Below are 115,343 nucleotides of genomic sequence, written 5' to 3' on the forward strand. Positions count from 1 at the left end.
GAATTGGCAACTTCTTTAGGAGCTGATCAATATGGTATGAAACCTTATACGATTGTCATGCTGACAACCGGCTCCACCAAGATTGAAGACAAAGCTAAAATGAGCGAAGTGATGAAAGGCCATATGACCAACATCGGTAAACTTGCTGATGAAGGCAAAATCATCGTAGCCGGACCTTTTCTAGAAAAGAATAAAGAAAATTACCGCGGCATGTTCATCTTTAATACAAAATCTAAGGAAGAAGCTGAACAATGGGTAAAAACAGATCCCGCAGTTCAGGCTGGGGTTTTCGGTTATGAAATCTTCCCTTGGTATGGTTCAGCAGCTCTGCCTTTATATCTTAAACATCATGATGAAGTTTCAAAAGAAAATCCTTAATAAAAATAAAGCACGAATTCTATTTGTGCTTTTCTCTATATTATTAATGACAAACTGTACAAAACAGCCAGCCATTTTTGAATTTACAACAGAAAAGGTTGACAGAGATATTGTTAATGATTTAAAAAAATTAAAAGCCTTATCCCCTCAGGGGCTACTTTATAGTGATACAACATATGAAGTATGGAAAACCTGTTCAGGAGAATGGGGAGGAACGGTCTATTTTAAAAATAAAAAATCAAAAAAAATATATTACGCAAAAGCAACCTGCCCGGTTGCTGTAAATAAAATCAAAAATAAATATTACATTTCCAATTCTATGTCACATGGTACTGGCAGTTCGGATATTCTAGAAATTACAGATCCTGAAAAGATGGAACAAACCGATACAATCCCTATTTATAATCCTGACATTATTACAAGAAAATATGAGTCTCATTCTTCAAAAGGAACAAAAGAAATGGTTGATTCCATCGGAGTAGCCCTCATGACTAGCTTTGTATATGATAAAAAACTGTACTCAATTTTATCAAATTATAACCAAACAAAAACTACCATTTCAGAACTTAGAAACGATAAGTTTCATACTGTACAAACAATTGGTAATGAACTTTTCTCTGACAACCCTTTCATTATAAAAAAATCAGAGAGCCATCAAAGTATTTATCTTCAACATAAACATGGCATTCTGGAAATTATGGATAATAAAGTCAAGCTTATTTTATATACAAACGTAAAAAATCACCCTATTAAAAATAAATAGGCTGTCTTTGAAGACAGCCTATTTTTATTTGTTTTTAATCAAGACAGATATACGGCCTTCTTGGCGGATAACAGCAATAAGGATTGCTACAGAAAATATACCCTGCCTGACATCCTCCATCTACAGGTGTTTCACAAGCTAATGCTGCACCTCCTAAAACAGTTTTTAACTCTTTCCTGTTTAAGTTTTTTAAATTTTTCATGATTAATTTTGTTTAGTTTAATTTCCTACTCTTGAAGATTTTCGGATTCCTCTTTTTATTTCTCTTTACCTGGAATTAAAAATACAATTTATTTATTAAAAACCTACATTTCAAATCATTATAAATTAAAATTATTTAAAACAATAACAATATCTCTTGTCATAATGAATTAATTTAATTATTTTAGCATTTAGTACACTAAAACTACATAACTCATTGTAAGCAAGTTAACAACAAACCAATTAAAAATTAATCTCATGAAAAAAATGAATTCAACAAAACTTTCAAGAACGGAATTGAAAGAGGTATTCGGAGGAACACTGTATCCGGCACAATGCCCGGGAGGATGCCATGGTGAAGGGATGATCAGATGTCCTGACGGCACAACCACGATGACTAATTTTATATGTATGGGGGGAAGCTGCCAACCGGCAGCCATGTGCAAACCACTGGTTCTTGAACCTTTTCCTGATCCGATTATCATTACTGATCCGATTATCTTCACTCCATAATCTGAATGAACAATACATAAAGTGAGCTTTCCGGCTCACTTTTTTATTATCTTTAAATAAACAAAAAACCATCATGAAAACCATTGAGGAAGTTCTTAAAAAACTGGATGAAATCATTATCTGGTGCAAAGAAAACAAGAGTCCTGCAGGATATTTTGCCTGTACCTACCGGATCATGACCGCACAGGTTCTGAAGGGAATTCAGCAGAAAAAATTTGAGGATAATCCCAGAATGACATCACTCGATGTTGCTTTTGCACAAAGATATCTTCAGGCATGGGAAAGTTATAACAAGGGAGAAAAATGCACTAATTCATGGTATATCGCTTTTGAAGCTGCCAAAAACAAAAACCTATTGATATTACAGCATATATTCCTTGGCATGAATGCTCATATCAATCTCGATCTTGGTGTTTCTGCTGCTGCAATCATGCCCTACCGGAAAATAAATCCATTAAAAAAAGATTTCGAGAATATTAATAATGTCATTGCTTCCATCAATCAAAATGTGCAGGATTCTCTGAACAAAATATGTTATCCCGTGGATCTCATTGACAAGCTCTCCAACGGAAAAGATAATATTGTACTTGATTTTGCCATTTCCAAAGCAAGAGATACTTCCTGGGCGACCGCCGTGATAGCTTCCAATACTCCGAATTTCTTAAGAGAATCGGTTATTGGCATCGTAGATTATGCCGCAGCAAAAGTTGCTACACAAATTCTGAATCCGAAGATCCTCACTCCCGCTCTTTTAAAAGAATTTAAAAAGTGTGAAAGTATTGATGTCGTGAAAAATATTGAGATTTTGGAATCTACAAAGAATTCTTAATAAAAAGGCCGGGATCTTCCTCACGGATCCCGGCCTCATAATGAACAAAATAAAAGAAACTATAGTGTTTCCTTATGCTTTTTGCGATAGGCATAATGGAAAATAATTGGCAGTATTGTAAATGATAGCAGCATACAGACAATCAGCCCTCCAACAATCATAATGGCTAAAGGTTTCTGAATTTCTGAGCCCATTCCATTCGATATTGCTGCAGGAAGAAGTCCCATAGATCCCATCAGGGCAATCATAACCACCGGGCGTATTCTGCTTTTCACTCCCTGTGCAATGGATTCTTTAAGCGACATTCTGCTTTGCAGATTTTCTTTCATCACTCCGATCAGAACGATACCATCAATGGTTGCTACTCCAAAAAGGATGATAAATCCAATCCCCGCTGAGATTCCGAAGATAGTTCCCGTAAACCAAAGGGATAAAAATCCTCCAATAAACGCAAATGCCAGTGTAATGGAAGAGATCAGTGTATCTTTTACATTTCCGAAGTTGAAATACAACAGCATCAAAATAAGAACTAAAGATATCGGTACTACCATTGCCAGCTGTTTCGCCGCTCTTTCTTTACTTTCAAATTCCCCAGCCCACGTCATTTTATGATTTTTCGGAAGTTTTACTTCCTTATCTACTTTCGCTTTTGCTTCCTGAATCGTACTTCCCAGGTCACGTCCTTCAATATTAAAACCAACTCCTATATATCTGCTGTTCCCTTCACGATAAATAAATGATGGTCCGGTATGATAATCTATGGTTGCAATTTCTTTCAATGGGACTTTCTTATTATCCTGTGTAGGAATGAGAATATTCCCCATTTTTTCAGGAGTGTCACGGTACTGTTTTTCAAATCTCAGCATGACATCAAACATTCTTTCTTCTTCATAAAACTTGGTTGCAGCCTGTCCGCCGATCGTCATTTCGATGACAGCCTGTGCATCTGCTGTGGAAATACCATATTTTGCCATTTTAGAATCGTGGAGCTGTATTCTCAATTCCGGAAGTCCAATATTTTTAAACACATTGACATCTGAAATTCCGGGAACTGTTCTAATGGAATTGGCTACTTTATTGGCATAATTTTCAAGCTCGAAGAGGTCATTTCCGAAAATCTTAATAACCAATGGTGCTTTTACTCCTGCAACATATTCTTCTACATTATCCTGTATTGGCTGGCTGAATCCAAAATTGATTCCCGGATATTTTTCAAGGGAAACTCTCATTTCTTCAAGAAGTTCCTCTTTGGATATTTTTTTCTTCCATTCCCCTTCCGGCTTCAGCTGGATATTAAATTCGATATTAAAGAAACCGGTAGGATCTGTACCGTCATTCGGACGGCCTGTCTGGGTCATGACAAATTTCACTTCATCATATTTCATTAAAATCTCCTTCATCTCTTTGGTCAACCGTACCGATTCATCCAGATTAACACTGTTGGGAAGGGTTGCTCTTACATAGATTGCTCCTTCATTTAGTTTTGGTAAAAATTCGGATCCATAATTGGAGAATCTCCAACCGCAAATAGCAAGTAAGGCAACAAAACCGATGATAAATCCTTTTTTGTGACGGTCGCTGAATTCGTAGATCCTATAGATATTTACTTTGAAGAATTTTGAGATGAAATTTTCTTTTTCTTCAATATTCTTGGTCAATAAAATTTTACACATCGCTGGAACATAGGTCAAACTTAATATCAGTGATCCTAATAATGCATACCCCAGTGTAAACGCCAAAGGAGAAAACATTTTTCCTTCCACTTTTTGGAATGAGAAAATTGGCATCAGAGCAACAATAAGAATCAAAAGGGCAAAGAAAATATAGCTTGCCACACTTCCTGCACTTTTCTTAATGATCCCCAGTTTGGAGATTTTGTTGAATCTCCGCACTCCTATCGCCCTGGCTTTAAGTTCGAGGGCAACAAAGACATGTTCTACGATGACCAGCGTTCCTTCCAGGAGCAGTCCGAAATCCAGCGCTCCCATGGAAATCAGGTTGGCCGGCAACCCTTGAATTTTAAGCATAATAATGGCAAACAAGAAAGCCAAAGGAATGACTGATGCTACAATGAAAGTTGTTCTCCAGTTGTATAAGAATATGAATACGATAATCGAAACCAAAATCACCCCTTCAATAAGGTTTTTGGAAACGGTATGAACGGTGGTATTCACGAGTTCTGTACGATCAATGATCGGAACAATCTGAACATCTCCCGGCAGTTCTCCTCCGTTCAGCTCTTGAATTCTGTCTTTCAGTCTGGCAATTACTTCACTTGGATTTTCACCACGAAGCATGATGACAATTCCTTCTACGACATCATTTTCCTTATTGTACCCTACCTGTCCTAACCTTGGTTTTGCTGAAATTTTCACTTCAGCTACATGTTTTACCAGAATTGGGGTAGAGCCTTTTACCTCGATCTTAATATTTTCAATATCTTCTTTCTTCTCCAAAAGACCGATCCCCCGCACTACATAAGCCTGATCTCCTTTTGCCACAACATCTCCTCCTACATTGATATTACTCTTCGAAACTGCTTCATACACATCCAGGGGGAAAGGTCGTAATTGTGTAATTCTGTAGGATTAATTTTTATTTCATAGGTTTTTTCTTCTCCACCGAAGCTTACTACATCTGCAACACCGGGAACTGCCAGTAGTTCTCTTTCCACTACCCAGTCCTGGATTGCTGTAACTTCTTTGATGGGAAGTTTACTTTTAATAATATACCGGTAAATTTCACCCGTAGCTCCGGAAGGAGGTTCAATGCTGTATTCTGCCCCGGCAGGAAGGTTTACGTTTCCGAGTTTATTGGAAGCATATTGCTGGGCATAAAAATCATTGACATGGTCATCAAAATCACAGTTACTACAGACAATCCGAATAAGGAAATAGAACGCACCGATGTTTTATTCGGGATGGCATTCATTTCCTTGGAAATGGGTAATGTGACAAATTTTTCGATCTCCTCAGCACTTCTTCCCGGCCATTGAGTAATGACTCTTACCCTTGTATTGGTAACATCCGGAAATGCTTCAATGGGGGTATGCATATAAGAATAGATTCCTCCGGCCAGCAAAAGAAAAGTCCCCAAAAGAACGATCAATGAATTTTTTAAAGAGAAGGAAACTATATTCTGTACAAACTTTCGCATTACTTGGTGGAATTATTTATTTGGGTTTTCAGGTTTTCGTAGATCAGCAATCCATTGGAAGCAATGACATTTTCACCTGGCTTTAAATTTCCTTCTACATAAATATACTGGCTGTTGGAAGCAATCTCCGTTACCGGTCTTATCTCCAGATCGCAGTCTTTTTTGTATACCACTACATAGCTTTGGTTATTATCAAAGATCAAAGCTTTAGCAGGAATAGCCAATGCAGATTTATTCTGTGAGTTAACAGGTAATACAACATCTGCAGACATTCCGGGTCTTAGCTTCATCCCATTATTGTCCATAACGATTTTGGCCTTGAGGACTCTTTCGTTTTCATTGAAAACCTGAGAAATAGTATTGATTTTCCCTGAAAAGCTATCATCCGGATACGCCAGTGTTTTCACTACTACAGGCTGATCTACATACACATGTCTCATATTGGTAGCATACACATTGGCCATTACCCATACTTTATCCAGATTGGAAATGGTAAAAAGCTGGTCTCCACCTGCTGTAACAGGCATTCCTTTGGAAATATTCTTTGAAATAACGTAGCCGTCCGCCGGAGCTTTTATCTGAATCGTATTTCCTCCTGCTGAATACAGCTGCATATTTTTCTGGGTCTTGGAAATATTAGACTGCAATATGGCTACTTCCGATCGTGCTTCCTGTAAATCTTTCTGAGAGGCAATATCATCTTTATACATCGCCTCCACGGAGGTTAGCTTTCTTTTGGCTACTGCCAGCTGAGCCTGTAAAGTTTGGGAATCATCCTGCATTTCGTTTACCGCTGTACTTTTTATACTTGCCAGAGTCTGTCCTTTTTTCACATAATCCCCAAGTGAGAAATAGGTATCTATCACCACTCCATCCACCAGGCTTACAAAAGGAACGGTTTTATCCGAGTTACTTTCCACTTCTCCGGTAAGGGTGATGCTTTCTTCTATGGGAAACATTTCTGCTTTCACCAGTTTAATATCTTTTTTAAGTTCTTTACTGATGCAATAGTTTTTTTCAACTTCTTTATTTTCTTTTTCTCCGGTACAACCTGTAAAGATCACAAAGGCAGAAAGGTAAATTGCAGCAATGTATTGGGTAATATTTTTGTTCATATCTTATAAATCTTGTCCTACAGCATACTGCAGGTTTTCGTAGTATTGATTAAGCTCTTTTTTAGTATCCAGTATGATCATTTTATTTCCTATGTAGGTATCCAGAAAATCCATATACTCCAGCATGCTGATATTTCTGAGTCTGAAGTTTTTTTCATGACTTACCAGCAAACCATCCAACGTAGATTCATAATTTTCATCAATTTCTTCTGAAACCTGTTGTGTCCGGATATAGTTTCTGAAAATAGAGACAATTTCATTTTCCGATTTCAGCATATTTTTACGAGTCTCAAGTTTACTTTTCTCAATTTCAAGTCTGGCTTCCTGGATATTTCCTTTATTACGGTCGAAAATGGGAAGATCCATAGAAACCCCTAAGCCTATAAAATCTTTCATGATATTTCCGCCACGGTCGTATCCAATGGAAACCGCTACATCGGGAGTTTTCATAGCATTTTGTATTTCGAGGTTTTTGGCAGCGTGTTTTTCTTTATTTCTTGAGATCATGATATCAGGGCGGTTTTCTTTTGCCTTTTCCATCCATTGTGCCACCTCCAATTCTGAAAGTTGTCTTTCCGGCATCACAAATGAATCTGTGATTACCAGATAAGATTGAGAAGGCAACATCAATAAGGCCTTAAGTTCTACCTGCTGATCTTCAATTTCCTGTTTTAATGAAATCAGTTTTTTCTTAAATTCAATTTCCTGTGCTTTTAAGCGGACATATTCAGCTTTACTGATATTTCCCAGATTCAATTGATTGTTATAGGATTTTGTTAATTTTTCAATGGAAGCAATCTGCCCCTGATAAATCTTCTGTTGCTCCTGATTGTAAAGAATCTCGGTAATAGTATTCCTTAATGTCTTCTTTAGCTCACGTAAAACTTCCTGTAATTCATATTTCTCTCCTTCAATTTCTATTTTCTGGAGCTCAATATTTTTTCTTCTCTTTCCAGCCGTCTGAATCACCTGTTCTATTTCAGCAGAAATCTGGGTGTTTTTCCCCCAGTTTCCGATGAGTGCCGGCTGTTCTTCTATGTCATAGGTTCTCCATAGATTGACTTCACTGATACTTAATTTTGGATTGGGCCAGTATTTAGCCTGAACTGCTCTTGCTTCGGCTTGTGAAATTTCAAGCTTCTGGGCAATAATGTCAAGGTTTTTAGCCAAAAAAATTGTTTCAGCTTCCTTTCTGTCAATTTTCAGGGTATCTGAAATCTGCGCAGAAAAGAAACTGAAACAATGAATATAAAATAGGGTAAAAAATAGCTTCTTCAAGGGTCTTTTATTTAAGACTACAAAGCTATTTTTCTAATATTAGAGGGAATTTTAAACAAAATTAAAATTCGGTTAGTTCAACATTAGAGTTTGATTAGAATCTTTTTTATTTCTGGAAAATATTTTTGATTAAGTATGTTTTGGCTAAAGCCGAAGGATTTTGAGTGTATTTTGTAAGCGGGTTAAAACCCGCTTCTATTGATTTTTAAGTTATCGCAGATTTTGCCGATGACGCAGATTTTTAAAATAAATATGTTTTTTATAAGATCATGAATCTGCTCAATCAGAAAAATCTGCGAGAAAAAATTAGGTATAAGCTGGGAATTCAAGGAGAACGCTTGTTCCGACATTAATAGCAGAATCAATTTTCATTACAATATGATGATGATCAAAGATACTTTTTGAGAGAGATAAACCTATTCCACTTCCTTTCACGGTATCTACATTTTTTCCTCTGTAAAAAGTTTCAGATATTTTCACGAGATCATCTGACGGAATTCCTCTTCCTTCATCTTTGACCTCAATATACAGCCGACTGTTCTTCTCAGATAATGTAAGCACCACAGGTTTATCATAGGAATACTTGATCGCATTTTCTACAATATTATATAATGCCAGATAGAGCAGTGTTTCATTTCCTGGAAATTCCAGCAAAGCAGGTTTTGTCACCTGAAGCTGTATTTTAATAGATGAATTGTTTTCTTTTGCTTTAGGATCAAGCTTTTCGTAAATTTTCCATACCAGCTCATCCACTCTCATTTGCTTATGAGAAGATTCAAGTTTGGTCATTCCGGACATCAGTAAAAGATTGTTGAGAATATTTTCAATCTCATATACATTCTCTAATGATTCCTTCGCCACTTCCCTATACTCTTCCGGAGTCCGGTCTTTTTGAGCGAAAACTTCCAGATTTCCGGAGATTGCAGCCAATGGCGTTTTAAATTCATGGGAAACATAATTGATAAAGTTCTGCTGTAAGAGTACATTTTCAGAAATCCTGCCCAGTAATTTATTATAAGATTTTATAAGATCTTCAATTTCATCATGAGTATTGGTAGAAGTAATAATTGCAGTAGAAATATTATTATATTCCACTTTATTGATGCGTTCTACAACATTGGAAATAGGTTTATAAACTACCTTAGAAAGATATCTGCTCAGAAAATAGATCGCCAGCAATCCAATGACCAATACCGAAAGCATGATAATAGCCAGTCTTAAAATCTGTGACTGAAATGAATCATTCGGGGATTTTACAAAAACCACAAAATCTCCCTGGTTATCCGGATAGAAAATTCCATAATAGAACTGATTATCCGACATAAACTGCATGCCTTTATTATTCCTTACTGCCTGTAGGTGAGAAGGCTTTATATTCTGATCATGAAGGTTTTGTCCAAAAGTAACCTCATTATTCTGGTTGTAGACGGCTACCCTATTATTTTGAATCAGGTGATTGTATTCTTTTTTGATCTGGGCATGCCGGTCTTTCGGGAGTTCATCTTTATCAAGATAATAAATAGCAGAAATAAGAGCCGTATTCCGTAGCTTTTCAAAATAAAAAATCTTGGTACTGTCATAATAGGCAAAAAATATCACCGCAGATGTGATGATAGAAACGATGCCGAATGAAAGGCTTGAAATAAGGGTAAATCTGCTTCTGAGAGTCATTTTCAGTCTTTAATTAAATATCCGGTTCCTTTTACCGTATGAATAATTTTCTGTTCTGTTTCGTCAATCTTATTACGGACATAGGAAATATAAACATCTACTACATTCGTTGTATTATCAAAATCAATTCCCCATACGTTGTGTAAAATCTGGGTTCTGCTCAATACCTTGTTTTTATTCTCCATAAGGAAAGTAAAAAGTTTGTATTCTGTGGGGGAAAATTCAATTTCCTTATCGTTTTGTGTAACCTTGTGAAGATCCGTATCAATGGTGATATTACCGCAAGACAAGTACTGATCTTCCTTCTGATAAGTTAATTTATTTCTTCTTGTTAAAGCTTTAATCCTTGAAATCAGTTCTTCAAAATGAAAAGGTTTTGATAAATAATCATCAGCTCCCATGTCCAGCATTTTTATTTTGTCATCCGGACTGTTCAGGGCACTTAAAACTAAAATCGGAGTATAGTTTCCTTTAAATCGTATGATTTGGGTAAGCTGCATCCCATCCAATCCGGGAAGCATGATATCCATCAGAATAAGATCAAAATCATAGGTATGAAGAAGCTCACGCGCCTTTTCTCCTGAATCTGCAAGAGTAAGATTGTATCCAGCCTCGGAAAGGCCTTTTATCAGGAAATTGCTGATTCTTTGATCATCTTCTACCAACAAAATATTCATAAGTCTCTGAAATTTCCCATAAATATAGGTAATCTAATTAAGAAAGGAGGCTGGAGGCTGGAAGATAGAGGTAATAGAATTTTATAAAGCAATTGTTCCCCATTTTATTCACCTTTTAAAAATATTGAAATTAATTTTAAGAAATAATTAGTTCTTACCTACCCATAAGTAACTTCCAACATCCTTCTTCCATCCTTTTTTCATAATTTTGGAAGATGGAGATGATATATTTAATTATTGGGTTTGTTGCCGGCGGTATACTGGGAGCGGTGATATTGTATTTTGCATTGAAATCATCGATGGTTTCAAGAAGTTCTTATGACGGGCTGAATACTTTATCTATTAAAACTCAATCTGATCTTGAAAATTCAACGCTGAAGATTCAGGAACTTAATCAGAATATCAGCAAAGAAAAAGATTTAAATATCCTACAGCAGGATCTGTTGGATGATCTGAAAAATGAGTTTTCTAAAATCTCTGCAGAACATTCTTCGCTCAATATCCAGTTTCAGGAATTGAAACAGCTCAATCAGAAACAAACTTCCCAGATAGAAACTCATATTCTTGAAAAGCAGTCTATTTTTGCTAAAAACTCTGAGCTTTCAGCAAAAAATGAAGGTCTCCAAAAATCGCTGGATACCCAAAAAGATGAAATTATAAAAATCCAGGAGGAGTCTAAGCTACAGTTTGAAAATCTGGCGAATAAGATTTTAGAGGAAAAAACAGAAAAATTTACCACTTTAAATCAAAATAACTTAAAAAACATTCTGGAACCTTTTCAGGAGAAAATTGCTGACTTAAAAAACAAAGTCAACGAAGCCTACGAAAAGGAAAATAAGGAACGTTTCTCACTTGCTGAAAAAGTGAAAGAACTGGCAGAACTGAACCAACAGATTTCTGAGGATGCCAAAAAACTGACCCGCGCTCTGAAAGGAGAAAGTAAAACTCAGGGGAACTGGGGCGAAATGATTCTGGAAAGTATTCTAGAAAAATCAGGGCTAGTAAAAGGAAGAGAATATTTCCTGGAACATGAATTACGCGACGAAGATAATAATGCTTTATTCTCTGAATTTTCAGGAAAAAAAATGCGTCCGGATGCTGTGATAAAATACCCGGATGAAAGAAATGTCATCATTGATTCTAAAGTATCACTGACTGCTTTCACAGAATTGGTTGACGAAACCGATGCAGATGTGTACGCCATAAAAGTAAGCCAGCACCTTGGATCTATCAAAAATCATATTAATCAATTAAGTCAAAAAGCATACGATGACTATGGAAAATCATTGGATTTCGTGATGATGTTCATTCCTAGCGAACCTGCTTATATCGCAGCGATGCAGGCAGATCAAAATCTTTGGAACTATGCCTATGAGAGAAGAATCCTTCTGCTTAATCCAAGCAATCTGATCACTTCCCTTAAGCTAATTGCCGATCTTTGGAAACGCGAGTACCAAAACAGAAACTCCATGGAAATTGCAGAACGTGGTGCCAAACTGTATGATAAATTTGTAGGATTTGTGGAAAATCTGGAGAAAGTTGGGCGAAATCTCGACCAGGCGAAGAATGTATTTAATGATGCCTACAAACAACTTCATACCGGAAATGATAATCTTGTAATCCAGACTCAGAAACTGAAATCATTAGGAATCAAAAACAAAAAAGATCTGCCACAAAGTCTTATTGACAATAGTAATCTTATTGAACCATCAGAAAACTAAATCCTGGATTTTATGTTTTCTTTTGCCTCATATCCTTATCCAACGTCCGAATCCTTCAAAGAAATTCTTGTTTCTTCTCTGGGAGCCGGAATTTCTGTGTACCTGTTTCTGATTATTTTTCAGCCTTTTGGTACGGAAAACTTTCATCATCCTTATAAGTTTGTATTGCTTTTCCCGTATTGTATTATTTTCGCTGCTGCATTTTTTATTGCCAATCTTACGACTTCAAGATTCTCCAACTGGAATATTGGATCAGAATTGCTGAAAATAATTATCATTTTATTCCTGGGATCTGTACTCTCCTACTTTTACAATTCATTATTTTTAAGTCATGTAGAACTTGATCTTGGAAATTACTTCTATATGCTTCTTTATTCTCTGGCAGTCGGCATTCCGATATCGGTCATTTATATTTTATCACGGTATATTTATTTGAAAAACGTTCATGAAAATATGGCTCAAGATATTTCTCAGCATCTAACTGTTTCTATTCCTGATCAGCAACAAAGTCTATTGAAAATATCCACACAGAATACTGAGCTTACCATCAATGAGAATGATTTCCTGTGTGCTCAGTCCATGGAAAATTACTGTACATTTTACTTTTTAGAGAATACTCGTGTAAAAAAAATGTTAATCAGAATCAGTTTATCCAACGCTTTACAACAAATCGAAACTGGTTCCATCAAAAAATGTCACCGTTCTTATGTTGTGAATCTTGGGAAGGTCAAAAATCTCAAAGGAAACGCTCAGGGATATAAACTAATACTTCCGGAAATAGATTTTGAAATCCCGGTTTCAAGAAGTTTCATTCCGGCAATCATCCCTCAACTGCAGCAACAGAATTCATAATTTTGTCATTCGTCACTATTCCTTGCTATTCATCACATTAATTTTAAAGCATTGATTTAAAGCCCCATTTTTGCTCAAAAATTAACTGACATGAGTAAAAACATCCGCTTCTTTTCAATTTTCATTCTGGGTTTTACGACCTATTATTTTTTTGATCTTTTGTGTTTCAAAAGTATCCAGACCTTCTCAAAAAATCTCTTTCAGAGCAAAGCCATAGCGCACGTTATTGCCTATTCTGTGACTCTAATTCCATTGGTAATCACTTCAAAACTCTTGTTGCCCAAAAGAAATATTTTGAATTTATTTTCATTAAACAAGCCTATAATCAGTGGATTTTTCCTCGCTCTTATCGGAACCCTTCCCATGCTTATTGGATATCTGATTCATTTCAGACTTATCAGTACCATCAACTTTGAATCTTTGTTTATCAATACGGTTTCTTCAGCCTTTTTTGAAGAAGTCATCTTCAGAGCTTTTCTTATCGGAATACTCTATCGGTTTACCCGACTCGGTTTCTTATCATCTGCATTACTGGGATCTCTACTTTTTGCACAGGTACATTTATACCAAAGCCAGGATATAACAGAACTTGCCGAGATATTTGCTATTACATTTCTGGGATCATTATTCTTTGCGTGGGTATATTTTGAATCAGAATACAACTTATGGACAGCAATTTTCCTTCATTTCTTTATGAATCTGTACTGGGAAATCTTCAATGTATCGGAAAATGTTTCAGGAAACCTCTATGGAAATCTCTATAAACTATTCTCCATTATCGTGATAATAGCAGTTGTTATTTATTTTAAAAGAAAAAATAAAATCTCATTTGAGATAACCCGGAAAAGTCTTTTTATCAAAACCAGAGAACTTCAATCATAAATTTTGCATAATTTTGCGGAATGTTGATAGAAAGTTTTCAAAACGATAAAATAAAAAATGTCACTAAGCTCCTTACTGACAACAGGTTTCGTAAGAAATCAAATGTTTTTGTAGTAGAGGGCCAGCAGGAGAATGAAAGAGCAATGCAGTATGATTTTGAACCGCTGGAGTTCTTTATCTGTGAAAATATCTTTAAAGGAAGTCTTCCCGGAGGGAAAATTCATTATGTAAGTGAAAAAGTATACGAAAAAATAGCTTACAGAGGGAGTTCAGAAGGGATTATCGGGATTTATACTGCAAAAGACACCCCTCTTTCTTCATTTGAACCTAAAGAAAATTCCACCGTAATTATTGTTGAAGGAGTAGAAAAACCAGGAAATCTTGGTGCTATTTTAAGAAGCTGTGAGGCATTTGGTGTAGATGCACTGATTGTTGCTGACGGGAAAACCGATTTCTACAATCCCAATGTGATCAGATCCAGTGTAGGTTGTCTTTTCGGGATGGAAGTATACCAGGCTGAAAATGAAGAAACCTTAGAGTTTTTGCAAAAGAACAGTTTCAATATCTATACTACGCTTATGGATGAAAGCGCTGAAGATCTTTATAAGAGAGATTTCAAACAGCGTTCTGCTGTATTATTCGGTACAGAGCATTCGGGGCTCAGTGATTTCTGGATTGGAAAAGGAAAAAACACGTTAATTCCTATGGCCGGAAGTATTGATTCTTTAAATCTGAGTAATGCTGTGGCCATTACCTGCTATGAATCTTTAAAACAGAAGAAAGGATAAATAAGGTTTAAGTATTATTTATATCATTCTCTATTAAACTTTGTTCTCAATGAGATTGCTTCGCCTTCGGCTCGCAATGACTAAGCATAAAAAAACCGTTTCACTGGGTGAAACGGTTCTTTTATTGTTAAGCGTTTGCTTAGAATTATTTCTTAGCAGCGTCTTTTGCAGCATCTTTAGCAGCAGTTGCAGCACCTTTAGCAGCATCAGCAGCACCTTTAGCAGCTTCTCCAGCTCCTTTAGCAGCATCTTTAGCAACTTCAGCACCAGCAGCAGTAGTAGCAGCAGCAGCATCTTTAGTAGCTTCTACAGCAGTAGTTGCAGCAGAATCAACAACTTTAGCAGCAGAATCAGAAACTATAGCAGCAGAATCAGCTACGTTAGCAGCAGCAGAATCAGTTGCTCCTTCAGTAGAAGTAGCTTCAGTTTTTTTACAAGCAACTAGAGAGATTGCAGCGATAGCAGCTACGAATAATGACTTTTTCATAATAAATTAAATTTAATTTTGTTAATATTGTTTTATAAAATTTTATTCTGTTCTGTTATTTGAACAAGACAAAGGTAGAGCAGTTGGAAAGTTTGTTTATGAAAAATAATTGTAATACCTTTGTAAAATAGTTTTACAAATAAAAACAACTGATAATCAACAATTTAATTATTTTTTGAAAAATTGACAGATTTAGATCTTTTACACTTTGAGCAGCTAAAAAGGGATGTTCAGGGTCAATACTTAAAAGAGTATACCCCTTCACAGGATGATATTTCCAAGTGGAAGGGTATAGATATAATATATTTTCAGGAAGACCTGCGCAAAAAAGCGAAAGGTAACATCAGTGAAAAGTCATTTTACACCTATTTCAAAAATTCTCCAGTCACTAAATTACCGAGGATAGACATGCTCAATTTACTGAGTATCTATGCGGGTTATGACTCTTGGTACGAGTTCAAAAAAACGCATCTTTTTGCGGGTGAACTGCTACAGGAAAATGAGAATTTGGAGGAGGAAGAAATCGATGAACTTGAAAAAATAGTTGCAGCATCTCCTGAACTTCCAAAAAACGAAGTTCAACCTAAAAAAATTGAAATAAACACCGCTGAAAACACTGATTTACAAAAAACAAACACTGAAAATCAAAAAGTTACACAAAACACTACAACAACAAACAACGTTGAAATTTTATCCGTTCCACCCAAGAAAAATTTCTTTAAAAAGAATGCCTGGGCACTGGTTACTTCGGTCTTGATTACCATTACTGGCCTTTTAGGATTTAAAGATGTTCTTTTTTCAAAAACATATAAATATTGTTTCATTGATAAGGACAGAGGAGTTTCTGTGATCAACACTTTAGAAATAATGGTGGTAAAAGAAAATGAATCGCCATTGATGTATAAAATAAAGCCGGGTGATTGTTTTTATTATTCTACTAAGGATAAGAATTTGAAAATGCGGATCAGTGCACCTTTCTATGAACCTCTGGAGGTAAACAGAAGCCTTGAAAATGCGCCTGAAGAAGAAAAAATAGAGCTCAAGCCAGATGATTATAAAATGGCGGTCTATTATTTCTCTATAAAAGATATAAAAGGAGGAAATCCAGATGAACAGTTTGCTCTCATTAAGCAGAAAAGAAATCAATTGGAAAATCTTATCAGCAGCAATGCTGTGATCTATCAGGTATATGACAATGATACCTATGGAATAGAAAGACTGGATAAACAGAAATATATCACTCTGGTAACCACTCCAACGACCTCACTGAAAAACCTGAATGTAATAGAAATGAAAAAGGATACGAAAGGAAAAATTGTGTCCATCAAATTTAAAATTGCTACCACAGATGAAAAGAATAAATAATTTTTTAATTTTCACCGTGCTTCTGACTTTATTCATTGCCTGTAATAATAAAACCTCAGAGGTAAGCGACCTCGATAAACTACGAAACAGCAACAACGAAAAAAGCTATCCTGCTGTACAGATGGACAGTATGCAAGCGATCAATTCCATCACAAAACAGAAAGTTCAGGAACTTCTTGATCTTTCTACTCTGTATCTTACCGGAAACAGAAATACAGAAATAGATACTGTTATTTATTCACAGATGGAAAGCTATTTCCACAAACCCGATTCTTTGACCTTTAAAAAACTGTTGAAAGAACTGGACAGTATGAAAGCAAAAACAGCAAAGGTGAGCAATCTGAATGTTTATAAAGAGTTTTATAAAAAAGATACACTGGATTACGCTAAGTTTAATGTGGAATATTTTGACAATAAAAACAAGTCTTTAGGAAGCTTTGAAAAAAATGCACAATATATCCTGCTGTCTACTTCAAAGCTTAAAAAGGAATTTAAATTCTACTTTTTAGATTTTTATTCCAAACCGCTTAAGAAAGACAGCACCTCTGTAGGAGTTACCAAATAGTCGAGGGGAATATCATTTTCCCAGACATCATCCACATACTCATCGGGGTCAAAGTAATTGACTCCGATTTTTTTTGTATTTACCGATATGCTTTGGAATAATCCGTCATAAAAACCTTTCCCATACCCTACCCGATTTCCTTTTCTATCACAATACAACAAGGGGGTAATGACATAGTCGAAATCCTTTTCACCGGAATCCTCATTGGAAACAGGTTCTGAGATCCCCCAACTGTTGGTTTCAAAAGCAGTATCTTCAAAAATTTCGATATTAATCAACTGGTCACCTACAATTTTAGGAACGTAAACACGTATATGATTCGCTATAAAATATTGAATGAAGATTTGGGTATCAATTTCTTTTCTAGCCGCAATCGGGATAAAAACATGTACTTTTTCTGATTCTTTAGGCTTGAAATAATGAATGAAATTCTTAAAAATTTTTTCAGATAACAAGAAAGCCTCATCTGTAGACAAGGCTTTTCTTTTTTGCATATATTTTTTTCTAAGCTCGGCTTTTAGCATCATTATTAAGTTATTGTAACTGAAATAATTCTTACCGGACAAGCTTTTTGAAGCTTTATCACTTATGATGAATTATGCATTTTGCAAAATTCTGTACAATTTATCAGATAAACGAACTCTGAATGGAAGTTCGAAAGTAACCTGATCTCCTATTTTTGCGGTTTCACAAGGACCTCCATTGGCGTAGATTTCAGTAATTGTAATTTCCTGTTCTCCTGTTGTAGGACCTGAAATTAATACTTTATCACCAACTGACAAATCTTTATTTTCAATTAAAAACTGTGCAATTTTTGATTTTGAGAAATAATGTTCTGCCTTACCAATCAATTCTTTTTTAACCGCTATCTTTTGGCGGATATTTTTCGTTTCAGCTTTTGCTAAAGGTTTGTCTGATAAATCTCCTGAATTTTTGAATTTCAGTGCATCGGATTTTCCTTTTCTAAACACTTTATTTCCAACCTGCAGTCCTTTTCTTAATGCTAACTGCTCTTCCAAAGGCAAATGTATTGTTTCCAGACATTCTGTAGAACAACAGTTCTCCATCGCGGTCTTACATTCATCACACTGGATAAATAAAAGATGACAAGCATCATTCGCACAGTTGGTATGGTTATCACAAGGTTTTCCACACTGGTGGCATTGTGAAATAATATCGTCAGTAATTCGCTCTCCTAAACGGTGGTCAAATACAAAGTTTTTACCGATAAACTTGCTCTCTATTCCTTCTTCTTTTATCTGGCGCGTATATTCAATAATTCCGCCTTCCAATTGGTAAACATTTTTAAAGCCCTTATGTTTGAAATAAGCACTGGCTTTTTCACAACGAATTCCTCCCGTACAATACATTAACAGGTTTTTATCTTCTTTAAAGTCCTGTAATTGTTCGTTGATAATCGGTAAACTTTCTCTGAAATTCTCCACATCCGGAGTAATAGCTCCTTCAAAGTGTCCTACTTCACTTTCGTAGTGATTTCTGAAATCGACCACAATTGTATTCGGATCATCCAATAAATTATTGAATTCCTGTGCTTTTAAGTGTATTCCTTTATTGGTAACATCAAAAGTTTCGTCATTCAATCCGTCAGCAACAATTTTATTTCTGACCTTTATCGTTAATTTTAAAAATGAATAATTGTCTTGATCTACCGCTACATTCAAGCGGATTCCTTTCATGAAGTCGTAAACTTCCAGCGTATTACGAAATGCCTCAAACTGATCCGCAGGAACACTCATCTGAGCATTAATTCCTTCATGAGCAACATAAATACGTCCAAGCGCATCCAGTACGTTCCAGGCTATAAATAATTCGTCGCGAAATTTTTTGGGATCTTCAATTTTGGCATACGCATAGAAAGACAAAGTAAGACGGTCTTTACCGGCTTCATCAATAAGTTGAGCTCTTTCTTCTGCGCTTAAGGTGTTATACAGTTGCATGCTATAAACGTTTTAAGTGAGAATAAAATTTTTGCAAAGATAATAATTTTTGAATTAAGTCTGTCTATGACACAAATCACGGGCTACCAGTAAGGGAGATTATAAAAGAAAGCTGTACTTTATATCAGTAAGTCTGACCTATTTTTCTTTAAGCTTTTTTTAAGTTATGTTAACTCTGACATTAACAATTATGACATAAGACATAAAATGACATAATAGCAGTTAAATTTTAGTTAAAGTTGAAACATAGCATGCTAATTGCTTACTTATTTAACAGTAAATTTGTTTACTCAAAAACATAAAAAAGAAATTAATTAATAAACCAGAAAGATATACAATGAAGAGTACTTTAAAAAAACTATTACCATTTGCAGTAGTAGGAGTAATCTCCGGAGCTACTACCGTTGGAGCCTTACAATATTTTGGACACACCTCCAACAATGGAGATCAATCTTATTTCACAACGTCCGCACCGAACACCTCATTTGCAGGAATGAACACGGGAGCAGTAGGCGATGATTTTGTAAAAGCAGCTAAAACAACCGTTCCGGCTGTAGTTACTATTAAAAATTACCAAAGTAGAACCTCAAGCAGAGCTTCAGAACAGGATCTGTTCGACTTTTTCTTCGGAGATCCTTTCGGAGGAAAAGGGCAGCAGAGACAGAAACCACAGCAGGCTCCTGACAATATGCCATCTGGAATGGGTTCTGGTGTCATCATCTCTCCAGACGGTTACATTATTTCCAACAACCACGTAGTTGCGGGTGCTAATAAGCTGGAAGTTGTATTGAGTAATAAGAAATCATACATCGCTACTTTGGTAGGAACAGACCCTAATACAGACATTTCTCTATTAAAGATTGAAGAAAAAGGTCTTCCTTATTTAAATTTTGCGAATTCGGATAATATCGATGTAGGACAATGGGTGCTTGCCGTAGGAAATCCGCTTGGATTAAATTCTACTGTAACAGCAGGTATCGTTTCCGCTAAAGGAAGAGGTATTGGTATTCTTGGAGGTCAGGGAAAAGCAACGAACCCTATTGAAAGCTTTATCCAAACAGATGCAGCAATCAACCCAGGTAACTCTGGAGGAGCTCTTGTGAACACCAATGGAGAATTGATCGGAATCAACTCTGCAATTCAATCTACAACAGGATATTATCAGGGATATGGATTCGCAATTCCTTCTAACTTAGCGAGAAAAATTATTGAGGATATCAAAAAATTTGGAATTGTACAGAGAGGATTCTTAGGGGTGCAATCTTTAGATCTTTCGAATGATCAATTGGTGAACTCTTATAATAAACAGTTCAAGACTAATCTTAAAATAGGATCCGGAGTATATGTTACAGGGTTTGGTGAGAAAAGTGGTGCTGAAGATGCAGGTCTGAAAAAAGGAGATATCATCACTAAAATAGACAGCTATGACATCACAGATTTTGCTGATCTATCTATGTCTATCGGAAGCAAACGTCCAGGTGATAAAGTACAGCTGACGTACACCAGAGATGGTAAAGTAAATACAACCAGCGTTACTCTTAGGGATCAGAAAGGAGGAACTTCCACGAAAACGAAAGCAGACCTTACGGTAACTGAAAAGATCGGAGCTGAATTTGACCCTCTTACAGAGCGTTTCAAAACAGAATACGGACTGAATAGTGGCGTAGTTGCTAAAAGCGTATCTGAAGGCAGCGAAATGGCTAAAATCGGAATCGTAGACAACTACATCATCATTGAAGTCAATGGTAAACCAGTCAATTCACAGAAAGATGTAGAAAAGATCCTGGATAAATACCAAGGAAATGTACAAGTGAAATTTGTGGATGACTATGGAAGAATCTACACAAAAGGATTTAAAATGCCTTAATCAAAAAACAAAGTTAGTTTTTCATATCAACAAAAAAACGCTGCAGATCTGCAGCGTTTTTTTTATATTTTATTTAGGTTTATTCATTTTTTCAGCGATTCTTTTCTTCTTGTTCCGCTCGTAAATAATTTCTACAATTTTACCCCCAATCCAGGAAAACGGAAAGAACGTAAGGAAAATAGAGATCTTATAAAATGTAGGATGATACGGAAATATAATGACATCCAACATCGCAATAAAGAGCATAATAAAGCCGATCAGAATAGCATAGGCTACTTTAGCATATTTAACGATAATGGCTGTTGCCACCCCACCAATGGTAGTTCCCAATCCGGAAATAAACAACAGGAAACCGAAAAATGCCTTATCATCTTTCATACTGAAAAGAAACCTCTGCCAATGCTCAAACGGAGCAAAAGCATCAAAAGTAATCCATTGCGGAAAAGCTCTTATACCAAGAGTAATAATAAGCCCTGCTATACCAAGGCCCAACAAAACCGCAATTGTATTTCTAAAAAAATTCATTAATCCTGATGTGCAATCATAGAAATTTCGATATCCACATTTTTAGGCAGACAAGAAACCTGTACTGTTTCACGTGCAGGATAGCTTTCAGAAGCTAAATAAGATGCATAGATATCATTCATTACAGCAAAATCATCCATACTCTTAAGGAAGATGGTAGCTTTTACAACGTTTTTGAAAGTCATTCCGGCTTCCGTAAGAATAGCTTCAAGGTTTTTCATTACCTGGTGCGTTTCTTTTTCAATTCCTTCTACCAATTTACCAGTTGCAGGATCTACAGGGATCTGTCCGGAGATATATAAAACTCCGTTTGCCATATTAGCTTGTGAATAAGGCCCGATAGCTGCAGGTGCATTAACTGTGTTGATTATTTGTTTCATAGCGGATATTTATTTTTTTCTAAGGTCATATACAATCACCATCTGCTGTATTCGTTGGTATAAGAATTTTGCCAACAGTGATTTCATTAGAATTTATTTTGGTTGCAAATATAAAATTTATATTCGCAAATGCCAATCTGATATTAGAAAGGTGCATTCGGCTGGGTAAAGCTTCTGTCTTTGTACTTCAATGCATCACTTAAGATATTGGCTTTTATACCAATAAAGAAGTCATATACTTTGTACTGACCGAAAGGAACCCAGTTAAAATTGATCGTAAAACTTCGTTGATCTCTTGAAAAACCAATTCTAGTATACGCCAATTCCTTAGTCACCATGTCATAATGTGTACTTCCGTTGACATTCCAGTAAGGAGTCAGCTTGATACTACCATCCAACCCAATGGATGCAATTTTATTAGCAAACTTGCTCAACCCTTTTGAGTAGGCATAGTTCGCACTGATATTTAAAGTCCATGCCTGATCAAAGTGGGCGTAATGATCATCATCAAAATAATAATTCTCATTTCGGACCTCTCCTTTTGAAGAATATTTTTTAGCATAGTCGGTCTTCTCTCCAAAAATCTCGCTGCTCAAAGGATACGATAACTGAACATTGAATCCCTGTACACTGAAATGCCCGAACTGTTCTGTTCTTATTCCTGTATCCTGCCCCGAAGAATAATCTATCCTATACGGCTCCAGTGAAAGGCTCGTATTTACAGTAAGTTTATTATTGAAGAATGAAGATTGTCCGTTGATTGAAAATACAGACCAAGGGTGATCTTTAGCAGCAAAGTTGTAGCTTCCTGCAAGGTTTAAAGATTCAAAGATCTTGATTTTTTTCACCCCTGTAGAATCGCTCTTAGACTTTACCTTCATCTCGATATTGTTACCGATATTGAAACCTAAAGCTCCCACCATTCCGCTTGATGGACTTCCGATGATTCCTTTTTCAAAAATAGAATAAGGAGTCAAAGCTCCGGTTGCATTGTAATAGTTTTTATAATATCCGAAGTTAGGACTTGAGAAATCCGGTGCATACGTGAAGCCAATACTTGGAGTCATCATGTGTCTCACCGCTTCCACGGCAGATCCTTTTTTGAATTTCAACATTCCATAAAGCGTTGTCTGAAGACTGGCTGAAGTAGAGAAAGTAGAATATCCGGTAAGGTTTTTATTGATCTCGTCAACAGTTACATTCTTTATTGGATCATAATATCTGTTAAGCGTTTTCGTGGTCAAAGCATTATCGATATTGGCACTTAAACTGAACGTGAAATACTTTGCTAAAGTTGTATTGGTTGCCAATGCGATGTTATTTTTAAGCCCCGTCTGCATTTTCTCCCACATTTCTTTTTTAAACAACTCATTTTCCTGAGTATTTACAAAATTCGTCAGGTTGAAACCTGTATTCACCGTAATATTTTCAAGAAGTCCCGTTCTTATCCCTGTTCTTGATTTGAATAGATAAAACTGGTTGATGGCTACGTTCATCTGTGGAAGACGAAGATCCGCCAGTCCTGTTGCAAAGTTCTGGGAATAAGAAGCCGTTCCTGTAATCGTTGCCGGAAGTTTCAGAAACCTTTTGGTAAGGGTTACCGTAGAGTTCTGCTGGGTATTCAATACATTCTGGTTGAAAATATAGTTGTTGTTGAGTGGATTGTTATAAAACTTTGTACTCACAATATCTACAGAAGCACTGAAAGTAAGAAACGGGTTAGCTTTAGAATCCTGAGAGTGCGTCCAGTTGATTCTATAGGTACTGTTTTTGGTATAATCGTCCAAACCTTTGATTCCTCTCACCATCGTACCCACATCTGCCGTAAAGTTTCCGGAGTATCGGTATTTTTTCTGATAATTCATCTGAGGACGTATATTCCAGCTTCCTTTTGTATAAATATCCGCCAGTACTTTAAGATCAAAATGCTCTCCAATCGGCTGGTAATACCCTATTCCGTTAAGGAAAAATCCTACATCTTCTCTTTCCCCAAAACTTGGGATCAGGATCCCTGCAGCCCTTTTATCCGAAAACGGTAAAATAGCAAACGGAAGATAAAGAGGAGTCGGAACCTGTTCTATAAACATTTGAATAGGACCTGTAACGATCTGCGATTTATTTTTGGTTTTTATCAGCTTAATATTATAAGCTCTCATAAAATAATCCGCAGCGGTATCTTTTTTCTTAATGAAATAATCATCCGTGGTATAATCCGCTTTTCTCATCGCGAATACGGAATCGTTATATTTTTTGGTCTTCTGAGCAATAATCACCCCTTCACTTTCTTCTGTTCTTGCATTGAAAGCGATGGCTTGTTTGGTTTTTGTATTATAGCTGAATTCATTGGTCTCGTATTTCTTCCCAGCCTGTGTGGTAATTACGGGTTCGATGATTTTTCCTAAAGAGTCTTGTTTTCCTCTCGCGTAGATCAAACTTTTATTATCATCAATAGAAATATAATCTGCATCAATCTGCATATCCTGGTACTTTACCTGCGCATTTTTGTTCAGGAAAGTCATCTTTTTAGGGATGTCTCTCCTCTGATCGTCAGCTTTGGTACGAAGAATATCATCAAGAGATTCTTTTTTTACAACTATGGTATCCTTTTTGGAAATAGTATCATTAACCGCATTTTTAGGCAATTTTTCAGGAGTTTTCTGTGCTAAAAAATTGTTAAAAATTAGGATAATTAAAATTTGTAATATATTTTTGAGGACGGTTTTGGCCAATTTTATTATATATGATTAAAGCCCAAAATTAATATAATTTTTATAACTGTAAGATGCACAAACAAAATTTTAAAATAATTTTATCATTTCTCCTTCTCCTTACCAGCAACTTTATTTTCTCTCAGAAGAAGTTTACTATCGTTCTGGATGCGGGACACGGAGGAAGTGATCATGGGGCTAACAGGTCCTATTCCGACATCGGAAGAGTCGCAGAAAAAGATATTACACTTGCTATTACATTAAAAGTAGGAGCCATGTTAGAAAAAACAGGGACTTCAAAGTAATATACACCCGTAAAATCGACGAGTACCCTTCTCTATCCGACAGAACCAATCTGGCTAACAGAAGTAAAGCGGATCTTTTTATATCCATTCACTGTAATTCTTCTCAAAGACCTACAGCCTATGGTACAGAAACCTACGTACAGGGGCCTAACCAGAATAATGAGAACCTTGAGGTTGCCAAAAGAGAAAATGACGTGATCTTCCTGGATGAAAAAGATAAGCAGACATTCGGATCTTACAATGCTGATTCTCCGGAGTCACTAATTGCCTTAAAACTTCAGCAGAGTAAATATCTGGAATCAAGTCTTCTTTTGGGTGGATTAGTAGAAGATAATTTTGTGAACAAAGACAAAAGATCTTCAAGAGGGGTTTTCCAGAAGAACCTTCACGTTCTCCGTATGAATGCCATGCCATCTGTACTTATCGAAACAGGTTTCATCAACCATCCTGAAGAAAGTCATTATATCGCTTCGGACAAAGGGCAGACTGAGATTGCAGAAAGTATCTATAATGCGATTATAGATTATAAGAAAGCAATTGATAGAAAATCAGGAGGCTCTCTTACCGTTAAAAAGCCTGAGCCTGAAAAACCAGCTGAATCACCTTTGAAAAATGATTTCAGAATTCTATTGATGAGCTCTCCTACAAAATACAATGAAAATGATCCTGCCCTGAAAGGCCTGAATTATATTCTTACCCTTAAAGAAAATGGTCAATACAAGTATTACTATGCTGTCACCAATATGGCTTCTGTAAAAGACATCAATCTTAAAACAGCTAAAGATGCTGGTTTCAGAAACTCTTTTGCAGTAGGATTCATGCCAAACCAAAGGATCAGCATGGGATATTATACGATAGAAGTCTATGCCGGTGATAAATTGAATGGTAATTCTTATATCCTTCAGAACTTAAAAGATGTAGAAAGGGAGAAAGATAATGGAGTCTTTTATTACACCTATGGAAAAGTATACACCCTTGAAGATGCTGCAAAGCTTCAAAAAGATCTTGAGGCTAAAGGCATAAAAAACACCGTGATACAAAAAGTTTATAAATAATTTTAAAAAGAAATTTTGAGGTTAAAAAGTTAATTGTTATTTTTGCAACCTCAAAATTTGGCCTATTCGTCTAGTGGTCAGGACTCAAGATTTTCATTCTTGCAACAGGGGTTCGATTCCCCTATAGGCTACAAATTACAAACCTTTAACTGGATCAGTTAAAGGTTTTTTTATTGCCTATTTTCTGCTATTCTTCCCTTTCAAAATCATTTTAGATAGGATTGTTTTTGGACAATCTGAGAAAACAATTAAATGTATGCAATTATAGCATACTGAGAATCTGAGAATTACTATTATGCATAATGAAAATGCCGTTCCATTTACTTTATATATTACAAAAGTGTTATATTTGCAAAAATTCCAGCCATAATTGGTCACACAAATATGGTCACACTGATGAAAAAAAATATTGATAAATCATTGTCTGTAGTTTTCTACAGGCTACCAAATTTTATATCATGCCGGATTTAAAAATACAAGAAGCTAAATTGCTTTTTAAGAAAATCCACTCTAACCCAAAAAGTTATGATTTACAAATCAATGAAGGCGGGATTACAGGCAAAGATGATAAAATCAGTTTCAGACTTTACAGGACTGGAGAAAGGATTGCTTTTGAAGTAACAATTGACGGACTTACTTTCACCAACACCACTGGAGAATGGAATAATGCACTGATCATGCTGGGAAATACGATCAAAAAAATAGAGAAAGAACAAGAAAATTTAAAAATAGAACAAGCAATAAATAAGCTTAGAAAATACCTATCAGAAGAAAATTAAAAATTTTCAAAATAAATTTGGTAGTTTAAAAAAAAGTTTATAGTTTTGCACTCACATTTAAACGATATGGCAAATCATAAATCAGCGTTAAAAAGAATTAGACAAAACGAAACGAAAAGACTTCGTAACAGATACTATCACAAGACTGCTAGAACTGCATTGAAAGCATTAAGAAGTGAAGAAAATAAAGCTGTTGCTACAGAGCAACTGCCAAAAGTTATCGCTTTATTGGATAAATTAGCTAAAAGAAACATTATCCATAAGAACAAAGCGGCTAACTTGAAAAGCAAATTAACAAAGCACGTTAATAAATTAGCGTAAAAGCATAGCTGGCCCGTTCGTCTATCGGTTAGGACCTCAGATTTTCATTCTGGTAAGAGGGGTTCGACTCCCCTACGGGCTACTTCAATTTAAAAAACCACTGTATAACATCAGTGGTTTTTTAAACACAAAGTAGAAAAGCTATTCTTTACAACAAAAATCTAACCGGCCCGTTCGTCTATCGGTTAGGACCTCAGATTTTCATTCTGGTAAGAGGGGTTCGACTCCCCTACGGGCTACAAGATTAAGAGTTGATACTTATAAAAACAAAAAACTAACACGTTATTTCGGTAACGGAAGATAGAGGGCCCGTTCGTCTATCGGTTAGGACCTCAGATTTTCATTCTGGTAAGAGGGGTTCGACTCCCCTACGGGCTACAAAAAAGACTTTTTCGAAAGTCTTTTTTTGTTTATATATAGTAACTAGTTCTATTCAAAAGAATCCACATCTTTAGCTCATCCTTATATTGATTTTCCAAGCTACACTAAAGTTCAGCTAGATCAAAGCAATACTATTCCCCTCATCTAAAACTTCCCATCAATCAAGTACCATGTTATTTTTACTCCTAATTGTGAAGTCATATTAATTTTCATTAAAAATATCACCGATAATAGAAATATTATTTCCTCCTTTTCACATTAATGCCTAAATTTGGATAAAACTATTCATTCTAAAAAAAAATAACATGAAATTTAATTTACTTTTGAGAAACCAATTCTCTTTTAAAGCTGGATTAACGGCTTTATTTTTATTTTCTGCCAGCACATTAACTTTTGCACAGAACAGAATTTATGCACACGCTCAAAGCTCCGGCGTATTTGGAGTAGCATGCCTTGGGTGCCGTGTAGACAATCCTCAAAATGCAATCGGAAGTAACGAAGATGATTATTCAACAATGGTATTGGGTACAGCATTATTAGGAGGAATCCAGCAAACCCTGGCTTTTCCTGACCTAAGATCAGACACCAGACTGGTTGTAGGAATCGGAACAGACAACATCCCTTTATCTGTACAATTATTAAGTGGAGTAACTCTTGAAACTATGAACGGAGGAACTTCCAATGATGACAGAAGAACTATTGATGTAAGTCTTCTTAAACTGGGAGCAACGCCTAACAGAGGTACGGTAGAATTCAAACCAACCAAACCTTATGATGGAATTAGAGTTGGTTTAACCGGAGGGGTATTAAGCCTTGGCGGCGGTTTCAGAATTTATTATGCTTACCAGGATCCATTGATCAATATTATGGCTCACAGCCAAAACGGACAGGTAACTCTTGGTGGAAATGTTCCTGTAGAAGGTTCTGAAATTACTTTGTTCAATACTTCAGGAAAAGAAGTATTCCGTTCTACACTAAAATCAAATACATTTGAATCCAGACAGCCCGAAGGTGTTTATATTATGAATGTACAAACAAAAGAAGGAAAAACGTATTCAAGAAAAATTTTGATCAAATAATTAAATAAGAGATAAACTCAATACGGCAGACTTTTCTAGTCTGCCGTATTTTTTTGCATTCGTTTTCAGAGGAATACAAAAAACAATCGTTAAATAAAAATAAAATCATAATCACAAATATCAACAAATTATTAACAAATCACATAAATATGAAATAAAATAATCAACATAATCATTTTATTTATAAATTTACAAAAAGCTAAAACCCAAAATTTTCCATATATGAAAACTTATTTATTACCTAGCCAACGCACTATGAAAGCTGCTGTTCTGGCATCATTCTTATTTTTAACAAGCACTATGTCTTTTGCACAGATTGTAAAAACGTATGCAAGCAGTCAAACCAATCAGGTATTGGGAGTATGCTTGGGCTGTGGTGTATTGAACCCTCAAAATGCAGTAGGAAGTAACGAAACCGACTACTCTACAATACAGGTTTCAGTGGGGCTCCTTGCAAGAACAGAACAGACCTTGATCTTCCCAACTTCCAATATCGCTAACAACACCAACAAACTTGTTATTGGAATTGGTTCAAACGGAACTCCTCTATCTGCTCAGGTATTGGGAGGTGTATCTATTGAAACATTTAATGGAAATGTTTCCAACAACGATTACCAGAGTCTTGGTTCTACTCTAATCAAACTTGGAGATACAGATCCAAGCAAAGCCGAAATTGAACTTACGATGAATATTCCTTTTGACCGTGTTAAAATAAACGTGAATTCAGGATTATTGAATATTGGCGGTGAGCTTAGAGTATACTATTCTTACCAGTACAAAGATCCATTCATCAATTTCATGGCTCACAGCCAAAACGGATTGTTTACTCTTGACAAAAATGTTTCTACAAAAGGCTCAGAGGTTTCTTTAACCAATACTTCAGGAAAAGAAGTATTCCGTTCTAAGCTGACATCAAACACGTTTGAAACTAAACAGCCACAAGGAGTATATATCATGACCCTGCAAACAAAAGAGGGAAAAACCTACTCTAAAAAAGTAATGATTAAATAAAAAACATACATTCACTTAAAATCCGGCAGGCTTTCAGCCTGCCGGATTTTTTTATATGTCCGATGTTTCACAATCTTATCAATATAAGGTTACTTTTTATCATTTGTATGTCTTCTTAGCTTAATAAAAACCCCAACCAAAAAAATGGTTGGGGTTTTTATTAACAAGATTAACGATCTAAAGTATTCTTAGTTTTTAATCAGTTTTTGCTGATATACAGCTTTATCTGTAATAGCTTTCAGAATATAAACACCTTTTGGAAGCGTGCTTACATTGATCTGCCCGTTGTTCAACTGTGCATTAACGGATCTACCAGAAGCATCATAAATAGAAACATTCTGAATTTTCTCCTGTGTTTTAATGGTAAGGACATCAGTAACCGGATTCGGATAAATACCAAATTCAAGTTTTTTCACCTCAGCCGTAGCCAATGTTGAAGCTGTACTGTTTACTGTAATTGTTTTCTCAACCAATTTACCATTCGAGTTGAAGCTGATGACAATATCAGATGTTCCCGAAGTAAGTGGCGTAAGAACTAATTCGTCATTATTATTAATAGCCACAGAAACTGCTGTAGGATTACTGTTCGATTTTATTGATTTTACAACAGATACTGTCATGTTATCCGCATCTGAAACTATTGATTTTAAATCAATCGCTGTGGTAGTCCCAGCTGTAACCTGTGAAGGTAAAGTATTACTTACAACAGGAACTGAGTTATTAGTAAATACCGCCAATGAAGGGAACCAATAATAATCATTCAAAATTTTGGTATTGATAAGAGCTCCTGTCATATCATAGGTATGAATCCAGTTTTTCTGATAGTGGGAACTATATCCGCTTTCTGTTGTATTTAGAACAAGTTCTCCTGTAATAGGGTTTACACGAAGAGCTGCACCGTAAGGAATCTGCTTAAATTGTCCTGTCTGCCCTGGAATTGCAGCAAAGTTTTCGTTAAATGTTTTCGTCGTTACATCAAATCTTACAATCTGTGTTCCTGAACTCCAGCTGCTCAATGAGTTGATCCAGTATAAAGCATTTTCTTTGTTACTTGCTGAAAATTTACCCGCATTCCATGCTCCCCAATCACCGATATATTTAGTAGTTGGAATATTGTAGATCTGTGTAGCAAAAGTGGTAGGATTAATATTGATCAGCTTTTGATCCTGAATTCCCCATACACTTCCGTCTTTAGCCTGAGCCACTGAATAGAAACCTCCAGCAATCGTACTCACTACTGTATCTGTATTAGGATCGATTACTAAAATCCCCGCACCTTGCTTCACTGCAAATACATATTGTGAAGTACGGATCATGTTTCCGATCTGACCGTTTCCACCTGTTCCGGCAATCAGAGTACCTACCTGTAAATTATCAATATTAAAAAGAACAATTCCGGTAGAAGTACCAATGTAGCCTTTGTGCTCATTCACTCCTAAAAATGATCTTCCGTCACCTCCACCGATGGTATTGAAACCAGCAATTTTCTGCATCGTCTGCGCATTGGCAATCACCAGTCTTCCTCCGGGAGTATATTGAGTATCTCCTCCGTCAGCAGCCTGCTTTGAAACAAAATAAAATTTATCTCCATAGATCGTTCCAAACTGCGTAGTTGCTCCGAAAGCCTGGTTATTGTTGGCATTACTGTACACACGGTAATTGATCTGGCCGTTATTGTCAATGAAATTCACAGAACCGTTGGTATGGCTAAACCATTCTTCATTTACCATAAAATATCCGTTGGTAAAGTTGGTAGAAGCTACATATGGCGAAACCGGCGTGATAGTGGAAGAAATAGGAGTTTCATTAAATCCTACGTTGAAATTCCAAACATCCCATGACCCATTTTCCAATATACGTGAAGAAGCTCCTACGCTAGCATATCCAAAATCGGCATCTGCTGGATTCTTCACCCAATAAGCCCAATATCCATTCACTGTCCAGCCAGATTGCCAGTGGTCATTGGCAGCATCCACAATGGTATAGCTGTCAAAATCATAGGCTGTGGTATTCACAAAACCATTTACCGGATACAACGGATAAGTGGTATTTCCACTTTTGATCAGTGCATTGGTATTCTGTCCGTTAAGGTCAAAACCTATTCCACCGACAGCTGACCCAAATTGAGTTCCCTGATACAGTAATGTGTATAGTCTGTGATCTGCTTTAGCAATAGCTTTCAGCATATCTTCTCCCGTAGCATTTCCGTCCCATTTGAATCCCCAAACCATCGCATCAGGATTCTTACCGTCATTCCACTGTACTACAAAAGCAGCCTGATTGGAGCCTGATCCTACCCAATACTGGATATCAGAAAAACTGATCGTAGTGGTATTAAGTTTGCTGATCCCGGAAATATCATTTCGGGGTACACCTTGAACTTTTATCTGTGCATTTGATACGCATGCAAACAGAAAAAGCATCATAAAAAGATAAAACTTTTTCATTCTTTATTAATTTAAATAGATTGTATTATTGAATCGTTATTTGAAATGTAAATCGTAAGCTCCAGCAACTTCTGTAGAAACTTCACCCAGCCAGCCGGCTTCCTGATTGACTCCTGTATATATTTTCATAAAATCAACACCCGGAAGCTTCACATATTTCCCACTTCTGTCTACCGCCCAGGAAATATCAATATTGGAAGCTTCATCATTATTCGGAGCATTATCTGCATATCCGAAATCATATGATTTTCCTACCCAATAAGATCCATTCCCGCTCTGATCATAAAAATTATTTGCCAATCTGGTTCCTGAAAAGCTGTAAGAAGGATCTGTAAACCATAGAGGATAATAACTTTGTACGTGAAAAGTATTTTTTGTTTTAAAACCCTGATTCCCCAGATTATCATTCCATTTGAGATATTCTACATCGGTCTGCCAGAATTCACTTCCGGGTACAGGAGTTTTATTTTCATCAGGTTTATAGTAGGTAATACTGTAATCTTTTACAGTTGTATTTTTGAAGTATTCACTGCCTGCAATTTCGTACCACTCGTCGTTATCAGGTTTTCCGTTTTTGTTTCTATCGTAGGCAACCATAATAATTCCCGGCTCACAGGATCCTGAGCGCTGATCACTGGCATCACTTCCAAAGAATGCATTTCCCAGAATTTTAAAATCCCGTCCATTCAGGTTCGGAATCGTGTGATCAAATCCGAAAACAACATATCCGCCATATCCGCCAAGTGTGATCATGGTAGAATTACCCCCTACCAATGATTCGTTTGCTTTCTGAAGCATATTTGCGGTTGTATATCCTGGTAAATATTCCGGGATTTCGTTCATGAACTGTCCTACAGCAGGACGGAATTCCAATACTTTGGCGATATATTTACTGTAAGGTGTTTTTTCTTTGGTAACGATGATTTTGGAATGATAAACCTGCTCGTTTCCTTTATTGTTAATTTTTAAAGTCAAAGGATAAGCATCTGCCTTCGGACTAATAAATTCAAGTTCTGAGTTTTGAGAAATAATGGAATCATTAATACTCCATGTGACAGCTCCTGAAGCATTGGTAGGAATGCTCAACACTCTAAAACGTTCAATAGAATAGGAATCATCAAGGCCATTAAATGTAAACTCATCTTCATCATCATGTTTACAGGCTATAACTCCTACCAGGAAGCATGATAAAACTCCGATTTTTAAATAAGTAAAGGTATTTCTGTTCATTTCTTAAAGTTTGGTTATTTGTATAAAAAAGCGAAGTGGGCAGGAATATTTCCACCTTCCGTTTTCCATTTAAAGCGTCCGTTTTTATCAAAGCAATACACAAATCCCATGGAAACGTAGTTCCTGGCATCTGTCATGTAGATATCTTCTGTGATAGGGTTTACTGCAATTCCGTAAGGTGTTTTAATGGCAGTTTCGTATTCTTTATCAAAAATCCTGTTGGCAATAATCTCTTCGGTTTTTACATCGATGATCCCAAAGGTTTTTTTATAGCTATGAGTATTGTAATTGAATTCATTTCCGTAGAAATAGAGCTTATCATTAACGATCGTCATTTCACTCACTGAGAGATGAAAATCTTTTTTGACAGATCCGGTGGCTGCATCTATTAAATAAAGACTGGAAGGAACGTTATAATAATCTCCTCTTGAGGTTACATACAGATCCCCATAATTGTCTTTTTTAATGTGGTGAAGATTGATGGCCACATTTATTTTTTTGAGTTCAGTAAAAGTGTTCAGGTCTATTACAGAAACGGTATTGTCATAATCGGGAGCTTTGTATCCTCCGGAATTGGCAACAAATAATTTATTTCCTACAATCTCCATTTCTTCCGGCTGATAGCCTACTACGACTTCCCTCTGGATGGAAAGAGAAGTGGTGTCAATTTCCACTACTTTTCCTTTAGGTGCCTTTGGATTAATAGCTACCGGTCCAGCATAGCTGCTGGCATAAGCTTTCCCGTCTTTAAAGGCAAGATATCTGCAGTTTTGCAGAGGAATAGAAGTAATACGTTTAGCTGTTTTGGCATCCAGTACTTCAATTTTGTTGGAAACATTGACAACAATGTAGAGTTTGCTTCCGTAGACTTTGATATCATTTCCTACATCTCCCAGCTCTTTTACGACATTCGGGTTTATTTCCGCATAGATATTCCGGTAATAGGTTCCTTTTGTGTAATCAAAAAAATCCAGAGTACATTTATTGCTTCCCATATTTCCTTCATTCAGCATGTAAAAGCCCTTTATTGCTGTATTTTCTGAGGGAAGTCCTTCTACCACTTCCTGACGGACGATAATATCATCTGTACGGCATGAAGTAAGAAAAGCTAATACAAGAAATAAAAAATAAAAGTTTAGTTTTCTCATAGGGTGAAGTTTAGAATAAGTTTAAAGTTTCTTCCGGGCATCGGATAATTGATGACAACATCATAATATTGGTTGAAAATATTATTCATTTCAAGGCTTACTTTAAATTGATGATTAGCCCAGTTGAATTTTTTCTGAACAGACAGATCATGAGTATACCAGGGTTGTACATAATTGTATTGAATATTATCCTGGTTCACATCATATCTTTCTCCCACATACATCGCACTGTAATTGAAACTCCAGTCTTTATAATCTGCCATCAGACTGAAAGATCCGCTATGCCAAGGGGTGTAAGCAATCTGATTGCGATAGAAAGTATCTTCCGGATCACTCATATCTCTTGCACTTTGGTAAGTATAGGAAAGCAATGGTCTTAGCTTTACTTGCCCCAGCTGCATTTCAGTCTGAAGATTCACATCTGCTCCTATGATTTCAACCATCCCGAGATTCATCATCAGCCAGCGAAACATGCTTCCGTTAGGTGCAGCTACGATTTTATCCTGTACTTTGTTATAGTAACCATCTACTTTAGCATAAAAGGTTTTAAAGAAACGATTGTTATAATTCTTCTGATAGGTAAATCCTACATCATATTGATTGGTAAATTCTGGCTTCAGATACGTATTTCCGATATTGGTATAATACAGATCATTGAAGGTTGGAAGTCGGAAAATTCTTTTATAGAAAGCCCTTAGAGTAAGCTCTGGAATAATTTCCGGCTGATAACTCATAAATACGGCAGGAGTCCACTCTCTTGCATCTCCCGGTCTTTTGTTTTTTCTTACTTCTTCAAAAGTAAAGGTTCCTAAAAGGCTTCCCAGAATTTTAAACCTGTTCCATTGATACGTTGTTGCTAACGCTACCAATGTGGTGTAACGTGTAGGATAAGAAAAGTTATCCAGATTGGCATCCAGATTATTATACTGAAAATCCCCGCTCAGGCTGACATCCCAATTGGGTGTGATAGAATAAATATTGGATGATGAAAGATAAAGCTCTCGTTGAATATAGGTGTTATCAGTATGAATAATAGACTGCGAACGAACCGTATCCATGAAATGGGTATAATCGTAAGCAAATTTTGCTTTCAGCTGGGTTTCAAATTTGGGAAACAGCTTTTTTCGAAGATTGGCCTGTACGAAATAATTTTCATCGGAAAGTCTTGCACCTCTCCCTCCAAAACGACCATTAACAATAGGCGCCGGCATTCCTCGGTCTGAAATATAACCATAGCCTCTGATATTCCAGCTTCCGTTATTTAAAGTTCCGTTGAGAGAAGTTTCAAAACGCTTTGCTTTAATATCCGAATCCTGTCTCTTAGCAATGGTATCATAAGCCTGCTGCCCATCAGGATATTTCTTTGCATACCGAAATCTGTAAATTCCGTCACTCTGCATAAATTCTCCACTGAAGCTGGCAGAAACCCTGTCTGAAATCTTCTGTTCCAATCGGAATGACGGATTGAAAAGATCAATAGAAGCACTTTTTGCTCTGATCACAAGATTGGTTTTTCTTGTTCCTTTAAATACCGGTGTTTTCGGCTGTAAATAGATAGATCCCGAAGATCCGAAATCCTTCGCTGGCTGAAAAATTTCACTTTTCTGCCCGTTATACAATGATATTTCTTCCAGATCGTCCAAAGAATATCTTCCCAGATCTACCAGGCCGTTTTGGGCATTTCCCAGTTGAATTCCATCATAGAAAACACCAACGTGCTGGCTTCCCATACTTCGGATATTAATGGTTTTCAAACCACCCAACCCTCCATAGTCTTTGATCTGAACACCGGAGAAATACCGCAGAGCATCTGCAACAGAGTGGCTGTTCAGTCTTTCCAGCTGCTCGCCCTGTAAGGTTTGTGCCGGAAGGATTTCTTTAAAATTCTTTTTGTAAAGATTGATTCCTTTAATTGTCTCTTCCTCCAGACTATCTTTTTTCTTGGTTTGAGAAAACAAAAGTTGAGATGTTATCACCAGTATCGTGAAAACAGCTTTATGAATTGTAGAAGTAGTTAGTTTTGCTGCCATTAGCTCATTTAAGATAATGATGACGCTAATGGATATAAGAAAACAACGACAAAGCACAGCTATCACTGCACAGAATCATTGATGTCCTAAGCTTTATTCCACGAAAGCGTCAAACGATTATTTTCTGGCAGGTCTTCTGACTTACTCCATTTTTGAAATCCTTCCCATTAAAAAAACAGTGGATATATTCTTCAAAAATCTTGGTGTGGAGCTTACAGCAGCGGGTCTGTCCCGGATTTTCACCGGATTCCCTTTTAAGAGCTTTTTAGGGCTCACCAAATTTCGGCAAAGATAAAGAATTATTCCTAACCCCCAATTAAAATCATGATTCATAAACAATTAAAGCTCCCCAAGGAGCTTTAACATCATTTTATTAAGGGTTTCACTTTAAATTCCAATATTCAGGAAAATACTGAATCTTGATTTTGCTTCAATATCTCCGCCTGCCAGCCGGGTATACATAGGAAGCATTATCTCACTTCCCAAACTCAGCTTTTTATAAGAAACTTCAAATCCTAGTTTCCCATACAAAGCACTTCCTGCAGTATTGGGTAAAGCTTCATCGAATTGTTTATTCTGGGCATACACTTCTCCCTGAACGCCCGTCTTTACAGAAAATATAGATTTTTCATTTCCCGCAACCTGGTAAAAACCTGTCGCAGCATAGTTCCACTGGTTTCCAAAACGGTAATTTTTCTTATTTTCCGTCTTGATCGTGTAGTCTGTATTGACCATTACCGCCACTTTATCTTTCTGAAACTTATAATTCAAAGCTGCCTGATAATCCCAGCTTCCGGTTCCCAGCTGAAAACTCGGATTGACACCAGATACTCCTTTTTCATCAAATTTCCCCAAAGGAATTTTCACTCCTAAGCCTCCGCTCAGATGATGGAAATTATCTTTAGAGCTCATCAGCTGATAAATTCCCATCAGGTTCAGATCCCCTATTCCATTGATTTTGATATCTCCCTGTAAGGTTTTCTTTTCATGGAAATGGAAGGGAAGACTTGCATATACGCTCAGTTTTTTAGTCAATGGAATTTTCCCCCAAAGCTGCAGGGTATTGAAATACTGATCCTGTGTAAGATCTTTTACAAATAAATTTTCTTTGGCTTTGTAATGCTGGGCAAAGTATTTGATTCCGATAAACTGTGGATTCAATAAAGACTCAAAACCTGAAGATCCGTTTCCTGCTGCACAGCCGCAAGCATCACAATCATCATCAAAATCGAATCTGCTAAAGGTACCCGGAGCACTATAAGCGCTGTCTCTAATGGTCTTCGCCTGATTCTGGCTAAACAGTATCAAACTTAGTATCAATATAATCTTCTTCATGTTTTCTATAAATTATTCTGCAAATTTTGGATTGGATATAAAACTTTTGTCGGACAGTGTTTTCAGGAATGCAATGATCGACTGTTTTTCCTGACTGTTCATGGCAATTCCTATATGACCGTTCTGTTTCAGCTGTGGATCCAGATTGGCATTATCTTCTACCTGATTCGAATAGAAATTAAGGACCGCATCTAAGGTGTAAAATCTTCCGTCATGCATGTAAGGTGCTGTATATTCTACATTTCTCAAACTCGGAACACGGAATTTCATCCAATCTACCTGATTAAGGGTTACTCTGTAACGTCCTGCATCCTTGAATTCCGTGTTATAATACATTCCTGTATTCCGGAAACTCTCATCAGTAAACAGTTCTCCGCTATGACAAGAAGCGCACTTCTGCCCGAACAAAGCCATTCCCTGAGATTCTGCTGAAGTCAATTGTTCTTTTCCCTGCTTGAATCTGTCGTATTTTGAATCCGCAGAGATCAGCGAGGCCATAAACTGCGACAATGCTTTTAGAATTCGTTCTCCTGTAATGGTTTCATCTCCATAAGCTTCTCTGAAAAGTTTTTTATACTTCTGGTCATCTTTTATCTTTGAAATAGCGTCCGGTATAGAGCTGTCCATTTCATTGACATCTGTAATCGGGCTAATGGGCTGTTCATTCAGATTATGAATCACACCATCCCACATATACCTTTTCAAAAAAGCCATATTCTGAATAGGTGGTGCATTCCTTATTCCTATTCTGTCATCCACACCATGACTTACAGTATGCCCGTGATGGGTAAACGCATTTTCCTGAATATGACAGAAACCGCATGAAATGGTATTGTTTCTGGAAAGTCTTCCTTCATAGAATAGTTTCCGTCCCAGTTCTACTCCATTTTTTGTTATGGGATTGATGGATTTATCAAAGGTCATTTCCGGGAAATAAGAAGGAAACTGCAAGTTATATGCTTCATCTTTTTCCAACGGCTGAATCACCTCGTCAGAACAGGAAATACAACTCAACAGAAATACAAGCAGAACCAGTATCGTTTTAACAAAAAAATTAATCATTGTGAACGTGGTCTACTTTAAACATTTTTGTAAGATTATTGGTAACATCTGCCAGGTGTTGGTTTGAGCCCATCAACATATCATTGGCCGTTGTAAGAGTAAGTGCTTTTTCTCCGCTCAGAAACTGGTTAAGATCTGCCAGAATATGCACAGAAGGACGGATTGTTCCTGTTACTCTTGCTGTTGTCGGAAGATTCAATGTGATTTCACGGTACAGATCAGGCTGCTCATTAGCTGTAACATTCCCCATATTTCCTGTATGATTCATAAATTCCTTTGAAGGAGCATCGTTCCCATATTTCCCTTCCAGTTTCACAAAAATATAACCGGCAGCCCATGACCACGTCATTCCTTTCTGCTTGGCTTTTGTCCAGAATTCAGCTTGCCCATCTTGTCCCAGCAAGTACGCTTTCTGACTGATTCCCAATCCGAATCTTATTTTTTTGTAGTTGTTTTTCGGAATGCCATTCAAATTCAAATATATCACTCCGGCTACAGCATCTGCCTGATCGACGATAAAAGCGCCTTTATCAGGATTGTTTTCATTGTATTTAAATTCGTTTCCATTCTCGTCTATCAGTGCGATATTACTGATTACGTATTTCAAAGCAGAAAAATTATGTTTCTGTCCATTAGAAGAAGTCTGAGTCGTTTGGTTCAAGACGATATCTCCTACATTATTAAATCCGTTTTCGAATTTGATCTGAAGATTTCCGGGAGTGGTATCCTGTGGATTTTCGTCATCCCTGCTGCTTTCGCAGGCTACAAAAGAGAATAAAGTAAAGGCAATAAAGAATAGTGATAAAAATTTATAAATTTTCATTGTTGATTTTTTAAGTTGAATTATAATGTTGAAATGCGGACATTTTTTTACCACAAAAGGCACAAAAGTTCTTACACTTAAGTTATTTTAAGTGATAAGCTTTATGCATACTAAGAACACTTAAGCTTTTTAAAATCTTTGATTTTTAATTGATGTAAGCTTTGTGACTTTTGTGGTTGAATAGTGATAGTTTAACTTAAAAAACCGGTGGTTTGAAAATGTGGGTAAGAAACAGAAAAGAGTAAGCTGCTTCGTAAGTAAAGTTGAAATTGAAAAACGGGCGTTTTTCAGTAGTAATGATCTCTGTGGTTTCAGGCAGGATATAAGTATCAAGGATTTTCTGTCCTGAGTTTTTTATTTTCTGAAAGGGTGAAGATTCTGAATCATTGGTTTTCGCCAATTCTTTACTCAGGTAACATTTTCCGTTACAGTGAACCTCCGGCCTGCTTTTATTAATACAGAGAACTTTGACGATATAATCATAATTTACAGCATACTCTACCAATGGCACCAAAGGTCTTAGCACCATATAAAAAGTAAAAAGTATGCTGTAAAATAATTTCATCAGATTATTTCTTGCTTATCGCTTCATCATATCTTCTGCTGATCTCTTTCCAGTTGGTAACATTCCAGATAGCGGTAAGATAATCTGCTCTTTTATTCTGATATTTTAAATAATAAGCGTGTTCCCATACATCAATTCCGAAGATAGGAGTTCCCTTCTCTTCCACTACATCCATCAAAGGATTGTCCTGATTGGGTGTTGAAGAAACGAATAGTTTTCCGTTTTTATCCACAGAAAGCCATGCCCATCCTGACCCGAAACGGTCTGCTCCGGCTTTAGCCATTTTTTCTTTAAAAGCATCCATACTTCCGAAAGTTTCAGTGATGGCTTTTGCTAATTTTGCTGAAGGCTGTGTATTTTTCTGAGGCGTAAGAACAGTCCAGAACAGTTCATGGTTGTAATGTCCTCCTGCATTGTTTCTCACTGCAGCAGGCAGCTTTGAAGCATTGGAAAGAATCTGAAACAAAGTTTCTTTTTCCTGTGGAGTTCCCGTAATGGCTTTATTCAGGTTAGCTACATACGCTGCGGCATGTTTTGAATAATGAATTTCCATCGTTTGTGCATCAATATTTCCTTCCAAAGCATTATAAGCATATGGCAGAGGTGTCTGCTTAAACTGAGCCAGTGTAAACTGGGCCGCGAAAACTGCAGTTACAGCAGCTATTTTCAAAATCTTCATAACGTTTTTGTTTATGGTTTAACAATGTTTTCTCATTAAGCGGGAAGATGGGAGATCGAGGATGGAAGTCATTCGTGTTATAACATCACTTCTTCAACTTCTATTTTACTTTATATCAAAAATCGCTAGAAGTTTCATCATCTGGAATAACTTCCAGCTTCAAACATCCAGCTTCCTTCTCTCTCTATTTCAATAATTTCTTAATATCTTCAATCAGAATTTCTCTGTCTGGGTGGTATTTTCCTGTCAGCATAGGCGTTTTACCTTCCGGATCTTCGTAATTCAATCCTGAATAATACAGAATAGGCATATTTTCTTTGTTGTATCTGCATCGAATATTTCCGTCCTGATCTACCAGGGCAATCATTCCGCTGTGATTCAGGCTTTCTCCTTCATTTTCTTTATCGCCTACATAGATATTAAATTTATCAGCAAGATCACCAATATAAGTTCGATCTCCGGTCAAGAAATGCCAGTTTGGAGATTTCGCCCCTATTCTTTGAGCATGTTCTTTCAATGCTGCAGGAGTATCATTTTCAGGATCAATACTGATGGAGATTATTCCAAAGTTGGGATCATTGATCTGATTCTGGATAGCCTTCATATTGGTATTCATCACCGGGCATATCGTAGGACATTTGCTGAAGAAGAATTCTACGAGATAAACCTTTCCCAACATATCTTTATTGGTAATTTTCTTACTGTTCTGATCTGTCAGTTCAAAATCGGGAACTTTCATTACGGTATAAAGGTTCTTTTTAAAATACCCCATTCCTACCCCTATTCCCAGGAAAAGCAATGCAAATAACGCGATCGGTATGATCACCTTACTTTTATTATTGTTTTTTTTATTTTTGGGCATATTTCTCAGGGCTTTTTTTGAATTCACGTTTGCAGGATACACTGCAAAAACCATACGTTTTATTTTTATATACGGCTGTATCTTTAATAGATCCGGCAGTTTTCATGTGGCAGATAGGGTCTTCTTCATTCACTACCTGTACATTTTCTACGTTCTTTCCAGAGGAGTCCATGTGGCTTGCATGCTTTACCTTAGGCGTTTCCTTGGCACACGACAGTAATGATATTGACAGCAGGGCGGTCAAAATAATGGGAGATTTCATTTTAATGTTAAATTGAAATTAATAATGTTAAATAAAGTTATGATACAATGCACAAGTCTGAAAAACCACAGAATTCTTCAAAAGAATCAGGGTATTTCTAACGGCTTACCAGTGTTCATTTTAATTGTAGGCTATATCTTTAATGACTTATTTATAAAAGCTTTAAGCACTTTAAATTCATTAACTAAAAATATAGTTTATGATAAAGATTAAGCCAACGGAGGATGGAATATCCTTGAAAAGTATTCTGAAGAATGAGAATTAAAGTAACTTGAATCGGGAACTTCAGAAAGTGATTCCGAATTCAAATGACAGGAGAAGGAAAGAATATCATGAGAAATAAAAACATCTAATCCTGCAATCTTTATTGTTTGGGAGCTATTGGATTGTTTTTCTGTTTTTACCAGTTCTTTTTCCACGTAGCATTTTCCCTTACACGTTGATTGTGGTACATTTCTGTTCTCACAAAGGTTTTTCACAATATAATCATAGTTCACAGCATAGTTTACCAATGGCAAAACGGGACGTATTGCAACGGTAAAAATGATGAATATGGAAATGAATAACCTCAACGATTTTGTTCTCTGTTACAAATATACTACTTCAAAACTGTTTTATGCGTGATTTATGATGAATGTCATCATGGTTACTTACTGTTACCCACAAAAATTACAAAACTGTGGCTGTTTCCAGTATTATTTTATCCCGAACTTTGATTGAAAATTAAGATCTAAGTGAAAAATTTAGTTCTTTATATCAAATTTAATCTTGTTGATAAAAGCTTTGCTGATGTTTTTGGCAGAGCTTTTTATTTGTTGGAATTCGCAAAGACGCAAAAGTGCTTTTGAATACTTACTGTTTGAAGGCGCAAGGATTTTATCTGCGATACAATTTAATAAAGCTAATAATGAGAATGATAATTAAGAAGTAACCTTGCTGAAAATCTTTGATTTTCTTGCGTCCTAAAAAGCAGCACAATTTTTATTTTCTTTGCGCCTTGGCGATTTCCAACAAAAAATATGTTCCCTTTTTAAAATTAAATGTTGGACTGCTATGTTTGAAACGCAAAGACGCAATTTTTTTAGATGTCTATTGTTTAAGGCGCAAGGATTTTATCTGCGATAAAATTGTATGATGGGTTTATTTTCTCTCGCAGATGAGGATGATTAAGCAGATTTATTGATAGAATAAAGTTTTTTTTGAGATTCCTACGGAGTGAATAGCATGATGTATATTTTTTTAAAGCAAAAGCTCCACTGAAATTCAGCAGAGCTTTTATTGAATATAATTTAGTTGTGTTTATTATTTGCTTCTTAAAATTTCATTCTCTGAATTCTTACTGCATTTAAAATAGCCAGCAACGCCACTCCTACATCCGCAAAAACAGCTTCCCACATCGTTGCCAAACCGCCTGCACCAAGGACTAACACCACTGCTTTTACAGCAAAGGCGAGAATAATATTCTGCCAAACGATCTTTTTCGTTTGTTTTCCGATATTAATGGCCATTGGTATTTTACTTGGTTTGTCATCCTGAATCACAACATCTGCGGTTTCAATGGTAGCATCACTTCCTAAACCTCCCATTGCAATTCCTACATCACTCAAGGCAACTACTGGTGCATCGTTCACTCCATCTCCTACAAAGGCTACCGTTTGTTTTTTGGCTTTGATTTCTTTAACCTTATTTACTTTATCTTCCGGCAGCAGGTCTCCGAATGCATTGTCTATTCCCAACTGATCTGCTACATATTTCACAACGGTACTTTTGTCACCACTTAACATAGTGGCCTTTACGTTCATTTTGTGAAGATTGTTTACCGTTTCTTTGGCATCTTCTTTTATGCTGTCTGCGATCGTGATATATCCTGCAAACTTTTTATCATATGCCACTGCAATTACAGTATAGACAATATTAGCGTGGTTGATATCGTAACTGATATTGAACTTATCCATCAGTTTAAAGTTTCCTACCAGCAGTTCTTTTCCTTTAACGGTTGCTTTCAGTCCGTGGCCAGCAATTTCTTCTACATTTTCTAACGGAATAGCATGATTGATATCTCCTACATAATTGTGAATGGCCGTCGCTACCGGATGGGTACTTTTGCTTTCCAGAACATTGACCATCTGAAGGATTTCATTTTTATCAAATTCAGAGCTGAAACTTACTTCCTGTACTTTGAATACGCCTTCTGTCATGGTTCCTGTTTTGTCCATCACCACATTCTGAATCTCCGCGATACTGTCCAGGAAATTACTTCCTTTGAATAAAATTCCGTTTCGGCTTGCTGCACCAATTCCTCCGAAATATCCTAACGGGATTGAGATAACCAAGGCACAAGGGCAAGAAATCACAAGGAATATCAATGCTCTGTACAACCAGTCTCTGAACTGATAGTCATCTACAAAGAAATAAGGCAGCAAACAGATTCCTATGGCCAGAAATACAACAATAGGGGTATATACTTTCGCAAATTTTCTGATGAATAGTTCTGTAGGGGCTTTTTGAGCCGTAGCATTCTGAACAAGCTCCAGAATTTTACTCAGTTTACTGTCTTCATAAGCAGTCGTTACTTTTACCAAAGCGATACTGTTCATGTTGATCATCCCCGCAAGAACGACTTCGCCTTTATTTTTGGTATCCGGCTTACTTTCCCCTGTTAAGGCTGCAGTGTTGAATGAAGCTGAATCTGAAAGCAGTTCGCCATCCAATGCCAGTTTCTCACCAGGCTTCAACTGAATAATGTTTCCTATTTTAGTTTCTTTTGCCTTTACCTTTTGGGGCTGATTATTTTCCATAATCGTTACCTCATCGGGACGCTGATCTAATAAAGCTTTTATATTTCCTTTCGCTCTGGTAACCGCCATAGACTGGAATACCTCTCCTACCGCATAAAAAAGCATTACTGCGACTCCTTCAGGATATTCTCCGATAGCAAAAGCTCCAATAGTAGCAATGCTCATCAAAAAGAATTCTGAAAACACATCTCCTTTAATGATACTTTTATAGGCATCTTTTAATACCGGGAATCCTACAGGAATATAAGCTGCCAGAAACCATACTAAACGTACCCAGCCTGTAAACCATGCGGGTTTTATATAGTTGTCAAAGGCAATTCCTAATAATAAGATGATAAAGGATATAATAGCCGGAAGAAACATCTGAAAGACCGTCTGATCTCCGGAGTCGTGAGAGTGATCATGGCCGTCATGGTCATGCCCATCTCCTTCTGCGTGATTATGTTTGTGTCCTTTTGTATCTGGTTTTTCCTGGGTTGTACTACAGCATTTTTCCATAACTGATATTTTTATACAAATGTAAAGGTGAGACTGATGCAATGCTATTGCAAACTTTCAAGACAGTTTTCGCATATTCCTTTGGCAAACAATCGTATTTCATCAATCCTGAAATTGGTCTGTATGTTTTCAGGGAATGAAATATCTTCTTTACAGGTGGTTTGTTTGCATATTTTACAGTAGAAATGCAAGTGCCAGTCTTTATGTGTTTTTTCATCACAGTCGTCTTCACATAGTTTATATTTTGTGGTTGTATTTTCCTGAATGCTGTGAACAATTCCTTTTTCTTCAAAAGTTTTTAATGTTCTGTAGATCGTAATTCTGTCAGCATTTTCAAAATGATTTTCTATTTCAGAAAGGGATAAAGCCGCTTCCTGAGAGCTTAAGAAATCATAGACCAAAATCCTCATACTCGTAGGTTTGGTATTTTTATCAATGAGCTTGTGTTCTATATCTTTTTTCATTGTTTAAAATTTTACAGATGGACTTCATTTTCTTCATAGCCTTCGTCTTCTATCTGAAAAGTGGTATGACTGATTTTAAAGTTATTCACCGTAGTATCAGTCAATGTTTTTAATAATTGATTTTGAGAATATCCGGTATCTTTTACGACATGGGCACTCATTGCATTGACACTTGATGTAAGCGACCACACATGCAGATCATGAACATCTTTCACTCCGGGAGTTTTCTCCAATGATTGATGAAGCTCATGAATATCCACCTCTTTAGGAGTTCCTTCCAATAAAACATTGATGGCTTCTTTCAGCAACTTCCATGTTCTTGGGAAGATTAATAGCCCAATTGCTGCTGAGATCAACGGATCGGCGTAATACCAGCCTGTTGTCAGCATAATCACTCCTGCAATCATCACTCCTACAGAAGTAAGCATGTCTGAAAGCACTTCAAAATAGGCGCCTTTCATATTCAGACTGCTTCCTGAGTCTTTTCTTAGAATCATCATTCCGACAATGTTGACGATCAATCCGATTCCGGCAACAATCAGCATCGATTTGCTTTGCACTTCCGGTGGATCCTGAAACCGCTTATATGCTTCAAACAAAACATAGATCGAAATTCCCAATAAAACAACAGCATTGATGACTGCTGCCAGTATTTCTGTCCGGTAATAGCCATATGTTCTGGAAGGATCTGCTTTTCTTTCTCCTATTTTGATGGCGATAAATGCCAGCAATAAGCCTACCACATCGGTCAGCATATGTGCTGCATCCGCCAGTAAAGCGAGACTATTGGTAATGATTCCTCCTATTACCTCAGCAATGAGATAGGTACCGCTAAGGCAGAGTACGATCAGGAGGTTCTTTTTATGTCTGCTTGCTGCCGAGACTGCTTGTGTTGGTGTGTTTTCCATATTGTATTATGGTTTAATTACATTTCATAATAGGATGTATTTTCTTTTTTGGAAGGAACATTCTGCTCACCGATCATCTGTCTGATATTGATTTCTATGGTCTGAGCCAGAGAAGTCATTGGAGTATCTACAGGACCATTTTCAAACGGATCCTGCATGATGATGGATGTTTTTTCAATAGCAATGAAGGTAATCGGAACCAGGAAAGTAATTGCAATTTCTACCACCAGCTGAGAATCATCAAGTCCAAAAGGAAGGATAGCTGCAAAAACATAGATCAAAATATGAACTAAAACACTGTAGGAGCGCGGAAAAACTGTATTCTTTAGTCTTTCGCATTTCCCCATACTGTCACAGAGCCTTGTGATGATGTCATTCAGCTGCATCTGCTGAAAATCGGTCAATCCTTTGGAAGCTGCAATTTCTTTAAGCTGTCTGGAGTGTTCGTCCAAAATTGCATTAGGAATATTTGCTCCTTTGATCTGATGTTTATCCAAATATTGCTGAACTTTTTCTGAAAACGGTAATTTCCTCAGAGATTCTCCAAGTGCATAGGTCCAGATGACCTGTCTTTCGGCAAAATCTTTTATTGCTTTTTCATCTCCTGCGGGCATAAACTGGATGATCAGTCTCACAAAAGTTCGGGAATCATTCACAATAGCCCCCCAAACAGTTCTTGCCTCCCACCATCTTTCGTAAGATTGGGAAGTCCTGAAAGCCAGCAGTAATGATACTGCCGTTCCCAGTAATGCAGGAATATTCAAGGGAAGCGATATTTTACGAAACCCTGGCAGCATGTCCAAAAGACCAATGGCTACGGCAAATATTCCGATAAACAGAATTTGGGATTTTATTTCACGGATGAAATACCAGACTGATATTTTTTTGTTTAATAACATAATCGGGTTATTTATTAAAATTCGGTGAGATGATCTTTACTCTTTTCCAGCCTAACACAGTTCCGTAAACAGTTCTAATTTAAGGATAAAAATTGACATTTACTGGTTCCGGCTGCTTTCATTAATGTTCGTGTTCTCCTGAATTCACCAGTTTAGCATTCACAAAAAAGGCACCTTTCACTACAATTTTTGCACTGTCAGGAATATTTCCTACCGATGTTATGGCTGTATATCCCATATCGGATGTTCCTTTTACCACTTCTATTTTTTCAAAGTTTAAGGTTTTCGGATGAGGTTTTCCTTTTTCGTCATGTTCTTCCTCCTGCTTTTTGTCGGTTTGGATAAAAACATAGTATTTTCCGTCTGCTTCTACAATAGCTTCCGTAGGAACTGCGGGAGTTGTACTTTTATCAAGGCTTACAATTCCGGTGATATTCATTCCGTCAATCAGACCAGATTTGTTTCCGATCACTTCACAGTGCATAGAGATGGTTTTACTTTCGTTTTCAAAAGAAGATCCTATGCTGTAAATTTTTGCATCGTATTCCGTTTCCGGATTGTTGGTCAGCTTAAAGTGAACAATCTGCCCTACTCTCATTTTCGGAAGGTCTTTTTCAAACACCTGAAGATCGAGATGAATAGAACCATTATCTATCACTGTTGCAACGGGAGAAGAAATATCTACATAGCTTCCAATCTGCGCGGTAATACTACTGATCGTCCCACTGATAGGCGCTGTAATCACCAACCCGGATTTCATGTTCCCATTGCTTACTTTTCCCGGGCTTATCCCCATCATCTGAAGCTGTTTCAACAGGGAGGCTCTTTTTGTTCTTAAGGTTTTCAGCTCAGCATCGGCACTCTGAAGGTTTTTCTTGGCTCCTGCATCATTATCAAAAAGCTCTCTTTGTCTTCTGTATTCCTGTTCTGCATAAGTAATCCTGCTGTTTGTGGTCAGATAATCTTCCTGAAGCTGTATATATTCCGGGTTGGCAATAGTGGCAATCACCTGTCCTTTTTTCACAATACTTCCTACCTGGATATTGATGGTTTTAATAATTCCTCCATACAGAGAAGTGATGGTCGCTTTATTACTGTTGGGTACACTGAGCAGACCATTGGCTTTGATGGTGGATGTCAACTCCTTCATTTCTACCGTTCCCAAAGCTACCCCTACAGACTTCATCTGATCTTCTGTGAGGGAAGCAATAGTTGCCGGAGCTTCTTCATGGGCAGCTTCTTTCTGCTCTGTTTTTTCAGGAGCTTTTTCCTCTGTAGCTTCTTTTTTTCCACAACTTGTTATCAACAATGAGATCAGGATAAGGGGGATGATATTATATTTGAGTTTCATATGCGAATATGTATTTTTTCTTATGCTATCTGCTATCGTCTTTATTTGTCTGGCAGAAAATTGTATTAATAGCGATTTCATATTATTTATTAATGATTGAATTAATGGTAACGACAGATTGGTTCACCTGCTGGATTGATTCCAGGTATTTTAGTTGAATATTGGTTGCCGTCTGCAGTGCAAAAAGATATTCTACATACGAGATCTCTCCTGTTTTATATCCTAATTGAGCTGCTTTAACAATTTTCTCGGCGTTCGGCAATGCCTGGCTTGTGTAATATTCGTACTGCTGGATATCCTGCTGATATTGGCTGAAAACATTTTCCAGCTGTGCTGAAAGCTGTTTTTGTTGCATTTTTGCATTGGTTTCTGCTACCTGTTTGTCATATTCCAATGCCTGGATTCTTGCTTTTGTAGCCCCAAATGTCAAAGGAATAGACACTCCTACGGTTGCTGACTGAAAACGTTTCCCTGAATCATAAAAATTCTCCTGACCGTTGATGGTATGAAGACCTATCAAGGACTGATTGGTATATTTTAAACTGAAATCTGGCAATCCAAGGGATTTTTCTACTTTTTTATTTTTTTCAGCAATTTCCATTTCCTGATAAAAGGCTCTTACCGATGGGTTGTTGGCTACCACAGCACCGTCGAGTACATTTTCAGCCTTTAAAGGGATATAATCTTTATTGAACGGAACTTCAAAATCTTCTGAAGTGTTCATAAGGGTCTTTAAGTTTTTATAAGCATTATTCAGATAGACTTCATTTTGTCTGAGCAGCAGATCAATTTCTCCTTTCTGAGTTTCCGCTGTACTGATTTCAATCTTTTTGATATCACCCGCTTTGAATCTTACGCTTGCAATTCTGATAAATTCCTCATAATACTTATCCAGACTTGTCAGCTGAGCTTTATTATATTGGAGATATTCAATCTGATAATAATAAGTACGCACTTGCTTTATCAGTTCGTTGGACGTAATTTCTTTATCAATCTTTTTGCTTTTAATATTCTCATTGATTAAGTCTTTCCTAGCTTTAAACAGGGTTGGAAACGGAATACTCTGTGAGATGGCAAACGACTGGTCAAACTTCGGGCTGTTGTACTGTCCAAGCTGTGCTTCAAAGCCTAGTTTAGGAAGTTCTTTTGCTGTTGGTCTCAATGCTTCAGCAGATTTTATACTTAAGTCTTTTGACTGCAGGGTTAAATTATTATTCACCGCCTGCTCTACTGCCTGTTCTACAGAAATAGGTCTGGACTGTGCTTTAAAAGTCTGTCCAAGCATCATAAATCCTAAAACAAGAACTGCAGTAAATGTTCCCGCCTTATTATTTTTTCTTTTCAAAATCTTTGTGTTAAAAATGATGTACAGCATCGGCAGAACAAATAAGGTAAGGAATGTAGCCGTCACCAGCCCCCCAATTACTACCGTTGCCAGAGGTTTCTGTACTTCTGCTCCTGCACCGGTGGAAATCGCCATTGGTAAAAATCCTAATGAGGCTACAGTAGCAGTCATTAATACCGGTCTCAATCTGGTTTTTGTTCCTTCAAATACTCTTTTCAGAATATCTGTTTCACCCTCTTTTTCCAGCTGGTTGAATGTTCCTATCAGGACTATTCCGTTAAGCACTGCTACTCCGAAGAGTGCAATAAACCCAATTCCGGCGCTGATACTGAAAGGCATATCTCTTACGATAAGTGCGAATACACCACCAATGGCACTCATAGGAATTGCTGTAAAAATTAATCCAGCCTGTTTGAATGAGCGGAAAGTAAAATACAGCAGCATAAAAATAAGAAGCAGCGATACCGGAACAGCGATCATCAGACGTTTGCTAGCCTCTTGAAGGTTTTCAAACTGTCCTCCATAGGTAAAGTAATATCCGGAAGGAAGTTTCACTTTATTCAGTTTTGCCTGAATATCTTTCACTACGCTTTCCACATCACGATCTTTTACGTTGAATCCAATTACAATTCTACGTTTACCCTGTTCACGACTGATCTGAGCAGGTCCTAATTTGTAACTAATATTAGCCACCTGTGATAATGGAATCTGTGCTCCCGTACTGGAAGTGATCATGAGGTTATTCACATCTGAAATATCAGTTCTATGAAGACTGTCCAGACGGACTACGAGATCAAAACGTCTTTCATTTTCAAAAACCTGTCCTGCCGATTTTCCGGCAAAGGCAGTACTTACCGCATTATTGACGTCTTCGATGTTCAATCCATAATTGGCAATTCTTGTTCTGTCATATTGTACATTGATCTGCGGAAGACCACTCACTCTTTCAATCTGAGGGGCAGTAGCTCCGTCAACGGTCTGAATGATTTTCCCAACCTTATCTGCGTACACCGCCAGAGAATCCAGATTTTCCCCAAAGATCTTTACGGCAACATCCTGTCTGATCCCTGTCATCAGTTCATTGAAACGCATCTGAATAGGCTGGTTTTTCTCAAAGAATACGCCCGGAATGGTTTCCAGCTTTTCACTGATCTCATCAGCAAGTTCGTCATAGGATTTTTTTGTTTTCCACTCACTTTGCGGCTTTAAAACCACAATCATATCGGTAGCTTCAGGTGGCATCGGATCAGTAGGAACCTCAGCGGAACCCGTTTTGCCGACCACCATTTTCACCTCATCAAATTGTTTGATAATTCTTGATGCCTGCATGGAGGTTTCTATACTCTGGCTGAGCGAACTTCCCTGTGGTAAAATACAGTGGAATGCATAATCTCCTTCCTGTAGCTGCGGAATAAATTCACCGCCCATATTTTTAAAAATGAAAGCAGAAATAAGAAAAACCACAGCAGTAGCTGAAACAATAATATATTTTATTTTAATGGCTTTATGTAATAATGGCTGATAGACCTTTTGCAGGCTGTTCATCATTTTATCGGAGAAAGTTTCTTTATGGGATATTTTCTTAGATAAAAACAGGGCGCTCATCATTGGAATATAAGTCAAAGACAAGATCAACGCTCCCAAAATAGCAAACCCTACTGTTTTTGCCATTGGAGTAAACATTTTCCCTTCTACACCAGCCAGTGTAAGAATCGGAATGTATACGATAAGGATGATAATTTCTCCGAAGGCTGCGCTGCTTCTTATTTTTGATGCAGAAAGAAATACTTCTTCATCCATTTCGGACTGTGTTAATGTCCGGATTGATTTTCTTACTCCCAAATGATGTAATGTCGCTTCTACAATGATCACTGCACCATCCACAATTAACCCAAAATCTATGGCTCCAAGGCTCATCAGGTTCGCACTCACCCCAAAAACATTCATCATTCCCAGAGCAAACAGTAAGGAAAGCGGAATAGCTGAAGCTACAATAAGCCCGGCTCTCAGGTTTCCCAGAAAAACGACAAGAACGAAAATAACGATCAATGCTCCTTCGATGAGGTTTTTCTGTACAGTATTGATGGCTCTGTCTACAAGGTCTGTTCTGTCCAGAAATGGTTCTATAATAACATCATTGGGAAGAGACTTCTGAATGGTAGGAATTTTCTCCTTGATGTTGTTTACAACTTCATTACTGTTTGCTCCTTTTAACATCATGACTACTCCACCTACGGCATCCACTTTACCATCATATGTCAATGCTCCATAACGAACAGCACTTCCCAGACGAACATTAGCAACATCCTTTATAAAGATGGGAACGCTGCCTGTTTCATTTTTAACAGCAATATTTTTAATGTCTTCCAAAGAAATTACCAGTCCTATTCCTCTGATGAAATAAGCGTTGGGCTTTTTATCGATATAGGCACCACCTGTATTCTGATTGTTTTTTTCAAGAGCTGTAAATATTTCGGTAATGCTCGTTCCCATTGCTTTTAGCCGATTGGGATCGATGGCAACTTCGTACTGTTTTAATTCTCCTCCAAAACTGTTGATCTCCGCAACTCCCGGAGTTCCGTTCAACTGTCTTCGAACGATCCAGTCCTGCATGGTGCGCAGTTCTTTAGCATCGTATTTCTTTTCGCTTCCTTTTTTAGGGTGAAGAATATACTGATACACTTCTCCAAGTCCTGTACTGACAGGAGCCAGCTCCGGAGTTCCTACTCCTTTTGGAATTTCTTCCACAGCATTTTTCAGTTGTTCATTAATGAGCTGTCTCGCAAAGTAGACATCTACATTTTCTTTGAACACGACTGTAATCACAGAGAGACCAAATCTTGAAATACTTCTTGTTTCCTGAATGTCTGGAACATTGGCAATACTCTGCTCAATGGGAAAAGTAACCAGCTGTTCCACTTCCTGCCCCGCCAAAGTAGGACATACGGTAATGATCTGTACCTGGTTGTTGGTGATATCTGGCACAGCATCTATCGGTAATCTGGAGGCACTCCACGTTCCCCAGATGATCAGTACCAGAGTCATCAAGCCAATGATCACCTTATTTTTGATACTGAATTTTATGATTTTATCTAACACAATTGATATTTAATTTTTATTGAAAATGAATGCACACAGCATTACAATGCTGATGCAAAAATATCCTGAAACCCTCTGCAATGGTATTGCAAAGTTTCAAGCACAGTTAAGCATTAGAAAGTTTAACTTTCTAAAAGTCAATAAAAATTAAATTTTAGGAGGCTGCCAGATAGGATCGTAAATCTGGTAAGCAAAGTCGTTTTTGTGGAATAAGATCTTCTTCGAAAAATAAGCAGGTATCTGCTCTGGAATTTCCAACAGAGTATCCATTTTAAACGCAGAAACCGTCATTTGGCAACAGCTGCATGCACAGAGCGGAGAACAGATATCTCCTTTTTCTGTAGAATGAACTCCGTGAATCGTTAACGATATCTTATTATCTCCTGAATTCAACGGATGGGACGTGTCTTCACATGGCATCAATGAGAGCGCCATGAAGTAAATTGCCAATATCCATCTTAAGAGATTCATTGTTACAAAGGTAGAGATTTTTTCTAAAATTGATATCCGTCTTCATATAACTTGTCCATAAAGGCATAATTTTTAGCTTTAATTTCATTTTCGATAAGGAATTTCAGCTAAAAATATTCATCATATAAGTAATTATCACAACAAAAAATCATTAAAACAAAATTCCCATTAAATAAAATACAAAACCAAACACTTTTTATTAAAAATATTAATATTGAAAAATATCACCAAAATAAAGCCTATTTTTTTATAAATTTACAAATACAAAATAACTTTTTGAAAACAATAAAACTATTATTAAACACGACGCAATTTGTCGCTTCCTGATTATAGTTTTACAAAAGATAAATTTTAATTAATATATGAAATCAAAATTACTACCACTTACTTTATTGGTATCAACACTTACGTTTGCACAAAGCTGGAACATTACCGGTAACACAGGAACAAATTCTTCAACCAACTTTATTGGAACTACAGATAACCAGCCATTGGTTTTCAAGGCCAATAATACCGAGGGTATTCGGATCAAACCTAATGGAAACATCGGTATAAATTTCGATTCTCCACAATCAAGATTGACCATCTACGAAGGTGGGGCTGCGGGATCCAACCATTTTGAATTAAGAACCAATCATTTAAGAAATCCTGACAGATATTTCATGAAAAACATCATTTTTGGAACAGGTGTAGAAGATGTTACTTTTTCTTTAAGACATGATGGACAGATGTACGTGAATGGAAAAGCAGGAATAGGAACAACGAACCCTGACGCTAAATTGCATGTAGCTCAGGATAATATCAATAACCAAAATTTAGTTTTAGGAAAGTTTACATCTTTTGGGTCAACCGGGGGTAGTGCCATAGTAAGCTTAACATATAATAGTACTACTGCTAATCTGGAAGTAAATTCTACATACTCAGGCAATGGCTTCAGATATGGAACTTATGGTGACTTTAATATTGAAAATGAAATTTCAGCCCCAGAATTTGGAGCTATTAATTTTATCACAAACAAGAAAATACAAATGGCCATTATGCCCAATGGAAATGCTTCGTTACAAGGTAAACTTGAAGCCAAAGAATTAAAAGTAACCCTAACTCCTACTGCTGATTTTGTATTTGATGAAAAATATGATCTCCCAAAATTGGAAGAAGTGGAAAAGCACATCAGAGAAAAGAAACACCTTCCTGAAATTGCTTCTGCAAGAATCATGGAAAAAGAAGGGGTAAATGTGGGTGAATTTCAGATTAAATTATTGCAAAAAATAGAAGAGCTTACACTGTATTCAATTGACCAGAATAAACAAATAAAACAACAGTCTGACCAGCTAAAACAACTTCAAGATGAAAATGAAGTTTTAAAAGCACAGTCTGCAAAAATTGAAAAGCTGGAGCAACAGGTTCAACAATTATTATCAGCCAAAAAATAACCACAAATGAAAAAAAAATTATTATCGCTATCATCTCTGATGATAGGCTTCTTCGGTTTCTCCCAAACCGAAGTTTATTTCAAATACGACGAAGCTGGAAATCAAAGATACAGAGGAATCGATGCTGCTGGTAAAAAGACTGAAGAAATTAAGAAAGATTCAAAAGTAGCAGCTATTACCAAACAGACTCCTGTTATTGATGAAAAAGCATTTTGGAAACAAATACGTCTGTATCCTGTTCCTGTTAATGATTACCTTACTATAGACTGGACTGAGGAAGTAGATGGACTCATAGAATCTGTTTCATTGTATCAGCACAGTACAGTTCACTGGAAATTTCAACAACAAAATATCCCAGACTTAAACCGTCAGATTAAAATCAATATGACAGGTTATGATTGGGGTATATATGTTGTGCGATTTACGTTAAAAGATGGCAGAATTTTTAGTAAAAACATCACCAAACGATAAGAATCATGAAACTTTACGATAAGAAAATACAACTATTTTCATCATTTATACTATCCTTATGTTCGGTATTAGGCTTTTCACAGACTATATTATATCAGGCAGAAACTAGTGCCCGTACTGTTCAGGATCCGCAGACAGTGGTCATGACACAAGGATTTCATGCGAAGGCAGATATTTCAAATCCTTTTATAGCTAAAATAGGGGCTGCAACAGATAATCCTGGCGGAGGACCTGTGGATTCCGGTGCAGGAGCGACCAATCCAACAGGAACTACTGCATCTCAGGGACAGTATTTCCATGATACAAAAGGGAATATTGAAATTGCTGGTGGAGGCCAGTTGCAATTTACTTTACCAATCGCTCTTCCTCCAGGAATAAAAAGTGTTGCCCCTCAAATCAATCTTGTTTACTCGAGTGATTCCGGAAATGGAATTGCCGGTTATGGTTGGAATTTATCTGGTATAACTTCTATTTCCAGAACAGGAAAAAACATAGGAAAAGATGGAGAGGTAAAAAGTATTCAAATTGACTATTCTGATTATTACAGTTTCAATGGACAAAGATTGATCCTTAAGTCTGGAGAATATGGAAAAGATGGTGCTGAATATACTACTGAGAAATATTCCAACATTAAAATTAAATCCCTTGGAAACAACCCGAACTGGAAACAACCCGAATATTGGGAAGTGACTTTCGAAGACGGCTCCCAAGCCTGGTATGGAGGAACAGCTCCCGGCTGGAACAATGCTACCAATCGCTTAGGATTTAGTATCGTAAAATGGAAAGATGCTCAGGGGAATGTTATCAATTATAGCTATGATCAGGAAAATAATGTCAATATTATAAAATCTATCACTTGGGGTGGAAATGAGAATTTAGGAACACCTTCTTTTAATGAAATCATTTTCACTTATAACGATAGAAATATCTCTGAAGGAGCATACATCAACGGCCCTGGAACTTTATTTACCCAAACCAAGATTTTAAAGGATATTACCGTAAAAACAAATGGACAGATATTCAAAAAATATACTCCGGAATACATAACCGATTTTATAGGATACCAGTACGTTAAAAAGATTACTGAATCTAACTCGACAGGCGAGTCAGCAAATCCAATTGTATTTAACTACCCTGCTCAAAACTCAACTTCTATAAGCGGTTGGAACATAGACAGTCAGGCTTTGTTTGATAAAATTAAATTTACCGGAGACTTTAATGGAGATTCTTATCTTGATTTTGTAATGACCGATGGAACTATCAAGTTAGGGGCTTTTAATGATGATTTTAATGTTATTCAGACTAATAAAATCTTCAATTCCAGTTCTGTTGTTGTTAACACATTTCTAGATGAAACAAAAAAAGTGGTTAATGGTAATGGGGTTGCAGAATATGAAGGCGGTAAAATTTCTGTATATACTTTTAGAAATAATACTTTTGTCAAGGTGTTTGAAAAACAGATTTCTCAAACACCATGTACAACGTGTTCAGCTGTACTAAATGAAGGGGATCTCAATGGTGACGGAATATCCAATGTTTTTCTTACTTTATCAGGGTCGGGGATTGTAGAAAATTACATCATAGATCTGAGTAACCAAAGGAATTCTGTTGCTACTTATACTTTGGATAATGGGATTAATGAAAGTTTATATACAGATCAAAAATATATAGATATTGATAGTGATGGAAAGGTAGATATCATTAATGTGTCCAACACTACATACACTGTATTTGAATTTGTAAAGACAGAACCCGATGTGTACTTAAAGAAGATTAAGTTTTCCGGAAATTTAGAAGAAACCAAAGGGAATGAGTTTCCTGTATTATTTGGGGATTTCAATGGAGATGGAAAGCTTGACTTTACCCTTCCTCTTACCGAAGGTAAAGTGGGTAAAGATGACTGGAAATTTTATATTGGAACGGGAAAAAGCTTTAATACAGTTTTTAAACCTGATTTCTTAATGTATAAAAATGAAAACACACAGAGTAATGGGGCTTGGTTAAAGTTTAGTAGAACCATGTATTCTATTTCCGATCTTAATGCTGATGGAAAGTCAGATATTGTGCAGGTTCATTCCTATTCCAATTTATTAAACTCAAATTCGAGAACGATAGGGGTTGTTGTAAATGGGCTGATTTCGAAAGGATCTCCTATATTCGGAGCCATAGATTTTGAACCTCAGAATATTTATACTTTTCCTACCCCACCTCAGTTTACCATAGTTCAACCTTATGATGATCTTTCCATCTATCAACCGATAACTAATGTGATAAGATCGAATAATAACTATTATAACGTTTTTTTATTCAGGAAAAATAATGTTCTTAAAATTAAGGCACCTACAGGGGTAGATGAATTCAAAAGAATACAGTCAATTACCCAAGGAGGAATCAGCACCTCTGTTAAATACTTGGAAATTGTTCCTGATAATACGACAACTCCTACTTTCTATAAAAATCCAAAAAGTGAATTATATCCATATTTTTCATTAAACAGGATTGACAGAGGGTATGCTGTATCACAACTTCAACAAGAAGGTAGAAAACAGGATTTCCGATACAGGGGCATGACTTTGCATATGCAAGGAAAAGGAATGATAGGATACTATCAAACTGCCCATTCTTCATGGTATGCTGATGGATTGGAGAACACAAAGATATGGTCTGGAACAGAAATAGACCTTCAGAATGAAGGCGTTCCAATAAAAGAATGGAGCATTAGAACTAATGATGAATCGAAAGTTTTCCCGGCAGATATCTCAGAAAACAATAATGAATTATTAAGCTTAAAATCAACCATTTACCAAAATCACTATCTACTAAATGGTCAGGTCGTAGACTATTATTCTGTCTTTACAGCAGACAGACCGAAAGTTATTACCGCTATTTTTCCAAAAAGCACCAAGATAAAAGATTTTTTAACGGGTACAGTAACAAATAACACAGTATCCTATGATAATTATTATCTTCCAGTGCAAACAGTATCAAATGTTAATAATGGGTATGCAGTAACTACTTCCACAGTTGATTACATACACAACCCGGCAGGAACAGGTTCTAACTATTATATTGGTCGCACAACATCCAAAACCAATATATCACAGGCGTATGGTGATACGAAATCAGACAAAGAAGAGTATATCTATGAAAGCAACCTCTTAAAAAATCTGAAAACATGGAATAGAGACAATACTGGATATTTACAGAAAACTTACAATTATGATGGATTTGGAAATATTACTCAAAAAGTAGTAAGTAATAGTATAGATTCTCAAACACAAACGATAGCAAGCATTTATGATTCGAAAGGAAGATTTGTAGAAAAAAAGACGGATAATTTAGGATTAGAAACTAATATTGAATACAATGACTGGGGACAGATCAAAAAGCAAACTGATCCATTAGGTAATACACTTGTTAATACTTATGATGGTTGGGGGAAACTTTTAACTTCCAAAACCAATCTGGGAGGAACAACCACCTATCAATATAGCAGGGATGATAGTTCCAATATAACAATTACTCAAAATAACCCGGATGGTGATGTATCGAAGAAATTTGACAATAAATTAGGACAGAATTATAAAACCTCCTCCAAAGCATTTGGACAAGGACAATCTATATCTAAAGAAATTCAGTATGATATTTTAGGAAGGAAAATCAAAGAATCCGAGCCTTATTTTGAAGGACAGACTCCGAACCAATGGAATACCATCGCTTATGATGATTCTGTATTCCCTGCCAAAGTGACCGCTACTGCATTTACTGGAAAACAGATGGAAACTTTGATGTCAGGCTTTACAACAATCACAAAAGAAACAAATCTTGTTGATTATGGCAGAACCACATCTAAAACCACTGATGCCTTAGGAAATGTAGCCTCTACCACCGATAAAGGGGGAACGATCCAATTCTCATACGATGCGGCCGGAGAACAGATCAAGGCTCAATATGCAGAAAATATTGTAACTACTAAATATGATTCTTGGGGAAGAAAATTAGAGTTCAATGATCCCTCCAATGGAATTTATAAATATGAATATGATGGATTTGGACAGCCTAAAAAGATTATCAGTCCGAAAGGAACTAAAGAATACATCTATAATAGTTTAGGGCAATTAATTTCTCAAAAAGAAATTTCTACCGTTGATGGCGGGGAAGCAACCAATAAGTTGATTTCTTTCTCCTATGATAATAAAGGAAGAATTGTTTCAAAATCTGGAACTTCGAAAGGAAAAGTATACAGTTCCAATATCAGTTATGATCCACAGGGACGAGTATTATCATCCTCAGAAAGTAGTAACGGAAAATACTTTATCCAGAAAGGTATTACGTATGACGATAAAGCAAGAGTAATTTTTTATGAAAAACAATTATATTCTTCCGGTAGTTTAACTAAAGTTCAGATTGAAAATGTATACAGCACATGGAACGGTGAACTGTATCAGGTAAAAGATAAAAACTCTGGTAAAATCCTGTGGGAACTGAAACAAGCCAATGCCAAAGGTCAGGTACTGAAAGCTAAATTGGGTGCTGCAGACATCAACAATATCTATGATACCAATGGTTTTTTAACGAATGTTAATCATTCATCAGCTATTAAGCCAAGTATCCTTCAGCTTTCTTACTCATTCGATGCCATTAAAAATGAATTGAAAAGCAGAACCACTGGAGGTGATTTTAATATAGTAGAATCATTTGATTATGACGACAACAATCGGTTGGTGAATTGGACGAATCCTGTTACAGGAATTAAGCCAACCACCAATAGAAATGTTTATGATGTAAAAGGAAGAATCACCCAGAACGATCAGGTAGGGAACATCAAATTTGAAAATTCTACAAAGATCTACCAACCAACAGGAATGACTCTAAATGCAGCAGGGGAACAAAATTATAACAATGATCTCATCCAAAGCATTGCCTATAATGAAAACAACGACCCTGTTTTTATCGATGGAATGAAAGGAGATATTGCCTTCCAGTATGGCTTAACAAGTATGAGACAAAGGGTTACCTATGGAGGCAATTTTAGTACAGATGGAGAAGGCAAGTTCACCAAATATTACAGTGAAGATGGTAGCTATGAAGTTGTAAAAGATAATACGACAGGGAAAGAAAAACATATCATTTATATTGGCGGAACCCCGTATGAATCTAATATTGTATATTTAAAGAACTTTACGGAGAGCAGCGGTTCTTACAAATTTTTGCATAAAGATTATATCGGAAGTATTTTAGCCATCAGTGATGAAGCTGGAAATAAGCTGGAACAAAGGCATTTTGACGCATGGGGTAATTTCACCCATCTACAAATAGGAAACGGAGCGATTATCACCGATAAAAATATAATTGATAATACTTCATTATTATTGGAAAGAGGTTATACCAGTCACGAACATTTTGCAGAAGTAGGAATCATCCACATGAACGGTAGATTGTATGATCCTTTATTAAGGAGATTCTTAAATGCAGATGAGAACATCCAAGATCCTACAAATACGCAGAATTATAATAAATATGGCTATGTTCTGAACAATCCTTTGATGTATAATGACCCGAGTGGAGAATTTGCTATTGTTGCCTTGATAGCGGTGATGGCTAAAGCGGCCTTCGCTGCAATTGCAATAACCGCTGCTACCTATACTACCATAGCATTAATAAAAGGAAATTGGACGGTTAGCGGATTTTTTAGGTCTATTTCTTCAGCAGCGATTACCGGAATGGTAAGCGGAGCACTGTCTTTTGGGATAGGAACATTGTTTCAGGTCGCTAGTATTGCCAATTCTTTAGGAACAACAGGCGTTACGCTTGCAAGAGCGGGATTACATGCTGTAAGCATGGGTGTACTTTCTTCCGTTACAGGAGGTAGTTTTTGGAGTGGTGCTGCAAGTGGAGCATTTGCAAGCTTAAGCGGTGATTTGCTGAACGGTGTTAAAGGCGGATTTTTCGCAAGTGATACGGGCAAAATTTTAACAGGTATGACCTCTGGAGGTGTAGGTAGTGTATTAGCAGGAGGAAACTTCTGGGAGGGTGCTATGAGTGGATTTTTTGTGATGGCTTTTAATCATTTGGAACATAAAATAGATAACCGGTTCGATACAGAAAAAAATAAGAAAGCAAATTATAAGATTCCAAGAAAAAACGTAAACGCTTCAGACGGTGACGGGGTTATGGATAAAATAGGAAAGGCATTAGGTGGTTTAGGAATATCAACCAACACCAAATTAGCGATCATGCAATTAGTAAAAGGAGATCTTACCGCTTTTGGAGGCTATTTGAAAGGGTTGGCTAGGTTTGGACAAGGAATTGCTGTGTTAGGTGCAGGAGTAGCACTTTATCAATATTCGATTAATCCTACTACGGCAAATCTTCTTAATTTTGTAATAAGCACAGCTTCAATTATCTTTTCACCGGCGGCTAGTTTAGCTTTAGGGTTTTTAGATGCAACAGGAGTTAGTGGCAAGGTTTATAACTATGTGGGTAATATAATTGATAATCAAGTAGGCTATTCTGTAGGAAAAGCATTCTTTAACAACTTTCAATATACCTATAACCATATCCAGACACAACTGGCAAAACCATAATCTATGAAAACACTTACTTATTTATTTTGGAGCTTGAAAAAATATTATGAAAAAGTTTGGTTAACAAAGGGACAGTATAATTGGACTATATTAGTTTTTAGTCTCCCCTATAATATTCCTATAATGCTTTTTTCGGGAGCCTTTGTTCAGGTATTTATTAACCCCTATTTAGAAATGGAGATATTGCGAATAATAATATTTTTATTATTTACTTTATTAATTTTCTTTTTATTAGCGCAGCCTCTGAAGTTAATTTTCCCAAGGAAAAAGATAGAAAGCTTATCTTATACAAAAGAGGAGGTAAAAAGATATCGATTAAATATTTTATACTTTTTCCTGGGTCTCATACTCTTAATTGCTTTATTAGTAATCTATAAAAAGTATGTTAGCTAATCGAGAACAAAGGTAGTATGAACTATTGTATTCGGAGCTATTTATGGAAGTGTAAGCTCCCCCAAAAACAGGAAACTACATGGGATTTATATCTTTAATTATAGGGTTAGTCATAATATATATCACTGTAAAATTTGATAGAAAATTATATGATCCTGACGAATCAATGTATCAGAATGTTAATAAAATTGGCGTTTGGGTATTTTTTGTTTTTTATGGATGTAAATCCCAAAACACAAATAATAATAACTTTATATATCATACTGCAGATTATAATTTGGGAGCCCTTCAAGAAGAACGTTTATACAACAGCTTTACGGGGATATATGAGTATAGAAAGATATCTGACAATAAAATTGTTAAAAACATTAAGATTTTTTTAAAGTTTGATTCTAAAAATTTAGAAGATATCAATAAATTACATACCTCTTCAAAATCTGAAATGAGTAATTGTTACTTTGAAAATAATGTTATTGTATATAAATCAACAATAACATTTAATTCATCTAAAGATAAATTTAGTTCCTTGGATTGCAAAGGTGAAGCTAATCCTATTTTTGATAAAACAAAAAATAAAATTGAAGGATATATAACATCTTCCAGTATATATAAGACAACTTTTTATTGGGAATTTTACAAAAAATGAAATTGTTATGTTTCAAACACCTTGATAAAACACCTTGTAATGAGTAAAACTAATCCCCCAAGCATTTGGGGGATTTTTATTTCACAAAAAAGCCACCGCAAAAGCAGTGGCCAAAAAATCAATCTAATTATAAACTATGGACTGTATCTTATAAATTCGGGTTGTTTTCAGATTCTCTCTGTGGGATACTGAATAAATAATAGTTACTATTCGGTACAAAAGCTGATTTATCCGGGAAATCGAGAACAGAATGTCCTTTACCATCTACGGTTTTCACTGTTCCATCCGGTGTCGTTATCTGAACTTTTATCGGTTTACCATCTGCATCTACAAATGGTTTTCTTACCGCTGTCCCCTGCGTTCTGATAATATCTGAAAGGGAGAATCCTTCTCCAAATAATTCTTTTCTTCTTTCAATCAAAACGGCAGCGATCACATTATTTTGCGCTAATGAACCATTATAAATATTGGCATTTCTTGCTGATTTCAACTGATTCAGAACGGCTACTGCCTGAGAGACATTTCCGTTTCTGGCTTCGGCTTCAGCTTCGATCAGATACATTTCTGCAGCTCTCATGTACACGATATCTGCAATAAGGGTTGGTTTAAATTTAAACTTAGCATACCTCAGCAATCCTTCTCTTCCTTTCTGCCCATCCCATGAAAATAACTGGGATCTGATGTCATTGCCATCAAAAAGATCTTTAAAGTAAGGGTCTGCCATAAAGCTGTAATAATAACTTCCCGATGAAGACACATCCAGATAATGGAATGCATAACTTGCATCAGATTGTTCCTGAGTCTGCCCATGTCCCCAGATCCATTCTGCATTGTTGATATCATTAAAACCATCTTTATATTTTTCCGGCGCCATCAAAGAGAAACCTTCTCTGGCAATTTTTGCAGAAGCTGATGCTTTACTCCATTCACCAGTATTCAGATAAGTTCTTGCTAAAAGCCCGTTCACTACAGAACGGTTGATCTTATCCTTATTATTTCTTGTATAACTTTTCAACAGGTTATCAGCATCCGTAAGATCACTTTTTATCAAGGTATAAATTTCTTCAAGGCTTGCTTTTTTCTTCCCTACCGTACTTGTTGTGGAAGGTTCAATATAAATAGGAGCCGTTAAAGCTGTTTTGTCCTTAAGATAACTGAACTGGTAAAAACTCGCCAGGTTCAGATAACAGAAAGCACGTAACGTCTTTGCCTGTCCTTTCACCTGATTTTTTTTCTCCTGGCTGCCTTCAGTCCCATCTATTCTTGTAATAACATTGTTCATATTATTGATGGTAGAATATAGCATTGTCCAGATAAACAAAGGGCGGCTTGCTGTACTGTTCACCATTTCTGTGAAAGCATAAGTAGAACTAAAACCATATTTATTGGTCAATACCGCTACATCACTTCCCATCGCATCACTGGCTCTTAAAACTGTTGAGTAGCCGATATTGGCAAAGGTGGTTCCATCATTATTAAATTTTGCCCAGGTACCGTTCACTACAGTTTCAGCACTTTCTGCTGTTTTGAAAACTTCCACACTGCTAGCCTGATCAGTTGGAGCAGTATCCAAGTCATTTTCACAGCTTGTGAGCGAGAAAAATCCGATAAGCGCAAACGAGAGATATATTAATTTTTTCATTGTTTCAATTTTAAAAGGTTAAAGAGTGGCCTGAAGACCAAAAGTGATCGTTCTCATGGCAGGATATCTGTAATAGGTTGTCCCGTCCAAAGCCTGCTCAGGATCCATCCCTTTATGTTTATAGAAGGTCAGAAGGTTTTCTGCTTGGATATAAATTCTGAACTTTTTAAGTCCTATCTTCTCAAAATAATCATCAGGAAGTGTATATCCTAGACTCACATTTTTAAGCCTTGCATACGTTCCGGAATACAGGAATCTTGAAGATGTAGAGGTCCAGTTATTCGTTGTCGTACTCAATCCGGGAACATCTGTATTAGGATTCTCCGGAGTCCATCTGTTCATCATTTCGGCACTCCATGCACGTCCGCCGGCACTTCCGTTATGCATGATGGAAGTATAATCGTTATCCAAAATTTTTCCCCCGATTTTAAATGTCAGCAATCCTGAAAAATCAAAATTCTTATAATTAATGCTCGTGCTGATTCCTCCAGTCAGTTTAGGCAATGCAGAACCTTGCAGCAATTTTGTGGCTTTTGAATATTCTGACGTAGTTCCTTCCACTGAGTTTCCGCTGGCATCTGTAGTAACTGTTTTCCACAATGGTTTTCCATTGCTTGGATCTACTCCAACCCATTCCGGAATAAAGAAATCATACACAGAACCTCCTACTGTTAATAATTTTGTTCCAACAACAAGAGAACCCGCAGGTAACTTTGTTACTTTATTGTTTAAAGTACTCAGATTAACATCCACATTCCATTGGAAATCATCAGTTTTAATAGGTGTTGTGAATAGTGAAAATTCAAATCCTGTATTCTGGATGGTTCCAATATTGGCTGGATAATCACTGATTCCCAATGATGGTGCAACCGGCATATTGAAGAGAAGATCCTGACTTTTTCTTTTGAAATATTCGATATTCCCTTTAATTCTGTTATTCAGAATCGCAAATTCCAAACCTACATTTAAGTTAAGGTTGGTTTCCCACTTCACATTATTCGTAGACGTTTTTTCCAGTGTTGTTCCCGGTTCTCCACCAAGGCTGATAAACCGGTATAGCTCCTGATAAGCGTAATAAAGTGGTTGTCCGTTTGGTCGAAGTAATTTATCATTCCCCTGTCCTCCGTAGCTGGCACGTAATGTCAACTGATTGAAGACATTCAGGCTTTTAATAAATTCCTCATTTGAAATCTTCCATGAACCTCCTACTGACCAGAATCTCCCCCATCTGTTATCTTTCTCAAATCTTGAAGAACTGTCTGCTCTTCCTGAAGCTGATAGGAAATAAGTATTATTATAATCGTACTCTACTTTTCCAAGAAAACTCAATAAGCTTAGTTTATTACTGTTTCCACTGAAACTTCCTAATAAAGAAGCGGCATCCGGCTCATAATAGTAAGGCAATGAGAACTGGCTTCTCGTTCCTGAAATCGTCTGATAATCGTATTTATAGAATTCGTGTCCTGCCAAAACATTTACATGGTGCTTTCCAAATTTCTTATCATAGGTAAGAATATTACTGGTTGTATAAGAAAGCGTTCTGGCACTGCTTTTCGTCACCGAACCTCCAATTTCAGCACCTTGTCCCAGCAATGGATTTGAATAAAAATGTCCATAATAATTGACTAAATCCACAGAAAAACTTGACTTGAATTTCAACTCCGGTAAAAAGGTAAATTCCATGAATCCTTTCCCTGAGAAGTTATCTTCTTTATTTTCATTTTTATCCAGTGGCAGCGTTGCTGCAGCATTCTGGTTCTGAAGTGCATTCGTAGGTCTGTACTTCCCAAAATCATAAATTCTGTCTCCGGCAGCATCCAGCACAAATGATCCATCAGGATTTCTTTCATAATAAGGATAGAATGAAGGAATAAATCTTGCCGCATTGATGATATTGCTTGCTTTGGAATCTGAAGAAGTAGGTGCCTGCTGTACACTGTTTGTATAGCTTAAGTTCACCCCAACATTCAGCCATTTTTTCACTTCAGAATTGATCTTTAATCGGGTATTGTATCTTTTAAATCCTGATTCAATAGCCATTCCTTTATCATCCAGATAGCCCAGGGAAAAGAAATAATTACTTTTCTCACTTCCTCCACTGATATCCAGATCTACCTGATTTCTTGAAGCCACTCTCTGTAAGATGTCTCTCCAGTCGTCATTCCATAAAGGGGATGCACCAGGCAATAGCTTCCCGTCTGTTCCTACTGGTTTTGAATAACCTGTTCCGTAAGGGTTGATCCCAAGTGTAGAAACAAGATTGTCTGTCGCCATCTGGGCTGCCTGTTGAGAAGACACTTTGCCAGATTGATAACCGTTTCTCAATGCTTCCCAATATAATTGAAAATACTGATCTGTATTAACCTGTTCGTAATCTTTTACCGCTCTTCCTGAGAACCCCTGGCTGATATTAAAATTAACTTTCGCCTCTCCTTTTTTACCTGATTTTGTAGTAATAATGATAATCCCATTAGCCCCTCTTGAACCATACAATGCACTTGCTGTAGCATCTTTCAGAACACTTATAGATTCAATATCACTTGGACTGATAGAGTTCAGGTTTCCGTCAAATGGAATCCCGTCCACTACATATAACGGATCACTGGAAGCACTTATGGAACCAATTCCCCTGATTCGGATGGTAGAAACTGCACCTGGCTGCCCTGAAGCACTTGTCGTTTGAATCCCTGCAACCTGCCCTTCCAAAGCTTTGGTAATATTGGTGACAGGTCTGTTATTGATCTTATCGCCGGAAATGGTTGCTACTGAACCTGTATAGCTGTTTCTTTTCGCCTTTCCATAGGCTACCACCACTACTTCATCAATTTCTTTTTCATGGAGGCTATCTTTTTCGGCTTGGAATTTTGTGCATTTACATTGGTAATTCCCAGAAAAAATGCAGCAACCGGAGGTATCCAAGCTTTAGAATTAAATAAATATTTACTAATCATAATCAATTTTGTTTATCATATATTAAAAACTTACCCTTTGCAGAAAAGACAGCAAAGGGCATCGATAAATACGACAAACCAAATGCTTATTTTTCCTTTAAAGGCTGAACGTAACACCTTGCCTCTAGAGGTAGGTTGTCAAGATTTCACTGGGTCAGTTCCCTCCATCTTTCTTTATAAGCCGATCGAAATATGACTGCAAAGCTATAAAGTTTTAGTCTACAAAACAAGTAGACTTATATTTTTTCATGATAAATTTTTGAAAATTAACATAATATTTTAATAAAAGTCATTAAAATAGGGAGTTACATCCGTTATCACTTTCACAAACATGATAAATATCATTATCAATAATTCAATTGAGCATATTGTATGCTTTAATGAAATTTTTGACCATTAATTGAAAAAAGTTTTTAATTTTATAGGATGAAAGTTTTGATTATAAACGGTCCTAATCTCAACCTTTTAGGTACCAGAGAACCGGAAATCTATGGAAGCGTTTCTATGGAAAGCTATTTGGAAATTTTAAGATCCGAGTTTCAGTCTCATGAATTAAAATATTACCAGTCGAATATTGAAGGAGAGCTCATCAACAGGCTTCAGGAAGATGATTTTGATGCGGTAGTTATTAATCCCGGAGCTTTTACTCATTATTCCTATGCCATTGCGGATTGTTTAAAAAATATCCGAAAGCCAAAAGTAGAGGTTCACATCAGCAATATCTATAAACGAGAAGAGTTCAGACAGAAATCTGTGACAGCTGCCAATACGGATGCTGTTTTATCTGGCTTCGGAATGGATGGATATAGATTGGCTTTATTAAGCTTGAACTAATTTTCAGGAATTATTTTGCCAACTGATTCCACAGATTTTCAAAGATCATTATAGATAGTAAGAGAATAATTTATGAAGATAAAGGATAAGATTTATTGTAAAAACATTGGGATATATTCCGGGCAATTAACGAAAAGAAAATCTTATAGTATCGAAGAAATAAACACTGAAAATGTAAGGGTTCAGAATGATGAAGGAAGACTGAGATGGTATTCGAAATTTTATTTTAGTTTAAACAATCAACCAGAAATAATTTCTATTAACATAGATGATAAAATAGAAAATATTGAATCTGATGCCATAGAAGTAACTATTATGTTTTCCAACAAAGCAAAATATTGGATGACTTTCACTACTCCAACGTATTTAGATAAAATATTGGACGAAGAGTCTTATTTTTCTTCAAAACATTTTATGATCATAAAACATCTAACTGAAGAATCAATCAAATCAACAGTCATAAAACTTGATGAACACAATGAGTTGATTGAAAGTTGTAAAAAATATTAATAAAAAAGCCTCATCAATGATGAGGCTTTTCTGTATGTTGTATATAACTATTAGATAGTTTGTTCCTGCAATTGAGGTCCTGAAGCAATTAATTTCTTACCTTCTTCAGTATCACAATACTGCTCAAAGTTTTTGATATATCTTGAAGCAAGATCTTTTGCTTTTTCTTCCCATTCTGAAACATTTCCATAGGTATCTCTAGGATCTAAAATTCCTGTAGAAACGTTAGGCAATTCAGTAGGAATCTCAAGGTTCATGATCGGAACCTGAGTTTTAGGAGCATTATCGATAGAACCGTCAATGATCGCATCAATGATTGCTCTTGTATCTTTCAACGAAATTCTGTTTCCAGTACCGTTCCAACCTGTATTTACCAAATATGCTTTAGCACCGTGCTCCTGCATTTTACCGATCAATGTTTTAGAGTACATTGTTGGGTGTAATGTAAGGAAAGCTTCTCCAAATGCAGGTGAGAAAGATGGCTGAGGTTCTGTAATTCCTCTTTCAGTTCCGGCTAATTTAGATGTATAACCGCAAAGGAAGTGGTATTGAGCCTGATCTTCATTCAAGATGGAAACCGGAGGAAGTACCCCGAATGCATCTGCAGAAAGATAAACAATCTTCTTAGCATGACCTGCTTTAGAAGGCAATACAATTTTGTTAATATGATAGATAGGATAAGAAACTCTTGTATTTTCTGTGATAGATCCGTCTGTATAATCTGCTACTCCATTGTTCACAACAACGTTTTCAAGAAGTGCATCTCTCTTGATCGCTCTAAAAATATCTGGTTCTTTTTCTTCTGATAAGTCAATTACTTTAGCGTAGCATCCTCCTTCATAGTTGAATACTCCGTTATTATCCCAACCGTGCTCATCGTCACCGATAAGGTATCTCTTAGGATCTGCTGATAAAGTTGTTTTACCTGTTCCTGAAAGACCAAAGAATAAAGCTACATCACCTTTTTCTCCTACGTTTGCAGAACAGTGCATGGAAGCCATACCTTTTAATGGAAGATAATAGTTCATCATTGCGAACATCCCTTTCTTCATTTCACCTCCGTACCAAGTACCTCCGATGATTTGCAATTTTTCAGTAAGGTTGAACATAATGAAGTTCTCGGAGTTTAATCCCTGAGCTTCCCAGTTAGGGTTTGTTGTTTTAGATCCGTTGATTACTGTGAAATCCGGCTCACCGAAGTTTTCAAGCTCATAATGAGAAGGACGAATAAACATGTTTGTCACGAAATGTGCCTGCCATGCTACTTCAACGATAAATCTTACTTTAAGTCTTGTATCTGCATTTGTACCACAAAAAGCATCTACTACATAAATCTTCTTAGCTTCAGAAAGCTGGTTCATCACTAGTTCCTTACAAGAACCGAAAATTTCCGCTGTTGTAGGTAAATTTACTTTACCATCCCAGAAAATTGTATCTCTTGTAACATCATCCTGAACAATATATCTGTCTTTAGGTGAACGACCTGTGAAAATTCCTGTTTTTACTGATACTGCGCCCGACTCCGTAAGCTCAGCCTCCTCAAATCCTTGATTTTCAGGAGAAACTTCAGCCTGATATAATTCTTCATAAGAAGGGTTATACACTACCTCATAGTTTCCTTTAATCCCTAATTTCTCTAAATCCTGGATGATTTTAGTGTTTTTCATTTTACTTATATTTTCTATTTCTTTATTGACTGCAACAAAAATAATATTAATTATTTGTTAAAAGTGGTTTAAATATACTGATATAAGTCAGAATGACAAATAAAAAAACAGGATTGTAAAATATTGATTATAAATCAATTATATTTTCCCATTCGAAAATAGTTGTAAAACCTTTCTCCCAAAAATAGTCTTTAAAGCCCCCAAATTTGGCACTCATAACGAAATCTCCGCCCCATGCACCCAAACTTTTGACAAATGAGGGGCAATCTGAGAATATTTTTTCCTTAACTGTGAGAATTTCAAGAAAATCGGCAATTTTCCGCTCATGAATCATCATTAATTCGGAAAAATTTTCCAATTCACTGCATAACAATATTTTCTTTGTGATTTCTGAAAATTCGTTCACCAGTTCTGGAGACTTCTTTTTTGATTTATAAAAATTGATTCCTTCTCTACTATCCTGCTTTTGATTTAAGTGAATAAAGATCAGTTCATTTTTAAAGGAAGGATTAAAATCTACCTTTTCATAGTTGATCTCTGGTTTACTCTGAAAAAGAACCGCAGACTTTTCTTTCGCCACTGCGATATCATATCCACTTCCACCCAGACTGATTGTATTAAGATGAAAAGGATCAATTTCTGCCCATTCTGCAAGATTGTTCATTAAGGTAGAACTGCTTCCCAGTCCGTAATCTGCAGGAAATTGAAGGTTTGTTTTTAAATAGTAAGTAGAATTACTTTTGAATTTAGTTTCGGAAAGCTGCTGAACGTTCTTTAAGGTTTTTGTAATAAATTCAGCGCTTGATGGAATATTGGTTTCTAAGATCTGCCAGTTTTTATAATCAATAACAGCCTTTAACCATAGGATATTCTGATGATAGGCTTCCCAAATAATCAGGGATTTTTCATCGTCTTTTTCTTCAAAGAAAAACTCTTGTCCCAGCTTGGTAGGTACCGCTAAGACAAGAGCTCCGTCGATTGCGAAATATTCTGAAGTAAGCATAAGCTTGCCCGGTGAAAATATCGCGTTCATATTTTTTATTAGATAGCAGAAACTGCATCTACAGATCCGTCAATTTTTTTGATCAATCCCTGAAGGGTTTTTCCTGGTCCTACTTCTACGAAGTTCGACGCCCCATCTTTGATCATATTCTGAACAGATTGTGTCCACTTTACAGGACCTGTAAGCTGAGCGATCAGGTTTTGTTTGATCTCCTCAGGATTTGTTACTGCTGTTGTAGTAATATTCTGATATACAGGAATGGTTGCTTTTCTGAACTTTGTTTTTTCGATAGCTGCCGCCAGTCTCTCCTGTGCAGGCTGCATCAATGGTGAATGGAAAGCTCCGTTTACCGGTAACAACAATGCTCTTTTTGCTCCTGCCTCTTTTAGTTTTGTGCAGGCTTCTTCTACTGAAGCGGTCTCTCCTGAGATCACCAATTGTCCTGGGCAGTTATAGTTTGCCGGAACAACAATTCCACTGATCTGTGCACAGATTTCTTCAACCTTAGCATCATCTAGTCCTAAGATTGCAGCCATAGAACTTGGGTTGGCATCACAAGCTTCCTGCATCGCTTTTGCTCTTTCAGAAACTAACTTTAAACCGTCATCAAAGGATAAAACACCGTTGGCAACTAAGGCTGAAAACTCTCCTAAAGAGTGTCCTGCCACCATTTCAGCGCCAAGACCATTTACGGCTTTTAATGCTGCTACTGAATGTATAAATATTGAAGGCTGGGTAACCTCTGTTTTTTTAAGATCGGCGTCCTCTCCGCTAAACATAATGGAAAGAATATCGAAACCTAAAATTTCATTGGCAGATTCCATCAGATCTTTAATATCTTTTCTAGAATCATACAACTCTTTTCCCATTCCTACGAACTGAGAACCCTGCCCTGGAAATACAAGTGCTTTCATGTATTGAATTAAATATTATGCAAATATAACTATAATGTTAACAATATTCTTTTAAAGAGTCATAAATCATTTAAGGGACTAACCTAATTACTCGATAGCCTGTATTTACGTAAGCACCGTTCGCTTTAGATTTCACAAACTCAAATTTCGTAGCAAGCTGAGTCTGAACCTTATTCATCTGCTTAAAGATCTCTCCTTTTTTATTTTCTCTGGTTAACATGTCGTTTACTACATCAAAACCTACAATAGCATATTTTGGTGGAGTTTTACAGTATTTGCTTTTATAAGCAGCCAAAATCTCTTTTTCAAAATTACCGTCAGAATTGATTTTTCTATCCATCAGGTATACCAAGCTTGCCTGGCTCAGCTCATCAACTCTCTTCTCAAAAGTAGGAGAATAGAACATACTGAATGCCTTCACTCCTTGTGCCTCTTTAGAAATAGCAATAATTCTGTTGGCAAAAGCATCTCCTGCAGTATTGTCATCATTAGCCAAAACAGCAATAACCGGCGCAGACTGCCCAGTCATCATATTCTGATCTAACTGAATATCTGCCGGAGAGTTAACGATAATAATATTAGGATTTTTCACTGCTTTTTCAAGTCCAGCTTTGATGTAATTGGCATTTTCTTTTTTAGCATCTGCCACTACATATATTTTCTGGTCGGAATAAATTCCTTTTACTTCTTCTACAATCTTATCAGCATAGGTCTGATTGTTGGTTTCAACAATAATAAGATTGCTATAGTTATATAATTCCGGAGTGTTGGCAAATGGTGCTACAACCGGGATTTTCTGATTCTTTGTAAAATCAAGAACATCAATTACATTGGATTTAAAGAATGGCCCGATAATAAGATCTGTATTATCAGGGTTGATCTGCGTCAAAGAGTTTTTGAATGACGCTTCATTTCCTGAATCTACTACTTTAACATCCAATTTTTGCCCTCCTCTTGCATTTCTTTCAATAGCAAGTTTAGCTCCTGTCAAAAAGTCAAGTGCCATTGTTCTATATTGGGTTTCGTTTGTGCTGTACCCAAATGGAAGCATTAAAATCACACTAAGAGCATCGCCATTTTTCTTTATATAAGCAGCGTCCTGCTTTTTGATCTTTAAAACCATTCCGGTTTTTAATCCGTGCGAAAGGTCCGGGTTCAGAGCAATAAGCTCATCTATTGAAACCCCGAATTTATTAACAATGGAGAAAACTGTATCTCCCTGTTGAACAGTATAGGTCACATAATCATCTCCTACAGCAACATTGGAAGAAGGAGTTGATTTTTCGTTCCCAGAATCTATTTTTGCTTTTGGATTTACCGGTTCAGCAACTGCATCGGTATTTGTATGAGTATTGGATTTTTTTATTTTGATAGAATCACCAGGTTTAAGTCCTTTATCTTCCAATCCTGGATTTAAAGCAAAAAGATCTTGCTGGCTAATGCCAAACTGTTTGGTAATTCTGTAATAATTATCTTTAGACTGGATCACGTAAGATTCTCCTTCTACAGCATTGGTAACACTAGTAGGTGTAATCGTTGTTATTGTTTTTTCAACAACAGGTTCAGCATGTTTTTCTACTACTACGGCTTGTTGGTCACCACCATATTTTTTAATGCTGGCAAGAGGTAATGTTATCTCGTCTCCTATTTTCATGTGAGAATCCAATTCAGGATTCAATTTTCTCAAATCGGTTTCAGAAATTCTGTATTGTTTTGTGATGCCATACACTGTTTGTTTTGGCTGTAAAACAATTTTACCCAAAGAAGAAGCACTTGTGTTTGAAGTTACTTTTTCGGTAGGTGCCGTTTTGGTCACCACCGGAGTGGCAGCTTTCTCTGACTTTATTGTTAAAATATCTCCAATAGCCAGCTTGCCGTCTTTATGTTTAGGGTTTAGCTTCAGCAATTCATCTACAGTCATTCCATACTTTTTGGCAATGTTGTAAGGATTATCACCTTGCACAACCGTATGTGATTTCTGGGCTGAAACTCCCAAAACCATACATAAACTGGATAGAATAAAAAACCTCTTTATCATATTCGATACTTATAATTTACAAAAATACTTCTTTAAAATTAAATGGCAACAATTATTAATTTTGAATCTTGAACCACCATTTCTTCCAAACAATTTTCAAGCCACGAATAGCCATAATCTGAAAAGAATACACTAAAATTATACACTCTCTCCTGCCAGGTTTTGGCTGGGTGAACATCTAAAAACAGTTTTTCAAGTCTTTCCAGTAATTCATTCTGCTTTATTTTCTCGGCATGAAGCAGACGTTTTTTCATTCTTTTGAACGATTTCAGCTGTCGTACTTCTTCTGCCTTCACCATATTTCCAAAAGATTTCTCGGTAGTTTCTGCTGAAGCTTTCAACGCTGAAAAGCTGCTTACCAATACCTCTTCTTTCTCTTCCAGTAAATGTAAAATCGGATTGTCTTTTAAAATCTTCTGATTGGTCAATACTGTGAAATTCTGGAAAAAGTCCTCTATTTTAAGATCCAATTTCTCAATCTTTCCTAAGGTTTTTTCTTTCAGGAAAAGCATAGAGTTTCTCGGAATCAGAATAGGAAAAGGAATAGCAATTGTTGAAAAATAGTCTTTAAGCTCCAGCCAGTACATGATTTCGGCATTTCCGCCGATATATGCCAGGTTTGGCAGTATATTTTCCTGATACACCGGACGCATTAAAGCATTTGGACTGAATCTTTCAGGATGGTTTTCCAATTCTGCCAGTATCTGTTCTTCTGTAAACTGAATCGTTTTATCTACAATAACATATTTCTGTCCATCGAATTCAATTCTGTCTCTGGTTTCTGAAAGATAGAAAAGGTTAATCTCACGAGGATTTACCTGTACTTTTCCATATTTTTCAGTAAGAAAGTCTACTTTATTTTTAGACGTTTTCTGTAAACTGAAATGAAGAAGTTCATCTTTAAAAACCTCCTTCATTTGATTCTTAAGTTCCTTAGAATCTCCATCCAGAATGAGGAGTCCAAATTCTGAGAAAAGACGGTTGACAAGAATCTTTATCGCTTCAGTTAAAGTATTTCCTACTTTATAAGCCTCCTTCATCATTAAGATCAACTCGGTTCCGAAAATAGAATCTTTGAACTCTGTTTCAAATTCAGAGATAAAATAGGTATCACTGATCTCAATTCTGCCTACCGGACCTCCGGATTTTTCATTGGTTTCGTAATAATTATTTTCGGTTTTAAAATGGTTGATTTCAGCAAAATCATGATCTTCTGAAGCCATCCAATAGACCGGAACAAAATTAAAATCAGGGAAGTTTTCTTTCAGATAAGTACATGTCTTTATGGTCTGAAGAATTTTATACACAAAGAAAACAGGTCCCGAAAAAAGATTTAACTGATGTCCGGTTGTAATGGTAAATGTATTCGGAAGTTTTAGGTTCTCCAGATTTTCTCTTTGTTTTGAAGAAAGGGAAAGGTCTGAAAGCTGACCTTCGAATACATCTGATAAAGTATTTCTCTGCTCTGATGAGAAGGAATCTTTTTTCAGATGAATCTGTTGTCTGAAATGATCTAAGGAAAATGTATTATTTTCAAAACCCTCAATTTTCTGATTTAAAAAATCTTTTACCAGCTGAGGAATGCTTTCTATATCGTTAAATGATATTTTGTTAATTGTTTTCAACCTGTATCGTTTTTAGTTGAACAAATACCACACGATCCCGATGTTCAATCTGAAATCATATACCGGATAATGTGGAAATGCATATGCTTTGTTATTGGAAATAACCGTTCCTATCTGCTGACCTTCTATGAAAAAGAACATCTTTTTCACTTTCATATTGATATAAACATCAGCGATAGGCTGTCCTCCAATTGAAAATGAGTCTGCTCTGGGAAGAATATATTCGTTGAGAACAGGGAAATAATCTCTTGATGCAAATTTAGAGAAGTAATATATTTTAACTCCTGCCTGAATTTCAGCTGCCTTTTTGAATGCTTGTGTCTGGTAGAAGAAATTGGCTCTACCGATGAAACTCGGCATAGGAAGTAATTCTTTATTGGTTAAAGTATTCTGGAAGTGCACTCTTGTATTCAAATGAAATTTATTGAAGCTGAATGTAGCATCACCCCCGATCTGAGAGATATTCACAGAATTATCACTTTGCTTTGGAGCTCTGTTACTGTCAAAATAAGTATAGTTATCGATTCTGAAATAGTTGGCGAAAATTTCTGTTTTAAACCATTTCAGATTGATACTTCCTCCTATTTCCATTACAGACTGGTTCTTTGCATTTTCAAGATAATAATTGAAATTATTGTAAACCGAAGTATTCAATAAGTAATTAAATGAAGGATATGCGCTTTGGAAATTCACTTTAGCATTAACAAAATAATCTTTGATAGGTTCAAATTTCAGATTATTGGTTGTTTTAAGATAGCTTTTGAACTGGCTTCCGTTTGAAAATTCCAGGAATGAGTTCAATTGGATTTTATCCCAAAGTTTTACCTGTAGATTTCCTACAGCTCCGATTCTGCTTTCTTTAAGCTCACCAGGAAAAGGTACGCCATTAAGGGCAACAACATCTCTGATTCCTAATTTAATCATCTGATAACGTACTCCAGCATCCAGTTTAAATTTTTCATTATTAAAAATCAAACTTACTGTATTGCTTAAATTTTCGGAATATTTTTTTGTTGTCAGCGGGAAACCATTAACCAATTCTGTAGGTGCAGCATACCAATAAGGCTCCAGTGCTGTCTGGTTGTAATAATATTTATTCCCCTGATGAGAGATAATATGTCTGATACTGAAAGGAAACTTCCCTGAGTTGAACGGTGTAAACTGATGGCTCAGATAGTATCTCCTGTAAGCAAACTGTGAGCTTGAAGAAGCTAGATTTACCTGTGCATTTTGTCTGTTACTATAATTGCTGTCGCCACTTTGAAACAGATTATCCTCAGTAATCCCACCGCTTTCCTGATTGTTTATATTTTGGTGAAGATAATGAGCAAAGAGTTCATAGTTTCCGCTTTTTGAAATATAGTGTCCAGAGAATAAAGTATTGTTATTCGCGGACAATGAGTTTCTGTAAAGTCCCTGAGAACGAAGTCCCATATATTCAAGAGCAAAATTGAATCTTTTCCCAATATTTTGGGTGTAAGTAGATCTTAAAGCGGCCCCGTTTCGCAATGCATTATGATAAACAAATGTAGCGGTAGGTGTTTTTACATCATAGTATTTCACATCATTCGCTCCAATGATCATATAGGATTTGTTGGAAGGCAGTAAAGAAAGATTCTGCTCATCATTGACTTCAAACACAAGAGGATTGAATCCTGAGCCAATGTTGGCAGGTTGTACTCTTCCAAAGTTATCTTCATTATTTTGTTGTGAAAATATATACGTTTTATCAAAAGTCATTACGGTATCAAAAACTTTCTTTTCAGAAAACTGAGTCTGATACAGGTAATCATTAATAGTAGGTTTGAAAATTTTCAGGGAATCTTTTTTCCCGGAATCTATAACAAGAGTATCTTCTTTTTTGCGTTGAGGCTTGTTACCAGCCTTATTAACAACCTGAGCGTTGGCTACAAAACTTAAAGAGAAGAGTATGAAAAGGATGTACTTCATTATTCATTATTGTACAGCAAAAATAAGAAATAAAAGGACATAAAAAACCCCACAATAAATGTGGGGTTTGATATATTTTTCTTAGAAAAATTTTAGTTTTTCGATAAGCTAAATTTATATCCTGCAAGGCTTCCAAAAGAAAGGGCGGTAATATCTATATCTCCAGTACAGAAATTAACTCTACCAGTACCTTTTACAGCATAAATATCTGATGGCCCATAATTAAAAGGCTCATTAGAAGTAACTATAACCGAACCATCATCTGCAACCGTTACAAGCATATAAGCTGTAGCTGCATTCAAAAGACCAGGGTTGTTACTTGCTAATATCTTGAATTGATTAGCAGCAGGCCCTTTCTGAACAGGAACCTCATCACCTACTGAGTAATCTTTCCATGAGTCAACTTTCACTTTATATATTCCTGTAAATGGTGCAATAGTGAAAAGACATGCTTTAGTATATGTTAAAACATAAGTCTGATCAAATGTTGCATTAGCTACTGATGAAGACTGTAATTTAAACGTAATGACTCTAGGTTTTACTGTAGCTCCTGATTCAAGAAGTTTAACTTGAAATTTTGCGCTGATTTGACCAGCATTAACTGTTAAGTTTTGATTTACAATCTGGAAATCTACTCCTTCTACAGCTGTTGAAGTACTAGGATCAACTACCAATTTCACCTGTGCTGAACCAGACAGTGGATGAACTGTTCCAAATTCAACATCTACTGTTTTAGAACCTGTTCCCTCTGTCACAACAGCTTCTCCTCTTGTTCCCTTATTAAAGTGTAAATAAGAATCTCCTTCGTAAACCGCGGTTTCATCTTTACAACTGTTTAGGAAAAAAACAAAGAATGACAATATTAAAAATGCAATTTTTTCATAATCTCTTTATATTATTAAAAATTAATAACCCGGGTTTTGTTGGACATTAGGATTTGCATTAAGCTCATTCAATGGAATTGGCAATGTAAATCTATAATCACTAGCAGGCAATGTAAGCGGTAATGACTTGTTGTCATCATCATAAACATCTCTATCTACACCTACTCCAGCAGCAACACCCATTCTTTTTAAGTCTACATAACGGTGTCCTTCCAAGCATAGTTCTTTTCTTCTTTCTAAAAGAATATCTGCATATGCTTGCTGAGCTCCAGCATAAGAAGGCATAGGAGCAGCACCAGTTGTAGATCTTGCTTTTCTCACTTTATTGATATTATCTGCAGCCACTGCATAATTTCCTTGGTGAGCCGCTACTTCAGCTAAAATAAAATACATTTCTGATAATCTGAACATCTTGATGTCATTTCTTAAACGCATTGTAGCACTTGCAAGCTGCCCAGATTTTCCTGGATACTTGTTAATTACAATTATATCATCTTCTCTTGCGTTTGCTCCGTTAGGATAGAATCCATCAAATTTACTTGTATCATCTACAAAAACAGTACGACGAATATCATCTCCTAAACCAATTTGGCTATCAATAAGAGAAAATAACTTTCTACCCATATCGAAGTTTACGGAACCATCGATATCTGTAGAGTTGGTAGTCCAAAGACCGGCAATATTAGACCACGATCCCGTTGCACTGTTTGGCCTGTATAGAGACCAGATAATTTCACCTCTTGCTGTATCATTCCAAATGGTAGCATATGCTCCGGAAGCTGTTAAACTTAAAGCACTGGTACTAATAACCGCATCAGCATTAGCTTTTGCATTGGTATCATCACCTTTATAGTTATAATATCTTGCTGCAATCGCATTAATGGATGCTTTTTTATCAAAATAATGCTGAGCAGAAACCCCTGTAGAAACCGCAACTCCGTTATAGTTGGTAAGGGCATATTGCAAATCAGATTCAATCAAAGCAAAAATATCAGAGTTCTTTACTCTTGGTAATTTTGTGGTAAAAGGATCTGCCTGTTCAGTGCTAAGCATTACTCCTAAAGCATTAGGATCCTTCATATTTGTAGAAAAGTACGATTCCAGAGTAATATAAGCATACGCTCTGATAGCTCTTGCGTTTACCAGGATATTCGTGTATAAAGATTTATTAGCAGGAGTCAATGAGTTATAATTAACCAAAGCACTTCCTTTCAAAAGGATATTTACTTTATTGATAATGTTATAGTTACTCACCCATATACCCGAAACCTGGCTAGTTGTAGAGTTAAGTACGAATCTATGTGTTAAGATATCAGATGTACTTACACTGCTTGGTCCGTATCCAATTTCATCTGTGAAAAGAGAAGTAAAAAAGATCTCATTTGTTGGATTTACTGCAGGATACACACTTCCGTTAAGAAACTTCTGCATATCATCTACTGACTGAAAAGCAACATTTGCATCATTAATCTCCCCATCTTGGACAATTTCTAGTGCATCGTTACATGATGTCAGCACTAAGAAAAACGATAATATATAAAATACTTTTTTCATTTTAATAATTTTTTTAGAAATCAATTTTCACCCCTACTGTATACATTCTCGGGTTAGGATATACACCTAAATTAGTTCCTGTAATTGGTTCAGGATCGAAACCTCTCCATTTTGTCCATGTATAAAGGTTTTCCCCTTGTACATATATTCTAAGCCCTGTAATAGGCAGGTTCCGCAATTGCTCTTTTCTAAGCTGATATCCAATTGTTACGGATCTCACTTTTAAGAAAGAAGCATCTTTAAGGAAATAGTCAGAATCTGCTGTATATCCCCAGTTGGTCGCTCTTAAGCTTGGAGTATCAGAATTTGAATTCTGAGGAGTCCATGCATTTAATAAATCTGTTGACATATTTGAAGAACCAACAGCACTAGAGCCTAGTCCTTCAGGGTTTGCCAACCAATAAAGTGCATTATCGAATTTCTTAACTCCTTGCTGGAAAGTGAATAATCCGTCAAAGAAGAATCCTTTGTAGTTCGTTTCAAAACCAAAACTTCCTGCATACTTAGGAATAGGACTCACGTTAATGAATTGTGCATCTTCCACTTTTGGAGCCTCTGTAACTCCTCCGTCTTTAGAATAGAATAACAGGTTACCATTACTCTTGTTAACTCCGGCATACTTGTAAACATACCATTCATTCAGAGTATGACCAGCCATGGTAACAGTTGATCCCGGTTCTGGATCACCATAAATCTGATACTCATTAACTTTATTGTTGTTATAAGCACCATTCGCAAATACACTGAATGTAAGATCGTCAGTTTTTATAACATTATAACGTAATCCAAGTTCAATACCTTTGTTAGTCATTGATCCGTTGTTACCATTAATAGTATAAGAACCTGAAGAAGCAGAAGTTGGAATTGTACTGAATAGATTAGTTGTTTTCTTCTGGTACACATCAAGAGTACCTTCCAATTTATTATTAAGCAAAGTGAAGTCTAATCCAAGGTTGGCCTGAGCAACATCTTCCCATTGTATAAACGGGTTTCCGTAAGCAAAACCAAAACCAAGAGCGTTACCGTATCCTGTAGGAGAAGTATATAGATCTCTTACCACATTACTAGCTGTCAATAAGGGGTTTGAACCTGGGTTTGCTGCAATAATATTCTGGTTACCATTTGTTCCGTAAGAAGCTCTTAGCTTAAGAGTACTGAATGTAGATCCTTCCATAAAGCTCTCATGGTCGATATTCCATCTACCTGCTACAGACCAATACGTCGCCCATTTGTTTTCTCCAACAAATCGGTAAGAAGCATCTCTTCTTAATGTACCACTGAAACCAAATCTTCCGGCATAATCATAGTTAACAGTTCCAAAAACAGCTAATGTTCCTGCTGTAACTCTTGAAGCACTTACTGAAGGAATATAAGGAGATGTCGCTGTGTTATCAAACGGCACATATCCTGTACCTGAACCTGGTACATACGTTCTTGGATCTAATCCGTTTTGTGTTCTTGAAGTAGCTCTATAATTTACTTTATTATACTCCATGTTTACAGATGCATCCACAGAGTGCTCACCTAGTTTCCCACTATATAATAAAGACACTACGTTATTGATCGTTAAGTCTCTTGTTGTAGTTTGAGTTTCTGAACCTGTATACTTAGCCCCTGCTTGTGTTGCTAAAGCCAAATATGACCAAGGAGCTCTACCAGATACTCTATCACTTTGTCTGTAATCAATACCTAGTTTATTACCAATGGTAAAGTTTTTGCTAATAGCATAAGTAGCACCTAAGTTTGCACCGATAGATACCTGATCTACCATATTTGGAAGATTCCCTCTTGTTAGAAGGTTTTGTAATACGTAAATGTTGTTACCATTACTGAAATTGGTACCTATAGAATTAAATAACTGCTGCCCATTTGCATATTTAGTCGGAGACAAATATGGTAAGCCCATAAGAACTCCAAGAAGTGGGTTCTGTACAGAGTTATTACTAATTCCTGAAGTAGTTTCTTCTACTAATTCGTTTCTTCTTGAGAATGCAAGAGCAAGCTGTGAATTAACGTTTAACTTATTATCTTTAGATTTAGCCTGAACGTTTGATCTAACAGTAAATCTCTTGAAATCTGTAGTTGGTACTGCTCCACCTTGCTCCATATAACCGAATGAGTTATAAGAAGACACATTGGCACCACCTGTAGAAAGAGCAACATCATGAGATTGGAACATCTCTGGCTTAAAGAATTGTTTTTTCCAATCTGTATTTATCCCTTGAGCTAAAGCATCTTTAGCCTTAACATATTCTGAGTTAGTATCAGAGAATCCGTATAATTTCATAATCCCCATATACTGTTCAGTATTGGCAAGATTATATTTGTCAAGTGGTCTCAATGACATCCCTGTCATCCCTGTATAGGAAAGTTTAAACCCACTGTTATATTTACCTCTTTTTGTTCTGATAACTACAACCCCGTTAGCACCACGGTTACCATATACGGCAGTTGCTGCAGCATCCTTCAAAATAGTCGTTGACTCTATATCATTAGGGTTCAAGTTTCTATATTCTGAAGCATTCGATGGAATATCATCGATAACAATTAAGGCATCTGTATTACCATTAACAGAACTCGTACCACGAATCAATAAGCTAAATTTAGCAGAACCCGGGCTACCAGAACCACCGTTCATGATCACCCCTGGAGCTGACCCTTGTAAAGAAGTTAACATATTGACGTTTGGTCTGTTCTCGAAGAATACCTCTCCAACAGTATTAGAAGCAACAGTTGACTTAGGTTTTGTGATACTTTTTGAGTAACCTAGCAAAACTACTTCATCAATTGATGTTTCTTTTTTTACCGTGTCTTTTTTCTTAGTTGTTGTCTGCTGCTGCGCAATTACCATTCCTCCAAAGAAAAACAGCGCCCCAGCACTCAGTACACGTAATTTAACATTCATATTAACAAATTTTAATATATTTAATGGGCAAATATGTTAATAAATATTAACATCCACAAATTAAACTATTGTTTAATCTACTGTTTTTTTTAATGTTTCATTTAAAAATTACGCAAAATAAATAAGATTCATTAATGATAGACACATTTTATTCAATAAAAAATAATTTTTTCACTATCTGGATTCGCTTTAACAAATTATTAATAATGTAAAAAATATTATTTAGAATCATTATAAATTATTAGGATACAAAAATAAAAAAAACCACTTTATAAAAAAGTGGTTTTCACATATTTAGGATATATTTATTTCAGTTTCTTCTTGACAGCTACTTCTTCGTAAACTTCAAGAATATCTCCGACTTCTATATCATTATAGCCTTTTAGGTTCAGACCACATTCGTAGCCTTTTGTTACTTCTTTAACATCATCCTTGAAACGCTTCAAGCTTTCCAATTCACCGTCAAATTTAACAATACCATCTCTAAGAACTCTTACTTTTGAATTTCTGGCTACTTTTCCTGAAAGAACCATACATCCTGCAATTGTTCCAACCTTAGAAATTTTAAATACTTCTCTGATCTCAACATTACCAATTACTTGTTCTTTAATCTCAGGTGAAAGCATACCTTCCATAGCTTCCTTCACTTCTTCGATAGCGGCATAGATTACAGAATAGTTTCTGATCTCGATTTCCTCTCTATCTGCAAGGTCTTTAGCATTGGCACCAGCTCTTACATTAAATCCAATAATAATTGCATCTGAAGCCGCAGCTAAGTTAACGTCAGATTCAGTAATCTGTCCTACTCCTTTGTGAAGGATATTAACGTTAATCTCAGCAGTAGACAATCTCTGTAACTGATCTGATAATGCTTCAACTGAACCATCTACGTCTCCTTTAAGGATAATGTTCAATTCTTTGAAATCACCTAAAGCGATTCTTCTACCTAATTCTTCAAGTGTAGTATGCTTCTTAGTTCTGATGGAAAGTTCTCTCTGAAGCTGTTCTCTCTTATTAGCGATAGTTTTAGCCTCACTTTCATCTTCATATACTTTAAACTTATCACCTGCTGTAGGAGCTCCATCCAATCCTAAAATAGTTACTGGAATAGACGGCCCTGCTTCTGTAAGGTTTCTACCTCTTTCGTCAAGCATAGCTTTTACCTTACCATGGTTTTTACCTGCAACCACATAATCTCCCACTTTTAGAGTACCAGTCTGTACCAACATTGTGGCAACATATCCTCTACCTTTATCTAGTGAAGCTTCAATAACAACTCCTTGAGCATTTCTATCAGGATTAGCTTTTAAATCAAGCATCTCTGCCTGAAGTAATACTTTTTCCAATAGGACATCCATATTGTTACCAAATTTTGCAGAAATTTCCTGCGCCTGAACATTCCCACCCCATTCTTCTACAAGGATATTCATCCCTGAAAGTTGCTGACGGATATTGTCTGGGTTTGCACTTGGTCTATCTACTTTGTTCAATGCAATAATCATTGGTACACCAGCTGCCTGTGCGTGAGAAATTGCTTCTCTCGTTTGAGGCATTACATCATCATCGGCAGCAATCACAATAATTGCAATATCCGTGATTTGAGCACCTCTGGCTCTCATCGCTGTAAACGCTTCGTGACCAGGGGTATCTAAGAATGTAATTCTTTGTCCGTTTTCAAGTTTCACATTGTAAGCACCAATATGCTGTGTAATTCCTCCAGATTCACCTGCAATTACATTCGTTTTTCTAATGTAGTCAAGCAATGAAGTTTTACCGTGGTCAACGTGACCCATTACTGTTACAATTGGAGCTCTTGATGAAAGATCTTCTTCAGAATCAATAATATCTTCGCTATCATTTTCTTCAAGATCAGCATCTGAGAATTCAATTTTATAACCGAATTCATCTGCTACCAATAATAAGGTATCTGCTTCCAATCTTTGGTTCATGGTAACCATTACCCCAAGTGAGAAACATGCAGAAATCACTTCTGTTGGCGACACATTCATTAAGCTCGCTAATTCACCTACAGTAATAAATTCTGTAACTTTTAGAGTTCTGTCTTGTGCTTCAAGCTCTTGCTGACGCTCATCCTGCTCTCTACGGTAAGTTCTTTTGTCTTTTCTGTGTTTTGCGGATTTAGATTTACCTCCTTTATTAGTCAGTTTTTCTAATGTTTCCTTGATCTGATTCTTAACTTGTTCGTCAGTCAGCTCAACTGGCATAACTCTTTGTCCAGGTCTGTTGTTCTGAGGTCCTTTTTTGAATCCTCCACCTTGACCACCTGGGCGGTTTTGGTTATTGTTGTTTCCAAAACGGTTTCCACCACCTTGTCCACCTTGACCTGGAGGTCTGTTTCCTTGCCCTCCTTGACCCTGGCGATTTCCACCTTGTCCACCTTGACCCTGAGGTCTGTTTCCTTGGCCTTGTCCACCTTGGTTATTATTATTGTTATTTCCTGAGTTTTGATTATTCCCTTGACCTTGTTGGTTATTCTGGCCACCAGGTTTTTCAATTCTCTTTCTTTTCTTTTTTGCTCCAGCACCTGGTTTTGGCGCAAACTGAGTTAAGTCGATCTTTTCCCCAACGATCTTAGGACCGTCTAGTTTTTGATATACTGTCTCAATTTTTTGCGGTTCCTGAGATTCAGGTTCAGCTACTACTTTTGGAGCTTCCACTTTCTTCTCCACTACAACAGCTGGTTTTGGAGTTTCTTTTATTGGTTCCACAGATTTAACTTCTTCTTTTTTCTCCTCCATTTTTGGCTTGTCTTTTTTTACAGGTCTGTTTCTAGATTCTATTTGAGACAAATCAATTTTATCCAAAACCTTGAATTCCTGCTTTTCAGGAACTGCTTTTACTTCCGGTTGTTCTTGTTTCACGATTTCGTCTTTCTTTTCTTCAACCGGTGCCGCAACAGGAGTTACAGGAGCTGCAGAAGCTTCTTCAACTTCAGGCTTCTTAGGTTCTAAATCTATTTTACCTAAAATTCTAGTTTCTGGTTTATTTGCTTTAGCTCTTATCACTTCAGGGGTTTTCTTTTCTTCAATTTCCAGTTTTTCTTCCGGAACTTTAGTGATCACCACCTCATGGGAAGCCTTTCGTTGTTCGCCATCTTTAGCAAACTCAGCTTCCAATGCAGAATATGCCGATTCTTCCAATTGAGCGTTAGGATTGCCTTCAACCACGAACCCCCTTGATTGTAAAAATTCTACTAATCTGGACATCGAAATATTGAATTCCTTAACCGCTTTATTTAATCTAATTTTTGGCATCTATATTATTTACTGTTTTTAATTTTTAAAATTAAAGTATTTCCTTTTTACTGTTTATTAAAATTTATTTAAAATTTTAATCTTCAAATTCTTCTCTCAGAATACGCTTAACATCTTCGATTGTTTCTTCTTCAAGGTCAACCATATTAAGAAGACTTTCAGTTTCTTTATCCAATACTGATTTTGCAGTTGTAAGTCCTACTTTCTTAAACTCATCCAAAATCCACTGCTCGATATCATCGTTAAATTCTCTCAAATCAACGTCATCATCCTCGCTGGACTCTCTGTATACATCAATCTCATATCCTGACAGCCAAGAAGCCAGTCTGATATTCTGTCCTTGTTTTCCAATTACTTTAGAAATCTCTTCAACAGGAGTATATACTAATGCATAGTTTTGTTCCTCGTTGATGTCAATTTTATTGATGGTAACATTTCCTAAAGCTCTCTTCACCAAAATCTCAGGGTTTTTAGACCACTGAATAACATCGATGTTTTCATTTCTCAATTCTCTTACAACTCCATGAATTCTGGATCCTTTTACCCCAACACAAGCTCCTACAGGATCAATTCTATCATCATAAGCATCTACTGCAATCTTCGCCTTCTCACCAGGAATTCTCACTACTTTTTTCAGCATGATTGTTCCATCCTGGATCTCAGGAATTTCCAGCTCCAATAACTTCTCAAGGAATTTAGGTGCAGTTCTGGAAATAATAATCTGTGGTTTAGAACCTTTAAAATCTACTGTCTCGACAATAGCTCTGATATTCTCACCCTTTTTAAAGAAATCGGATTGGATCTGGTTTTCTTTTGGTAAAATAAATTCATTCCCTTCATCATCCAACAAAATCACGTGCTTATGACGGATGTGGTGGATTTCCCCTACAACTATTTCTCCAATTTTATCTCTAAACTGCTCGTACAGCATTGCATTATTGTGCTCCTGTAATTTTGTAGCCAGAATCTGCTTAAGGGTAAGAATATTTCTTCTCCCCAATTGTGCAACAGGAATTTCCATTGTAAAGTCCTCACCTACTTCGAAAGTAGGATCAATCTTCTTTGCTTCAGAAATTTCAATTTCCAAATCATCATCTTCAGACATTTCGTCCTCTACAATTGTTTTATTTAAAAATATCTGAAAATCTCCTTTATCCGGGTTTACAATCACATCAAAATGATCATCTGAGTCAAATCTTTTTCTCAAAAGAGTTTTCAGTGAATCTTCAATAATTGCCATAAGATCAATCTTACTGATCCCCTTTTCGTCTTTAAAATCACCAAAGGATTCAATCAACGCTATATTATCCATCTATTCTTTTTTCTTTTAAAATTTAATTATTACTAATGCTTTTTTGATCTCAGAGTAAGCAATCTCTTTCTCCTCTTCCACATCTACTTTCCCTTTCCCGATGTCTTTCGGTTTACGGTAACGTAAAATAAGTGTAATCTTCTCATTGTCTACTTTCGACAATTCTCCTTCAATCTTGGAAGAATCCTCCAGCATCACTTCAATCTCTCTTCCGATATTTTTACCGAACTGTCTGGGTGTGGATAATGGCTCGCTCAATCCGGCAGACATCACCTGAAGGCTAAAGTCATGCTCTTCACGATCCATATTAAATTCTATCGCACGGCTTGCATCAAGACAATCCTGCAGAGAAACTCCGTTATCACCATCTAAAATCACCGTAATATCATCCCCTGCAGAAAATTTAAGATCAATAAGAAACATATCTTTTCTGGTCTCAAGGAATTCATTTAACAATTCTTCAATTCTTTGTCTAAACTCCATATATTTTTTATCTTGATTTACAGTACGAAAAAAGGCTTTCTTGCGAAGCCTTCCCATTTTTTCCGTAAATCCAATGCAAATATACGCTTTTTTTCTAAAAATGCAAAATTATCTTAAGTATCAAGCAAATAGCGTCAGATTCATTTACAATAAATTAAAGGAATATGTCACAGGATTTTTATTACTTTTGTCTTTAGAATTTAAAAACAAACATTTTGAATATAACGATTGTAGGAACAGGTTATGTAGGGCTAGTTACAGGCACTACCCTCGCAGAACTTGGCAATTCAGTATACTGTGTTGATATTGATGAAAAAAAAGTAGAAGGTCTAAAAAACGGCATTGTTCCCATCTATGAGCCGAACCTTGAAGAAATGTTTTTGAGAAACATTCAATCTGAAAGATTATTTTTCACTACGAACCTTAAAGAAGCCTTAGACAAAAGCGAAGTGATCTATCTGGCACTGCCTACACCTCCTGGTGAAGATGGTTCTGCAGATTTATCTTATGTACTTCAGGTAGCCAATAATATTGGGGAATTAATGACTGAATACAAAGTTATTGTCAACAAAAGCACCGTTCCTGTAGGAACTGCAGATAGGGTAAGAGAAGCCATCTCTTCCAAAACAAATATCCCTTTTGATGTGGTTTCAAATCCTGAATTTTTAAGAGAAGGTTTTGCCGTTGAAGACTCTATGAATCCCTCAAGAGTAGTCGTAGGCGCCAGCTCGGAAAAAGCAAAAGACATCATGTCTAAAATTTACCAGCCTTTTACCAATACAGGAATCCCAATCATCTTTATGGATGAGAAGTCCTCGGAACTTACAAAGTATGCAGCGAACTCCTTTTTAGCGGTAAAAATTACCTTTATGAATGAAATTGCCAACTATTGCGAAAAAGTAGGTGCAGATGTGGATAAGGTAAGACTCGGAATGGGTAGTGATGACAGAATAGGCCACAGATTCCTTTTCCCGGGAATCGGATATGGAGGAAGCTGTTTTCCAAAAGACGTAAAAGCTCTTATAAAATCCGGAAAGCAGGAAGATTTCAACTTTCAGATTCTTGAAGCCACAGAAAATGTAAATACTACTCAGAAAGTAATTTTGGTTTCAGAAATTGAAAAATATTTCGGCGGAGACATTAAAGGTAAGAAAATTGCAATGTGGGGACTTGCTTTCAAAGCGAATACTGACGACATCAGAGAAGCTTCATCTTTGGACAACATTGCTCTTTTACTGGAAAAAGGTGCAGAAATTGTAGCATATGATGCTGTTGCAGAAAATAATGTTCAGAAACTTCTGGGTGACAAAATACAGTACGCCAAAGGAATGTATGATGCATTGGAAGATGTGGACGCTCTATTTATTGCTACAGAATGGCCGGAATTCAAAAACCCAAACTTTGAGCTTATGGCAAGAAAAATGAAGAACAAAGTTATTTTTGACGGCAGAAATATGTATCCATTGGAAATCCCTGAACAAAACGGATTCCATTATAAAAGTATAGGAAGAAAGACCATCTCAAAATAAATAAATGAAAAATATTATCATTACAGGAGGTGCTGGATTTATCGGCTCCCATGTTGTAAGAGAATTTGTAAAAAACAATCCGGATATTACAATTATCAATCTTGACGCCCTTACTTACGCCGGAAATCTGGAAAACTTAAAGGACATCGAAAATGAACCCAATTATGTTTTCGAGAAGGCAGACATTACCCAGCCTGAAGAACTTAGAAAAGTTTTTGAAAAATACAATCCGGATGCTGTAGTGCATTTAGCCGCAGAAAGTCATGTAGATAGAAGCATTACCGATCCTATGGCGTTTATCAATACCAATGTGAACGGAACGGCTAATCTTTTGAATCTTTGTAAGGAATTCTGGACATTAAATCCTGAACATACTCACGGCAGATTCCCTGATGAAAAAAGAACAAACCTTTTCTATCATATTTCTACAGATGAAGTATATGGAAGTTTGGGAGAAACAGGATTCTTTTTAGAAACAACATCATATGACCCTCAATCTCCGTATTCTGCTTCAAAAGCAGCTTCTGACCATTTGGTAAGAGCTTACGGAAATACATACGGAATGCCGTTCATCGTATCGAACTGTTCCAACAATTACGGTCCCAATCATTTTCCTGAAAAGCTGATCCCACTTTGTATTTCAAATATTATCAATGAAAGGCCTCTTCCTATTTATGGAGACGGAAAATACACCAGAGACTGGTTATTTGTCATTGATCACGCGAAGGCGATTCATCAGATTTTTAACGATGCAAAAACCGGAGAAACTTACAATATCGGAGGCTTCAACGAGTGGCAGAATATTGATCTTGTCAAAGAACTGATCAAACAAATGGATGCTAAACTGGAAAAGCCTGAAGGTTATTCTGAAAAACTGATCACTTTTGTAAAAGACAGACCTGGTCATGACAAGCGTTATGCTATTGATGCAACAAAATTGAACAAGGATCTAGGCTGGAAACCATCAGTAACTTTTGAAGAAGGTTTAGGAAAAACTATAGACTGGTATCTTGAAAATAAAGAATGGCTAGAGAATGTGACTTCTGGAAATTATCAGGATTACTATAGCAAACAATACAGCTAAACATCCAGCTATTGAGGAAAAGACAATCCGTAAAATAGCAAAAGAAAATCAACTTAGTAACACAAAAGAAATTTGCGTAATACGCACCAACACATGAAAGGAATAATATTAGCCGGAGGTTCCGGAACAAGACTTTACCCTCTAACTATAGCCGTAAGTAAACAGCTAATGCCTGTTTATGATAAACCTATGATCTACTATCCGCTTTCCACGCTTCTTTTGGCAGGAATCAAGGATATTCTGATTATTACCACACCACATGATCAGGCCGGCTTCATCAAGCTTCTAGGCGATGGCTCACAAATTGGCTGTAATATAGAATATGTTGTACAACCAAGTCCTGACGGCTTAGCACAAGCTTTTATTTTAGGAGATCAGTTTATTGGTCATGATTCTGCAGCACTCGTATTGGGTGATAATATTTTCTACGGTTCCGAAATGGGAACTTTACTGAAAAACAAAACCAATCCTGATGGAGGAGTTGTTTTTGCCTACCACGTTGCAGACCCTGAAAGATATGGTGTTGTAGAGTTTGACAAAGATCTGAAAGCAGTCTCTATTGAAGAAAAGCCTGAAAACCCAAAATCAAACTATGCCGTACCAGGGCTTTATTTTTATGATAACAGCGTAGTGGATATCGCTAAAAACATCAAACCTTCCGCAAGAGGTGAGCTGGAAATTACCGACATCAACAATGTGTATCTCAGCAAAGGAAAGCTGGAAGTGGCTGTTCTTGACAGAGGTACTGCATGGTTGGATACAGGAACTTTCGACTCTCTTCATGATGCTTCAGAATTTGTAAGCGTTATTGAAAAAAGACAAGGATTTAAAATCGGCTGTATAGAAGAAATTGCATTCAGGAACAAATTCATTAACGAAGAAAAACTTCTTGAAACGGCTGCTAAATATGGCAAAAGTGGTTACGGCGAGTACCTGAAAAAACTTATTGGTAAATAACAAATACAATTTATAAAAATCATAGACTATTGGCTTTATGGCCAATAGTTTTTGTTCATACCGCCAAATATCAATATATTAGTTGTTGATTTTTAGTTTTATTGACAATGAAAATTCATAAATTAAGAGGTACGGTAAGAATTAATTATTATAAATTTGCAAAAACTTACACAAATGAATGAACCACAACAGAAGTGGACTGAAACGATTGATGCTGATCATTCGTTGCTTGACTTGAAGCTGAAAGAAGTCTGGAAATATAAAGATCTTGTTTACATGTTTGTAAAGAGAGATTTTATATCCAGTTTTAAGCAGACTATTTTAGGACCTATATGGTTTTTTATCAATCCCATTCTAACAACCATCGTATACCTGGTTATTTTTGGAAGAATTGCCAAACTCCCTACAGACGGAGCTCCACCTCTTCTTTTTTATCTGACAGGGGTTACTCTTTGGAATTATTTCTCCGCTTCTTTACTGGCAACATCCTCAACTTTTACGGGAAATGCCGGAATTTTCGGAAAAGTTTATTTCCCAAGGCTGGTTACTCCATTGTCCATTGTTATTTCTAACCTTATGCGGTTTGGGGTACAGTTTCTGTTATTCATCCTTGCATGGGCTTATTATTACTATAATGGAGAAGTTCATCCTAATATCTGGATACTTGCCACCCCGTTTCTTATACTTCTGATGGCACTCTTTGCATTAGGCGTTGGAATGATATTTTCTTCACTTACCACAAAATATAAAGATCTGAGTATGCTTTTGGGTTTTGGAGTCAGTTTATATATGTATGCTACACCAGTCATTTATCCGGTATCTTCATTGCCGGGATTCTTTAAAAAATTAGCTTATTACAATCCGTTGACAGGTATTTTTGAATGTTTCAAATATGCATGGATTGGCGTGGGAGACTTCTCCCCTGCTATGCTTGGAATCAGTACAGGTATTATTCTTGTCCTTTTAATGATAGGAACTGTTGTATTCAATAAAGTTGAAAAAACTTTTATGGATACCGTGTAATTATTTTCTTTTAAAAATTTAAATTTAAAAAACATGCTGGCTTTAAAAGCAGAAAATATATCAAAACAATACCGCCTGGGACAAGTCGGTACAGGAACACTGTCTCATGACCTCAACAGGTTCTGGTATAAAATAAGAGGAAAGGAAGATCCTTACCTGAAAATTGGAGAAGCAAACGATAGAGCAACAAAAGGAGATTCTGAATATGTATGGTCTCTCCGTGATATCGATTTTGAAATAGAAAAAGGAGATGCTGTTGGAATTATCGGAAGAAACGGAGCAGGGAAATCAACCTTGTTAAAGGTTTTAAGTAAAGTGACAAAACCTACGACCGGTAAGATTTACACCAACGGTAGAATAGCCTCTCTATTGGAAGTAGGAACAGGATTCCACCCTGAAATGACAGGACGAGAAAATGTCTTTCTTAATGGAGCGATCCTCGGAATGACAAGAAATGAAATCAAGAGAAAATTTGATGAAATTGTAGATTTCTCAGGCGTTGAAAGATATATAGATACTCCTGTTAAAAGATATTCTTCCGGGATGTATGTCCGCCTTGCATTTGCTGTTGCCGCTCACTTAGAATCTGAAATCTTAATCGTTGACGAGGTTCTAGCTGTGGGTGATGCAGAATTTCAGAAAAAATGCTTGGGGAAAATGGGAAATGTTACAAAAGGAGAGGGAAGAACCGTTCTTTTTGTCAGCCATAATATGGCAAGTATCAAAGCATTATGTAATAAAGGTATTCTTCTAGAAAAGGGTAATTTGAAAAAAACTGGTTCAATGAACTCTGTTATAGATGCTTATTTCATTGATAAAATTACTGAAACCGATGGAATTCGCACAAATATTCCATTAAATACTGAAGGCTACTTTACCAAATGGGAAGTTGATGGTAATAATAATTTTTCTATACATTCTGACAAGCATGAAAAATTTCGGTTTATGTTCAATGCAAAAGAAAGGATGACCAATTGTGAAATAGGATTTGTTATCAGAGATAAAGAGGGAGGAATATTATTTGGATGTAATAGCCAAGATTATGGAGGATCTATGTTCACAACAGAAAAAGGCTCACACTCTTTCGTTTTTGAGTTTCACTTACCAGTAATTCATGGAAATTATGAAATTGATATTGTTTTAGTATCGAATAACAAAGTAATTGACCAATGGGTGTCCGAGACAAATCTAATAGTTAAAAATAAGTTTGAATCAGTTTTACCTGAACAATGGAGAGGTACCTTAAATATACAATCCAAATTTTATCATGATTAGCTATATAAAAAAACGTTTAATCCGCTTTTTATCCAATCATTTTCAGCGCATTGAAAATCCAGATAATAAAAATATTTCGAAATTTAAAACACCTATTAGCTCGAAAATTGAGGATCCACAGACAGTTGTTGGAGCAGAATATATCTCTATAGGAGAAAATACTTTTATTGGTCATAATTCATGGATTGCGGCTTTTGATACATATTTGCGTCAAAAATTTACACCAACACTAATTATTAAAAATGATGTAAAAATTGGCAATTATGCATGTATTACAGCAATTGACGAAATAGTGATTGAGGAAGGATGCCTTTTTAGTGAGTATATTTATATTTCTGACCACTATCACGGGGTTGATCCTACAACGCAACTTTCACCTAAAGATCAACCTTTATTTTCAAAAGGGAAAGTTCGCATAGGAAAAAATACATTTTTAGGATATCGGGTAACAATTTTGAGTGGTGTTACTTTAGGAAATAACTGTGTAGTAGGTTCACACTCTGTTGTAAATAAATCTTTTCCTGATTACAGTATGATTGCTGGCGCACCGGCAAAATTAATAAAGAAGTTTGATTTTGAAAAAAATGAATGGATAGATGTTGAGTAGAACTAACTATTAATAAAATACAATTATTCATTATTTTTAGGTAAGTATTTCCACATAAGATTAATGACTATAGTATCAAGAAAAGAAAAATAAAAAGTCGGGGTATAAAAAATATTCAACAACAAAATAAAAACACTATAATGTTTAATTTTCTATTAAAAAAAAATTCAAAGTACAATGAAAAATATGGAATAAGCTCATCGGATTACCGTAAGCTTTCTTCATATCCATCTGGCCATTATGAAAACTTATCTGTCAAATTTAAAGGAAAAGACATACTATTTAGTAATCCTTTTTGGTTTTTGCACAGTTTAGAAGAAATATTCGTTGATGAAGTTTATCTTTTTAATAAATCAGATGAAGATGTTTTAATTTTAGATTGTGGAGCCAATATAGGACTCAGCAGTATATATTTTAAAAGCATTTTTAAAAATGCTAAGATAATAGCATTCGAACCAGATCAAAAGATTTTCGGTCAATTACAAAAAAACATCAACACTTTTGGTATTGAAAATGATGTTCAATTAATTAATGCTGCCGCTTGGATCAATGAAGATGATTTAACATTCTTCTCAGAAGGTAGTTTAGGAGGAAAAATATTAAACGAAAATAATAATCATCCCAATAATACTATTGTTAAATCTATAAGGCTGAGAAATTATATTGAGAATAAAAAAATATTTTTTCTTAAGATAGACATTGAGGGCGCTGAATATACCGTTTTGAATGACATTAAAAATCATCTAAACAATATAGAAAATCTCTTTATAGAATTCCACAATACTATAGATGAAGAAAATACTTTATCAGAGATTTTGTCCTGGATTGATAAAGCAGGTTTTAAATACTATATAAAAGAAGCGTGGAATAACTTACCTCGTCCTTTCACTCAAGAGAATCATGGCGGTGGATTTCACATGCAATTAAATATATTTTGTTTTAGAACTCATGATTAGACCCATAGCCATACATTTACCTCAATTCCATCCTTTCCCGGAAAATGATGAATGGTGGGGTAAAGGTTTTACAGAATGGACAAATGTAACCAAAGCAAAACCTTTATTTGAAAACCACTACCAACCACATCTCCCTGCAGATTTAGGTTTTTATGACTTAAGGTTGGAGGAAGCCAGATTAGCACAGGAGCTTCTGGCCAAAGAACATGGCATATATGGTTTTTGCTATTATCATTATTGGTTTAATGGTAAGAGACTTATGCATGAACCTGTTGACAGAAAACTAAAAAATCTAAAAGAAGATTTACCTTTTATGCTTTGTTGGGCCAATGAAAACTGGACAAGACGCTGGGACGGCAATGATCAGGAAGTTCTGATAGAACAAAAATACTCCGTTCAGGATAATGAAGATCATATTGATTTTTTGCTTCCAATTCTAAAGGATCCAAGATACATCCGAGTAAATAACAAACCTATTATAATCATATACAAACCCAATATTTTACCAAATGTACAAGAAACAATTAAATGTTGGCGGGATAAAGCAAAAGCAGAAGGCCTAGAGTTGTATTTATGTCATATGGTTTTCTCTTATCAGAAAGACTGGGATCAATTAGTAGACGGATTTGATGCTGCACTTGATTTCGAACCTTTTGGAATACGCAGAAAAAGTGTTTTCACAGAAATTCAGGATAGGAAAAAGAAAACTAAAAAGGGGTTTATCAATAGCGTAAGAGGAACTTTCACAAAAGAAAAGCCACAAAATCCTTACAATAAAATCCCTTATCAATGGATGAGTGAGAATTTAAAACCTCAAAAAGATTTTAATTATAAACTTTATCCATCTCTTGTTCCTGGATGGGATAATACTTCCAGAAGAGGTAAAAACCCAACGCTCATACTTGAAAATTCAACACCAGAAAATTTTGAAAATTGGCTTTCAAAAATAAAGACAGACTTCACACCTTATTCTGAAGAAGAGAACTTTATTTTTATTAATGCATGGAATGAATGGGCAGAAGGAAATCATCTGGAACCTGATCATAAGTTTGGAACAAAATATCTGGAAGCTGTTAAGAAATTATTCTTAAATCAATTATGAAAAAAATAAAGCCCCTTGCATTTTATCTCCCTCAATACCACCCTGTTCCCGAAAATGACGAATGGTGGGGAAAAGGATTTACAGAATGGACCAATGTAGGAAAAGCCCAACCCCTGTTTGAAGGACACGAACAGCCCATATACCCTGGAGATCTGGGATATTATGACCTGCGTGTTCCCGAAGTAAGAGAACAGCAGGCTCAGATGGCAAAAGACTATGGGGTACATGGATTTATCTATTATCACTACTGGTTTGGCAACGGCAAACAATTGCTGGAACGCGTGGCAAATGATGTATTAAAATCAGGAAAACCAGATTTTCCTTTTTGCTTCTGCTGGGCCAATGAAACATGGTCTGGAATATGGCACGGGTTATCAGAAAAAATTCTGGCAAAGCAGGTTTACCCTAATGAACAGGACTTAATTGCTCATTTCGAGTATCTTCTGCCTTTCTTCAAAGATAAGAGGTATATCAAAATAGACAACAAACCTCTTTTCATTATCTATGATTCCAATCATTTAAATGAAGGAGATCCCCATTATATTACAAAATTCAGAGAGCTCGCCAGGAAAAACGGATTTGATGATCTATACATCATGGCCTCCAACAAGCTCCGTGATGACCTAGATTTTAAATCTATGGGATATGACAGTAAGATCTCCAATGCATTTCAAAAAGCCTGGATACCTCATATTGCGAAGAAAGAATATATTTCTCACTCTCAATATTATAAAAACAGGATAAAAGAATTAATAGGTATTAAGAAAAAAGAACAGCCTAAGGTCGGGATTCAAGATGCCCAGGCAGTAGTAAACGACTTAAAGTTTGAGGAAAGCAATATTCCTACCTATCCATGTATCCTGCCCAATTGGGATAATACTCCAAGAAGCGGCTACAGAGGAATTATTCTGACTAACAATTCCCCGGAGCTGTTTGAAAAGCAGGTAGAAAAAGCTGTAGAATACCTTGAAGATAAAAAGGAGTATCCGGAACAGTTTTTAATTATAAAATCCTGGAACGAATGGGCAGAAGGAAATATACTGGAACCAGATAGAAAACATGGTTTTGGGTATTTGAATGCTTTAAAAAAATCTTGAATAAACACAGTCGAAATGAGTAAATTCAGTGTACTTATCGCCAACTATAATAATGGTCATTTTTTTGGAAAATGCTACCAAAGTTTAGTTGCTCAGACCGAAACGGACTGGGAAGCGGTAATTGTGGATGATGGCTCTACTGATGATTCTCTTGAAGTCATAAAAAAGATCATAGGTGATGATTCCCGGTTTAAAATCAATCAAAATAATCAAAACAGAGGAATCGGATATACAAAAAGAAGATTAATAGAGCTTGCTGAAGCAGAAATATGTGGTTTTTTAGACCCTGATGATGGGTTAACACCTCATGCCTTAGAATTTGTTTTAAGGACCCATTCAGAATATTCCGAAGTGGGTTTGGTATATTCAAACTTTGTCCTTTGTGATCAGTACCTCAACCCTCAGTCTGTTCACAAAGCAAAACAAATTACAGAACTGGATCAGTCCTACTATAATTTTAATGCAGAAATTTCACATTTTGTAACCTTTAAGAAGAAGATATATGAGAAGACATCAGGGATTGATCCTTTTTGAAAATTGCTGAAGATAAAGACTGGTACATGAAAATGTGCGAAATAGCCCCTGTAAAATATATCGATGAAGACTTATATTTATACCGAATCCATGATAGTGGTATTTCTACTACCAAAAATGCTGAGAAAGCACTGTTCTGGCACTGGGTAGCGCTGATAAAAATGGCAGAAAGAAGAAACATCAGCGTTGAAGATCTCTTTCTTCAAAGTTATGTTCCCAAAAACAAATATGAACAGGCGCTCAATCAGCTGAATCATGTAAAAAATTCAAGATGGGCAAAACTGGGAAATAAAATTGGGCTATTTAAAATCTTTAAAAAACTCTAAAATCTATTGATCCCCTTGAAAGATTTAAAAGATATACAACTAACATCTTAAGTAGACAAGAAACATATGATTATTGGTAATGGAATTCTGGCAAACGCCGTAAGACTTTATGATAAAGAAGATGTTATTTTTTTTGCATCAGGAGTTTCCAATTCGTTGGAAAAAAATCCAGCTGAATTTGAAAGAGAAATATCGCTCATGAAATTGGTGATCAGCCAGTATCCAGATAAAAAGATGATCTATTTTTCCACCTGCAGTATTTATGATCCCAGTAAAACCGACAGCCCTTATGTGATGCATAAACTTGCTATTGAAAACGTAATCGCTGAACACTGCTCTAGCTATATTATTTTCAGGGTAGGAAATGCTGTAGGCCGGGGAGGAAATCCCAATACGCTGATCAATTTTCTCAAAAATTCAATTTTGTCTGAAAATAAGCTGACAATCCACAGCAATGCAAGAAGGATTCTGATTGGAACGGATGACATCGCCTCATTTGTTGGAAAATACATGAAAAATTTCAACAATGAGATTGTAAATCTCGCCTATCCCTACCAATATGCGTTACCTGAGATTTTAACTCAGCTGGAAGATCATCTTTCCAAAAATGCGGCTTATGAAAGTGTAGATGAAGGTTCTTTTTATAATATAGAATTCAACAGCCTTACAGAAGATTTTTTCGCAGGTTTGTCACCTGATGAATATTTAAAAAAGCTTTATACATACTATTTGTAAGTGGTAATGCCGTAAAATATGATGTATCCCGTTCTGTACCCGAAAAAAATAATGTTGTACCTTCGGCCAGAAAAATTCAGTGATCACCAGCCTAACTATAGACTGCCAATTTATGATCGATTGAAGTATAAAAAACACATTAAACCTACTGAATAAAAATGAAAATGAATCCCAAAATATCCGTAATTGTCCCCTGCTATAAACAGGCTCAGTTTTTAGATGAATCTCTGCAGTCTATACTGGACCAGACTTATGAAAATTGGGAATGCATTATTGTCAATGACGGATCGCCTGATAATACCGATGAAGTAGCTGATAAATGGGTAAAAAAAGACAACCGTTTCAAATACCTTTATAAAGAAAATGGTGGATTATCTTCTGCAAGAAATGCAGCTCTGAAAATCGTTACCGGAGATTATATCCAGTTTTTAGATTCTGATGATATCTTAGTTGAAACCAAGTTTTCAGATTCATTAAATTTGATACAAGACAAAGAAGCGATAGTAGTGTCAAACTTTTGTTTATTTGATGATTCCGATAAACAAAAATTATTACCTCCTTTTTGCAAGTTGTCTCAAGATTTGCTGAATTTCGAATCAATTTTATATCAATGGGATTTTACATTCACAATTCCTATTCATTGTGGATTTTTCCCAAAATCTCTTTTTGAAACTATTGGTTTTAATGAAGATTTAAAAGCAAAAGAAGATTGGCTTTTTTGGATTCAAATTGCACAAAAAAACATCAATTTTATTTATTTAAACGCTCCTCTGGCTTTGTATAGAAAACATGCAAGGAGTATGTCCCGAGATAGAAAACATATGATTTTATATCAAATGCTTTTCTATAAAGAGGCTGAAAAAGTGATTTCAAATTCTGACTTCAATAAATTACTTTTAAAGCATTTAGATGTTAATTACAACAAAGTCAATGAACTAACCATTGAAATAAGAAATCTAAAAGAATCAAAAACTTTTAAACTCTTTTTGTTTTTAAAAAAAATGATTCAAAATATGGGGTTATTAAATTTGTCTAAAACATTATTTAAATTAACATTGAAGTTTAGGAAATAAATTTCATTTATAAAAAATACAACACAGTTAAATTAGCATTGAGTGCAATTTGACTTTATTTAGAATTGTGTTAGGATTTTAGTTTTGAAATTATTGTTGTAGGTAATTCTGAAGAATTCTCATAAGTCTTACAAAGTAATACAAAACTAAAAAAACAGAAAAATTATCAATCCCCAGAAAGTAAATTATTTTTACAATACACTAAGACATTTCAACAACTTTTACTTCCAAAATCCTATGAATATAGCTTTCACAATCTGCTCCAATAACTATTTAGCACAAGCTAAAGTTTTAAGAAATTCTATTAATAAATATGGCGAAAACGTCAAATTTGTAATAGGATTGTGCGATGAAAAATCTGATGAAATAGATTATAATTCTTTCCAATGTGAAATTGTAGAAATGAAAGACATTGGAATAAAAAATTTTGATGAATTATGGATGAAATATGATATCATAGAATTTAATACCTCCGTGAAAGCATCTTTTTTCAAGTACTTATTAGCAAAAAATCCCAATACAGAATTTATCTATTACTTCGATCCAGATATTGAAATACTTGATCATTTATCTATCCTCAATGCAGAATTTGAAAATAATACAGATATTTTGCTCACTCCCCATATTCTGAGCTCTATCCCACTAGATGGCTTCAAACCAGTAGAAAACACTTTTCTTAATTTTGGTATATATAACCTTGGGTTTATCGGATTAAGGGGTCATTCTGAAAATGCCAAAAATCTTCTAGATTGGTGGGAAGAAAGATTGTTATCTCTTTGCTATATTCAACCAGAAAAAGGTCTATTTGTAGATCAAATCTGGATGAACTTTTCGCCTATTTTTTTCAAAAAAGTAAAAGTTCTCCATAAAATGGGATACAATGCCGCTCCATGGAATTTGCATGAAAGAATAGGATTAGTAGCTACAGAAAACAATAAATATCTTATGCCGGACAATTCTCCTTTAGTATTCTATCATTTTTCAAATTTTAAATATAAAAATCCTGAAACTTTAGCAAAATACTATGACAGATATTCTTTGGAAAATTCAAATTCATTGAAAAAACTATATCAAAATTATCATCAGAAAACCATTGAAAATGACATTGAACGAATCTCTAAAATAGATTGCAAATATGTAATTTTGAAAAATGCTTTACCTAAAAAAAATAAATCATTTCCTGAAGTTTTGAAATCAAGCTTCAATAATTTATTAAAAGTAATTTATTATAAAATCCGTTACAACTACAATTATGAACCAAAATTCTAAAATATACATTGCCGGACATCGAGGTATGGTTGGAAGCGCCATTTTAAGAAACTTAACTTCAAATGGTTTTCACAATATTATTACTAAAACCTCAGACGAATTAGACCTTACAGATCAAAAAAATGTACAAACATTTTTTGAAACTGAAAAACCAGAGTATGTCTTTCTTGCTGCAGCCAAAGTAGGAGGTATTCATGCTAATAATACATATCGTGCAGATTTTCTTTACAAAAATCTTATGATTGAGGCTAATATAATCCATCAAAGTTATTTACAGGGAGTTAAAAAATTACTTTTTTTAGGCTCCAGTTGTATATATCCCAAGCTCGCCCCTCAGCCTTTAAAAGAAGAATACTTATTGAGTGGATTTTTAGAACAAACCAATGAGCCTTATGCCATAGCAAAAATTGCAGGAATAAAAATGTGTGATGCATACAGAAGCCAGTATGACTGCAATTTCATTTCCGCAATGCCCACTAATCTTTATGGCCCTAATGACAACTATGACCTAAATAACTCTCATGTTTTACCCGCTATGCTCAGAAAGTTTTTTGAAGCTAAACAAAACAAGGTAGAGGAAGTGGTCTTATGGGGAGATGGAAGTCCTTTTAGAGAATTTTTACATGTAGATGATCTTGCAAAGGCATGTGTATTTTTAATGAATAATTACAATGAAAGTGGTCATATCAATATAGGGTCATTCAAGGAAATCTCTATATCAGAACTGGCCACACAGATTAAAGATATTACCCAATATGAAGGAAATATAGTTTGGGATACAGAAAAACCAAATGGTACTCCTAGAAAATTAATGGACTCCTCTAAGATTAATTCTATGGGCTGGTCTCCTGATATATCTTTAGAAGATGGAATAAAACAAGTTTACGAAGAAAAATTTTTAAACAAATGATGAAAAAAGCACTTATTACAGGAATTACGGGACAAGATGGTTCTTATCTTGCCGAACTGCTTTTAGAAAAAGGCTATGAAGTTCATGGTGTAAAACGAAGAGCCTCCTCTTTTAATACTCAAAGAATTGATCATCTATACCTGGATCAACATGAAAATAATGTGAATTTCAAATTACACTACGGAGACCTTACAGACTCTACCAATATCATCAGAATTATACAAGAGGTACAACCAGACGAAATCTATAATCTTGGTGCAATGAGCCATGTGAAAGTAAGTTTTGACATGCCCGAATATGTTGCCAATGTAGATGGTCTGGGTACCCTGCGTTTATTAGAAGCCATTAGAATTTTAGGACTCACTCATAAGACGAAAATTTACCAAGCTTCTACCTCAGAATTATATGGCGGACTACCATCCAATAAAAATGAAAAAGGATTTTATGATGAAAACTGTCCTTTCTATCCTCGTTCTCCTTATGGTGCTGCAAAAATTTATGGTTTTTGGATAACAAAAAACTACAGGGAAGCATATGGAATGTTTGCCTGCAATGGTATTTTATTCAATCATGAATCTCCTAGAAGAGGTGAAACTTTTGTTACCCGAAAAATAACTATGGCAGTAGCTAGTATAGCAAAAAACAAACAAGATTGTTTATATCTAGGGAATTTAAATGCCAAAAGAGATTGGGGACATGCTAAAGATTATGTAGAAGGAATGTGGAGAATGCTGCAGCAAGATAAACCAGACGATTTTGTTTTAGCGACAGGAGAAACTACTATGGTAAGGGATTTTCTTATTATGGCTTTTGAAGAAGCAGGAATAGAACTGGTTTTTGAAGGAAATCAAGAAAATGAAATTGCTAAAGTAGCACGCTGTAATAATCCAAATTACCAACTACCATTAGGTAAAACAGTTGTAAAAGTAGATCCTAATTATTATCGTCCGACAGAAGTTGATCTACTAATTGGCGACCCCACAAAAGCAAAAACTATTCTCGGCTGGCAACCACAATACACCGTAAAATCTCTTTGTAAAGAAATGATTGAAAATGATTTAAAAATAATGTAATTTTTTTCAATGATATTCCATGATACAATATCATTGTACTTCGCAAAAAACAAACAGATATTTACCCAAAAAAAATATTCAAAAATATGCTCAATAATTCCATTACAATCATAACGATCAACTTCAATAACCAAAATGGTTTACAAAAAACCATGGATAGTGTATTTCGGCAAACCAATAAAGATTTTCAATATATAGTAATTGATGGTGGAAGTTCTGACGGGAGCAAAGAACTTATAGAAAGAAATCAATCCAAGATAAACGATTGGGTAAGTGAACCCGATAATGGAATTTATCATGCGATGAACAAAGGAATTGAAAAGGCTACTGGAGAATATCTTCTTTTTCTAAATAGTGGAGACGAACTGCTCAATGAATTGGTTGTAGAAAAAGTAACTCCACTACTCCACACAGAGGATATTATCTCTGGTAATTTAATTGTAGATGAAGACAGTAAAGATGTTCTTAGACCTACTAAAAAAAGCATTTCATTTTTAGATTTAATTGAAGAAACTATTTGGCATCCCAGTACATTTATAAAAAAAAGTGCTTTTGAAAAAGTAGGTCTCTATGATGAAAATCTGAAAATCTGTTCGGATTGGAAATGGTTTTTGATTTCTATTTTCAAATATAATTGTACTTATAGACCTATTGAACAATCCATATCCCGCTTTTATAAAGATGGTATCAGCTCCGATCCCAAATCACAATCTTTAAGAAAAGAAGAAAGGAGAAAAACATTGGTAGAAAATTTTCATTTTTCTGAATTCCAGACGGAAGAATTAATCGATAAAATTAATTTATATTTTAGTGCAACAAATTCTTTAGACAAAATAAATAAATTGAAAAATTCAAGATTATTAAAATTTCTATATCGAATAGGTCTATTTAAAAACTATAAATATCTTTAATTTTTTTTAAAGACAGGATTTTTCATCTGTTATGAAGCTTAATAATATCCAGATTTTAAGAGGAATTTCAGCATTACTAGTATGCTGCTTTCACTTCCGTGATACCATTAACTTCCCTGGTTTAGCCATTGGGGATATTTTGTTCAAAAAAGGAAGTATAGGTGTTCCTGTCTTTTTTATCATCAGTGGGTTTATCATGGCTTTCACCACTCAAAAAATAAATTTCAGTACAGATTCTTTTCGGCAGATTACCTTATTTTACAAAAGAAGGGTAATCAGAATTGTTCCGTTGTATTATCTTTTGACATTGGCAGCAATGATACCGGGAGGCAGTTTTCTGCTTCATTTTCATGGAGCTAGGCTTTATGAACTTATCCATTCCTTATTATTTCTTCCCACCAAGAAGGAATTTCCAGTGCTTTTCCTGGGCTGGTCCTTAAATTTTGAGATGTTCTTTTATTTAATATTTGGACTCTCTTTATTTTTTAAAGAAAAAAGATATTATTTCATCATAGGATTTTTCATTCTGACTTCAGTTTTAGGACATTTTAACTACTTTGAGAGTCCTTATGTACGGATGGTAAGCAGCTCCCTGAATCTCTATTTTGTTGTAGGAATTCTTTTTTCACTTTTGCTGAACAGATTCACTATTCCCAAGAATTGGGCAACACTTATTTCTATAATAGGAATCCTATCATTTATACTGGTACTGCTTAGCATCATTCCTATTGATAATGAATGGATAAAGCTGGCAATCATCTCCCTGTTTGTCTTTTCTTTCTTAACTTTTGATTATGTATTTCATTGTAAAGGAAACAAAGCCTTAATTTTTCTGGGAGACATATCCTATTCATTATACCTATCGCATCCGTTTGTAGGAATAATCTTAAAAAAATTCAAAGTTGAAGGCTATCTCAATATCCCATTTTTTCTTCTTAAAATTGTTCTTGTCATTATAGTGGCCTCACTTCTGTATTATTTTGTAGAGAAAAGAGCAACCAATTATTTAAAAATTAAATTAAAAGCATAATTCTGTAATTGACTTTTGTTAAAATTAAAAAATTCTTGCTTTAAATAAATTTCATCAACAAAATACCGATCATTTCTTTTAATAAATTTATAAATATTTTTTAGTGAATTATTTTTCACAAAACAAATAAAATACATGTATTTTATCCTTTATTTAAAAGGGTTTAACAAAAATTAAAAAGTCAAAATCAACACTTATTTCACTTTTAAAGATGTAAAAAATCATATCTTTGCATCAACAACACAAACTGACTTTCTTCAAGATGAAAATTCCTTTATTTTACACCCCAAAAACTGGGTACAAATACTTTTTGGAAATTAAAAAAAAGTACAAATCTGAAAAATACATCATTCCTATCGGCAAAGACTGCCACGCAGCTCACTCTTTAGATATTCTCAACATCAGAAACCAGAGTCTGCCTTATGACTGGATACGCTTACAATCCATTTCAGGTCTTAGAACAGTAAGCCAGAATATTAAGGAACATTTTAAATTCTTTTTATCCGATCTCAAAAGAAATGAAAAGGGAAACACCTATGCTGCAAAATACCCTGAAGCAGAGTTTACCCATACTAAAGCCGTCATAGATAACCCAAAGCTTAGAATTACATATGAAAAAAGATGTCAAAGATTACAGGAGATTATCCGCCGGAAGCCTGTAGCCTATCTTTATATTTTGGAAATTAAAAATTTTAAGACCAGAGAAGATGCAGACTTTTTCTGTCATACTGTGAAAGATTTTACAAAAATTTTAAAAACAGAAGATTCGTTGCATATTTACATACGCTTTGATGAAGAGATAGAAAATGCAGAAGTATGTAATCTGCTCCTGCATGAGGTTCAAAAAAAACCTCAGGTATATATCACAACTTATATCCGGGAAAAAGCGAAGTTCGGAATCTGGGGAAATGAAAAAGAATATCCGAAGCTGTATAAAAGGCTTAATTTAAAAATCAAAAGGGTATTTCCAAGCATTGCTATCAAATAAAAGCTTAGTTTTATGCCCGCAAAACATAATACGATACAAATGAAAATTTCAGTAATCATTCCTGTCTATAACGCTGAAAAATATGTTTCTCAAGCCGTTGAGTCTGCTCTTCAATTCGAAGAAGTATATGAAGTAGTGCTGGTAGAAGATAAATCTCCGGACAATGCATTACAGGTATGTCAGGAACTTGCTGAGAAACACGATAGGGTAAAGCTTTTTCAGCATTCTGACAAAGGAAATCACGGAGCAGGTGCGAGCAGAAATTTAGGACTGGAAAAGGCAGAAGGTGATTTTATGGCTTTTCTGGATGCAGATGATTACTATCTTCCGAACCGTTTTGATGCAGAAAAAGAACTGTTCATCAATAAAGATGTTGACGGAGTGTATGGAGCCATCGGTGTTCATTATTATTCTGAAAAGGCAAAAGAACAGTATTACAAAGTCTTTGGAGACCGCCTGACTACCGTTTACAAAAACACCCTCCTAAAGATGTATTTCCGGGACAGCTTAATATGATAGGAACCTTCGGGCTTTTCAGCATTGATGCTTTAACCATCCGAAAAAGTTCTTTGAAAAACATGGAATATTTCTTCAAAACACATTTAAAGCTTCACCAGGACACTGAATTTTTATTCAGACTCTCCTACTATCTGAATTTGTATCCTGGGATTTTAGACAAAGCAGTAGCCGTGAGAGGCGTTCATGAGAACAACAGAATCACCAAAGTAGATTCAAGAGAAGTGAAACCAGCTTCAACAAGAGTCGTATTGTGGAAAGAAGTCAACAATTGGGCGGCGCATGAAAATACGATTCCTGAGGATATCAAACTTCACATCAAAAGAGTATACAGGAGTTTCCAGATTGCCAATGCTCCTCTTCTGAAAAAATGGGGAATGATTACAAAATATATGCTTACAGATTATAAAAGCATACGCTCAGGCCTGTACAATATCAATTTTAGAAAAGATTTGTTCTGATGATATAATTAAACTAAATACCTAGTTGAATAGATATTCCTTTAATTTTTATTGTTTTGAAAAATGAATCTTTCTTAAAAGGTTCCTCATAGGCTTTTCTATACATTGATAAAAAAGAGCGGAACTAAGGAGCATAATGATCATGTAGATCACAAATACCACATCAATACTAAAAGTACATTCCTGCCATTTTAAAAGTTCTCTAACCAAATAAAGAACGGGAATATGAGTGATATATATTCCATAACTTATTTCGCCTAGGTATTCCAATGGCTTCATTGAAAAAAACCTGGTAATCCATCCATTATTAGCTGATATCAGAAATATTGCAGGTACAAAAAGTAATGCCATAAGACCGTTATGATAGAAAAGCGGGACAAACATCAGAGACACAAGAATGAGTAAAAAGACTGCGATTACCTGACGATCGTAATTTTTCTGTTTATAATTTCTCACAAAAAAGATTCCGGCCAGATTTCCAATCAGAAATTCATTAAGATGCCATAAAGGAAAATAATAAAGAAATTCGTGGCTTTTTGTATGAGGTCCTTCATACGCTCCATATATCGGATATAAGTTTGAAAATACCTGAGTAATCAGCCAAAGTACGATTGTAAATACCCAGATTGTTTTATTCTTCTTAGCGTAAAGATAATTGTATAGCAATGGAAAAAGCAGATAGAAGAAGAACTCTACGGAGATAGACCATCCCGGAAAGTTCAGGATCATGGCTTCTCCGGGTATCCATGTCTGAATACCCAAACCGTACAAAACAAGCTTATACCAGTCGAACATCTCAGATCTCGTCAGAAAAAACAGTAAAAGCCCCACGATATACAGAGGATAAATCCTTGCAAACCTGTTTTTATAAAACTCCAGATAGTCAATCTTATCTTTTTTATGATAAGCAATGATCATGATAAATCCTGAAAGAATAAAGAAATAGCTCACTCCTACATTGGCTCTCAGAAAAAGATTGGAAATATAATCTATCTTATATAAAAACAGATCTTTATTGAAATGGGAAATGACAATTGCCATAGCGGCAACAAACCTGGTAAATGTAATCTGACTTATCTTCACAGAATCGCAAAAAGCTTTACTTTATCAAAACACAGCGGTCTTCACTCTGAGAGCTGTTCTTATTTGATATAAAGTGTTAATTTTAAGGCACAAAAATAAGATTTATTCTTATAATTATGTAAAAGAAATTATATTTGTAGACTACAAATGTGAAAATAAATTTAAGTATGCTTTATGAAATTTTAGCAAAAATTCAACGAAAAAGCCAGATTTCTCGTCTCAAAAAACACCCTCATGTTTCTTTTAAGGGGATAAAACTTGGGATCAGTGATCATTTTATTCTGCACGAACATTTAAAGAAGGTTACCATTGGAAGCTCAGTCAGTTTCCGAAATTATGTACACGTTCTTGTGCAGCAGAATGCTACTTTAGAAATCGGGAATAATTTTTTCATGAATAATTTCTGTTCCATCAACTGTCTGGATAGTATCTCCATAGGTGACAATACGTTATTCGGGGAAAATGTAAAGTTGTATGACCACAACCATGCGTATCAGACACATCCGGATTTTAAACTGTCTCACGCTGAGTTCACCACAGCTCCCATCAAAATAGGAAGCAACTGCTGGCTCGGGAGCAATGTAACCGTCTTAAAAGGGGTTACCATAGGAGACAACTGCATCATTGGAGCAGGATGTACCATTCACAAAGATATTCCTCCCAATACAACCGTAATCAATCATCAAGATTTAATACTCAAGGAACACTAATGAAGTTTTCGATTCTTATTGCCCATTATAACAACGCTCATTTTTTTAAAGCCTGTTTTGAAAGCATCCTTCAACAGACATATACAAACTGGGAAGCTGTAATTTTAGATGACGGCTCTTCTGAAAGTGAAAAGAAAATGATACAGGAAATGATTTCAAAAGATAAAAGATTTAAATTTTTTGAAAATGAAAGAAATTCCGGTGTAGGAGTGACAAAAAGTAAACTGATTGAGCTGGCAAAAGGCGAAATATGTGGGTTTTTGGACCCGGATGATGCCATTACTCCTACGGCTATTGAAAAATGCATGGAGATCTTTCAGGCTAAAAAAAATACAGTCCTTACCTATTCAAGGTTTATGACCTGTGATCAGAACCTGAAACCTATTTCTCCGTTCAGATCAGCGATGCAGGTTCCGAATAGTGATCCTTATTTTTTTAATTTTCCTATTCAGATTGCTCATTTCGTAACCTTCAGAAAAGCGGTTTATGAACTGACAGAAAAAATGAATCCGGATTTAAAAATCGGGGAAGATCAGGATCTGTACCTTAAAATGTATGAAAAAGGAAAAGTTCAGTTCATTGATGAAACCAACTATCTTTACAGAACCCATCAGGGTGGAATTTCCCAGAATGACAATAAAAAGAAATCCCACGAGTATTTTGCCCAGGTGATTTTCAATACCATGAAGCGCAGAGGACTTACCTCCATCAACGGACAGAAAGTTCCCGACCAATATACCGGAGCGGATGAAATATTCGGATTGCTGCAATATCAGCATCAGCTGCCTTTCCGTATCAAGAAAAAATAAAAATTACTTTACAATCAATCTTCGGTTAATGTTAGAAAAAAAATAAAAATTTTGTTCAGGCACCGTTCCATGGAAATGGGAGGCGTAGAAAAAGTACTTCTGGGACTTCTCAACAACCTTAATCCTGACAAATTTGAAATGACGGTATGCCTTACTCTTAATCAGGGTAAATTGCGCGATGAACTTCCCAAACATATCAGAAAAGTATATCTTACAGAGGGAAAAGAAGATTTTTCCACCAACTCTCTTTTACAAAAACTTCAACTTGCCAAGAGAAGGCTAAAGCTACGTAAGCTGAAAAACAACCCAGCTATTGCAGATCGGCTTATCAATGATACTTTTGATATAGAAATCGGGATGGATTACAGGGATTATGATGCTATTCTTAATTCTACCCATAAGAATTCAAAAAAAATAGGCTGGTTTCACTCTGAAATCAATGTCCCTAAATTCCAGCCTTTGGTTCCGAACATTTTAAAGAGTTTTCCCCAGTTTGATCATATGGTGTATTGCTCGCACAAGATAAAAGATATGATGCATCAGTATTATCCTGATCTCAATTATCCGGCGGAAAGTGTTATTATCAATCCTATTCCTATCGAAGAAATCAAACATAAGGCAGAAGAAAAGCTTGAAACGTTCCCTGAAGGACCCGTTTTTGCCTCTATTGGAAGACTTCATTCAAGAAAAGGGTACCATAAACTTATTGAAGCTCATACAAGGCTTATCAATGAAGGATTCCATCACAGCATCATTGTTATTGGTGATGGTGACGAAATGAAAAACCTGATGGCTCAGGCAGCAAAAAACAATGTTGAGAAGACCTTTATTTTGGCAGGGAATAAGATGAATCCTTATCCTTATATCAAAAAGGCGGACTATTTCGTTCTTTCTTCCGAATCTGAAGCATGGCCTTTGGTGATTGCTGAAGCATTAATTCTCCAGAAGCCTATTATTGCCACGAATGTAGGAGATGTAGGTCTGATGATCAAAGACCGGGAAACGGGATACCTCATCAGCTATGAGGTAGATGAAATGTATTCGGCAATGAAAACATTCCTTACCGATCCCAGCCTTGTTCTCCAAATCAGAGAGAATCTTAAAAATATTGAAAGTCAGTTTGACAATAAGAAAATATTTGACAGCGTAGAAAATATTATAGAAACGCTGCATAAAAAATAGTTTACTGTGCAGAATATCCTCCGTCTATTACGAGATTGGTCCCTGTGACCCATCTTGAGGCATCTGACAGTAGAAAAATACAAGCATTCGCTACATCTTTAGGATCTCCTATTCCCAGCGGATGCTTTTTTATGATTTCTGATGAAGCTTCTTCACCGATATCTTCAAACATTTTTTCTAAAATCGGGGTATTTACCATTGCAGGACTTATGCTATTGACCCGGATATTACTTCTGGAAAGTTCCATTGCCAATGAACGGGCTCCGGAAATAACAGCTCCTTTACTGGCAGAATAAGCCGCTTTCCCAGCCTCTCCTACCATCCCTGCAACAGAAGAAATAAATACGAAACTGGAGGTTTCATCTTTATACTTTTTTAGAGATAAAATTTTAGCAATTTCAAGTCCGGCAATGACATTCACTGCAAATATATCCTGATACAGCTGAGTATTGTGCTTTTTTAACGGCAATGTTTTTTCAATGCCGGCACAGTGTATAAATCCTGATATTTTACCTAAAATCGAAACTTTATCTGCAATAATTCCTTCAAGGTTTTCAGATTGGGTAATATCTTCGGTAATGACCTCTACTTTCGTTTCAGGATCCAGCATGGAAACGGTTTTCATCAGTTCCTCATGGTTTCTTCCTACAAGAATCAGATCGGCACCACTTCTGCTGCATTCTACAGAACAGCTTCTCCCGATGCCGGAAGAAGCTCCTGTAATAAGAATAATTTTATTTTTTAATGAGAAAACGTCCATTAATCTTCAAAATTTTCTTTCCCAATAACATTCATCAGATCTGAAACAGTCTCTATATCTTTAAAGTGTTTTGTATCAATTTTTTTACTGAAATTTTCGTCTACAAACGCAATAACAGAAAGTAAACTGATAGAATCATAACTCTCTAAAGATTTCAAATTCGTTTCAGTGGTTAATGTTTCATCTTCTTCCAATTCCTCTTGTAGTTTTTCTAAAAAACAGATGTCTTCATATTTTATAATTTTAAATGTTTGTTCTCTTAAATTTCCATAATAGTGGCACCCCATGAGTATCCTACTCCAAATCCTGCCATTAAAACTTTATCACCTTCCTTCAGCATTCCTTTATCCATCATATTCTTAAGGGCAATAGGAATTGTTGCAGAAACAGTATTCCCGGTTTTTTCCATATCAATATAAAACTTTTCTGCCGGTATTTTTGTTTTCTTTCTTAAATAATTCAGCATAAAAGAATTGGCCTGGTGAAAAACAAAATGGTCAATATCATCCATCGTCATTCCATTGACTTCTAAAGTTTCTTTTACCAGTCCCGGGATATTTTCAATGGTAAAATTAAAAATTTCAGGACCATTCATATAAATATTTTCAGGGCTGAATTCATGCTCAGGATTCAGCGCAAAATCTCTTTTGAAGCCTCCTTTCTTCACGATAAGGTTTTCAGCACCACTTCCATCTGTTCCCAGACAGAATTGATAATCATTCCCTTCAGCTTTTTCAATAATCGCAGAAGCAGAGGCATCCCCGAATATACTTCGGTTTCCTTTATCATCTGGGTGAATATGTTTGGTATAGGTTTCTGAAGTCACCAAAAGAATGCTCTTTGCAATTCCTGCCGAGATCAGTCCTTTTGCAAAAGCCAGTCCATACACAAACCCCGAACAGCCAAGGTTAAAGTCTATGGCTCCAATATTTTTTCTAAGACCAAGTCTGTCCTGCAAAATACAGGCCGTTGTAGGAAGAAAATACTCTGGACTTTGGGTACAAAACAAAATGAAATCTACCTTGTTCCGGTCATAGTTTTCGAAAATTTTTTCTGAAGATTGTACCGCCATATCCAGCGCTGTTTCATTCTCAGAAGAGATATGACGCTGAGCGATGCCTACTTTCTCATGAATACGTTCGGAACTCCACTCGGGAAATAGTTTTTCAAGATCTTGGTTAGTTAACACCTGCTGAGGCAGATAATATTCTATTTTTGAAATTTTCATCATATTAATAAATTCTCTTTCTTTGCAAAAGTAACGAAAACAAATTTATACTTGTGACGATTTTTATATTCAGATTCCTATTAAAATTAGATTCTCTCTATCATTCTTTTTTGAATAGAGGAAGCCTTGAAGTGGCAAAATATAGAGGGATGAAAGTAGGTAAAAACTTCAATATGCCTGATAAAGTGTATTTCGGAACTGAACCCTACCTTATTGAGATTGGCGACAATGTGAATATTGCCGGAGATGTAAGATTTGTGAACCATGGTGGAACCACTACTCTATTGAGAAGACTTCCCGGATATGAAGATGCCAGAATTCTTGGGAGAATAAAAATCGGAAATAACTGTACCATCGGGCTCAATTGTGTGATCATGCAGGATGTACAGATTGGAAACAACTGTATTTTAGGAGCCAACTCAGTATTGTCACAGTCTATGCCGGACAATACAGTCTTTATCGGAAACCCGGCACAATTTCTGTGTACTATTGAAGATTATGGTGATATTGTCTTAAAAAACAATCCGGAATACCCCCGTGAATTGGAGAAAGACAGAAAAAAGCTGGATGCCTATATCAAAGAAAATCTTCCTCACAAGTATAAAAAAGCAAGAAAAATTAAATAAATTTAATCTTGTAAAATCATAAAAGACAAAAAACAAATTGGAAAAGAAAAAACTCCTCATTCGTATAGGTTCATTACGTCATGGTGGTGCTGAGAAAGTATTAATCAACTTTTTGAAGAATCTTCCTTCGGATAAATATGAAGTAGATCTTCTTGTCAACCTTTATTCCGGAATATATATTAAAGAAGTTCCATCCTGGGTGACTCTATACTATTTAACAAAAGGAGAAATGATAACAACCAACAGGCCGCAGGACATCCCTGTGAAGGCTTACAGGGTTTTGTATCAGAAAATGTTTCTTTGGTTTCCTTCTCTTCTTTATAAATTTGTTTTAAAAAATAAAAAATATGATGTAGAAATTGCAGCCATTCATGCGATGCATCAGGAAATTCTGTCCAGTCCTCAAAAAGATTCCAAAAAAATCATCTGGGTACAGAATGATATTTTCAATCTAAAAGGATACACTCCGGAAGTCATCAGACAGTTTTTCAAATTTGACAGAATTCTTGTGATTTCCAACAAACTT

Annotated in this window: 95 protein-coding genes, 4 tRNA genes, 2 pseudogenes and 2 riboswitches (2 of these 103 cut by a window edge); of the genes and pseudogenes, 52 read left to right on the top strand and 49 right to left on the bottom strand. The window is 35.9% G+C overall.

Annotated features, from left to right (window positions below; genetic code table 11):
* Window positions 1-378, top strand: the 3' portion of a protein-coding gene (locus LF886_RS22910; RefSeq protein ID WP_236851944.1) for a YciI family protein. Its footprint begins 93 nt before the window's first position; the window shows 378 of its 471 coding nt (coding positions 94-471); its start codon lies beyond the left edge, outside the window; the stop codon is at window positions 376-378.
* Window positions 350-1,141, top strand: a complete 792-nt coding sequence (locus LF886_RS22915; RefSeq protein WP_236851945.1) for a hypothetical protein — start codon at window positions 350-352, stop codon at window positions 1,139-1,141. The genes LF886_RS22910 and LF886_RS22915 overlap by 29 nt, the downstream gene beginning before the upstream one ends.
* Window positions 1,142-1,175: 34 nt before the next feature.
* Here the strand turns inward: LF886_RS22915 and LF886_RS22920 are convergent, their stop codons facing one another.
* Window positions 1,176-1,343, bottom strand: coding sequence for a bacteriocin-like protein (locus tag LF886_RS22920; protein WP_185147153.1), 168 nt, complete (start codon window positions 1,341-1,343; stop codon window positions 1,176-1,178).
* Window positions 1,344-1,600: 257 nt separating this feature from the next.
* On the opposite strand from LF886_RS22920, the gene LF886_RS22925 reads away from it, so the two are divergent.
* Entirely contained in the window at window positions 1,601-1,855 is a 255-nt protein-coding gene (locus LF886_RS22925; RefSeq protein ID WP_236851946.1) for a hypothetical protein, read from the top strand.
* Window positions 1,856-1,928: 73 nt separating this feature from the next.
* Window positions 1,929-2,684 (top strand): DUF5995 family protein, encoded by a 756-nt coding sequence (locus tag LF886_RS22930; RefSeq protein WP_236851947.1) that lies wholly within the window; start codon window positions 1,929-1,931, stop codon window positions 2,682-2,684.
* 59 nt (window positions 2,685-2,743) lie between these two features.
* On the opposite strand, the pseudogene LF886_RS22935 reads toward LF886_RS22930, so the two are convergent.
* The 5 genes and pseudogenes from LF886_RS22935 to LF886_RS22955 all read right to left on the bottom strand — a co-directional run bounded on the left by LF886_RS22935 (window position 2,744) and on the right by LF886_RS22955 (window position 10,581).
* Window positions 2,744-5,840, bottom strand: a pseudogene (locus LF886_RS22935) (efflux RND transporter permease subunit).
* On the bottom strand, window positions 5,840-6,955 hold the full coding sequence (locus tag LF886_RS22940; protein ID WP_236851948.1) for an efflux RND transporter periplasmic adaptor subunit: 1,116 nt from the start codon (window positions 6,953-6,955) through the stop codon (window positions 5,840-5,842). Before LF886_RS22940 ends, LF886_RS22935 begins: the two are co-directional and overlap by 1 nt.
* A 3-nt stretch (window positions 6,956-6,958) precedes the next feature.
* A complete protein-coding gene (locus LF886_RS22945) occupies window positions 6,959-8,233 on the bottom strand; it encodes a TolC family protein (protein ID WP_236851949.1) in 1,275 nt (424 codons plus the stop codon).
* A gap of 306 nt (window positions 8,234-8,539) precedes the next feature.
* Window positions 8,540-9,904: a sensor histidine kinase gene (locus LF886_RS22950; RefSeq protein ID WP_236851950.1), complete on the bottom strand. Its 1,365-nt coding sequence runs from the start codon at window positions 9,902-9,904 to the stop codon at window positions 8,540-8,542.
* Between the two features lie 2 nt (window positions 9,905-9,906).
* Window positions 9,907-10,581 (bottom strand): response regulator transcription factor, encoded by a 675-nt coding sequence (locus LF886_RS22955; RefSeq protein WP_103235602.1) that lies wholly within the window; start codon window positions 10,579-10,581, stop codon window positions 9,907-9,909.
* Window positions 10,582-10,796: 215 nt separating this feature from the next.
* Between LF886_RS22955 and rmuC the strand changes: the two genes are divergently transcribed.
* The 4 genes from rmuC (at window position 10,797) to LF886_RS22975 (ending at window position 14,824) form a co-directional block, all read left to right on the top strand.
* Window positions 10,797-12,302, top strand: coding sequence for a DNA recombination protein RmuC (gene rmuC / locus LF886_RS22960; protein WP_236851951.1), 1,506 nt, complete (start codon window positions 10,797-10,799; stop codon window positions 12,300-12,302).
* Between the two features lie 12 nt (window positions 12,303-12,314).
* The gene (locus LF886_RS22965) at window positions 12,315-13,154 is read left to right on the top strand and encodes a LytTR family DNA-binding domain-containing protein (RefSeq protein WP_236851952.1); all 840 of its coding nucleotides are present in this window, start codon (window positions 12,315-12,317) and stop codon (window positions 13,152-13,154) included.
* Window positions 13,155-13,244: 90 nt separating this feature from the next.
* Entirely contained in the window at window positions 13,245-14,036 is a 792-nt protein-coding gene (locus LF886_RS22970) for a CPBP family intramembrane glutamic endopeptidase (RefSeq protein ID WP_236851953.1), read from the top strand.
* A 20-nt stretch (window positions 14,037-14,056) separates the two neighbouring features.
* Window positions 14,057-14,824, top strand: coding sequence for a TrmH family RNA methyltransferase (locus LF886_RS22975; protein ID WP_236851954.1), 768 nt, complete (start codon window positions 14,057-14,059; stop codon window positions 14,822-14,824).
* 145 nt (window positions 14,825-14,969) lie between these two features.
* Here LF886_RS22975 and LF886_RS22980 read toward each other — a convergent pair whose 3' ends face one another.
* Entirely contained in the window at window positions 14,970-15,311 is a 342-nt protein-coding gene (locus tag LF886_RS22980) for a hypothetical protein (protein WP_236851955.1), read from the bottom strand.
* A 183-nt stretch (window positions 15,312-15,494) separates the two neighbouring features.
* Here LF886_RS22980 and LF886_RS22985 point away from each other — a divergent pair, with 183 nt between their 5' ends.
* Together LF886_RS22985 and LF886_RS22990 are read left to right on the top strand one after the other, a co-directional pair.
* A complete protein-coding gene (locus tag LF886_RS22985; RefSeq protein WP_236851956.1) occupies window positions 15,495-16,676 on the top strand; it encodes a hypothetical protein in 1,182 nt (393 codons plus the stop codon).
* Window positions 16,660-17,241, top strand: a complete 582-nt coding sequence (locus tag LF886_RS22990; protein WP_103232467.1) for a hypothetical protein — start codon at window positions 16,660-16,662, stop codon at window positions 17,239-17,241. The genes LF886_RS22985 and LF886_RS22990 overlap by 17 nt, the downstream gene beginning before the upstream one ends.
* On the opposite strand, the gene LF886_RS22995 is transcribed toward LF886_RS22990, so the two are convergent.
* Window positions 17,190-17,765: a 5-formyltetrahydrofolate cyclo-ligase gene (locus tag LF886_RS22995; RefSeq protein WP_236854345.1), complete on the bottom strand. Its 576-nt coding sequence runs from the start codon at window positions 17,763-17,765 to the stop codon at window positions 17,190-17,192. The genes LF886_RS22990 and LF886_RS22995 overlap by 52 nt on opposite strands.
* Window positions 17,766-17,837: 72 nt before the next feature.
* The gene (locus LF886_RS23000) at window positions 17,838-19,199 is read right to left on the bottom strand and encodes a rhodanese-related sulfurtransferase (protein ID WP_236851957.1); all 1,362 of its coding nucleotides are present in this window, start codon (window positions 19,197-19,199) and stop codon (window positions 17,838-17,840) included.
* Window positions 19,200-19,536: 337 nt separating this feature from the next.
* Here LF886_RS23000 and LF886_RS23005 point away from each other — a divergent pair, with 337 nt between their 5' ends.
* Window positions 19,537-21,066: a trypsin-like peptidase domain-containing protein gene (locus LF886_RS23005; RefSeq protein ID WP_236851958.1), complete on the top strand. Its 1,530-nt coding sequence runs from the start codon at window positions 19,537-19,539 to the stop codon at window positions 21,064-21,066.
* Between the two features lie 69 nt (window positions 21,067-21,135).
* Here the strand turns inward: LF886_RS23005 and LF886_RS23010 are convergent, their stop codons facing one another.
* From LF886_RS23010 to LF886_RS23020, 3 genes are all read right to left on the bottom strand, one after another.
* Window positions 21,136-21,591 (bottom strand): hypothetical protein, encoded by a 456-nt coding sequence (locus LF886_RS23010; protein ID WP_103232464.1) that lies wholly within the window; start codon window positions 21,589-21,591, stop codon window positions 21,136-21,138.
* A complete protein-coding gene (locus LF886_RS23015) occupies window positions 21,591-21,971 on the bottom strand; it encodes a RidA family protein (RefSeq protein WP_236851959.1) in 381 nt (126 codons plus the stop codon). The genes LF886_RS23010 and LF886_RS23015 overlap by 1 nt, the downstream gene beginning before the upstream one ends.
* 143 nt (window positions 21,972-22,114) lie before the next feature.
* The gene (locus LF886_RS23020) at window positions 22,115-24,700 is read right to left on the bottom strand and encodes a putative LPS assembly protein LptD (protein ID WP_236851960.1); all 2,586 of its coding nucleotides are present in this window, start codon (window positions 24,698-24,700) and stop codon (window positions 22,115-22,117) included.
* Window positions 24,701-24,753: 53 nt separating this feature from the next.
* On the opposite strand from LF886_RS23020, the pseudogene LF886_RS23025 reads away from it, so the two are divergent.
* The 9 genes and pseudogenes from LF886_RS23025 (at window position 24,754) to LF886_RS23065 (ending at window position 29,610) form a co-directional block, all read left to right on the top strand.
* A pseudogene (locus LF886_RS23025) lies at window positions 24,754-26,039 on the top strand (N-acetylmuramoyl-L-alanine amidase family protein).
* A gap of 59 nt (window positions 26,040-26,098) precedes the next feature.
* A tRNA-Glu gene (locus LF886_RS23030) sits at window positions 26,099-26,170 on the top strand.
* A gap of 327 nt (window positions 26,171-26,497) precedes the next feature.
* Complete coding sequence (locus tag LF886_RS23035; protein WP_109737771.1) at window positions 26,498-26,818, top strand: hypothetical protein; 321 nt, start codon at window positions 26,498-26,500, stop codon at window positions 26,816-26,818.
* A 66-nt stretch (window positions 26,819-26,884) separates the two neighbouring features.
* Window positions 26,885-27,139, top strand: a complete 255-nt coding sequence (gene rpsT / locus LF886_RS23040) for a 30S ribosomal protein S20 (RefSeq protein ID WP_236851961.1) — start codon at window positions 26,885-26,887, stop codon at window positions 27,137-27,139.
* 10 nt (window positions 27,140-27,149) lie between these two features.
* A tRNA-Glu gene (locus tag LF886_RS23045) sits at window positions 27,150-27,221 on the top strand.
* Between the two features lie 85 nt (window positions 27,222-27,306).
* A tRNA-Glu gene (locus tag LF886_RS23050) sits at window positions 27,307-27,378 on the top strand.
* Between the two features lie 67 nt (window positions 27,379-27,445).
* Window positions 27,446-27,517: transfer RNA gene (locus LF886_RS23055), tRNA-Glu, on the top strand.
* Between the two features lie 308 nt (window positions 27,518-27,825).
* Complete coding sequence (locus tag LF886_RS23060) at window positions 27,826-28,599, top strand: T9SS type A sorting domain-containing protein (protein ID WP_236851962.1); 774 nt, start codon at window positions 27,826-27,828, stop codon at window positions 28,597-28,599.
* A 222-nt stretch (window positions 28,600-28,821) separates the two neighbouring features.
* Window positions 28,822-29,610: a T9SS type A sorting domain-containing protein gene (locus LF886_RS23065; RefSeq protein ID WP_236851963.1), complete on the top strand. Its 789-nt coding sequence runs from the start codon at window positions 28,822-28,824 to the stop codon at window positions 29,608-29,610.
* A gap of 188 nt (window positions 29,611-29,798) precedes the next feature.
* Here the strand turns inward: LF886_RS23065 and LF886_RS23070 are convergent, their stop codons facing one another.
* From LF886_RS23070 to LF886_RS23160, 19 genes are all read right to left on the bottom strand, one after another.
* Entirely contained in the window at window positions 29,799-32,057 is a 2,259-nt protein-coding gene (locus tag LF886_RS23070; protein WP_236851964.1) for a DUF5074 domain-containing protein, read from the bottom strand.
* Window positions 32,058-32,093: 36 nt separating this feature from the next.
* Entirely contained in the window at window positions 32,094-33,287 is a 1,194-nt protein-coding gene (locus tag LF886_RS23075) for a cell surface protein (protein ID WP_236851965.1), read from the bottom strand.
* Window positions 33,288-33,301: 14 nt separating this feature from the next.
* Window positions 33,302-34,435 carry a YncE family protein gene (locus LF886_RS23080; RefSeq protein ID WP_236851966.1) on the bottom strand — a complete coding sequence of 378 codons (1,134 nt, stop codon included), beginning with the start codon at window positions 34,433-34,435 and terminating at the stop codon, window positions 33,302-33,304.
* Complete coding sequence (locus tag LF886_RS23085) at window positions 34,432-36,465, bottom strand: TonB-dependent receptor plug domain-containing protein (RefSeq protein ID WP_236851967.1); 2,034 nt, start codon at window positions 36,463-36,465, stop codon at window positions 34,432-34,434. The genes LF886_RS23080 and LF886_RS23085 overlap by 4 nt, the downstream gene beginning before the upstream one ends.
* Before the next feature lie 108 nt (window positions 36,466-36,573).
* Window positions 36,574-36,760: riboswitch (cobalamin riboswitch) on the bottom strand.
* A gap of 92 nt (window positions 36,761-36,852) precedes the next feature.
* Window positions 36,853-37,800, bottom strand: coding sequence for a transporter (locus LF886_RS23090; RefSeq protein ID WP_236851968.1), 948 nt, complete (start codon window positions 37,798-37,800; stop codon window positions 36,853-36,855).
* Window positions 37,801-37,812: 12 nt separating this feature from the next.
* Window positions 37,813-38,862 carry a cytochrome-c peroxidase gene (locus tag LF886_RS23095; RefSeq protein WP_236851969.1) on the bottom strand — a complete coding sequence of 350 codons (1,050 nt, stop codon included), beginning with the start codon at window positions 38,860-38,862 and terminating at the stop codon, window positions 37,813-37,815.
* Window positions 38,855-39,685, bottom strand: coding sequence for an MbnP family protein (locus LF886_RS23100; RefSeq protein ID WP_236851970.1), 831 nt, complete (start codon window positions 39,683-39,685; stop codon window positions 38,855-38,857). Before LF886_RS23100 ends, LF886_RS23095 begins: the two co-directional genes overlap by 8 nt.
* A gap of 196 nt (window positions 39,686-39,881) precedes the next feature.
* Window positions 39,882-40,250, bottom strand: coding sequence for a hypothetical protein (locus tag LF886_RS23105; protein WP_228409902.1), 369 nt, complete (start codon window positions 40,248-40,250; stop codon window positions 39,882-39,884).
* A 4-nt stretch (window positions 40,251-40,254) separates the two neighbouring features.
* The gene (locus LF886_RS23110; RefSeq protein WP_317207642.1) at window positions 40,255-40,929 is read right to left on the bottom strand and encodes a superoxide dismutase; all 675 of its coding nucleotides are present in this window, start codon (window positions 40,927-40,929) and stop codon (window positions 40,255-40,257) included.
* A gap of 184 nt (window positions 40,930-41,113) precedes the next feature.
* A complete protein-coding gene (locus tag LF886_RS23115; RefSeq protein WP_236851971.1) occupies window positions 41,114-41,791 on the bottom strand; it encodes an SCO family protein in 678 nt (225 codons plus the stop codon).
* Window positions 41,778-42,053, bottom strand: a complete 276-nt coding sequence (locus tag LF886_RS23120; protein ID WP_236851972.1) for a YHS domain-containing protein — start codon at window positions 42,051-42,053, stop codon at window positions 41,778-41,780. The genes LF886_RS23115 and LF886_RS23120 overlap by 14 nt, the downstream gene beginning before the upstream one ends.
* A 209-nt stretch (window positions 42,054-42,262) precedes the next feature.
* Window positions 42,263-42,625 (bottom strand): hypothetical protein, encoded by a 363-nt coding sequence (locus LF886_RS23125; RefSeq protein ID WP_236851973.1) that lies wholly within the window; start codon window positions 42,623-42,625, stop codon window positions 42,263-42,265.
* A 741-nt stretch (window positions 42,626-43,366) separates the two neighbouring features.
* Window positions 43,367-45,349 carry a heavy metal translocating P-type ATPase gene (locus tag LF886_RS23130; RefSeq protein ID WP_236851974.1) on the bottom strand — a complete coding sequence of 661 codons (1,983 nt, stop codon included), beginning with the start codon at window positions 45,347-45,349 and terminating at the stop codon, window positions 43,367-43,369.
* 44 nt (window positions 45,350-45,393) lie between these two features.
* The gene (locus tag LF886_RS23135) at window positions 45,394-45,813 is read right to left on the bottom strand and encodes a Fur family transcriptional regulator (protein ID WP_034691375.1); all 420 of its coding nucleotides are present in this window, start codon (window positions 45,811-45,813) and stop codon (window positions 45,394-45,396) included.
* A gap of 11 nt (window positions 45,814-45,824) precedes the next feature.
* On the bottom strand, window positions 45,825-46,721 hold the full coding sequence (locus tag LF886_RS23140; RefSeq protein WP_236851975.1) for a cation diffusion facilitator family transporter: 897 nt from the start codon (window positions 46,719-46,721) through the stop codon (window positions 45,825-45,827).
* Window positions 46,722-46,738: 17 nt separating this feature from the next.
* Complete coding sequence (locus tag LF886_RS23145) at window positions 46,739-47,620, bottom strand: bestrophin family protein (RefSeq protein ID WP_236851976.1); 882 nt, start codon at window positions 47,618-47,620, stop codon at window positions 46,739-46,741.
* 121 nt (window positions 47,621-47,741) lie between these two features.
* A complete protein-coding gene (locus LF886_RS23150) occupies window positions 47,742-48,971 on the bottom strand; it encodes an efflux RND transporter periplasmic adaptor subunit (protein WP_236851977.1) in 1,230 nt (409 codons plus the stop codon).
* An 82-nt stretch (window positions 48,972-49,053) separates the two neighbouring features.
* The gene (locus LF886_RS23155; RefSeq protein WP_236851978.1) at window positions 49,054-53,415 is read right to left on the bottom strand and encodes a CusA/CzcA family heavy metal efflux RND transporter; all 4,362 of its coding nucleotides are present in this window, start codon (window positions 53,413-53,415) and stop codon (window positions 49,054-49,056) included.
* A gap of 147 nt (window positions 53,416-53,562) precedes the next feature.
* The gene (locus LF886_RS23160; RefSeq protein WP_236851979.1) at window positions 53,563-53,886 is read right to left on the bottom strand and encodes a DUF6660 family protein; all 324 of its coding nucleotides are present in this window, start codon (window positions 53,884-53,886) and stop codon (window positions 53,563-53,565) included.
* A gap of 362 nt (window positions 53,887-54,248) precedes the next feature.
* Here LF886_RS23160 and LF886_RS23165 point away from each other — a divergent pair, with 362 nt between their 5' ends.
* The 4 genes from LF886_RS23165 (at window position 54,249) to LF886_RS23180 (ending at window position 63,416) form a co-directional block, all read left to right on the top strand.
* Window positions 54,249-55,319, top strand: a complete 1,071-nt coding sequence (locus tag LF886_RS23165) for a hypothetical protein (protein ID WP_236851980.1) — start codon at window positions 54,249-54,251, stop codon at window positions 55,317-55,319.
* Between the two features lie 6 nt (window positions 55,320-55,325).
* Entirely contained in the window at window positions 55,326-55,790 is a 465-nt protein-coding gene (locus LF886_RS23170; protein ID WP_236851981.1) for a hypothetical protein, read from the top strand.
* Window positions 55,791-55,795: 5 nt separating this feature from the next.
* A complete protein-coding gene (locus LF886_RS23175) occupies window positions 55,796-62,377 on the top strand; it encodes an RHS repeat-associated core domain-containing protein (protein ID WP_236851982.1) in 6,582 nt (2,193 codons plus the stop codon).
* 472 nt (window positions 62,378-62,849) lie between these two features.
* Complete coding sequence (locus LF886_RS23180; protein WP_236851983.1) at window positions 62,850-63,416, top strand: hypothetical protein; 567 nt, start codon at window positions 62,850-62,852, stop codon at window positions 63,414-63,416.
* Between the two features lie 148 nt (window positions 63,417-63,564).
* On the opposite strand, the gene LF886_RS23185 is transcribed toward LF886_RS23180, so the two are convergent.
* The gene (locus LF886_RS23185; RefSeq protein WP_236851984.1) at window positions 63,565-65,058 is read right to left on the bottom strand and encodes a RagB/SusD family nutrient uptake outer membrane protein; all 1,494 of its coding nucleotides are present in this window, start codon (window positions 65,056-65,058) and stop codon (window positions 63,565-63,567) included.
* 18 nt (window positions 65,059-65,076) lie between these two features.
* Window positions 65,077-67,977, bottom strand: coding sequence for a SusC/RagA family TonB-linked outer membrane protein (locus tag LF886_RS23190; RefSeq protein ID WP_236851985.1), 2,901 nt, complete (start codon window positions 67,975-67,977; stop codon window positions 65,077-65,079).
* Window positions 67,978-68,092: 115 nt separating this feature from the next.
* Window positions 68,093-68,192: riboswitch (SAM riboswitch) on the bottom strand.
* A 243-nt stretch (window positions 68,193-68,435) separates the two neighbouring features.
* On the opposite strand from LF886_RS23190, the gene LF886_RS23195 reads away from it, so the two are divergent.
* The gene (locus LF886_RS23195) at window positions 68,436-68,843 is read left to right on the top strand and encodes a type II 3-dehydroquinate dehydratase (protein WP_109737779.1); all 408 of its coding nucleotides are present in this window, start codon (window positions 68,436-68,438) and stop codon (window positions 68,841-68,843) included.
* 72 nt (window positions 68,844-68,915) lie between these two features.
* Entirely contained in the window at window positions 68,916-69,353 is a 438-nt protein-coding gene (locus LF886_RS23200; protein ID WP_236851986.1) for a hypothetical protein, read from the top strand.
* A 50-nt stretch (window positions 69,354-69,403) separates the two neighbouring features.
* Here LF886_RS23200 and pckA read toward each other — a convergent pair whose 3' ends face one another.
* From pckA to rimP, 12 genes are all read right to left on the bottom strand, one after another.
* Complete coding sequence (pckA, locus tag LF886_RS23205) at window positions 69,404-71,020, bottom strand: phosphoenolpyruvate carboxykinase (ATP) (RefSeq protein ID WP_124532305.1); 1,617 nt, start codon at window positions 71,018-71,020, stop codon at window positions 69,404-69,406.
* Window positions 71,021-71,147: 127 nt separating this feature from the next.
* Window positions 71,148-72,053 (bottom strand): GYDIA family GHMP kinase, encoded by a 906-nt coding sequence (locus LF886_RS23210; protein WP_124532307.1) that lies wholly within the window; start codon window positions 72,051-72,053, stop codon window positions 71,148-71,150.
* A gap of 8 nt (window positions 72,054-72,061) precedes the next feature.
* Window positions 72,062-72,937, bottom strand: a complete 876-nt coding sequence (gene fabD / locus LF886_RS23215) for an ACP S-malonyltransferase (RefSeq protein ID WP_236851987.1) — start codon at window positions 72,935-72,937, stop codon at window positions 72,062-72,064.
* 70 nt (window positions 72,938-73,007) lie between these two features.
* Window positions 73,008-74,975 (bottom strand): LysM peptidoglycan-binding domain-containing protein, encoded by a 1,968-nt coding sequence (locus LF886_RS23220; protein WP_236851988.1) that lies wholly within the window; start codon window positions 74,973-74,975, stop codon window positions 73,008-73,010.
* A gap of 38 nt (window positions 74,976-75,013) precedes the next feature.
* Complete coding sequence (bshC, locus tag LF886_RS23225) at window positions 75,014-76,600, bottom strand: bacillithiol biosynthesis cysteine-adding enzyme BshC (RefSeq protein ID WP_236851989.1); 1,587 nt, start codon at window positions 76,598-76,600, stop codon at window positions 75,014-75,016.
* Window positions 76,601-76,612: 12 nt separating this feature from the next.
* Window positions 76,613-78,550, bottom strand: coding sequence for a putative porin (locus tag LF886_RS23230; RefSeq protein ID WP_236851990.1), 1,938 nt, complete (start codon window positions 78,548-78,550; stop codon window positions 76,613-76,615).
* Window positions 78,551-78,642: 92 nt separating this feature from the next.
* Window positions 78,643-79,410, bottom strand: coding sequence for a DUF4843 domain-containing protein (locus tag LF886_RS23235; protein ID WP_236851991.1), 768 nt, complete (start codon window positions 79,408-79,410; stop codon window positions 78,643-78,645).
* Between the two features lie 45 nt (window positions 79,411-79,455).
* Window positions 79,456-80,988 carry a RagB/SusD family nutrient uptake outer membrane protein gene (locus LF886_RS23240; protein ID WP_236851992.1) on the bottom strand — a complete coding sequence of 511 codons (1,533 nt, stop codon included), beginning with the start codon at window positions 80,986-80,988 and terminating at the stop codon, window positions 79,456-79,458.
* Window positions 80,989-81,001: 13 nt separating this feature from the next.
* Window positions 81,002-83,893, bottom strand: a complete 2,892-nt coding sequence (locus tag LF886_RS23245) for a SusC/RagA family TonB-linked outer membrane protein (RefSeq protein ID WP_236851993.1) — start codon at window positions 83,891-83,893, stop codon at window positions 81,002-81,004.
* 305 nt (window positions 83,894-84,198) lie between these two features.
* Complete coding sequence (gene infB / locus LF886_RS23250; RefSeq protein WP_236851994.1) at window positions 84,199-87,168, bottom strand: translation initiation factor IF-2; 2,970 nt, start codon at window positions 87,166-87,168, stop codon at window positions 84,199-84,201.
* A gap of 76 nt (window positions 87,169-87,244) precedes the next feature.
* Window positions 87,245-88,480, bottom strand: a complete 1,236-nt coding sequence (nusA, locus tag LF886_RS23255) for a transcription termination factor NusA (RefSeq protein ID WP_236851995.1) — start codon at window positions 88,478-88,480, stop codon at window positions 87,245-87,247.
* Between the two features lie 15 nt (window positions 88,481-88,495).
* The gene (gene rimP, locus LF886_RS23260; RefSeq protein WP_236851996.1) at window positions 88,496-88,963 is read right to left on the bottom strand and encodes a ribosome assembly cofactor RimP; all 468 of its coding nucleotides are present in this window, start codon (window positions 88,961-88,963) and stop codon (window positions 88,496-88,498) included.
* A 215-nt stretch (window positions 88,964-89,178) separates the two neighbouring features.
* Here rimP and LF886_RS23265 point away from each other — a divergent pair, with 215 nt between their 5' ends.
* From LF886_RS23265 to LF886_RS23365, 21 genes are all read left to right on the top strand, one after another.
* Complete coding sequence (locus LF886_RS23265; RefSeq protein WP_236851997.1) at window positions 89,179-90,492, top strand: UDP-glucose dehydrogenase family protein; 1,314 nt, start codon at window positions 89,179-89,181, stop codon at window positions 90,490-90,492.
* Between the two features lie 4 nt (window positions 90,493-90,496).
* Complete coding sequence (gene rfbB, locus LF886_RS23270; protein ID WP_236851998.1) at window positions 90,497-91,576, top strand: dTDP-glucose 4,6-dehydratase; 1,080 nt, start codon at window positions 90,497-90,499, stop codon at window positions 91,574-91,576.
* 93 nt (window positions 91,577-91,669) lie between these two features.
* Window positions 91,670-92,533, top strand: coding sequence for a glucose-1-phosphate thymidylyltransferase RfbA (rfbA, locus tag LF886_RS23275; RefSeq protein WP_236851999.1), 864 nt, complete (start codon window positions 91,670-91,672; stop codon window positions 92,531-92,533).
* A gap of 174 nt (window positions 92,534-92,707) precedes the next feature.
* Window positions 92,708-93,556, top strand: coding sequence for an ABC transporter permease (locus LF886_RS23280; protein ID WP_236852000.1), 849 nt, complete (start codon window positions 92,708-92,710; stop codon window positions 93,554-93,556).
* A gap of 33 nt (window positions 93,557-93,589) precedes the next feature.
* Window positions 93,590-94,831 (top strand): ABC transporter ATP-binding protein, encoded by a 1,242-nt coding sequence (locus LF886_RS23285; protein ID WP_236852001.1) that lies wholly within the window; start codon window positions 93,590-93,592, stop codon window positions 94,829-94,831.
* Window positions 94,824-95,438, top strand: a complete 615-nt coding sequence (locus LF886_RS23290) for an acyltransferase (RefSeq protein WP_236852002.1) — start codon at window positions 94,824-94,826, stop codon at window positions 95,436-95,438. The genes LF886_RS23285 and LF886_RS23290 overlap by 8 nt, the downstream gene beginning before the upstream one ends.
* A gap of 140 nt (window positions 95,439-95,578) precedes the next feature.
* Entirely contained in the window at window positions 95,579-96,394 is an 816-nt protein-coding gene (locus LF886_RS23295) for an FkbM family methyltransferase (RefSeq protein ID WP_236852003.1), read from the top strand.
* On the top strand, window positions 96,387-97,496 hold the full coding sequence (locus tag LF886_RS23300) for a glycoside hydrolase family 99-like domain-containing protein (protein WP_236852004.1): 1,110 nt from the start codon (window positions 96,387-96,389) through the stop codon (window positions 97,494-97,496). Before LF886_RS23295 ends, LF886_RS23300 begins: the two co-directional genes overlap by 8 nt.
* Entirely contained in the window at window positions 97,493-98,593 is a 1,101-nt protein-coding gene (locus LF886_RS23305) for a glycoside hydrolase family 99-like domain-containing protein (RefSeq protein WP_236852005.1), read from the top strand. Before LF886_RS23300 ends, LF886_RS23305 begins: the two co-directional genes overlap by 4 nt.
* A 15-nt stretch (window positions 98,594-98,608) precedes the next feature.
* Complete coding sequence (locus LF886_RS23310; protein WP_236852006.1) at window positions 98,609-99,127, top strand: glycosyltransferase family 2 protein; 519 nt, start codon at window positions 98,609-98,611, stop codon at window positions 99,125-99,127.
* Between the two features lie 26 nt (window positions 99,128-99,153).
* Window positions 99,154-99,453: a hypothetical protein gene (locus LF886_RS23315; RefSeq protein ID WP_236852007.1), complete on the top strand. Its 300-nt coding sequence runs from the start codon at window positions 99,154-99,156 to the stop codon at window positions 99,451-99,453.
* 66 nt (window positions 99,454-99,519) lie between these two features.
* Complete coding sequence (locus LF886_RS23320; RefSeq protein ID WP_236852008.1) at window positions 99,520-100,188, top strand: NAD-dependent epimerase/dehydratase family protein; 669 nt, start codon at window positions 99,520-99,522, stop codon at window positions 100,186-100,188.
* Between the two features lie 164 nt (window positions 100,189-100,352).
* The gene (locus LF886_RS23325) at window positions 100,353-101,261 is read left to right on the top strand and encodes a glycosyltransferase family 2 protein (protein WP_236852009.1); all 909 of its coding nucleotides are present in this window, start codon (window positions 100,353-100,355) and stop codon (window positions 101,259-101,261) included.
* A 237-nt stretch (window positions 101,262-101,498) separates the two neighbouring features.
* Window positions 101,499-102,530, top strand: coding sequence for a hypothetical protein (locus LF886_RS23330; protein ID WP_236852010.1), 1,032 nt, complete (start codon window positions 101,499-101,501; stop codon window positions 102,528-102,530).
* Window positions 102,514-103,440 (top strand): GDP-L-fucose synthase family protein, encoded by a 927-nt coding sequence (locus LF886_RS23335; protein WP_236852011.1) that lies wholly within the window; start codon window positions 102,514-102,516, stop codon window positions 103,438-103,440. The genes LF886_RS23330 and LF886_RS23335 overlap by 17 nt, the downstream gene beginning before the upstream one ends.
* Window positions 103,440-104,513: a GDP-mannose 4,6-dehydratase gene (gene gmd, locus LF886_RS23340; protein ID WP_236854347.1), complete on the top strand. Its 1,074-nt coding sequence runs from the start codon at window positions 103,440-103,442 to the stop codon at window positions 104,511-104,513. The genes LF886_RS23335 and gmd overlap by 1 nt, the downstream gene beginning before the upstream one ends.
* Before the next feature lie 152 nt (window positions 104,514-104,665).
* Complete coding sequence (locus tag LF886_RS23345; protein ID WP_236852012.1) at window positions 104,666-105,424, top strand: glycosyltransferase family 2 protein; 759 nt, start codon at window positions 104,666-104,668, stop codon at window positions 105,422-105,424.
* Window positions 105,425-105,455: 31 nt separating this feature from the next.
* Complete coding sequence (locus LF886_RS23350) at window positions 105,456-106,454, top strand: acyltransferase family protein (RefSeq protein WP_236852013.1); 999 nt, start codon at window positions 105,456-105,458, stop codon at window positions 106,452-106,454.
* 310 nt (window positions 106,455-106,764) lie between these two features.
* Window positions 106,765-107,442: a DUF1796 family putative cysteine peptidase gene (locus LF886_RS23355; RefSeq protein WP_236852014.1), complete on the top strand. Its 678-nt coding sequence runs from the start codon at window positions 106,765-106,767 to the stop codon at window positions 107,440-107,442.
* Between the two features lie 39 nt (window positions 107,443-107,481).
* Window positions 107,482-107,958 (top strand): glycosyltransferase family 2 protein, encoded by a 477-nt coding sequence (locus LF886_RS23360; protein ID WP_236852015.1) that lies wholly within the window; start codon window positions 107,482-107,484, stop codon window positions 107,956-107,958.
* Window positions 107,955-108,419 carry a hypothetical protein gene (locus LF886_RS23365; protein ID WP_236852016.1) on the top strand — a complete coding sequence of 155 codons (465 nt, stop codon included), beginning with the start codon at window positions 107,955-107,957 and terminating at the stop codon, window positions 108,417-108,419. Before LF886_RS23360 ends, LF886_RS23365 begins: the two co-directional genes overlap by 4 nt.
* A 48-nt stretch (window positions 108,420-108,467) precedes the next feature.
* On the opposite strand, the gene LF886_RS23370 is transcribed toward LF886_RS23365, so the two are convergent.
* A complete protein-coding gene (locus LF886_RS23370; protein ID WP_236852017.1) occupies window positions 108,468-109,502 on the bottom strand; it encodes an acyltransferase family protein in 1,035 nt (344 codons plus the stop codon).
* Between the two features lie 167 nt (window positions 109,503-109,669).
* On the opposite strand from LF886_RS23370, the gene LF886_RS23375 reads away from it, so the two are divergent.
* From LF886_RS23375 to LF886_RS23385, 3 genes are read left to right on the top strand one after another with little or no spacing between them, the layout of a single operon-like run.
* Complete coding sequence (locus tag LF886_RS23375; RefSeq protein WP_236852018.1) at window positions 109,670-110,212, top strand: acyltransferase; 543 nt, start codon at window positions 109,670-109,672, stop codon at window positions 110,210-110,212.
* Window positions 110,212-111,021, top strand: a complete 810-nt coding sequence (locus LF886_RS23380) for a glycosyltransferase family 2 protein (RefSeq protein WP_236852019.1) — start codon at window positions 110,212-110,214, stop codon at window positions 111,019-111,021. Before LF886_RS23375 ends, LF886_RS23380 begins: the two co-directional genes overlap by 1 nt.
* A 51-nt stretch (window positions 111,022-111,072) precedes the next feature.
* Window positions 111,073-112,203, top strand: a complete 1,131-nt coding sequence (locus LF886_RS23385; RefSeq protein ID WP_236852020.1) for a glycosyltransferase — start codon at window positions 111,073-111,075, stop codon at window positions 112,201-112,203.
* A gap of 1 nt (window position 112,204) precedes the next feature.
* Here the strand turns inward: LF886_RS23385 and LF886_RS23390 are convergent, their stop codons facing one another.
* The 3 genes from LF886_RS23390 to LF886_RS23400 all read right to left on the bottom strand — a co-directional run bounded on the left by LF886_RS23390 (window position 112,205) and on the right by LF886_RS23400 (window position 114,194).
* Entirely contained in the window at window positions 112,205-112,963 is a 759-nt protein-coding gene (locus LF886_RS23390) for an SDR family NAD(P)-dependent oxidoreductase (RefSeq protein WP_236852021.1), read from the bottom strand.
* On the bottom strand, window positions 112,963-113,157 hold the full coding sequence (locus LF886_RS23395; protein ID WP_236852022.1) for a hypothetical protein: 195 nt from the start codon (window positions 113,155-113,157) through the stop codon (window positions 112,963-112,965). Before LF886_RS23395 ends, LF886_RS23390 begins: the two co-directional genes overlap by 1 nt.
* A 65-nt stretch (window positions 113,158-113,222) precedes the next feature.
* On the bottom strand, window positions 113,223-114,194 hold the full coding sequence (locus LF886_RS23400; protein WP_236852023.1) for a 3-oxoacyl-ACP synthase III family protein: 972 nt from the start codon (window positions 114,192-114,194) through the stop codon (window positions 113,223-113,225).
* A gap of 50 nt (window positions 114,195-114,244) precedes the next feature.
* On the opposite strand from LF886_RS23400, the gene LF886_RS23405 reads away from it, so the two are divergent.
* Together LF886_RS23405 and LF886_RS23410 are read left to right on the top strand one after the other, a co-directional pair.
* A complete protein-coding gene (locus tag LF886_RS23405; protein ID WP_236852024.1) occupies window positions 114,245-114,817 on the top strand; it encodes an acyltransferase in 573 nt (190 codons plus the stop codon).
* 37 nt (window positions 114,818-114,854) lie between these two features.
* On the top strand, window positions 114,855-115,343 hold the beginning of the coding sequence (locus tag LF886_RS23410; protein WP_236852025.1) for a glycosyltransferase. The gene runs 660 nt beyond the window's last position; the window shows 489 of its 1,149 coding nt (coding positions 1-489); the start codon lies at window positions 114,855-114,857; the stop codon falls past the right edge of the window.

Source organism: Chryseobacterium sp. MEBOG07 (assembly GCF_021869745.1).
Classification (GTDB): Bacteria; Bacteroidota; Bacteroidia; order Flavobacteriales; family Weeksellaceae; genus Chryseobacterium; species Chryseobacterium viscerum.

Bases quoted from the DNA above. Each gene is read 5' to 3' on its own strand.
- LF886_RS23010 (WP_103232464.1), bottom strand. From the start codon at position 21,591: ATGAATTTTTTTAGAAATACAATTGCGGTTTTGTTGGGCCTTGGTATA.
- LF886_RS22965 (WP_236851952.1), top strand. From the start codon at position 12,315: ATGTTTTCTTTTGCCTCATATCCTTATCCAACGTCCGAATCCTTCAAA.
- LF886_RS23075 (WP_236851965.1), bottom strand. From the start codon at position 33,287: ATGAACAGAAATACCTTTACTTATTTAAAAATCGGAGTTTTATCATGC.
- LF886_RS23220 (WP_236851988.1), bottom strand. From the start codon at position 74,975: ATGATAAAGAGGTTTTTTATTCTATCCAGTTTATGTATGGTTTTGGGA.
- LF886_RS23180 (WP_236851983.1), top strand. From the start codon at position 62,850: ATGGGATTTATATCTTTAATTATAGGGTTAGTCATAATATATATCACT.
- LF886_RS23185 (WP_236851984.1), bottom strand. From the start codon at position 65,058: ATGAAAAAATTAATATATCTCTCGTTTGCGCTTATCGGATTTTTCTCG.
- infB (WP_236851994.1), bottom strand. From the start codon at position 87,168: ATGCCAAAAATTAGATTAAATAAAGCGGTTAAGGAATTCAATATTTCG.
- LF886_RS23115 (WP_236851971.1), bottom strand. From the start codon at position 41,791: ATGCCCAAAAATAAAAAAAACAATAATAAAAGTAAGGTGATCATACCG.
- LF886_RS23375 (WP_236852018.1), top strand. From the start codon at position 109,670: ATGCTTTATGAAATTTTAGCAAAAATTCAACGAAAAAGCCAGATTTCT.
- LF886_RS22925 (WP_236851946.1), top strand. From the start codon at position 1,601: ATGAAAAAAATGAATTCAACAAAACTTTCAAGAACGGAATTGAAAGAG.
- LF886_RS23145 (WP_236851976.1), bottom strand. From the start codon at position 47,620: ATGTTATTAAACAAAAAAATATCAGTCTGGTATTTCATCCGTGAAATA.
- LF886_RS23325 (WP_236852009.1), top strand. From the start codon at position 100,353: ATGAATCCCAAAATATCCGTAATTGTCCCCTGCTATAAACAGGCTCAG.
- LF886_RS23175 (WP_236851982.1), top strand. From the start codon at position 55,796: ATGAAACTTTACGATAAGAAAATACAACTATTTTCATCATTTATACTA.
- LF886_RS23100 (WP_236851970.1), bottom strand. From the start codon at position 39,685: ATGAAAATTTATAAATTTTTATCACTATTCTTTATTGCCTTTACTTTA.
- LF886_RS23165 (WP_236851980.1), top strand. From the start codon at position 54,249: ATGAAATCAAAATTACTACCACTTACTTTATTGGTATCAACACTTACG.
- rfbB (WP_236851998.1), top strand. From the start codon at position 90,497: ATGAAAAATATTATCATTACAGGAGGTGCTGGATTTATCGGCTCCCAT.
- nusA (WP_236851995.1), bottom strand. From the start codon at position 88,480: ATGGATAATATAGCGTTGATTGAATCCTTTGGTGATTTTAAAGACGAA.
- LF886_RS22980 (WP_236851955.1), bottom strand. From the start codon at position 15,311: ATGAAAAAGTCATTATTCGTAGCTGCTATCGCTGCAATCTCTCTAGTT.
- fabD (WP_236851987.1), bottom strand. From the start codon at position 72,937: ATGAAAGCACTTGTATTTCCAGGGCAGGGTTCTCAGTTCGTAGGAATG.
- LF886_RS22940 (WP_236851948.1), bottom strand. From the start codon at position 6,955: ATGAACAAAAATATTACCCAATACATTGCTGCAATTTACCTTTCTGCC.
- LF886_RS22955 (WP_103235602.1), bottom strand. From the start codon at position 10,581: ATGAATATTTTGTTGGTAGAAGATGATCAAAGAATCAGCAATTTCCTG.
- LF886_RS23280 (WP_236852000.1), top strand. From the start codon at position 92,708: ATGAATGAACCACAACAGAAGTGGACTGAAACGATTGATGCTGATCAT.
- LF886_RS23085 (WP_236851967.1), bottom strand. From the start codon at position 36,465: ATGGCAGCAAAACTAACTACTTCTACAATTCATAAAGCTGTTTTCACG.
- LF886_RS22995 (WP_236854345.1), bottom strand. From the start codon at position 17,765: ATGCTAAAAGCCGAGCTTAGAAAAAAATATATGCAAAAAAGAAAAGCC.
- LF886_RS23240 (WP_236851992.1), bottom strand. From the start codon at position 80,988: ATGAAAAAAGTATTTTATATATTATCGTTTTTCTTAGTGCTGACATCA.
- LF886_RS23380 (WP_236852019.1), top strand. From the start codon at position 110,212: ATGAAGTTTTCGATTCTTATTGCCCATTATAACAACGCTCATTTTTTT.
- LF886_RS23065 (WP_236851963.1), top strand. From the start codon at position 28,822: ATGAAAACTTATTTATTACCTAGCCAACGCACTATGAAAGCTGCTGTT.
- LF886_RS22915 (WP_236851945.1), top strand. From the start codon at position 350: ATGATGAAGTTTCAAAAGAAAATCCTTAATAAAAATAAAGCACGAATT.
- rpsT (WP_236851961.1), top strand. From the start codon at position 26,885: ATGGCAAATCATAAATCAGCGTTAAAAAGAATTAGACAAAACGAAACG.
- LF886_RS23320 (WP_236852008.1), top strand. From the start codon at position 99,520: ATGATTATTGGTAATGGAATTCTGGCAAACGCCGTAAGACTTTATGAT.
- LF886_RS23120 (WP_236851972.1), bottom strand. From the start codon at position 42,053: ATGAAATCTCCCATTATTTTGACCGCCCTGCTGTCAATATCATTACTG.
- LF886_RS23210 (WP_124532307.1), bottom strand. From the start codon at position 72,053: ATGAACGCGATATTTTCACCGGGCAAGCTTATGCTTACTTCAGAATAT.
- LF886_RS23015 (WP_236851959.1), bottom strand. From the start codon at position 21,971: ATGAAACAAATAATCAACACAGTTAATGCACCTGCAGCTATCGGGCCT.
- LF886_RS23140 (WP_236851975.1), bottom strand. From the start codon at position 46,721: ATGGAAAACACACCAACACAAGCAGTCTCGGCAGCAAGCAGACATAAA.
- LF886_RS23290 (WP_236852002.1), top strand. From the start codon at position 94,824: ATGATTAGCTATATAAAAAAACGTTTAATCCGCTTTTTATCCAATCAT.
- gmd (WP_236854347.1), top strand. From the start codon at position 103,440: ATGAAAAAAGCACTTATTACAGGAATTACGGGACAAGATGGTTCTTAT.
- LF886_RS23365 (WP_236852016.1), top strand. From the start codon at position 107,955: ATGATAGGAACCTTCGGGCTTTTCAGCATTGATGCTTTAACCATCCGA.
- LF886_RS23135 (WP_034691375.1), bottom strand. From the start codon at position 45,813: ATGAAAAAAGATATAGAACACAAGCTCATTGATAAAAATACCAAACCT.
- LF886_RS23295 (WP_236852003.1), top strand. From the start codon at position 95,579: ATGTTTAATTTTCTATTAAAAAAAAATTCAAAGTACAATGAAAAATAT.
- pckA (WP_124532305.1), bottom strand. From the start codon at position 71,020: ATGAAAAACACTAAAATCATCCAGGATTTAGAGAAATTAGGGATTAAA.
- LF886_RS23035 (WP_109737771.1), top strand. From the start codon at position 26,498: ATGCCGGATTTAAAAATACAAGAAGCTAAATTGCTTTTTAAGAAAATC.
- LF886_RS22990 (WP_103232467.1), top strand. From the start codon at position 16,660: ATGAAAAGAATAAATAATTTTTTAATTTTCACCGTGCTTCTGACTTTA.
- LF886_RS23070 (WP_236851964.1), bottom strand. From the start codon at position 32,057: ATGAAAAAGTTTTATCTTTTTATGATGCTTTTTCTGTTTGCATGCGTA.
- LF886_RS23390 (WP_236852021.1), bottom strand. From the start codon at position 112,963: ATGGACGTTTTCTCATTAAAAAATAAAATTATTCTTATTACAGGAGCT.
- LF886_RS22970 (WP_236851953.1), top strand. From the start codon at position 13,245: ATGAGTAAAAACATCCGCTTCTTTTCAATTTTCATTCTGGGTTTTACG.
- LF886_RS23110 (WP_317207642.1), bottom strand. From the start codon at position 40,929: ATGAAGATTTTGAAAATAGCTGCTGTAACTGCAGTTTTCGCGGCCCAG.
- LF886_RS23130 (WP_236851974.1), bottom strand. From the start codon at position 45,349: ATGGAAAAATGCTGTAGTACAACCCAGGAAAAACCAGATACAAAAGGA.
- LF886_RS23360 (WP_236852015.1), top strand. From the start codon at position 107,482: ATGAAAATTTCAGTAATCATTCCTGTCTATAACGCTGAAAAATATGTT.
- LF886_RS23060 (WP_236851962.1), top strand. From the start codon at position 27,826: ATGAAATTTAATTTACTTTTGAGAAACCAATTCTCTTTTAAAGCTGGA.
- LF886_RS23285 (WP_236852001.1), top strand. From the start codon at position 93,590: ATGCTGGCTTTAAAAGCAGAAAATATATCAAAACAATACCGCCTGGGA.
- LF886_RS22950 (WP_236851950.1), bottom strand. From the start codon at position 9,904: ATGACTCTCAGAAGCAGATTTACCCTTATTTCAAGCCTTTCATTCGGC.
- LF886_RS23200 (WP_236851986.1), top strand. From the start codon at position 68,916: ATGAAGATAAAGGATAAGATTTATTGTAAAAACATTGGGATATATTCC.
- rmuC (WP_236851951.1), top strand. From the start codon at position 10,797: ATGGAGATGATATATTTAATTATTGGGTTTGTTGCCGGCGGTATACTG.
- LF886_RS23005 (WP_236851958.1), top strand. From the start codon at position 19,537: ATGAAGAGTACTTTAAAAAAACTATTACCATTTGCAGTAGTAGGAGTA.
- LF886_RS23230 (WP_236851990.1), bottom strand. From the start codon at position 78,550: ATGAAGTACATCCTTTTCATACTCTTCTCTTTAAGTTTTGTAGCCAAC.
- LF886_RS23315 (WP_236852007.1), top strand. From the start codon at position 99,154: ATGAAAATGTGCGAAATAGCCCCTGTAAAATATATCGATGAAGACTTA.
- LF886_RS23300 (WP_236852004.1), top strand. From the start codon at position 96,387: ATGATTAGACCCATAGCCATACATTTACCTCAATTCCATCCTTTCCCG.
- LF886_RS23105 (WP_228409902.1), bottom strand. From the start codon at position 40,250: ATGAAATTATTTTACAGCATACTTTTTACTTTTTATATGGTGCTAAGA.
- LF886_RS23195 (WP_109737779.1), top strand. From the start codon at position 68,436: ATGAAAGTTTTGATTATAAACGGTCCTAATCTCAACCTTTTAGGTACC.
- LF886_RS23350 (WP_236852013.1), top strand. From the start codon at position 105,456: ATGAAGCTTAATAATATCCAGATTTTAAGAGGAATTTCAGCATTACTA.
- LF886_RS23400 (WP_236852023.1), bottom strand. From the start codon at position 114,194: ATGATGAAAATTTCAAAAATAGAATATTATCTGCCTCAGCAGGTGTTA.
- LF886_RS23310 (WP_236852006.1), top strand. From the start codon at position 98,609: ATGAGTAAATTCAGTGTACTTATCGCCAACTATAATAATGGTCATTTT.
- rimP (WP_236851996.1), bottom strand. From the start codon at position 88,963: ATGGAGTTTAGACAAAGAATTGAAGAATTGTTAAATGAATTCCTTGAG.
- rfbA (WP_236851999.1), top strand. From the start codon at position 91,670: ATGAAAGGAATAATATTAGCCGGAGGTTCCGGAACAAGACTTTACCCT.
- LF886_RS23090 (WP_236851968.1), bottom strand. From the start codon at position 37,800: ATGAAGAAGATTATATTGATACTAAGTTTGATACTGTTTAGCCAGAAT.
- LF886_RS23170 (WP_236851981.1), top strand. From the start codon at position 55,326: ATGAAAAAAAAATTATTATCGCTATCATCTCTGATGATAGGCTTCTTC.
- LF886_RS22930 (WP_236851947.1), top strand. From the start codon at position 1,929: ATGAAAACCATTGAGGAAGTTCTTAAAAAACTGGATGAAATCATTATC.
- LF886_RS23095 (WP_236851969.1), bottom strand. From the start codon at position 38,862: ATGATTAATTTTTTTGTTAAAACGATACTGGTTCTGCTTGTATTTCTG.
- LF886_RS23245 (WP_236851993.1), bottom strand. From the start codon at position 83,893: ATGAATGTTAAATTACGTGTACTGAGTGCTGGGGCGCTGTTTTTCTTT.
- LF886_RS22975 (WP_236851954.1), top strand. From the start codon at position 14,057: ATGTTGATAGAAAGTTTTCAAAACGATAAAATAAAAAATGTCACTAAG.
- LF886_RS23345 (WP_236852012.1), top strand. From the start codon at position 104,666: ATGGATAGTGTATTTCGGCAAACCAATAAAGATTTTCAATATATAGTA.
- LF886_RS23305 (WP_236852005.1), top strand. From the start codon at position 97,493: ATGAAAAAAATAAAGCCCCTTGCATTTTATCTCCCTCAATACCACCCT.
- LF886_RS23080 (WP_236851966.1), bottom strand. From the start codon at position 34,435: ATGAGAAAACTAAACTTTTATTTTTTATTTCTTGTATTAGCTTTTCTT.
- LF886_RS23000 (WP_236851957.1), bottom strand. From the start codon at position 19,199: ATGCAACTGTATAACACCTTAAGCGCAGAAGAAAGAGCTCAACTTATT.
- LF886_RS22920 (WP_185147153.1), bottom strand. From the start codon at position 1,343: ATGAAAAATTTAAAAAACTTAAACAGGAAAGAGTTAAAAACTGTTTTA.
- LF886_RS23330 (WP_236852010.1), top strand. From the start codon at position 101,499: ATGAATATAGCTTTCACAATCTGCTCCAATAACTATTTAGCACAAGCT.
- LF886_RS23335 (WP_236852011.1), top strand. From the start codon at position 102,514: ATGAACCAAAATTCTAAAATATACATTGCCGGACATCGAGGTATGGTT.
- LF886_RS23150 (WP_236851977.1), bottom strand. From the start codon at position 48,971: ATGAAACTCAAATATAATATCATCCCCCTTATCCTGATCTCATTGTTG.
- LF886_RS23160 (WP_236851979.1), bottom strand. From the start codon at position 53,886: ATGAATCTCTTAAGATGGATATTGGCAATTTACTTCATGGCGCTCTCA.